This is a genomic window from Labilithrix sp. (assembly GCA_019637155.1).
In the GTDB taxonomy this organism is placed as follows: domain Bacteria; phylum Myxococcota_A; class Polyangia; order Polyangiales; family Polyangiaceae; genus Labilithrix.
This window is the reverse complement of sequence record JAHBWE010000012.1, coordinates 171,620-284,242: the sequence shown is the minus strand read 5'-3', so window position 1 is coordinate 284,242 and position 112,623 is coordinate 171,620. Positions and strand designations below refer to the sequence as shown.

111 protein-coding genes (2 of these 111 only partly in view) are annotated in these 112,623 nt (G+C 70.0%); 75 read left to right on the top strand and 36 right to left on the bottom strand.

Features of this window, described 5'->3' with window-relative positions; all coding sequences use genetic code 11:
• The 4 genes in view from KF837_26135 to KF837_26120 are tightly spaced (at most 46 nt apart) and all read left to right on the top strand, a layout consistent with a single transcriptional unit that may run on beyond the window.
• On the top strand, window positions 1-236 hold the 3' portion of the coding sequence (locus KF837_26135) for a DUF4398 domain-containing protein (protein ID MBX3230826.1). The gene continues 106 nt to the left of window position 1, outside the view; the window shows 236 of its 342 coding nt (coding positions 107-342); its start codon lies off the left edge, out of view; the stop codon is at window positions 234-236.
• 1 nt (window position 237) lies between these two features.
• Entirely contained in the window at window positions 238-1,347 is a 1,110-nt protein-coding gene (locus KF837_26130; protein ID MBX3230825.1) for an OmpA family protein, read from the top strand.
• A gap of 46 nt (window positions 1,348-1,393) precedes the next feature.
• Entirely contained in the window at window positions 1,394-3,109 is a 1,716-nt protein-coding gene (locus KF837_26125) for a hypothetical protein (GenBank protein ID MBX3230824.1), read from the top strand.
• Window positions 3,110-4,264, top strand: a complete 1,155-nt coding sequence (locus KF837_26120) for a pyridoxal phosphate-dependent aminotransferase (protein MBX3230823.1) — start codon at window positions 3,110-3,112, stop codon at window positions 4,262-4,264.
• Here the strand turns inward: KF837_26120 and KF837_26115 are convergent.
• Window positions 4,257-5,123, bottom strand: coding sequence for a hypothetical protein (locus KF837_26115; GenBank protein MBX3230822.1), 867 nt, complete (start codon window positions 5,121-5,123; stop codon window positions 4,257-4,259). The genes KF837_26120 and KF837_26115 overlap by 8 nt on opposite strands.
• 148 nt (window positions 5,124-5,271) lie before the next feature.
• Between KF837_26115 and KF837_26110 the strand changes: the two genes are divergently transcribed.
• The 4 genes from KF837_26110 to KF837_26095 all read left to right on the top strand — a co-directional run bounded on the left by KF837_26110 (window position 5,272) and on the right by KF837_26095 (window position 11,327).
• A complete protein-coding gene (locus KF837_26110; GenBank protein MBX3230821.1) occupies window positions 5,272-7,185 on the top strand; it encodes a M2 family metallopeptidase in 1,914 nt (637 codons plus the stop codon).
• A gap of 53 nt (window positions 7,186-7,238) precedes the next feature.
• Complete coding sequence (locus KF837_26105) at window positions 7,239-8,522, top strand: serine/threonine protein kinase (GenBank protein ID MBX3230820.1); 1,284 nt, start codon at window positions 7,239-7,241, stop codon at window positions 8,520-8,522.
• Window positions 8,523-8,616: 94 nt separating this feature from the next.
• A complete protein-coding gene (locus tag KF837_26100; protein MBX3230819.1) occupies window positions 8,617-9,597 on the top strand; it encodes a hypothetical protein in 981 nt (326 codons plus the stop codon).
• A 191-nt stretch (window positions 9,598-9,788) separates the two neighbouring features.
• Window positions 9,789-11,327, top strand: coding sequence for a serine/threonine protein kinase (locus KF837_26095; protein ID MBX3230818.1), 1,539 nt, complete (start codon window positions 9,789-9,791; stop codon window positions 11,325-11,327).
• Between the two features lie 74 nt (window positions 11,328-11,401).
• Here the strand turns inward: KF837_26095 and KF837_26090 are convergent, their stop codons facing one another.
• The gene (locus KF837_26090) at window positions 11,402-12,319 is read right to left on the bottom strand and encodes a hypothetical protein (protein MBX3230817.1); all 918 of its coding nucleotides are present in this window, start codon (window positions 12,317-12,319) and stop codon (window positions 11,402-11,404) included.
• Window positions 12,320-12,379: 60 nt separating this feature from the next.
• On the opposite strand from KF837_26090, the gene KF837_26085 reads away from it, so the two are divergent.
• The 3 genes from KF837_26085 to KF837_26075 are packed head-to-tail and all read left to right on the top strand — an operon-like array spanning window position 12,380 to window position 14,660.
• A complete protein-coding gene (locus KF837_26085) occupies window positions 12,380-13,627 on the top strand; it encodes a hypothetical protein (protein ID MBX3230816.1) in 1,248 nt (415 codons plus the stop codon).
• A gap of 17 nt (window positions 13,628-13,644) precedes the next feature.
• Complete coding sequence (locus KF837_26080) at window positions 13,645-13,893, top strand: hypothetical protein (protein ID MBX3230815.1); 249 nt, start codon at window positions 13,645-13,647, stop codon at window positions 13,891-13,893.
• Between the two features lie 8 nt (window positions 13,894-13,901).
• Window positions 13,902-14,660 carry a hypothetical protein gene (locus KF837_26075; protein ID MBX3230814.1) on the top strand — a complete coding sequence of 253 codons (759 nt, stop codon included), beginning with the start codon at window positions 13,902-13,904 and terminating at the stop codon, window positions 14,658-14,660.
• A 1-nt stretch (window position 14,661) separates the two neighbouring features.
• Here KF837_26075 and KF837_26070 read toward each other — a convergent pair whose 3' ends face one another.
• Window positions 14,662-15,117, bottom strand: a complete 456-nt coding sequence (locus KF837_26070; protein ID MBX3230813.1) for a hypothetical protein — start codon at window positions 15,115-15,117, stop codon at window positions 14,662-14,664.
• Between KF837_26070 and KF837_26065 the strand changes: the two genes are divergently transcribed.
• The 4 genes from KF837_26065 (at window position 15,064) to KF837_26050 (ending at window position 17,144) form a co-directional block, all read left to right on the top strand.
• Window positions 15,064-15,576 carry a hypothetical protein gene (locus tag KF837_26065; GenBank protein MBX3230812.1) on the top strand — a complete coding sequence of 171 codons (513 nt, stop codon included), beginning with the start codon at window positions 15,064-15,066 and terminating at the stop codon, window positions 15,574-15,576. The genes KF837_26070 and KF837_26065 overlap by 54 nt on opposite strands.
• Window positions 15,577-15,591: 15 nt before the next feature.
• Complete coding sequence (locus KF837_26060) at window positions 15,592-16,149, top strand: Uma2 family endonuclease (protein MBX3230811.1); 558 nt, start codon at window positions 15,592-15,594, stop codon at window positions 16,147-16,149.
• Between the two features lie 281 nt (window positions 16,150-16,430).
• Window positions 16,431-16,757 carry a hypothetical protein gene (locus tag KF837_26055; protein ID MBX3230810.1) on the top strand — a complete coding sequence of 109 codons (327 nt, stop codon included), beginning with the start codon at window positions 16,431-16,433 and terminating at the stop codon, window positions 16,755-16,757.
• A 15-nt stretch (window positions 16,758-16,772) separates the two neighbouring features.
• Window positions 16,773-17,144, top strand: a complete 372-nt coding sequence (locus KF837_26050; protein MBX3230809.1) for a LamG domain-containing protein — start codon at window positions 16,773-16,775, stop codon at window positions 17,142-17,144.
• A gap of 9 nt (window positions 17,145-17,153) precedes the next feature.
• On the opposite strand, the gene KF837_26045 is transcribed toward KF837_26050, so the two are convergent.
• Complete coding sequence (locus KF837_26045) at window positions 17,154-17,981, bottom strand: hypothetical protein (GenBank protein ID MBX3230808.1); 828 nt, start codon at window positions 17,979-17,981, stop codon at window positions 17,154-17,156.
• Window positions 17,982-17,998: 17 nt separating this feature from the next.
• Here KF837_26045 and KF837_26040 point away from each other — a divergent pair, with 17 nt between their 5' ends.
• From KF837_26040 to KF837_26025, 4 genes are read left to right on the top strand one after another with little or no spacing between them, the layout of a single operon-like run.
• Window positions 17,999-18,409 (top strand): hypothetical protein, encoded by a 411-nt coding sequence (locus KF837_26040; protein MBX3230807.1) that lies wholly within the window; start codon window positions 17,999-18,001, stop codon window positions 18,407-18,409.
• Between the two features lie 6 nt (window positions 18,410-18,415).
• On the top strand, window positions 18,416-21,022 hold the full coding sequence (locus KF837_26035) for an Hsp70 family protein (GenBank protein ID MBX3230806.1): 2,607 nt from the start codon (window positions 18,416-18,418) through the stop codon (window positions 21,020-21,022).
• A complete protein-coding gene (locus KF837_26030; GenBank protein MBX3230805.1) occupies window positions 21,019-22,365 on the top strand; it encodes a hypothetical protein in 1,347 nt (448 codons plus the stop codon). Before KF837_26035 ends, KF837_26030 begins: the two co-directional genes overlap by 4 nt.
• Window positions 22,366-22,379: 14 nt before the next feature.
• Window positions 22,380-23,303, top strand: a complete 924-nt coding sequence (locus tag KF837_26025; protein ID MBX3230804.1) for a polysaccharide deacetylase family protein — start codon at window positions 22,380-22,382, stop codon at window positions 23,301-23,303.
• Here the strand turns inward: KF837_26025 and KF837_26020 are convergent.
• Window positions 23,293-24,642 carry an NAD(P)/FAD-dependent oxidoreductase gene (locus tag KF837_26020; protein MBX3230803.1) on the bottom strand — a complete coding sequence of 450 codons (1,350 nt, stop codon included), beginning with the start codon at window positions 24,640-24,642 and terminating at the stop codon, window positions 23,293-23,295. The genes KF837_26025 and KF837_26020 overlap by 11 nt on opposite strands.
• A gap of 279 nt (window positions 24,643-24,921) precedes the next feature.
• On the opposite strand from KF837_26020, the gene KF837_26015 reads away from it, so the two are divergent.
• Together KF837_26015 and KF837_26010 are read left to right on the top strand one after the other, a co-directional pair.
• Window positions 24,922-25,233 (top strand): hypothetical protein, encoded by a 312-nt coding sequence (locus KF837_26015; protein MBX3230802.1) that lies wholly within the window; start codon window positions 24,922-24,924, stop codon window positions 25,231-25,233.
• Window positions 25,234-25,358: 125 nt separating this feature from the next.
• Window positions 25,359-26,672: a PQQ-like beta-propeller repeat protein gene (locus KF837_26010; protein ID MBX3230801.1), complete on the top strand. Its 1,314-nt coding sequence runs from the start codon at window positions 25,359-25,361 to the stop codon at window positions 26,670-26,672.
• Between the two features lie 8 nt (window positions 26,673-26,680).
• Here the strand turns inward: KF837_26010 and KF837_26005 are convergent, their stop codons facing one another.
• Window positions 26,681-28,003, bottom strand: a complete 1,323-nt coding sequence (locus tag KF837_26005; protein ID MBX3230800.1) for a protein kinase — start codon at window positions 28,001-28,003, stop codon at window positions 26,681-26,683.
• Between the two features lie 33 nt (window positions 28,004-28,036).
• On the opposite strand from KF837_26005, the gene KF837_26000 reads away from it, so the two are divergent.
• The 4 genes from KF837_26000 to KF837_25985 are packed head-to-tail and all read left to right on the top strand — an operon-like array spanning window position 28,037 to window position 30,362.
• Entirely contained in the window at window positions 28,037-28,615 is a 579-nt protein-coding gene (locus tag KF837_26000) for a TIGR00730 family Rossman fold protein (GenBank protein MBX3230799.1), read from the top strand.
• Window positions 28,597-29,271 (top strand): HD domain-containing protein, encoded by a 675-nt coding sequence (locus tag KF837_25995; protein ID MBX3230798.1) that lies wholly within the window; start codon window positions 28,597-28,599, stop codon window positions 29,269-29,271. The genes KF837_26000 and KF837_25995 overlap by 19 nt, the downstream gene beginning before the upstream one ends.
• 45 nt (window positions 29,272-29,316) lie before the next feature.
• Window positions 29,317-29,793 (top strand): hypothetical protein, encoded by a 477-nt coding sequence (locus tag KF837_25990; protein MBX3230797.1) that lies wholly within the window; start codon window positions 29,317-29,319, stop codon window positions 29,791-29,793.
• A 26-nt stretch (window positions 29,794-29,819) separates the two neighbouring features.
• Window positions 29,820-30,362 (top strand): HPF/RaiA family ribosome-associated protein, encoded by a 543-nt coding sequence (locus KF837_25985; protein ID MBX3230796.1) that lies wholly within the window; start codon window positions 29,820-29,822, stop codon window positions 30,360-30,362.
• Here KF837_25985 and KF837_25980 read toward each other — a convergent pair.
• The 3 genes from KF837_25980 to KF837_25970 are packed head-to-tail and all read right to left on the bottom strand — an operon-like array spanning window position 30,359 to window position 31,841.
• Complete coding sequence (locus KF837_25980; protein ID MBX3230795.1) at window positions 30,359-30,919, bottom strand: hypothetical protein; 561 nt, start codon at window positions 30,917-30,919, stop codon at window positions 30,359-30,361. The genes KF837_25985 and KF837_25980 overlap by 4 nt on opposite strands.
• Window positions 30,920-30,921: 2 nt before the next feature.
• Complete coding sequence (locus KF837_25975; GenBank protein MBX3230794.1) at window positions 30,922-31,230, bottom strand: hypothetical protein; 309 nt, start codon at window positions 31,228-31,230, stop codon at window positions 30,922-30,924.
• Window positions 31,231-31,232: 2 nt separating this feature from the next.
• Window positions 31,233-31,841, bottom strand: coding sequence for a sigma-70 family RNA polymerase sigma factor (locus tag KF837_25970; protein ID MBX3230793.1), 609 nt, complete (start codon window positions 31,839-31,841; stop codon window positions 31,233-31,235).
• Window positions 31,842-31,907: 66 nt separating this feature from the next.
• Here KF837_25970 and KF837_25965 point away from each other — a divergent pair, with 66 nt between their 5' ends.
• Window positions 31,908-32,534 (top strand): hypothetical protein, encoded by a 627-nt coding sequence (locus KF837_25965; protein MBX3230792.1) that lies wholly within the window; start codon window positions 31,908-31,910, stop codon window positions 32,532-32,534.
• A 4-nt stretch (window positions 32,535-32,538) separates the two neighbouring features.
• Here KF837_25965 and KF837_25960 read toward each other — a convergent pair whose 3' ends face one another.
• Complete coding sequence (locus KF837_25960; GenBank protein ID MBX3230791.1) at window positions 32,539-34,095, bottom strand: glycerol-3-phosphate dehydrogenase/oxidase; 1,557 nt, start codon at window positions 34,093-34,095, stop codon at window positions 32,539-32,541.
• A 54-nt stretch (window positions 34,096-34,149) separates the two neighbouring features.
• Here KF837_25960 and KF837_25955 point away from each other — a divergent pair, with 54 nt between their 5' ends.
• The 4 genes from KF837_25955 to KF837_25940 all read left to right on the top strand — a co-directional run bounded on the left by KF837_25955 (window position 34,150) and on the right by KF837_25940 (window position 39,279).
• On the top strand, window positions 34,150-35,607 hold the full coding sequence (locus KF837_25955; protein ID MBX3230790.1) for a coniferyl aldehyde dehydrogenase: 1,458 nt from the start codon (window positions 34,150-34,152) through the stop codon (window positions 35,605-35,607).
• 150 nt (window positions 35,608-35,757) lie between these two features.
• Window positions 35,758-36,369, top strand: a complete 612-nt coding sequence (locus tag KF837_25950) for a hypothetical protein (protein MBX3230789.1) — start codon at window positions 35,758-35,760, stop codon at window positions 36,367-36,369.
• A gap of 1 nt (window position 36,370) precedes the next feature.
• Window positions 36,371-37,990 (top strand): hypothetical protein, encoded by a 1,620-nt coding sequence (locus KF837_25945; GenBank protein ID MBX3230788.1) that lies wholly within the window; start codon window positions 36,371-36,373, stop codon window positions 37,988-37,990.
• An 11-nt stretch (window positions 37,991-38,001) separates the two neighbouring features.
• Complete coding sequence (locus KF837_25940; protein ID MBX3230787.1) at window positions 38,002-39,279, top strand: acetyl-CoA hydrolase/transferase family protein; 1,278 nt, start codon at window positions 38,002-38,004, stop codon at window positions 39,277-39,279.
• 18 nt (window positions 39,280-39,297) lie between these two features.
• Here the strand turns inward: KF837_25940 and KF837_25935 are convergent, their stop codons facing one another.
• The gene (locus KF837_25935) at window positions 39,298-40,341 is read right to left on the bottom strand and encodes a hypothetical protein (protein MBX3230786.1); all 1,044 of its coding nucleotides are present in this window, start codon (window positions 40,339-40,341) and stop codon (window positions 39,298-39,300) included.
• A 127-nt stretch (window positions 40,342-40,468) separates the two neighbouring features.
• Here KF837_25935 and KF837_25930 point away from each other — a divergent pair, with 127 nt between their 5' ends.
• Entirely contained in the window at window positions 40,469-40,888 is a 420-nt protein-coding gene (locus tag KF837_25930; GenBank protein ID MBX3230785.1) for a secondary thiamine-phosphate synthase enzyme YjbQ, read from the top strand.
• Window position 40,889: 1 nt separating this feature from the next.
• Here the strand turns inward: KF837_25930 and KF837_25925 are convergent, their stop codons facing one another.
• The 3 genes from KF837_25925 to KF837_25915 all read right to left on the bottom strand — a co-directional run bounded on the left by KF837_25925 (window position 40,890) and on the right by KF837_25915 (window position 42,823).
• Entirely contained in the window at window positions 40,890-41,291 is a 402-nt protein-coding gene (locus KF837_25925) for a TM2 domain-containing protein (protein MBX3230784.1), read from the bottom strand.
• 90 nt (window positions 41,292-41,381) lie between these two features.
• On the bottom strand, window positions 41,382-41,660 hold the full coding sequence (locus KF837_25920; protein ID MBX3230783.1) for a DUF1232 domain-containing protein: 279 nt from the start codon (window positions 41,658-41,660) through the stop codon (window positions 41,382-41,384).
• A gap of 65 nt (window positions 41,661-41,725) precedes the next feature.
• Entirely contained in the window at window positions 41,726-42,823 is a 1,098-nt protein-coding gene (locus KF837_25915) for a DUF2914 domain-containing protein (GenBank protein ID MBX3230782.1), read from the bottom strand.
• Window positions 42,824-42,831: 8 nt separating this feature from the next.
• Here KF837_25915 and KF837_25910 point away from each other — a divergent pair, with 8 nt between their 5' ends.
• Window positions 42,832-43,491: a glutathione S-transferase gene (locus tag KF837_25910; protein MBX3230781.1), complete on the top strand. Its 660-nt coding sequence runs from the start codon at window positions 42,832-42,834 to the stop codon at window positions 43,489-43,491.
• Here the strand turns inward: KF837_25910 and KF837_25905 are convergent.
• Together KF837_25905 and KF837_25900 are read right to left on the bottom strand one after the other, a co-directional pair.
• Entirely contained in the window at window positions 43,449-44,699 is a 1,251-nt protein-coding gene (locus KF837_25905) for a CehA/McbA family metallohydrolase (GenBank protein MBX3230780.1), read from the bottom strand. The genes KF837_25910 and KF837_25905 overlap by 43 nt on opposite strands.
• The gene (locus KF837_25900) at window positions 44,696-45,838 is read right to left on the bottom strand and encodes a pyridoxal phosphate-dependent aminotransferase (protein MBX3230779.1); all 1,143 of its coding nucleotides are present in this window, start codon (window positions 45,836-45,838) and stop codon (window positions 44,696-44,698) included. The genes KF837_25905 and KF837_25900 overlap by 4 nt, the downstream gene beginning before the upstream one ends.
• Window positions 45,839-45,874: 36 nt before the next feature.
• Here KF837_25900 and KF837_25895 point away from each other — a divergent pair, with 36 nt between their 5' ends.
• Window positions 45,875-46,468 (top strand): hypothetical protein, encoded by a 594-nt coding sequence (locus tag KF837_25895; GenBank protein MBX3230778.1) that lies wholly within the window; start codon window positions 45,875-45,877, stop codon window positions 46,466-46,468.
• On the opposite strand, the gene KF837_25890 is transcribed toward KF837_25895, so the two are convergent.
• Both KF837_25890 and KF837_25885 read right to left on the bottom strand, forming a co-directional pair.
• Window positions 46,386-47,042, bottom strand: coding sequence for a phospholipase D family protein (locus KF837_25890; protein ID MBX3230777.1), 657 nt, complete (start codon window positions 47,040-47,042; stop codon window positions 46,386-46,388). The two genes, KF837_25895 and KF837_25890, sit on opposite strands and share 83 nt — an antisense overlap.
• A 40-nt stretch (window positions 47,043-47,082) precedes the next feature.
• Window positions 47,083-48,039 carry a tRNA-dihydrouridine synthase gene (locus KF837_25885; GenBank protein ID MBX3230776.1) on the bottom strand — a complete coding sequence of 319 codons (957 nt, stop codon included), beginning with the start codon at window positions 48,037-48,039 and terminating at the stop codon, window positions 47,083-47,085.
• A gap of 304 nt (window positions 48,040-48,343) precedes the next feature.
• Between KF837_25885 and KF837_25880 the strand changes: the two genes are divergently transcribed.
• The 4 genes from KF837_25880 to KF837_25865 all read left to right on the top strand — a co-directional run bounded on the left by KF837_25880 (window position 48,344) and on the right by KF837_25865 (window position 57,903).
• Window positions 48,344-50,275, top strand: coding sequence for a hypothetical protein (locus tag KF837_25880; protein MBX3230775.1), 1,932 nt, complete (start codon window positions 48,344-48,346; stop codon window positions 50,273-50,275).
• 909 nt (window positions 50,276-51,184) lie between these two features.
• A complete protein-coding gene (locus KF837_25875; GenBank protein MBX3230774.1) occupies window positions 51,185-56,911 on the top strand; it encodes a VCBS repeat-containing protein in 5,727 nt (1,908 codons plus the stop codon).
• Window positions 56,908-57,180, top strand: a complete 273-nt coding sequence (locus tag KF837_25870; protein MBX3230773.1) for a hypothetical protein — start codon at window positions 56,908-56,910, stop codon at window positions 57,178-57,180. Before KF837_25875 ends, KF837_25870 begins: the two co-directional genes overlap by 4 nt.
• A 261-nt stretch (window positions 57,181-57,441) precedes the next feature.
• The gene (locus tag KF837_25865; protein ID MBX3230772.1) at window positions 57,442-57,903 is read left to right on the top strand and encodes a hypothetical protein; all 462 of its coding nucleotides are present in this window, start codon (window positions 57,442-57,444) and stop codon (window positions 57,901-57,903) included.
• 409 nt (window positions 57,904-58,312) lie between these two features.
• On the opposite strand, the gene KF837_25860 is transcribed toward KF837_25865, so the two are convergent.
• The 3 genes from KF837_25860 to KF837_25850 form a co-directional block, all read right to left on the bottom strand.
• A complete protein-coding gene (locus KF837_25860) occupies window positions 58,313-59,266 on the bottom strand; it encodes an ROK family protein (protein ID MBX3230771.1) in 954 nt (317 codons plus the stop codon).
• A protein-coding gene (gene prfB / locus KF837_25855) for a peptide chain release factor 2 (protein MBX3230770.1) occupies window positions 59,250-60,387 on the bottom strand; the annotation gives its coding sequence in 2 pieces (ribosomal slippage) (window positions 59,250-60,317 and window positions 60,319-60,387; 1,137 coding nt in all). The genes KF837_25860 and prfB overlap by 17 nt, the downstream gene beginning before the upstream one ends.
• Before the next feature lie 12 nt (window positions 60,388-60,399).
• Window positions 60,400-61,311, bottom strand: coding sequence for a hypothetical protein (locus KF837_25850; protein MBX3230769.1), 912 nt, complete (start codon window positions 61,309-61,311; stop codon window positions 60,400-60,402).
• 176 nt (window positions 61,312-61,487) lie between these two features.
• Here KF837_25850 and KF837_25845 point away from each other — a divergent pair, with 176 nt between their 5' ends.
• The 4 genes from KF837_25845 to KF837_25830 all read left to right on the top strand — a co-directional run bounded on the left by KF837_25845 (window position 61,488) and on the right by KF837_25830 (window position 65,403).
• A complete protein-coding gene (locus KF837_25845; GenBank protein MBX3230768.1) occupies window positions 61,488-62,957 on the top strand; it encodes a serine/threonine protein kinase in 1,470 nt (489 codons plus the stop codon).
• Complete coding sequence (locus KF837_25840; GenBank protein ID MBX3230767.1) at window positions 62,947-63,612, top strand: hypothetical protein; 666 nt, start codon at window positions 62,947-62,949, stop codon at window positions 63,610-63,612. Before KF837_25845 ends, KF837_25840 begins: the two co-directional genes overlap by 11 nt.
• Window positions 63,613-63,731: 119 nt before the next feature.
• On the top strand, window positions 63,732-64,385 hold the full coding sequence (locus KF837_25835) for a DUF47 family protein (protein ID MBX3230766.1): 654 nt from the start codon (window positions 63,732-63,734) through the stop codon (window positions 64,383-64,385).
• Window positions 64,378-65,403: an inorganic phosphate transporter gene (locus KF837_25830; GenBank protein ID MBX3230765.1), complete on the top strand. Its 1,026-nt coding sequence runs from the start codon at window positions 64,378-64,380 to the stop codon at window positions 65,401-65,403. The genes KF837_25835 and KF837_25830 overlap by 8 nt, the downstream gene beginning before the upstream one ends.
• 5 nt (window positions 65,404-65,408) lie before the next feature.
• Here KF837_25830 and KF837_25825 read toward each other — a convergent pair whose 3' ends face one another.
• Window positions 65,409-66,521 carry a hypothetical protein gene (locus KF837_25825; protein ID MBX3230764.1) on the bottom strand — a complete coding sequence of 371 codons (1,113 nt, stop codon included), beginning with the start codon at window positions 66,519-66,521 and terminating at the stop codon, window positions 65,409-65,411.
• A 102-nt stretch (window positions 66,522-66,623) separates the two neighbouring features.
• Between KF837_25825 and KF837_25820 the strand changes: the two genes are divergently transcribed.
• Window positions 66,624-66,827 (top strand): hypothetical protein, encoded by a 204-nt coding sequence (locus tag KF837_25820; protein ID MBX3230763.1) that lies wholly within the window; start codon window positions 66,624-66,626, stop codon window positions 66,825-66,827.
• Window positions 66,828-66,833: 6 nt separating this feature from the next.
• Here the strand turns inward: KF837_25820 and KF837_25815 are convergent, their stop codons facing one another.
• Window positions 66,834-67,433 (bottom strand): type 1 glutamine amidotransferase, encoded by a 600-nt coding sequence (locus KF837_25815; GenBank protein MBX3230762.1) that lies wholly within the window; start codon window positions 67,431-67,433, stop codon window positions 66,834-66,836.
• 136 nt (window positions 67,434-67,569) lie between these two features.
• Here KF837_25815 and KF837_25810 point away from each other — a divergent pair, with 136 nt between their 5' ends.
• Genes KF837_25810 through KF837_25800 form a run of 3 tightly spaced genes read left to right on the top strand, consistent with a single transcriptional unit; the run spans window position 67,570 to window position 70,410 of the window.
• Window positions 67,570-68,115, top strand: a complete 546-nt coding sequence (locus KF837_25810) for a sterol desaturase family protein (protein MBX3230761.1) — start codon at window positions 67,570-67,572, stop codon at window positions 68,113-68,115.
• Entirely contained in the window at window positions 68,112-68,477 is a 366-nt protein-coding gene (locus tag KF837_25805) for a hypothetical protein (protein ID MBX3230760.1), read from the top strand. Before KF837_25810 ends, KF837_25805 begins: the two co-directional genes overlap by 4 nt.
• Before the next feature lie 19 nt (window positions 68,478-68,496).
• Window positions 68,497-70,410: a serine/threonine protein kinase gene (locus KF837_25800; GenBank protein ID MBX3230759.1), complete on the top strand. Its 1,914-nt coding sequence runs from the start codon at window positions 68,497-68,499 to the stop codon at window positions 70,408-70,410.
• Here the strand turns inward: KF837_25800 and KF837_25795 are convergent.
• A complete protein-coding gene (locus tag KF837_25795; protein MBX3230758.1) occupies window positions 70,402-70,737 on the bottom strand; it encodes a hypothetical protein in 336 nt (111 codons plus the stop codon). The genes KF837_25800 and KF837_25795 overlap by 9 nt on opposite strands.
• A 4-nt stretch (window positions 70,738-70,741) precedes the next feature.
• Window positions 70,742-71,299, bottom strand: coding sequence for a hypothetical protein (locus KF837_25790; protein ID MBX3230757.1), 558 nt, complete (start codon window positions 71,297-71,299; stop codon window positions 70,742-70,744).
• 109 nt (window positions 71,300-71,408) lie between these two features.
• Between KF837_25790 and KF837_25785 the strand changes: the two genes are divergently transcribed.
• Together KF837_25785 and KF837_25780 are read left to right on the top strand one after the other, a co-directional pair.
• A complete protein-coding gene (locus KF837_25785) occupies window positions 71,409-72,398 on the top strand; it encodes an alpha/beta fold hydrolase (GenBank protein ID MBX3230756.1) in 990 nt (329 codons plus the stop codon).
• Window positions 72,399-72,434: 36 nt separating this feature from the next.
• Complete coding sequence (locus tag KF837_25780; protein ID MBX3230755.1) at window positions 72,435-72,851, top strand: (deoxy)nucleoside triphosphate pyrophosphohydrolase; 417 nt, start codon at window positions 72,435-72,437, stop codon at window positions 72,849-72,851.
• Window positions 72,852-72,865: 14 nt separating this feature from the next.
• Here the strand turns inward: KF837_25780 and KF837_25775 are convergent, their stop codons facing one another.
• The 3 genes from KF837_25775 to KF837_25765 all read right to left on the bottom strand — a co-directional run bounded on the left by KF837_25775 (window position 72,866) and on the right by KF837_25765 (window position 74,636).
• Window positions 72,866-73,252: a hypothetical protein gene (locus KF837_25775; GenBank protein MBX3230754.1), complete on the bottom strand. Its 387-nt coding sequence runs from the start codon at window positions 73,250-73,252 to the stop codon at window positions 72,866-72,868.
• 32 nt (window positions 73,253-73,284) lie between these two features.
• On the bottom strand, window positions 73,285-73,425 hold the full coding sequence (locus KF837_25770) for a hypothetical protein (GenBank protein MBX3230753.1): 141 nt from the start codon (window positions 73,423-73,425) through the stop codon (window positions 73,285-73,287).
• A gap of 185 nt (window positions 73,426-73,610) precedes the next feature.
• Complete coding sequence (locus KF837_25765; protein MBX3230752.1) at window positions 73,611-74,636, bottom strand: hypothetical protein; 1,026 nt, start codon at window positions 74,634-74,636, stop codon at window positions 73,611-73,613.
• A gap of 164 nt (window positions 74,637-74,800) precedes the next feature.
• Between KF837_25765 and KF837_25760 the strand changes: the two genes are divergently transcribed.
• Entirely contained in the window at window positions 74,801-77,362 is a 2,562-nt protein-coding gene (locus KF837_25760) for a TonB family protein (protein MBX3230751.1), read from the top strand.
• Window positions 77,363-77,496: 134 nt separating this feature from the next.
• On the top strand, window positions 77,497-78,474 hold the full coding sequence (locus tag KF837_25755; GenBank protein MBX3230750.1) for a hypothetical protein: 978 nt from the start codon (window positions 77,497-77,499) through the stop codon (window positions 78,472-78,474).
• 21 nt (window positions 78,475-78,495) lie between these two features.
• Here KF837_25755 and KF837_25750 read toward each other — a convergent pair whose 3' ends face one another.
• Window positions 78,496-79,155: a hypothetical protein gene (locus KF837_25750; protein ID MBX3230749.1), complete on the bottom strand. Its 660-nt coding sequence runs from the start codon at window positions 79,153-79,155 to the stop codon at window positions 78,496-78,498.
• A 116-nt stretch (window positions 79,156-79,271) separates the two neighbouring features.
• Here KF837_25750 and KF837_25745 point away from each other — a divergent pair, with 116 nt between their 5' ends.
• The 3 genes from KF837_25745 to KF837_25735 all read left to right on the top strand — a co-directional run bounded on the left by KF837_25745 (window position 79,272) and on the right by KF837_25735 (window position 82,392).
• The gene (locus KF837_25745; GenBank protein ID MBX3230748.1) at window positions 79,272-79,808 is read left to right on the top strand and encodes a zinc ribbon domain-containing protein; all 537 of its coding nucleotides are present in this window, start codon (window positions 79,272-79,274) and stop codon (window positions 79,806-79,808) included.
• Window positions 79,809-79,810: 2 nt separating this feature from the next.
• Entirely contained in the window at window positions 79,811-81,022 is a 1,212-nt protein-coding gene (locus KF837_25740; GenBank protein MBX3230747.1) for a tryptophan 7-halogenase, read from the top strand.
• Window positions 81,023-82,197: 1,175 nt separating this feature from the next.
• Window positions 82,198-82,392 carry a hypothetical protein gene (locus tag KF837_25735; protein ID MBX3230746.1) on the top strand — a complete coding sequence of 65 codons (195 nt, stop codon included), beginning with the start codon at window positions 82,198-82,200 and terminating at the stop codon, window positions 82,390-82,392.
• Between the two features lie 80 nt (window positions 82,393-82,472).
• Here the strand turns inward: KF837_25735 and rplS are convergent, their stop codons facing one another.
• Window positions 82,473-82,826, bottom strand: coding sequence for a 50S ribosomal protein L19 (gene rplS / locus KF837_25730; protein MBX3230745.1), 354 nt, complete (start codon window positions 82,824-82,826; stop codon window positions 82,473-82,475).
• A gap of 144 nt (window positions 82,827-82,970) precedes the next feature.
• Between rplS and KF837_25725 the strand changes: the two genes are divergently transcribed.
• The gene (locus KF837_25725; GenBank protein MBX3230744.1) at window positions 82,971-83,435 is read left to right on the top strand and encodes a peroxiredoxin; all 465 of its coding nucleotides are present in this window, start codon (window positions 82,971-82,973) and stop codon (window positions 83,433-83,435) included.
• Between the two features lie 167 nt (window positions 83,436-83,602).
• Entirely contained in the window at window positions 83,603-84,268 is a 666-nt protein-coding gene (gene rplC, locus KF837_25720; protein ID MBX3230743.1) for a 50S ribosomal protein L3, read from the top strand.
• Window positions 84,269-84,375: 107 nt separating this feature from the next.
• On the opposite strand, the gene KF837_25715 is transcribed toward rplC, so the two are convergent.
• Window positions 84,376-84,555, bottom strand: a complete 180-nt coding sequence (locus KF837_25715) for a hypothetical protein (GenBank protein MBX3230742.1) — start codon at window positions 84,553-84,555, stop codon at window positions 84,376-84,378.
• Between the two features lie 485 nt (window positions 84,556-85,040).
• On the opposite strand from KF837_25715, the gene KF837_25710 reads away from it, so the two are divergent.
• The 7 genes from KF837_25710 to KF837_25680 all read left to right on the top strand — a co-directional run bounded on the left by KF837_25710 (window position 85,041) and on the right by KF837_25680 (window position 95,557).
• Complete coding sequence (locus KF837_25710) at window positions 85,041-85,745, top strand: hypothetical protein (GenBank protein MBX3230741.1); 705 nt, start codon at window positions 85,041-85,043, stop codon at window positions 85,743-85,745.
• Between the two features lie 168 nt (window positions 85,746-85,913).
• The gene (locus KF837_25705; GenBank protein ID MBX3230740.1) at window positions 85,914-86,555 is read left to right on the top strand and encodes an RlmE family RNA methyltransferase; all 642 of its coding nucleotides are present in this window, start codon (window positions 85,914-85,916) and stop codon (window positions 86,553-86,555) included.
• A 128-nt stretch (window positions 86,556-86,683) separates the two neighbouring features.
• Entirely contained in the window at window positions 86,684-87,415 is a 732-nt protein-coding gene (locus tag KF837_25700) for a hypothetical protein (protein ID MBX3230739.1), read from the top strand.
• A complete protein-coding gene (locus tag KF837_25695) occupies window positions 87,412-88,110 on the top strand; it encodes a hypothetical protein (protein ID MBX3230738.1) in 699 nt (232 codons plus the stop codon). Before KF837_25700 ends, KF837_25695 begins: the two co-directional genes overlap by 4 nt.
• 21 nt (window positions 88,111-88,131) lie before the next feature.
• Entirely contained in the window at window positions 88,132-92,064 is a 3,933-nt protein-coding gene (locus tag KF837_25690) for a protein kinase (protein ID MBX3230737.1), read from the top strand.
• Between the two features lie 208 nt (window positions 92,065-92,272).
• Window positions 92,273-94,273 carry a peptidase M4 family protein gene (locus tag KF837_25685; GenBank protein ID MBX3230736.1) on the top strand — a complete coding sequence of 667 codons (2,001 nt, stop codon included), beginning with the start codon at window positions 92,273-92,275 and terminating at the stop codon, window positions 94,271-94,273.
• A 147-nt stretch (window positions 94,274-94,420) separates the two neighbouring features.
• Window positions 94,421-95,557, top strand: coding sequence for an AgmX/PglI C-terminal domain-containing protein (locus tag KF837_25680; GenBank protein ID MBX3230735.1), 1,137 nt, complete (start codon window positions 94,421-94,423; stop codon window positions 95,555-95,557).
• 104 nt (window positions 95,558-95,661) lie between these two features.
• Here the strand turns inward: KF837_25680 and KF837_25675 are convergent, their stop codons facing one another.
• A complete protein-coding gene (locus KF837_25675) occupies window positions 95,662-96,615 on the bottom strand; it encodes an SDR family oxidoreductase (GenBank protein MBX3230734.1) in 954 nt (317 codons plus the stop codon).
• 103 nt (window positions 96,616-96,718) lie between these two features.
• Between KF837_25675 and KF837_25670 the strand changes: the two genes are divergently transcribed.
• The 4 genes from KF837_25670 to KF837_25655 are packed head-to-tail and all read left to right on the top strand — an operon-like array spanning window position 96,719 to window position 98,809.
• Window positions 96,719-96,988, top strand: coding sequence for a hypothetical protein (locus tag KF837_25670; protein ID MBX3230733.1), 270 nt, complete (start codon window positions 96,719-96,721; stop codon window positions 96,986-96,988).
• The gene (locus KF837_25665; protein MBX3230732.1) at window positions 96,985-97,278 is read left to right on the top strand and encodes a hypothetical protein; all 294 of its coding nucleotides are present in this window, start codon (window positions 96,985-96,987) and stop codon (window positions 97,276-97,278) included. Before KF837_25670 ends, KF837_25665 begins: the two co-directional genes overlap by 4 nt.
• 10 nt (window positions 97,279-97,288) lie before the next feature.
• Window positions 97,289-97,657: a YbjQ family protein gene (locus tag KF837_25660; GenBank protein ID MBX3230731.1), complete on the top strand. Its 369-nt coding sequence runs from the start codon at window positions 97,289-97,291 to the stop codon at window positions 97,655-97,657.
• A 36-nt stretch (window positions 97,658-97,693) separates the two neighbouring features.
• The gene (locus KF837_25655; GenBank protein MBX3230730.1) at window positions 97,694-98,809 is read left to right on the top strand and encodes a PQQ-like beta-propeller repeat protein; all 1,116 of its coding nucleotides are present in this window, start codon (window positions 97,694-97,696) and stop codon (window positions 98,807-98,809) included.
• A gap of 120 nt (window positions 98,810-98,929) precedes the next feature.
• Here the strand turns inward: KF837_25655 and KF837_25650 are convergent, their stop codons facing one another.
• On the bottom strand, window positions 98,930-99,508 hold the full coding sequence (locus KF837_25650) for a hypothetical protein (GenBank protein ID MBX3230729.1): 579 nt from the start codon (window positions 99,506-99,508) through the stop codon (window positions 98,930-98,932).
• A gap of 1,162 nt (window positions 99,509-100,670) precedes the next feature.
• Between KF837_25650 and KF837_25645 the strand changes: the two genes are divergently transcribed.
• The 3 genes from KF837_25645 to KF837_25635 are packed head-to-tail and all read left to right on the top strand — an operon-like array spanning window position 100,671 to window position 103,531.
• The gene (locus KF837_25645) at window positions 100,671-102,434 is read left to right on the top strand and encodes a hypothetical protein (protein ID MBX3230728.1); all 1,764 of its coding nucleotides are present in this window, start codon (window positions 100,671-100,673) and stop codon (window positions 102,432-102,434) included.
• Window positions 102,435-102,474: 40 nt separating this feature from the next.
• Window positions 102,475-103,119 (top strand): glutathione S-transferase family protein, encoded by a 645-nt coding sequence (locus KF837_25640; GenBank protein ID MBX3230727.1) that lies wholly within the window; start codon window positions 102,475-102,477, stop codon window positions 103,117-103,119.
• 13 nt (window positions 103,120-103,132) lie between these two features.
• A complete protein-coding gene (locus KF837_25635) occupies window positions 103,133-103,531 on the top strand; it encodes a TerB family tellurite resistance protein (protein ID MBX3230726.1) in 399 nt (132 codons plus the stop codon).
• Between the two features lie 14 nt (window positions 103,532-103,545).
• On the opposite strand, the gene KF837_25630 is transcribed toward KF837_25635, so the two are convergent.
• Window positions 103,546-103,839, bottom strand: coding sequence for a DUF2288 domain-containing protein (locus KF837_25630; GenBank protein MBX3230725.1), 294 nt, complete (start codon window positions 103,837-103,839; stop codon window positions 103,546-103,548).
• Window positions 103,840-103,853: 14 nt separating this feature from the next.
• Window positions 103,854-104,402 carry a helix-turn-helix transcriptional regulator gene (locus KF837_25625; protein MBX3230724.1) on the bottom strand — a complete coding sequence of 183 codons (549 nt, stop codon included), beginning with the start codon at window positions 104,400-104,402 and terminating at the stop codon, window positions 103,854-103,856.
• 108 nt (window positions 104,403-104,510) lie between these two features.
• On the opposite strand from KF837_25625, the gene KF837_25620 reads away from it, so the two are divergent.
• From KF837_25620 to KF837_25610, 3 genes are read left to right on the top strand one after another with little or no spacing between them, the layout of a single operon-like run.
• Entirely contained in the window at window positions 104,511-105,992 is a 1,482-nt protein-coding gene (locus KF837_25620; protein MBX3230723.1) for a hypothetical protein, read from the top strand.
• A 17-nt stretch (window positions 105,993-106,009) separates the two neighbouring features.
• The gene (locus tag KF837_25615; protein ID MBX3230722.1) at window positions 106,010-106,210 is read left to right on the top strand and encodes a hypothetical protein; all 201 of its coding nucleotides are present in this window, start codon (window positions 106,010-106,012) and stop codon (window positions 106,208-106,210) included.
• Window positions 106,207-107,112: a DUF418 domain-containing protein gene (locus KF837_25610; GenBank protein MBX3230721.1), complete on the top strand. Its 906-nt coding sequence runs from the start codon at window positions 106,207-106,209 to the stop codon at window positions 107,110-107,112. Before KF837_25615 ends, KF837_25610 begins: the two co-directional genes overlap by 4 nt.
• Here KF837_25610 and KF837_25605 read toward each other — a convergent pair.
• The gene (locus KF837_25605; protein MBX3230720.1) at window positions 107,078-108,049 is read right to left on the bottom strand and encodes a hypothetical protein; all 972 of its coding nucleotides are present in this window, start codon (window positions 108,047-108,049) and stop codon (window positions 107,078-107,080) included. The genes KF837_25610 and KF837_25605 overlap by 35 nt on opposite strands.
• Window positions 108,050-108,155: 106 nt before the next feature.
• On the opposite strand from KF837_25605, the gene KF837_25600 reads away from it, so the two are divergent.
• The 4 genes from KF837_25600 to KF837_25585 all read left to right on the top strand — a co-directional run.
• Window positions 108,156-108,869 carry an SDR family oxidoreductase gene (locus KF837_25600; GenBank protein MBX3230719.1) on the top strand — a complete coding sequence of 238 codons (714 nt, stop codon included), beginning with the start codon at window positions 108,156-108,158 and terminating at the stop codon, window positions 108,867-108,869.
• Window positions 108,870-108,937: 68 nt separating this feature from the next.
• On the top strand, window positions 108,938-109,879 hold the full coding sequence (locus tag KF837_25595) for an S-adenosylmethionine:tRNA ribosyltransferase-isomerase (protein ID MBX3230718.1): 942 nt from the start codon (window positions 108,938-108,940) through the stop codon (window positions 109,877-109,879).
• A complete protein-coding gene (locus KF837_25590; GenBank protein MBX3230717.1) occupies window positions 109,876-111,147 on the top strand; it encodes a DNA repair exonuclease in 1,272 nt (423 codons plus the stop codon). Before KF837_25595 ends, KF837_25590 begins: the two co-directional genes overlap by 4 nt.
• Window positions 111,147-112,623, top strand: partial view of an AAA family ATPase gene (locus KF837_25585; protein MBX3230716.1) — the 5' portion only. The gene runs 1,676 nt beyond the window's last position; only the first 1,477 of its 3,153 coding nucleotides appear in the window; its start codon is at window positions 111,147-111,149; its stop codon lies off the right edge, out of view. The genes KF837_25590 and KF837_25585 overlap by 1 nt, the downstream gene beginning before the upstream one ends.

The following is a 112,623-nucleotide window of genomic DNA, read 5'->3' as shown; positions in this document are numbered from 1 at the left end:
GCGAGATGGGGGCGGAGAAGGCCGCGCCGTACGAGTACTACTACGCGAAGGAGCACCTCCACGAGGCGCGCGTCCACGCGTCGGAGGCGAGCTACGGCGACGCGGCGAACCTCGCCGAGACGGCGGAGACCTACGCGCAGAAGGCGATCGACAAGATCTCGAGCGGCAAGCGCGGCGGCGACGATCCCGACAAGGCCGACAAGGACAAAGACGAGAGCAACGGCTGGGAGAACTGACGTGAGCCCCGGCCTTCCTCGTGCCCGCGCGCCTCGCCGCCTCGCGTGCGGTGTCGCGCTCCTCGTCGCGCTCTCGTCGTGCGCGGCGGGGCCCGTCACGCGCGCCAAGCTCGCGGGGCTCGACGCGGTCGTGAAGAAGGCCGAGACGAACGGCGCGGTGCGGTGCGCTCCGCGCGAGCTCGCGCTGGCGAAATCGCACATCGGCTTCGCGCGCCTCCGCCTCGATCAAGGTCGCTTGAGCGACGCGCAGGGCCACATCTACGTCGCGGAGTCGAACGCGCACGCGGCGGTGGAGCTGTCGCCCTCCGATCGCTGCGCGAACGACGAGCCGAACTACGCGCGCGAGGGCGATCGCGACGGCGACGGCATCGCCGACGGGTTCGACTCGTGCCCCGATCAGCGCGAGACCTACAACGGCTACGAGGACATCGACGGCTGCCCGGACGATCCCGACACCGACAAGGACGGCATCCCCGACTCCAAGGACTCGTGCCCGCTCGAGCCGGAGGACAAGGACGGCTACCTCGACGAGGACGGCTGCCCCGACCTCGACAACGACGCCGACGGCATCCCCGACGACAAGGACAAGTGCCCGAACGAGCCGGAGGATCCCGACGGCTTCCAGGACGACGACGGCTGCCCGGATCCGGACAACGACAACGACACCGTGCCCGACGTCGACGACGCGTGCCCCAACACCCCGGGCCAGCCCAACGCCGCGCGCCCCGGCTGCCCGGCCCTCGTCGTCGTCACCGCGAAGGAGATCCGGATCACGCAGCAGATCCAGTTCGACACCGCGAAGGCGACGATCAAGCCGGTGAGCTTCCCGATCCTCGACGCGGTCTACGACGTGCTCGCGGCGAACCCGAAGATCACGATCGAGGTCCAGGGCCACACCGACAACGTCGGCGCGGCCGCGATGAACCTGAAGCTCTCGCAGCAGCGCTCCGACTCCGTGAAGGCGTACCTCGTGAAGAAGGGCCTCGCCGACAGCCGCCTCGTCGCGAAGGGCTACGGCATGTCCCAGCCCCTCGTCCCGAACGACACCGCCGCGAACAAAGCCCTGAACAGGCGTGTCCAGTTCGTACGAACCGAGGGCAGTTCGCCGTAGTTTTGTCGGCCTGTGCGGGCCAAACGGGTGTAATGGACCGACCCTGATGTCCTCGTACGCCCGCACCGCGCTCGTCTTTGCGCTCGGTCTTGCGCTCTTCCTCTTCGCGCCCGCCGCCCTCGCCGACGGCAAGACGGAACAGGCCGCGACCGGGCTCCAGAAGAAGGCGATGGACGACTACCTGACGACCGACTTCAAGAAGGCGCAGGACAAGCTCGAGAAGGCGATCGGCACGTGCGGCGACAACAAGTGCGGCCCCGGCCTCCGCGCGCGCCTGCAGCGCGACCTCGGCGTCGTCCTCATCGGCGGCCAGCTCGACAAGGAGAAGGGGATCCAGAGCTTCGTCAACGCGCTCAAGATCGACCCCGGCATCAACCTCGATCCCGACATCAAGACGAAGGACCTCGAGGCCTCGTTCAACGAGGCGAAGAAGCGGGCCGCGGGCGGCGCGCCGTCGGCGCCGGACGAGCAGCCGAAGCCGAAGAAGCCGGCCGCCAACACGAGCCAGCCCGAAGGCGACTTCGCGCACAGCCCGACGACGGAGCAGCAGGTCCGCACGTCGATCCCCGTCTACGCCGAGTACAACGGCGAGACGCCGCTCGTCCGCGTCATCGCTCGTTACAAGGGCTTCGGCATGGCGGACTGGAGGAACGTCGAGCTGAAGAAGATGGGCGAGAACGGGTGGGGCGGCCTCATCCCCTGCGCCGACGTCCAGCAAGGCGTGACGCAGTACTTCCTCACCGGCTTCGACTCGAACAACGATCCCGTCGCGCAGGGCGGCGATCGCAACAACCCGTACAAGACGCAGGTCACGAACGACAAGCCGGAGGAGGCGCCGCGCCTGCCGGGCTCGTCCCCGCCGACGCAGTGCCAGGACACGGGCGACTGCCCGCCGAACTTCCCCGGCTGCAAGAAGAGCGCGAAGCCCGCGGTCAGCGAGGACAGGGAGCCGACCGGCAAGGAGGGCGGCGAGTTCTGCGAGGAAGACGCCGAGTGCAAGAGCAACCGCTGCGACAGCAGCAAGTGCGCCGACTACGAGGGCAGCAACGCGAAGGCGCCGCGCTTCTGGGTCGGCCTCTCCGGCGCGCTCGACTACGCGTTCGTCCCGAGCGTCGAGGACGCGTGCAAGCTGAACAGCGACACCGCGCTCCCGCTCAACGACAAGAACTACTACTGCGTCGACGGCGGCGCCGACTACCCGACGCGCGATCCCGCGACCGGCCGCGCCGCGAACGACGCGATCGTCACCTCGGCGAACCGCGGCTCGGACAAGGTCGCGGGCGGCGGCGCGCTCGGCAACATCCGCATCCTGATCAGCGCCGACTACTCGCTCTCCGGCAACTTCCAGCTCGGCGCGCGCCTCGGCCTCATCCTCAACAACTACCCGGGCGCCGCGGCGGGCGAGGACGCGAAGCGCTTCGCGGTGCCGATCCACTTCGAGCTTCGCGGCACCTACGTGTTCGGCAAGGACGCGCTCTTCAAGAAGGGCTTCGCTCCTTACGTCTTCGCCGGCGCGGGCGCCGCGCAGTTCGAGACGAAGGTCAGCGTGAAGACGGTCGAGATCCGAGAGGGCAACCGGACCGACAAGAACCCCGACGCCTGGCACATCGCCGGCCCCGGCTTCTTCTCCGTCGGCGGCGGCGGCCGCTTCGCGGTGAAGCAGAACTTCGCGCTCACCTTCGGCGTCCGCGGCAACCTCGCCTTCCTCAACGCGTTCGCCCCGAGCATCGGCCCCGAGATCGGCGGCGCGATCGGCTTCTGAGTGTCTGCGCGCGGACTCTCCCGCGCGGCGGCGCGCATCCAGCCGCCGGTCTTCTCCGCGCTCCAGGCGCGCATCGACGAGCTCACCGCGCGCGGCCTCGAGCTGATCCCGCTCCAGATCGGCGACACCCACGTCGCGCCGCCGGGCGCGGCGACGCGCGCGCTCGCGGCGCTCGCGCCGGACGACGCCTCGCTCCATCGCTACGGCCCCACCGCCGGCACCGCCGAGCTCCGCGCCGCGATCGCGAAGCGGGCGGGCGGGGGCTACGACGCGGCGAGCGAGGTCCTCGTCGGCAACGGCGGCACGCACGCGCTCTTCTGCGCGGCGCGCGCGGTGCTCGACGAAGGCGACGAGGTCATCGTGGCGTCGCCGTACTGGCCGCTCGCGCCCGGCATCTTCTCGTCGTGCGGCGCGCACCCCGTCGAGGCTCCGCTCACGCAGCGCCTCTACGAAGACCCTACCCTCGATCCGACCGCGGTCTTCGCGTCGAAGCTGAGCGCGAAGACGAAGGCGCTCTACCTCATCTCGCCGAACAACCCGGACGGGAAGGTGCTCTCCGCAGCGCAGCTCGCTCGCATCGCCGACTTCGCATGCGCGCACGACCTCTGGGTCTTCAGCGACGAGGTCTACGCCGACGTCGCGTACGAGGCCGCGCCGCCTTCGATCGCCACGCTCCCCGGCATGCGCGAGCGCACGGTCGTCTTGCACTCGCTCTCGAAGAGCCACGCCCTCGCGGGGATCCGCGTCGGCTTCTGCCTCGCGCCGGCGCCGGTCGTCGCGCTCGGCCGTCGCGTCTCCACCCACTCCGCGTTCAACGTGTCGGTCGCGATGCAGCGCGCCGCCGTCGCCGCGCTCGAGGAGGACGCGTTCCCCGCGTCCGCGTGCGCGACCTACCGCAGCGTGCGCGACGAGTGCGCGCGCGCGCTCGCGGAGACGCCGCTCCGCTTCCACGTCCCCGAGGGCGCGACGTACTTCTTCCTCGACTTCGGTACGCCCGCGCTCCCGGTGCTGGAGCGCGCGGCCACGCGCGGCGTCCTCCTCGCGCCGGGGCACGCCTTCGGCAGCTACGAGCGCTTCGCGCGCCTCTGCTTCACCGCGGCGCCGCGGGCGAAGGTGCTCGACGGCATCGCGCGCCTCGCCGCGGCGCTCACTTGATCGTGTAGTCGAGGCTCGTCGGCTTGCCCGCGCGCGTGACGCGGATCGTGAGGCGCTCGAGCGTGCCGGTGCTGAGGCGCGCGTAGGCTTGCATCATCCCCTCGGGGCTCGTGACCGCGACGCCGTCGACCGCCTCGAGGCGATCGCCCGACTCGAGGCCGAGGAGGGAGAGCACGCTGCCCGGCTTCACGCGCACGAGGCGGTAGCCGACGACGCGATCGTTCTCCTTCTCCGGCGCGAGCGGCGTCTTCATGAGCTCCGTCTGCGCCTCGAGCAGACGCGCGACGGCGCCGCGATCGATCGCGTATTCGTTCGGTCCCGTCTTCTGGATCTTCGCGCCGATCTCCTGCTCGAACGCCGACGCGGTTCGGGCCGCGCGCTTCGGCGGCTCGGCGCCGAAGATACGGGCCTGGCACACGACGCCGTTCTGCGCGAGCCAGACGCGGTCCGTTCCCACGAACACGACCGCGAGGCCGTCGATGAAGCCGCCGCGACGGCGGATGTAGCGCTTGCCGCCGACGTCGAGGGCGGCGAACGACGCGTCGTTCTCGTCGACGCGCACGCTCACGAGCGCGCGGACGCCTTCGCACGACGGCGCGTCGGCGGTCTGGCGCGCGCCGATGAGCTTCTGCGCCGGCGTCGCGGTGTGGTCGAACACGTTGCGCGCGAGGATCGTCTCCGCGTCGCCGCGCGCCTTCGCGGGCGGAGCGGTCGCCGCCCGCGCCTCCGCGAACGGCGCGACCGACGCCGCGGTCGTCGACGAAGCGTCGATGAGCGCCCCGACCGCGTGCGCGTGGAGGAACGCGATGACGGCGATCATCGCGGGGACGGCGGCGGAGAGGGCGTTCTTCAGCAGCATGCCGGCCGTCATTGCGACGCGCGTGCCGCCGGGAATTCCGTGGGGTTGATGCCTGTCTTGGCTCGCGTCGAGACAAGTTGGCGCTCGCGTCGGCGGCGTCGCGGTCGTGCTTTGCCAACCTGACACCGGTGGTCTAGAAGCGCGCGCGATGCGTCTCTCGAGCCTCTTCGTGTCCGTCTCCACCGTCCTCCTCGCCGTCGCGTGCGGCGGAAGCGATCCGCCGCCCGTCGCGCCGTGCCCGAAGTGCGAGCCGGCGACGGCGCAGCCCGTGACGGCGACGCCGCCGGCCGCCGCGACGCCGGAGGAGGCGAAGAGGTTCATCGAGCAAGTCGACAAGGACCTCCGCCGGCTGTGGACCGCGCGCGATCAGGCCGGGTGGGTGAGCCTCAACTTCGTCACCGAGGACTCGGAGGCGCTCGCGGCGGCGGGGGAGGAGGCGACCGCGGCCTACGTCACCGACGCGATCCAGAAGGCGCATCGCTTCGACGGATTGACGGGGATCGATCCCGTCACCGCGCGGCAGCTCATGCTCCTCAAGCTCGCGCAGGTCGTCCCCGCGCCGTCGAACGCCGACGAGCGCGGCGAGCTCGCGAAGATCTCGACGAGCATGACCGCGACCTACGCGAAGGGCGAGTACTGCCCGAAGGCCGGCTCCGCGCTCGCGAAGACGTGGAAGCCCGCCGTGCCGGGCACGTGCATGAAGCTCGACGATCTGAACCGCGTCCTCAAGAAGAGCCGCAGCTGGGACGAGCTCACCGAGGCGTGGGCCGGCTGGCACGCGATCGCGCCGGTGATGCGCGACAAGTACGCGCGCTACGCCGAGCTCGGGAACAAGGGCGCGAAGGAGATCGGCTTCGCGGACATGGGCGCGCTCTGGCGCTCCGGCTACGACATGCCGCCCGACGCGTTCGAGGCCGACGTCGAGCGGCTGTGGAACGACGTGAAGCCGCTCTACGACGAGCTCCACTGCTACACGCGGAAGAAGCTCCGCGCGAAGTACGGCGCCGACAAGATCAAGGACAAGGCGCCGATCCCGGCGCAGCTCCTCGGCAACATGTGGGCGCAGGAGTGGGCCAACGTCTACGACCTCGTCGAGCCGTACCCGGGGCAGGGATCGCTCGACGTCGACAAGAAGCTGAAGGCGAAGAAGTACGACGCGGTGAAGATGGTGAAGCTCGGCGAGGCGTTCTTCACCTCGCTCGGCCTCGATCCGCTGCCGGACACGTTCTGGAAGCGCTCGCTCTTCACGCGCCCGAAGGACCGCGAGGTCATGTGCCACGCGAGCGCGTGGGACGTCTCCTGGAACGACGACCTCCGCATCAAGATGTGCATCGAGCCGACGGAGGAGGACCTCATCACGATCCACCACGAGCTCGGGCACGACTACTACTTCCACTACTACTACAAGCTCCCGATCCTCTTTCAGCAGGGCGCCAACGACGGCTTCCACGAGGGCATCGGCGACACGCTCGCGCTCTCCGTCACGCCCGAGTACCTGAAGGGCCTCGGCCTCCTCGACGCGGTGCCGAAGGGCGACAAGGGGCACATCAACTTCCAGATGAAGATGGCGCTCGAGAAGATCGCCTTCCTCCCGTTCGGCCTCCTGATCGACAAGTGGCGCTGGGACGTCTTCTCCGGGAAGACGCCGAAGGACAAGTACAACGACGCGTGGTGGGCGCTCCGGAAGAAGTACCAGGGCATCGACGCGCCGGTGGCGCGCAGCGAAGCGGACTTCGATCCCGGCGCGAAGATGCACGTGCCCGGCTCGACGCCGTACGTCCGCTACTTCCTCGCGCGCATCTACCAGTTCCAGTTCCACCGCGCGCTCTGCAAGGCGGCGGGGCACACCGGACCGCTCGACACGTGCAGCATCTACAACAACAAAGAGGCGGGGAAGAAGCTCCGCGCGATGCTGGAGCTGGGGCAGAGCAAGCCGTGGCCGGAGGCGCTCGCCGTGCTCTCGGGGGAGACGAAGGCGGACGCGTCCGCGCTGGTCGAGTACTTCGCGCCGCTCCGCACCTTCTTGAAGGATCAGAACAAAGGCGAGCAGTGCGGCTGGTGAGGCAAAGAAGATCCAGGTTTCAGCGCGCCCTCGTTCGCTAACATCGAACGCGAGTGGCGCAGTACGGGACACCCGCGTACGGCATGCAACCGTACGGGTCGCCGATCAACATCGGCGACATCGTCGACAAGTATCGCGTCGAGCGCGTCCTCGGCGTCGGTGCGATGGGTCTCGTCGCCGCCGGCCGTCACACGACGCTCGATCAGGTCGTCGCGATCAAGTTCCTGATCGAGCACAAGTTCGGGACGCCGGAGGAGTCGATCCAGCGCTTCCTCGCGGAGGCGCGCGCGGCGGCGAAGATCGAGTCGGACTACGTGTGCCGCGTCTCGGACGTGGGCATGCTCTCGAGCGGCATCCCGTTCATGATCATGGAGTACCTCGAGGGCAACGACCTCGAGGAGGAGATCATGAACCGAGGTCCGCTCGACTTCGGGGAGGCGTGCGACTACGTCCTCCAGGCGCTCGACGCGATCGCGGCCGCGCACTCGCTCGGCGTCGTCCATCGCGATCTGAAGCCCGCGAACCTGTTCCTCGCGCGGCGGCCCGACGGCTCGCGGCGGGTGAAGGTGCTCGACTTCGGGATCTCGAAGGCGGACGGCGTCGGCAAGCAACGCATCACGCGCGAGACGCGGAGCCTCGGCACGCCGGCGTACATGCCGCCGGAGCAGGTGCGCGAGCCGATGACGGTCGATCACCGCGCCGATCTCTGGGCGCTCGGCGCGATCCTCTACGAGGTGATTACCGGTCAAATGGCTTTTGTCGGGAACACCGTCAAAGAGGTGCTGGACCGCGTGATGTTCGAGGAGCCGTGCCCGATGCCCCAGCTCCGCCCCGACGTGCCGCCGCAGCTCGTCTACGCCGTGCAGCGCGCGCTCACGCGCGATCGCGATCAGCGCTGGCCGAGCGCGGCGATGTTCGCGCGCGCGATCTCGCCGTTCGGCTCCGTCGGCGTCGTCGGCGCGCTCGCGAACGTGCAGCGCGAGGTCGGCTCGCTGTCGCGCATCTCCGCCGTGTCGGCGGTGCGCCTCGCCCCTGCGCTCGCCCCCGCGCTCGCGCCGCCGAGCGGTACGCAGCCGCCGCCGTCGTCGCGACGACCCCAGGACGTCTACGAGCAGAACCGCCGCCACATCGTCGTGCAGGGATGGACCGCGCAGCAGTCGCGGAAGCGGCAGGAGCGTGGCATCCTGCTCGGCGTCGTCGCCGCGCTGTTCCTCGCCGGCGCGGTCGCGGTGGCGCTCTACTTCTTCGTGCCGATCAAGGTGCAGCGCCCCTTGCGGTCGTCGCCGCCCAGATCCGTGCATCCTGCACCCAATTCGAGCGGTTTAGCGCCTCGCTGAGGGGTTCGTCCAGCTTTTGTGCGGGTTTCCATGCTCGGGGGTGCGCGCGAACAAAACGTGATCGCGGGCCCGAACCAAGCGTAAGATGTCCGCCATGAACCAACCCCCCGGTGGCAACTATCCCCCCGGTTATCCGCCCGGCGGCGGCTACCCCGGCCAGCAGCCCGGCTACGGTCAACCCGGTCAGCCTCAGCAAGGAGGCTTCGGCCAGCAGCCGCAGCAAGGTGGCTACGGCCAGCCCGGAGCGCCGCCCGGTGGTCAGCCTGGTTACGGTCAGCCCCCGCAGCAGCAGCCGGGTGGCTATGGTCAGCCGGGAGCGCCTCCCGGTCAGCCCGGCTACGGAGCGCCGCCCGGTGGTCAGCCTGGTTACGGAGCGCCTCCCGGCGCGCCGCCCGGTGGTCAGCCCGGCTTCGGCGGTCCGCCCGGTGGTCAGCCTGGTTACGGCGCGCCTCCCGGTGCTCCGCCCGGCGGTCAGCCCGGTTACGGCCAGCAGCCCGGTGGTCAGCCCGGCTACGGTCAGCAGCCTGGTGGTCAGCCCGGCTACGGCCAGCCCGGCGGTCAGCCCGGCTACGGCGCGCCTCCCGGCGGCGGCTTCGGCGGAGCGATGCAGGGTGCGTTCGGCCAGATGCAGCAGGGGATGGGGCAGATGGGCTACGGCGGCGCACCGAGCGGCGCGAAGCCGACGCTGCGCAACGCGTTCATGTTCGGCCTCCTGCCGCAGCTCCTGATGATCTTCGTTCCGAACATCATCAGCGGCGTCGCGAGCGCGATCGAGGTGCCCATCCTCGCGCTCGTCGGCAGCCTCCTGAACCTCGCGTTCCTCGTCTGGTTCTTCATCAACATGCTGAAGGCGCTCGACGAGATGCGGAACGCGGCCGGCAACCCCGGCTTCCCGCGCTGGCCGGTCATCATCCCGATCTACAACTGGATCTACTGGCTCACGATGGTCCCGAAGGAGGTCCAGAAGGCCAAGCAGATGCGCGGCATGCAGCCCACCAGCCGCAACATCGCGCTCTACTTCTTCCTCCCGGTCTTCGCCCTCCAATCCGACCTCAACGACATGGCCGGCCCCTAAAGCAGTCCCCCGCCCGGGGCCCCAGAAGCGGCCGCGAATGCGGGCGCGAAGCGCCCCGAGCGCTCCGCGCGAGGGCCGTGTCTGGGGTGGGGGTGTCGGGGGCGAAGCCCCCGACGTTGAGAAAGCGGCGCAGCTCCACGGCTGCGCCGCTTTCTTCTTTGAGAATTATGTTCTGATACGCTTGGGGGGTCGTGACGGCGGCGGCGCAGGCACAAGACGAGCCGCTCATCATCGGGCGGTACGCGCTGTTCGACGTGCTCGCGTCGGGCGGGATGGCCACCGTCCATCTCGGTCGACTGCTCGGCAAGGAGGGGTTCGGTCGCACGGTCGCGGTCAAGCGCCTGCACGCGCACTTCACGAGCGATCAGGAGTTCGTGACGATGTTCATGGACGAGGCGCGCATCGTCGCGCGCATCCGTCATCCGAACGTCGTCCCGATGGTCGACGTCATCGAGACGCCGGGGCCCGCCGTGCTCGGCGGACGGGAGACGGGCGGGCTGTTCCTCGTCATGGAGTACGTCCACGGCGAGACGTTCTCGCGCCTCCTCCGCGCGTGTCGCAACGCGCAGGCGATCGTGCCGATCAAGGTGCTCGCGTCGATCCTGCACGGCGTGCTCCTCGGGCTTCACGCGGCGCACGAGACGCGCGGCTCGGCGAGCGAGCTCATCGATGTCGTGCATCGCGACGTGTCCCCGCAGAACATCATCATCGGCGCCGACGGCGTCGCGCGCGTCCTCGACTTCGGCGTCGCGAAGGCGGCGGGTCGCGCGCAGGTCACGCGCGAAGGTCAGATCAAGGGCAAGCTCGCGTACATGTCGCCCGAGCAGATCCGCGGCAAGGTCGATCGCCGCGCGGACGTCTTCGCGTGCGGCGTCGTGCTGTGGGAGGCGCTCTCGGGGAAGCGGCTCCACGAGGGCGCGCGCGACGTCGAGATCGTCACCCGCATCATGCAGGGTGCGTTCGCGAAGCCGAGCGAGGTTCGCAGCGACGTGAGCGCGGATCTCGACGCGATCGTCATGCGCGGCCTCGCGGCCGATCCAGACAAGCGCTACCAGACCGCGCGCGAGATGGCGCTCGATCTCGAACGCAAGGTGGGCCTCGCGCCGGCGAGCGAGGTCGGCCTCTGGGTCGAGAAGTTCGCCGAGACCGCGCTGCGCGTTCGCGCCGAGCGCATCGAGGCGATGGAGAAGGCGGCCGGCGCGCTCGCGCCCGCGGTCAGCGTTCCTCCGCCGCCCCCCGCGCCGCCGCCCCCGAGCGGCTACAGCTCCGCGCCGATGCTCCCGCTCTCGCAACCGGCGCAAGAGGTGAGCGGCGTGACGGGGACGCCGATCGGGACCGAGGTCCCGATCGCGCCGAGGACGCAGAAGGACCTCGCGCCGCTCATCGCGCTCGTGAGCTTCATGGTCGCCCTCGCGATCATCGGCTTCGTGCTCATGGGCCTATCGTTCGCGCACCGCGCCTCCGCGACCCCCGCCCCCTCCGTCTCCGCTTCCACTTCCACACCGCCAAGCCCCCCAAGCGCGCTCCCCGACCTCGCCCCCGACGTCACGCCGAGCGCAACCCCCGAGAGCACTCCCGAGCCCCCCGCCCCCGCCGCAGACGCCAGCCCTCCCCCAAAGCCCGCCTGGCTCCCCGCGCCCCAACCCAAACCCAAACCAAGCTGCGAACCCTTCACCATCGACAGCCAAGGCCACCGCAAATACAACCTCGAGTGCATCCCCAAAGACTGACCCCCCCCTCGCACGCCCCCCACGAGGGGCCCCAGAAGCGGCCGCGAAAGCGGGCGCGAAGCGCCCCGAGCGCGTCAGCGCGAGGGCCGTGTCTGGGGTGGGGGTGTCGGGGGCAACGCCCCCGACGTTGAGTAGAGCACGTTCGGCGCGGTGATCGCGCGGGCGACCTGCGTCTCGAGGTCGTCCTCGAGGGTCGCGTCGAGGCGCGGCTCGCGCACTTGCCAGCTCTTCGCGTCGAGGCCGTCGTTGAACGAATACTCGAGCGCCTGCGCGTTCGTGGCGTGGACCTCGCCCGCGCAGACGAACCGGCGTTCGCGCCAGTCGTAGACGTAGGCGATGCCGTCGACCGAGCCTGGCTCGTACGTCGTCGGCGAGGTGCGGATCGGGACCTTGTGCTTCGTGCGCACGAGCACGACGTCGAGGACGAGGCGCGCCTCGATCGGTGACGTCTCGAACGCCTCGGCGTAGATGATGCCGGCGGAGGGATTGTCGCCGCCGAAGAAGTCCTCCGCGCGACCGACGTCTTGCCACACGCGATGGATCGAGGGGCTCCAGGTGACGGCGCCGCGATCGGTGACGGCGAGCGGGAACGACGGCCGTCCGCGGACGAGGCGACCGGGCTCCGCGAGCGAGACGGGGCACGCGGTGAGCGGCTCCGAAGGCGAGAGCTCCGCGTCGATCGCGGCGCGGAGGTCTCGCGCGAACCGGTCCTGCGCCTCGTCGATGCGCGTCCTCGCGTCCTCCACCGTCCGCTTCGCGCGCGCGATGCGCAGCTCGAGCCGCTGCCGCGCCTCGTCCGCCGCTGCGGGCGCGGGCTTGCGCGGCTTCAGCGAGGAGAACCCGATCGCGGCGAGGGTGAGGGCGAGGAGAGCGAGGAGCGCGCCGGTCCGGCGATCGCGCGAGCGCTCGGTGACGAGCATCTGCTCGTAGCTGTCCGCCTCCTCCGTGCGCGGAGGCTCGGGAGGCGACGCGATGCGGTACGGCGCGGGCACCACCCTCAACCTTAAGGAACGACCTCGAACGAAGCAACGCGCGGGATAAGATCCGGGGTCGTGAGTGCGTGGCGCGACGAAGACGAGATGCTCCTACAGCGCCTCGAGGACGAGACGGTCGCCGAGCGCCTGTTCGCCCTCCTCGTCGCCGACCGCGGCGATCCCAGCGTCCGCATCCATCCGCGCGCGGGCGGCCTCGTCGGCGAGGTACGGAAGCTCCCCGGCGGCGCCGCCGCCGTCACGGCCGCGCTCGCGGGAGACGTGGCCGGGCTCGGCCATTTCATCGACAAGGTCCCGCTCGCGCGCTGTACGCCGGAGCTCTTGCACCACCTCGCGCTCTTCCACGCCAAGGCGGCCTCCGCGCTCGAGAGCACCGCGCCCGACCTCGCCGCCAACGCGTGGGTGTGGTCGCTCGCGTCGTGGCTCGCGCTCGGCGAGGAGCGCGCGTACCTCTCCCGTCTCGAGGAGGCGGTCCTCGGACCGAGCGCGGCGAAGACGGCGGGCATCCCGCCCGAGCGCGTCGGTCACGAGCTCGTCGGCGAGCTGGGGCGTCGCGCGGACGCGGCGTCGCGCGACTTGAAGCCGGCCGGCACGTCGGCGCTCCTCGCCCTCGCGCGCTCGGACGACGCGGCGAAGATCGCGTCGCTGCCCGACGCCGCGCGCCAGCGCTTGAAGGTGGAGACGAACCGCCGCCGCAACGCCGCGATCGAGGGCGCGCTCGACGTGATCCGCGAGGCGCTCGACGAGGCGAACGTCCAGGGGGAGCTCACGACGAAGGGGCGCACGCTCGTCCTGCGTGCGGTCGCGGTGTGGACGTGGTCGGGGCACGACGAGCAGGTCGAGCACTTCGTGGTGGGCCAGCTCGAACGGATCGGGTGGGAGCTCTATCGCGAGCGGAACTGGTCCGCGCTCCGCTACCTCCTCGATCCGTTCAAGCCGATGATGGAGACGCTGGCCCGCCGCGTGGAGAAGGACCCGTCGCAGCTGGCCTATGCGGCAGGCTGCGCCCAGATGTTCGTCTTCATGTCGGAGACGGACATGGATCCGCGCACCAAGCTCGCCGCGGCGGAGCGGGCGATGAAGATCTGTCCGACCCACCGCAACGGCCGCGTGGTCCTCGCGTCGATGCTCTGCGACAACGCGCTCGACCTGCTCCGCGAGATGACGATCGTGAAGCGCGCCGCCGACGTCGAGCGGGCGGAGGCGATGATCAAGCGGGCGGAGGTGCTCTATCCGGCCACACGCGAGCTCGATGCGGCGAAGAAGAAGCTCGAAGAGGTGAAGACCAAGGTGCTCGTGAGCTGGTAGATCTCGAGGTGGGGCGCATGACTCGCATGACTCGCTACGAGCACTGCATGGTCGAGTGGTACTGGAGCGCGCCGAGCGACGCGCGCGTGACGTTCCGCCCGCAGTTCGTCCTCTTCTTCGGAGACGGCCGGCGCGAGACGCACGACGGCGGCAGCGCCGAGATCGCGACGCTCTTCGGCCGGATGGGCGCCGAGGGCTGGCGCGTCACCACCTCGACGAACGCCGCCAACTGGGTCCTCTGGACGCTCGAAAGGGTAGCTGCATGATGCATCCAATGCGCGCGTTCGCTCCCGTGACCCTCGCCCTCGCCCTCGGCGCGCTCGGGTGCGTGAGCCGGCCGGTGCAGCACGAGGCCGGCACGCCACCGCAGCGCTACGCGGGCGACGCGCTCGTGGTGCTCCCGCGCTCCTGCGTCGTGGAGCGATCGGTGCCGGCGCGTCACTTCGTGGAGCGCCCGCTCGCGGAGCGGCCGACGGAGAGCCAGCCGGCGGCGAAGACGGCGCGCCTGCAGGCGATGCTCGACGGCCTCGCGGGCAAGCCGGCGAGCGGCGCGCGCCCGGAGAGCGAGTGCGAGTCGCCGCCGGAGGTGGGGGTGCAGGACTGGTTCCTCGCCGACCTCCGCGCGACGGACGCGACGCTGCAGCAGATGCGCGAGCGCGGCGCGAGCTTCGTCGTGGTCCTCGAGGTGCACACGGTGATGGCGTGCGCGCGCCACGACGACGCGACCGCGCTGGTGCATCACGGCCAGCTCGGCGTGCGCCCGCCGTCGCTCGGCGGCCCGCTCGCGTCACGCTGGTCCCCCGACGACGTGTGTCTCGAGGACGAGGTGAAGCTCTCGGCGTGGATGTTCGACGCCACCGGCGCCGCGGTGTGGGGCCTGACGCGCGATCTGCTCCCCACCGATGAGCCCGGCTTCGTGCTCGACCGCGTCCTCGACCGCGTCCCGGTCGCGCTCCCCCTCCGCCGCCACCGCGGCGAGTTCGAGGTCGCGAGCGCGCCGGGCGCGGGCGCGCCGGGCGCGGGCGCGTTCTGAATCACGTGCGGCGCCTCCTCGTTCTCCCGCTCGCCGCGCTCCTCGTCTTCGCCGCGTGCGGCGACGACGCCGCGGACGCTCCGTCGCGCGCGCCGGGCGGCGTCGACGGAGGGGACGCGAGCAGCGGCGGCGGCGGGCAACCGGGCGGTTGCGGCGGCGACGACGATTGCGAGGGCCGCTGCGAAGGTGGCGTCTGCGCGGCGCCGACGACGAGCGACGGGAAGAAGTCGCCGAGCCTCGGCGAGACCGACGTCGACTGCGGCGGCCCGAACGCGCCGCCGTGCGCGGAGGGCCTCGCGTGCGCGGCGGACGCGGACTGCGCGACGAAGATCTGCGGTCTGTCGAAGCGATGCGTCGACGCGCGATCGTGCGGCGGCAAACACGGGCCGGCGGGGATGAGGACGTGCGGCGCGGGCGAGGTCGGCGACGACGCCGCGAAGCACGAGAGCTGCTGCAAGAGCCTGCCCCTCCCGCCGACGACGACGCGCCGTCCGTCGCGGCGCCGGGCCGCTTCCCGCTCGACGTCACGAAGCTCACGTCGAACGGCGAAGGCTGGTTCGACATCGGCGGCAACATGCTCGAGACGGCCTGGCCGGTCGCCGGGCTCCGAGCGTCGGCGACGAAGGACGTCTGCGACATGTCCGCCGGAGCGCCGGACCCAGGCGACCCCACCTATTGCGAACGCGTGCTCACCTACGCAGGCCCCGACGGCACTCCCGTCCAGGAGACCCGCCGCGGCTTCAAGCGCTTCGCCGGCGACCTCCCGCTCGTAATGACGATCGGCTACAGCTTCGAGACCCACGCCCGCTACGCCGACCCCTACTTCCGCACCGGCGACGAGCCCGCGATCACGGGCTACCCCGCCTCCTTCCAATACGGCAAAAGCGGCGGCCGCTGCGCCCGCCCAGCGCGGTGAGGCTTAGCCGCGCGGATGGGTCAGACGTACGTTCCGCTCGAGGAGTTCCTCGTCGAGGAGGCGAACGATCCGAGCGGGATACGACGCGAGTGGGTCGACGGCCACGTGTACGCGATGTCGGGGGCGACGCCGGAGCACGGGAGACTCGTCGGCGCCGTCATCGCCGAGCTCCGCACCGCGCTGCGCGGCCGCTGTACGGTGAGGGATGGCTCGGTCGCGGTCCATGTCGCGGTCACGCGGTCGGGGCTCCGGCCGGATGTCAGCGTCGTCTGCGGTCCGATCATGAAGACGGTGGTCGAGAAGAACGGACGGGTCGAGGGCGAGGCGATCACGAACCCATGCATCCTCGTCGAGGTCCTCTCCGAGTCGACGGAGCGCGACGACCGCGGCTGGAAGTTCCGCGACTACCGCACGCTCTCGTCGCTCGACGAGTACGTGCTCGTGTCCCAAGCGACGCGCCGAATCGAGGTCTTCCGCCGCTCGACGGGCTGGCAGTGCGAGCCCGCGGAGTCAGGGGCGACGATCACGCTTCATGGTGTCCCCCTCTCGGTCGACGCGATCTACGATGAGTGAGCCGTCGCGCCATCGCCGGCGCCACGGTTCATGCCGCAGCCGACGTCGAGGATGTCTTCGCCATAGGCGCGCTTGGTTCGCTGACGGCTGCGTACGACGTCTTCGTCGGATTTGATGACTCGCTCGCGTCGGGGCTCCGGCTCGTAGCTGCGCGAAGATACGCGCGCGCGAGGGCCTGGTCTCGCGGATGTGATGACGGGTGTGGATGCGGGTAAGATCGAGGAGTGGCTGGACCGAGGAGGCGCTCAGTCCGGCTGTGGATCGGGGCGCTCTCTGGCGCGTTGATGTCGTGTCAGGCCTTCGGTGTCGATGCTTCCGGGCCGGCGGATGGTGGCGTGTCCAGCTTCGACGCCGGCGTCGAAGCCTCGTTGGACGATGCCGGTGTCGTGGCTCCGGACGTGCTCGACGGTCTCATCGGCTATTGGGCGTTCGACGAAGGTTCCGGGCAAACGGCGCGGGACGGCGCCGGCGCGAGCGACGGGGAGATCGCCGGGGCGACGTGGACGAGTGGGCGATACGGTGGAGCGCTCCGCTTCGACGGCGTCGATGACCTCGTCGCGATCGCCGATGCGCCTGCGCTCGGGGCGACGTACACGATCGCGCTCTGAGTGCGGCTCGAGTCGATGCCGACGGGCGAGGCGAGGTTCCTCAGCCGGCGCAACGGCACGCTGGCCCTCCGCGTGGACACCGAAGGACGTTGGTCCTTCCACTGGAATCAGGTCGCTACCGACAGCGCGAAGATCGCCGACTCGGCGCCGCTCGACACGACTTCGTGGCATCACCTCGCCGCGACGCACGACGGCGCCACCGCGAAGCTGTTCGTCGATCACGTCCTGCGCGCGACGGCGGCGTTGCCGACGGTGCGCTTCGACGCCACCGGGTTGGACGTCGGCGGGAATGGAAGGCCACCGGAATCGGCGTTCGCGAACGCCGTGATCGACGACGTCCGCCTCTACGACCGCGCGTTGTCGGCCGACGAGATCGCTCGGCTCTGACGAGCGCCGCTACCTCCGCCAGCCGATCTCCGTCGCCGTCTGCGGGCCCACCGCGAGCTGGTCGAGGCTCGTCGGGATCGTCTCGTTGCCGGGTGCAACCACGCGGTTGCGCGCCATCACCTCGGCGCGGTCTTGGGGGTAGAGCGGCTCGCGGTCCGGGTCGGCGAGGCCCTCTGGGAGCTTCGTGTTGCCGGCGGCGTCGTACTTGTCGGTCGCGCCGAGGGTGTGCATCAGCTCGTGGGTGACGACGAAGAGGGTCGTGTCCGCCATCGAGGCGTCGAGCTCCACCGCCACGCTGCCGATGCGGCCGTCCTGCTCGCTCTGGCCTTCGACGAAGCTGCGGCGCTCGCTCGCGGGCTTGCGCGCGACGACGTAGATGCGCGTGTCCCAGTGCTCGGGCACGACGCCGGCGCGCGGGTCCACGTCGGCGAGCCACTTCTTCATCGCGATCGTCTGCGAGGCGAGATCGACCGCGCCGTCGCTCGCCGGCGACGGCGGCGGCGCGGCGACCTCCACCGGTCCGTGGAGCTTGAAGCGGAGCGGCTTGCCGAGGCCGGGACGATGACGCTCCGCCTCCGCGGCGAGGCGGTCCTCGAGGACGGGGATGCGGTCCTCGAGCGCCCGCTGCGCGTCGGGATCGATCGGCGGCTCGCCCGCGGCGTGGACGAGGACGATCGCGACGTCGAGCGTGTGGTCCCATGCGTTGCGGCCGCGGCGCGAGCGGAGGTCCCGCACCGCGTAGAGGACGACGAGGAACAGGATGAAGAGCAGGATCGAGACGCGGACGACGAAGAAGCGTCGCTTCCGCTTCGCTTTGGCTTCTTCGTCCGGCGTCATGCTGCAACAATACCCGGATGGACAACCCGTTCGAGCGGTACGCGCTCGATCCGCGCGAGGGCATCGCCGCGATCACGCAGCGCCTCAAGGAGCTGGCGGAGGACGCGAAGGACGAGGCCGAGCGCGAGCGGATCCGAGCGGCGTGGGAAGAGCTCACGCTGCATCCGACGCGCCGCCTCCGCGCCGCGCTCTTCGCCCACCCCGAGACGCGCCCGCCGCTCGGACGCCCGCCGATGCTCCCGCGCCGCCGCGCCGCCGCGGCCGCCACGGCCTCCGCGGCCTCCGCCGCGGGGACAGAGCTCGCGCTGCACGGCCTCGCGCTCCACGACGTCGCCCCGCGCACGTGCGTCGAGCTCGCGCTCGGATCGTTCGACCCGGACGACGACGCGCCGCCGCCGCTCGACGAGGATAGGATCCTGATACCGTAGGAGCCCATGGCTCTCCTCGATCGCGCGGTCGGTATCGATCTCGGAACCACCAACTCCGAGGTCGCGTGGCTCCCACCGTCGGAGCGCGAGATCACCATCTACGCCGATCGCTTCGGCCGCAAGACGGTGCCGTCCGCCGTGGCGTGGGACGCGAAGCAGAGCGCGTTCGTCGTCGGCCACGCCGCGCGCAGCAAGCGCGGGACCGGCGAGGCCCCGATCGAGTCGGTGAAGCGCAAGATGGGCCAGAAGACGACGGTCGCGGTCGGGCCGCACCAGCTCAACCCGGAGGAGGTGAGCTCGAAGATCCTCATCGAGCTCCGCGACCGCATCCGCGAGACGCTGAAGCCGATGAAAGCGGGAAATTCGACCGTCGAGCTGCCCGTCACGCGCGCGGTGATCACCGTGCCCGCCTACTTCGACGCGCCGCAGGTCGAGGCGACGCGGCGCGCGGGCGAGCTCGCGGGCCTCGACGTGATCGGCATCCTCCAGGAGCCGACCGCAGCCGCGATTTACCACACGTGGAAGCGCCGCCTCGAGGACGGCAACTTCCTCGTCTACGACCTCGGCGGCGGCACCTTCGACGTCTCGATCCTCCGCTGCGTCGGCGGCGAGTACCAGGTCCTCGCGATCGACGGCGACAACTTCCTCGGCGGCGACGACTTCGATCGCCGCTACGCGGAGCACCTGCGGAAGCAGCTCGTCGAGAAGGGCTACTCGCTCGACCTCGACGTGAAGAACAACGACGAGGACCGGCGCATCTTCGGGCGGCTCGTCCACCTCGCGCAGGAGATCAAGGAGTCGCTCTCCACGACCGAAGTAGCGCACGTCAGCAAGAACGACATCGTGAAGGACAAGGCGGGCGAGAGCGTCTCGTTCGAGGGCGACATCGGCCGCGCCGACTACGAGGAGATCATCGCCGACCTCGTCGAGACGACGATGGCCTGCTGCGAGCGCGCGCTCGCCCGCGCGCGCGAGGTCGCGAACGTGGGGGCGGAGGAGATCGACCACGTCATCCTCGTCGGCGGGTCCACGCGCGTGCCGCTCGTGGTGAAGCGCGTGACCGCGGCGTACTGCAAGCGATCGCCGGAGCCGCTCCGCGACGACGTCGACACGTGCGTCGCGCTCGGCGCCGCGGTCCACGCCGCCCACGTCGGCGGGACGCGCCTCGTCGACGAGGCGTCGAAGTCGCGCGTGCGCATCACGTCTCCGCTCGTCGCGCAGGGGAACAAGCTTCGCCTCACCGTCGCGGTCGAGGAGGCGCCGAAGACGGCGGCCCACCTCGCGGTCTGGGAGGGCGAGAACCCCCTCGGCGAAGCGCCGATCCCGAAGCCGGGCGAGACGGTGCGCTTCGAGGTGCCGCTCGGTGAGGCGGAGGAGACCGCGGCGACGCTCGCGCTCCAGACCTCGGTCGGCGCGCCGCTCGCGGAGCTGCCGCTCGTGCTCCATCGCGGCGACCTCCGCCCGCGGCCGACCGCGCTCTCGCGCGCCTCCGTCATCGCGAAGGACGTCGCGCTCGAGGTCGTCCGCGGCGGCAAGCGCGATCGCAAGATCCTCCTCGCGCGCGGCACCGGCCTCCCCGCGCAGGTGACGCACATGTTCTTCACCGCCGACCAGAGCGGCGCCGTCGTCCTCCGCATCCTGCAGAACCGCCTCCCGATCAAGACGCTCGCGATCGACGTGCCGCGGGAGCTCCCCGTCGGCAGCCCGGTCGAGGTCGTGCTGCGCTGCGACGAGTCGATGCGGCTCGAGGCGAAGGCCACCGTCGGAGCGCAGCAGATCCAGGCGCACATCGAGCCGCCGCCGAACGAGACCGCCGCCGACGCTGGCGACATCGAGCAGCTCCTCGATCGCGCGGAGAAGGCGAAGCGCGCGCTGTGGGGCGGCCTCGGCGAGGCCTTCGCGGCGGAGGCCGATCGCCTCGTCGTCGGCATCCGCGAGGTGCTCCACACCGATCCCGACAAGCTCGTCGCGCTCTCGGAGCGGCTCCGTCACCTCATCGACGAGTTCCACGGCGGCGTCGGCGAGGCGCTCGTCCCGCCGATGGCGCGGATGGAAACGGCCTTCCATTCGCTCCGCCTCGTCGCGTACCGCGCGGAGGGCGCGCTCCTCGGGATGTCGAAGATGGAGTGGGAGAAGCGCATCGACACGCTCTACGACAAGGCCCTCGAGGCCCACTCCGCCGCCGACGGCCCGACCTGGCGCCGCATCTACAACGAGGTCCAGGCGCTCTGCGAGACCGCCTACCAGGAGGAGTTCTCGCAGATCCGGATGGACGATCCCGCGTACATCCTCCGTCGCACGATGAGCCTGTCGTGGCGCTCGCAGCAGGTCGAGCGCCAGCTCGCGGACCTGGTGCCGAGCACGACCGACGAGATCCGCGTGATGCAGGCGAACGAGCAGAAGCGGATCGAGAAGTGGCTCGCCGACGGCGTGAAGAAGCCGCTCGAGGCGCTGAAGGAAGGCCAGGAGTCGGACGATCCGAAGAAGAAGAAGGAGACGACCGAGCTCCGCCGCCTCGTCGAGAAGATCGACACGGAGATCGAGCGGATCGAAGCCGCGGTCGAGCGCCTCCCCTCCATCGGCCTCGTCACCGATCGAGGCTCCGGCGCGTGACCGTCGCCGGGTCCGTCGCGATCGCGCTCGCGGAGCGGGTCGAGCGCACCGGCGGGCCGCGCGCCGGCCTCGTCGCCTGGCGCGCGCTCGCCTCGAACGCGAGCGACGCGGAGACGCGCGCGAAGGCGCTGATGGCGGGGATCCGGTGCGCGGTCTCGCTCCGTGACGGAGCGGCGGCGGGCGAGCTCGTCGCGCTCTGGACGACGATCGATCGCGGGACGTTCGCGGTCGCCGAGCTGTGCCGCGACCTCGTGCGCGCGAAGATGACGGCGGAGGCGATCGATCTCGCCGAGACCGAGGCGCGGCGGACGAAGACGGCGCATGCACTCTACACGCACGCGCGGTGCCTCGACGTGGCGCGGGACCAGCGCGCGCCGGAGGTGCTCGCGCGGACCGTGGCGCGCGCGGAGAAGGAGGGCGCCGCGCGCGTCGCCGACGCCGCTCGCCTCCGCCGCGCCGTCTTGCTCGCGCGATCGTGGGACACGCTCGCGGAGTCGCTCGCGGAGGCGGCGAAGCTCGACGCGACGAAGCTCTCCGAGGGCGAGCGCGTCGAGCTCGCGCGCGTGCTCCTCCTCTCGCCGAGCCGCTTCACGCGCGCGGGCGCGATCGGGCTCCTCGGCGACGTGGCGAAGAGCGAGGAGGTCTCGCTGCGCCTCCGCGCGCGCCGGCTCGCCGCGCGCTTCGCCGACGAGGCCAGCGCCGCCGTCACGCCGCTCGAGCACGACCGCCTCGTCGCGATGTTCGATCTCGGCGTGAAGGAGGCCGTGCGCGGGACGTTGACGCCCGCGATGGAGGCCGTCACCGAGCGCGCGCGCGACCTGCTGCGCGGCCGGTACGAGGTCCCGCGCGACGAGGTCGTACCGCCGCCCGACGATCCGCTGAAGCGCCGCGTCCACCGGCACGGCGAGCTCCTCGACGTCGTCGTCGCGATGCGGGACGGCGCGCCCGCCCGCGCGGCGCGGTCGTTCCGTCCGCTCGCCGCCGCCGTTCGCGCGCGCGAGCGCCTGCCGGCGGAGACCCTCGCCGTCGCGCACGCCGCGCTCGAGAACGGCGACGCCGAGCTCCGCGACGTCGCGATCGATCTCCTCGCGGCGTGGCTCGCCGTCCCTTCGTACGCCGCGCCGCCGCGCGGCTTCCTCGCGCTCGCGGACGCGCTCGCGCTCGCCGGACACGAGGAGCTCGCGATGAAGGCTCGCCGCGCCGCCGCGCTGCGGAAGGAGAACGGCGCGGTCGCGTCGCTCGCGACCGTGCTCGCTCGTGTGGGATGGGAGGCCTCGCTTCGTCACGACCGCCCACACGCGATCGCGCTCCTCCGCGAAGCGAAGCTCCGCGCTGGTGGGTGAGGTATTCTGCTTCGGTGATGCGACCTACCATCCTCGCCGCTGCGCTCCTCGCGCCCGTCGTCCTTGCTTGCGGCTCCGACGACAGCGGTCCCCCCGGCTCCGAGCGCTACCCGACCGCGCAGGTCTGCCCCGGCAAGACGTCGCTCCGCGCGATCGCAGGCGAAGACATGGCCGGCTCGAAGCTCGCCGACAAGACGCTCATCCTCACGTTCGACAACGGACCTTCACCCGCGACCGCGGCGATCGAGACGTACCTCTCGACGCAGTCGATCCGCGCGACGTTCTTCGTCAACGGCGCGAGGGCGGCGGAGAGCACGATCACGCTCGATCAGGTCGCCGCCGATCAGCACCTCCTCGCGAACCGGAGCAACATCGACGACGACATCACGAAGGTGCCGACCGACGAGATGCTCAAGAGCATCACCGACACCGACGCGCTCCTCAAGGACCGCACCCCCGAGGCGAAGCTCTACTTCCGATCGCCGTACGGACACTGGAACGACGCGGTCTCGAAGGCGGTGCAGGCGAGCCCGATGAACAAGTACATCGGGCCGGTCGGCTGGGACATCGGCAACGGGCTCGAGCCCAACGTCGGCTCCGACGTCGAGTGCTGGAACACGGAAAACCCGAAAACCCCGGAACAGTGCGGCGACCTCTTCCTCAAGCAGATCCGCGAGAAGAAGAAGGGCATCGTGCTCATGCACGACGGCGGGGGCGATCAGGCCAAGACCGCCGACATGCTGAAGTACATGATCCCGATCCTGAAGGGGGAGGGCTTCAAGTTCGCGCGCATGGACGAGGTGAAGCTCCTCCCGCGGAGCCAGACGTTCGAGGGCGACGACGGTCCCGGGCCGGGCGATCAGGGGCCGGGCGGCGGTGGCGGCGGCGGTGACGGGACCGGCGGCGGCGACGAGTACGATCCCTGCGCTAACCCGTAGTCAATCGGCGATCGGGCGGCGTCTGGCTCGGACGCCAGCCGGTCGCGGTGATGAGCCGCGCGCCGCGCTTGTACGAGAGGTACGACCAGAACCAGTTCACGAGCACGACGAACCGGTTCCGGAAGCCGATCAGATAGAAGACGTGGATGAAGAGCCACGCGAGCCACGCGACGAAGCCGCTCATCTTGATCCCGCGCGCGTAGGCGATCGCGCGCGAGCGCCCGATCGTCGCCATCGAGCCTTTGTCGAGGTACCAGAACGCGTCGCGGGGCGGACGGCCGTCGCTCTCGGCCTCGAAGCGGATGATGCGCGCGACGTAGCGACCTTGCTGCATCGCGACCGGGCTCACGCCGGGGAGCACCTCTCCCTTCTCCTCGAAGCGCGCCATGTCGCCGATCGCGAACACCTCGGGGTGGTCCGCGAGCGCGCAGTCCTTGCCGACGATCACGCGGCCCTGCTTGTCGAGCGGGACGCCGAGCCCCTTCGCGAGATCGCTCGCGCGAACGCCCGCGCCCCAGAGCACGGTCGAGGCCTCGATCCGCGTGCGCTCGCGGCCCTTGCCGAGGCCGGGGAGATCGTCGGCGTCGCCGACGTCGAGCTCGACGCCCTCGCGGTCGATCGCGACGACGCGCGCGTTGGTGCGGACCTCGACGCCGATCTCGGCGAGCTGCTCGACCGCGCTCTGGGCGAGGTCCTCCGGGAAGCTCGTGAGGATGCGCGGCCCCGCCTCGATGAGGATCGTCTTCGCCGAGCGGACGTCGGCGGCGCGGAAGTCCTTCGAGAGCACGAAGCGCGCGAGCTCCGCGATCGCGCCGCACATCTCGACGCCGGTCGGCCCGCCGCCGATCACCGCGAACGTGAGGAGGCGCGCGCGTTCGCTCGGCTCCGTCACGCGCTCGGCCTGCTCGAACGCGAGGAGCACGCGGCGCCGGATCTCGAGCGCGTCCTCGAGCGACTTGAGGCCGGGGGCGAAGCTCTCCCACTCGTCGTGGCCGAAGTACGAATTCTGCGCGCCGACCGCGAGCACGAGCCAGTCGTAGGGCTCACCCTTCGCGTCTTCCTCCTTGCCGATGAAGACCTCCCGCGCGGTGAGATCGATGCGCGTGACCTCGCCGAGGACGACGCGGACGTTCTTCTGCTCGGCGAGGATCCCTCGGATCGGCGACGCGATCTCCGCCGGCGACAGGCCCGCCATCGCGACCTGATAGAGGAGCGGCTGGAAGAGGTGGTAGTTCGTCCGGTCGACGAGCAGGATCTCGACGTCGCACGACTCGAGCGACTTCGCGACCTCGAGCCCGCCGAAGCCGCCGCCCACGATGATCACGCGTTTTTTAGGCATCGCGCCGAGCAGGAGATGGGGTCACACCCGGGTGTGTCAAGCGCGCAGATCCAGGCTTTTGTTTGCGTGGAAGATACACAAGAGTGCGAGCCGCGAAACGTCGGTCCCGGATGATGGGCCTCAGGTCGAGCAGGTCTCGGCCGCAGCTCTCCGGAGGTCGACATGCTGGGTACGTTCGAGACTCTCGCCGTCGTCGCCGTCGTCTACGTCCTCGCCTTCGTCGCACACCGCACGACGGCGTGACCCGCCGCCGCGCTTCTCGCCTAAGATCGCGAGCGCATGGCGAAGAAGAAGCCGCGCGCGCGCACCGAGCGCCGGACCGCCGCCCGCTCCGCGGTGAAGGACGCGCACGCCGCGCTGCGCCTCGCCGCGCTCGCGCCCGGCGGCTCGGCCGATCATCCGCTCGTCGTTACGAGCGCCTCGGTCATCGAGCCGCAGGCGGCGAGCGCGCCGTGCGCGGTGTGCGGCGCGAGCACGCGCGTCGAAGAGCACCGCGCCGACCCCGCCCTCGGCCTCCGCGTCGTCCACGTTCGCTGCCCCACCTGCGGCGTCGCGCGCGACCTCTACTTCCGCATCGCTCAACTCAATTGACGCAGGGGCCTGCGGCCCCTGCACCCCGCTCGCAGCCGTAGGACGCGCGCGAAGACGCGCGCATCCTCCGCTGCTCGCCGATGCAGGCCCCAAAGGTTGGGCGAGCTTGCGGTAGGCTGTGGGCGATGCGCTTGGCTTGGGTTGGGCTGGCGGTGGTCGCGGGCCTTGGGGCTGCGGCGGCGTGTGCCGGCGAGGACGAGGATCCGTCGACCTTCGGGCCGGACTCCGACGCCGGGGACGATACGGGGCCCGGCGATCCCACCATCATCGGCGAGGGGGGCGGGGCGTCCGACGTCGCCGTCGTCGTGCCGCCGGGCGATTACTGCGGCGACGCGGGCGGGTTGCAGGCGGGCGCGGCGTGGCCGCTTCAAGGCGGATGCCCCACCCGCGCCGGACGCGCGACGAGCGCGGGTCCGCAGGGCGCGCGCGTGCGCGTGCTCGCCGAGATCGCCGGCGGTGAGAGCGCGCCCGCGATCGGCGCGGACGGAACGCTGTGGATCGGGAGCAGCGACGGCACCATCTACGCGATCGGGAGCGGCGGGGGCACGATCCTGCGGCGACGAAAGACGAGCGCGCCCGTCCGCGCGACGCCCGCGATCACGAATGCCGGCCTCGCGATCGTCGCCGGCATGGACGGCGTCCTCTACGCGCTCGACCTCGGCGATCCGCCCGTCGCGGAGGATGCCGGGACAGAAGAAGAGGACGCGGCTCCGCCCGAGACCGAGACGAACGTCGTCCATCGCGCGACGCTCTCGGGGCCCGCCGCCGCGTCGCCCGTCATCGCGCCCGACGGGACGATCTACGTCGCGACCACGGACGGGAAGCTCGCCGCCTACGATCCCGCCCTCGCGCTCCGCTGGTCGATCGCGACCGGCGACACCTTCGGCTCGTCGCCCGCGCTCGGACAGGACGGCACGATCTACGTCGGCAGCACCGACCGCGCGCTCCACGCCGTGCGGCCGGACGGCACCTCGAAGTGGACGCTCGATCTCGGCGCCGAGATCGAGTCGTCCCCCGCCGTCGGCGGCGACGGGACGATCTACGTCGGCACCACCTCGGGGACGCTCGCCGCGGTGACGCCCGAAGGCGCGCTCCGCTGGTCGTTCACCGCCGGCGGCGCCATCGTCGGAACGCCCGCCGTCTACGCCGGCACCGTCTACACCGGCTGCGAGGACATGAAGGTCTACGCCGTCTCGACGATCGACGGCGCGGCGAAATGGCAATACGCGACGCAAGGCGTCGTCCGCACGCCGCTCATCGCCGGCGGCGGCGAGCTCTATTTCGGATCGAGCGACGGCCGCGTGTACGCGCTCACGTCGAAGGGCGGTCTGTTCTTCGCCGTCATCGCGAAGGGACCGGTGACGAGCGCGCCCGCGATCTCCGCCAACGGCGCCGTCTACGTCGCGACGGAGAACGGCATCAGCGTCGTCGGTCCGTAGCCCGCGCGCTACTTCTTCATCATCAGCACGACGGCGACGATGCCGACGAGGACGATGACGGCGGTGAGGACGCCGATCAGGAGGGCGGGGCTCTTCTGCGCCGGCACGGGGAGGCTCACCGGCGCGACCGGCGGCGTGGTCGTCGCGGTCGGAGCGGCGGGCGCGGACGGAGCCTTCCGCGCGAGCGGCGTCTGCATGTTGCCGCCGAGCGACGTCGCGAGCGGCGACGGCACGCCGAGCGGCGCGGTCGCGGTGAGCGCCGCGTCCTGCGCCGGCGGGGCCGCGGGCGTCTTCGGCGTCGGCGGCGCGCCGGCCATCAGCACCGTGCCCTTGTCCGACTGCGGCGTCCCTCCTGCCGCCGTCATCGCTCGCACGCGCGCGATCGCGGCCGCGGCGTCGTCGTCGATCGCGGTCGCGGCGAGGGCCTCCGCGCTCGCGAGCGGCTTCGCCGTTTCCTTGTAGACCTCACGCATCTTCGTCCAGAACACGGTCGCGTCGGCGGGGCGCGCGTGCGGATCCACCGCCGTCGCGAGCGCGAGGAGCTCTTCGATCGGAGCGGGGACCGTCACGCCTAGGGCCGACGCGCGGATCGCGCCCGCGCGCGGGTTCGGCGCCGGCGCGCCGTGCAGGATCTCGAGCATCACGAGCGCGAGGGAGAACACGTCGGTCCAGGGGCCGACGTCGCCCGGCGGCGTCGTGAGCTGCTCCGGCGCCGAGTACTGCTCGGAGAACACCGGCGCGACCTCGGTCCGGAGACCGGCCTCTTGCCCCAGGATCTGCGCGAGCCCGAAGTCGAGGACCTTGAGCCGGAGCGCGCCGCGGATGCGCGTGAGCATCAGGTTGGACGGCTCGAGGTGGCGATGGATGATCCCGAGCGAGTGCGCGTGCCCCATCGCGAGCGCCGCGCCCTCGAGCATGTCCATCGTCTCGCGGAGCGATCGCCCCGGCATGCCGCGCGAGCGCCGCTCCGTGAGATCGACCTTGAGCGTGCGGCCGTCGAGCCACTCCAGCACCTGGTACTGGACGGTCTCGTTCGTCGTCGGCGCCGAGAGCATCCCCGACGTGATGCAGTGCACGATGTCGTGCGTGCCGTCGCCGAGCTTGCGCAGGATCTTCGTCTCGGAGCTGAAGCGCGAGGCGATCTCCGCGCGGGCGGTGACGTCCACCGCGCCGAGCCGCGAGAGCGACAGGCACTTGATCGCGACCGCGCCTTCACGCCCCGCGAGCTTGCCGCGATAGACGAGGCCCGAGCCCTCGGTATCGACGCATTCGTCGAAGCGAAGCTCGTCGATCGTACTGCCGACGAGTCCGAGCGGATCGGATTCGGACATCCCGCCGCTCATCCTATACGCTCTCCAACCGAGATGAAGAGCGTGTGTGTCTTCTGCGGCTCGCGCCCCGGCAACGACCCCGATCACGCCACCGCCGCGCGGTCGCTCGGGCGCGCGCTCGCCCGCCGCGAGATCACGCTCGTCTACGGCGGCGCGAAGGTCGGCCTCATGGGCGAGGTCGCGGACGCGGTGCTGGCGGAGGGGGGACGCGTCGTCGGCATCATCCCGAAGTCGCTCGTCTCGAAGGAGATCGCGCACGACGGGCTCGCGGAGCTCTATCTCACCGAGTCGATGGCGGAGCGGAAGACGCGGATGATCGAGCTCTCCGACGCGTTCCTCGCGCTGCCCGGTGGCTTCGGCACCTACGACGAGCTGTTCGAGACGATCACGCTCGCGCAGATCGGCCTCCACGAGAAGCCGAACGCGGTCCTCAACACGAAGGGCTTCTTCGATCCGTTCATCGCGCTCTTCCGCCACACCATCGCGCAGGGCTTCGCGGCGGAGGAGCACGCCGGCCTCCTCGTCGTCGAGGACGAGCCGGAGAGACTCCTCGACGCCGTCGCGGCGTGGACGCCGCCGCCGCTCGGAGCGAAGTGGATCGACCGCCGCTGATCCCGCGCGGCATCGACGCGTCGCTGTGGCTCCGCCTCCGCGACGAAGCCGCGAAGCGCGCGGAGGGCACCGAGCCGGCGCACGACTTCGCGCACGTCGAGCGCGTGCTCGTCAACGCGGTGACGATCGCGCGCGCCGAGTCCGCGAACGAGGCCGTCGCCGGCGCCGCCGCGCTCCTCCACGAGCTCTTCAATCTCCCCAAGTCCCACCCCGACTCGGCGAAGGCAGGCGACCTCTGCGCCGAGCACGCGCGCGCGCTCCTCGTCCGCGAAGAGGCGCCGGCCGCGCTCGTCGATCCGGTGTGCGCCGCGATCCGCGATCATTCCTTCTCGAAGGGGGTCGTCCCCGCCGCGCTCGAGAGCCGCGTGCTGCAAGACGCGGATCGCCTCGACGCGATCGGCGCGATCGGGCTCGCGCGGATGTGGGCGACGTGCGCGGACATGAAGCGCCCGTTCTACGCGCCGTCGGATCCGTTCTGTCGCGCGCGCGCGCCCGACGACAAGCAGTGGGGGCTCGACCACGTCTTCAAGAAGCTGCTCCAGATCCCGTCGCGGCTCCACCTCGCGACGTCGAAGCGGCTCGCGCGCGAGCGCGTCGCTTTCCTGCACGTCTACATGGATCAGCTCCGGAGCGAGATCGGCGAGGCCGAGCTCTAGCGGTCGCGGCTCGTGGATTGCAGTCGTTCGACGGAGGAGGTTCGAATGGCAGTCCAGAATCCGCGAGCGCCCGAGAGCGCTCAGTACGACGAGACGACGCGGCCCGCGACGGCGACCGGCGCGCGTCGCCATCGCCCGTCTTCGAAGGCCGACGGAGAGTCGCGCGACGCCCAGCGCAAGCGGGCCAAGCTCCAGCGCCGCGTCACGGCGGCCACGACCCGCGGCGCGAAGGGCGACGTGGAGGCGAACCGCCGCGGTCCGATCGCGGAAGATCGCCGCGAGGCGCCGGAGGAGATGGTGACGAAGGCGAAGCCGAAGAACCTCAAGTCGGCGGACAAGGACGACAAGAAGAGCAAGGGCAAGTCGACGCGCGCGCTCGAAGCGACGGCGCCGGGCACGCGCCCGTCCCGCAAGTCGACGCGCCGCGCCGCGAACCACATCAAGGCCGACTCGCAGCAGGCACGCGCGACCAAGCGCGGCGTTCGCAGCCCGAAGTCCCGCCACGCGATGCGCGCGGCGTGAAACCTCGACGAGGCAAAGAGGAACACATGGATACACCGGTTCAAATCACGTTCCGCGACATGGAGTCGTCCCCCGCCGTCACGTCGTACGTCGAACGGCGCGCGACGAAGCTCGAGAAGCTGTTCGACCGGCTCGTCGACTGTCACGTCGTCGTCGAGGAGCCGCACCGCCGCAGCCGCCAGGGCAAGAAGTTCCACGTGCGCATCAGCATGCACGTCCCCGGCAAGGAGCTCGTCGTCTCACGCAACGTCGACGACGCGAAGGAGGACCTGCACGCCGCGATCGACGACGCGTTCGGCGATGCGGAGCGCGTCCTCGAGGAGCACGCGCGCTTGCTCCAGCCCGACCTGAAGACGCACGAGCGCCCGACCCGCGGCGTCGTCGCGCGCCTCTTCCGCGACGAGGGCTACGGCTTCATCACGGCGGAGGGCGACGCGCACGACGTCTACTTCCACCGGAACAGCGTCCTCGGCGCCCGCTTCGAGCACCTCGAGGTCGGCGCGAAGGTCCGCTTCGCAGAAGAGGACGGCGAGAAGGGACCTCAGGCGAGCACGGTCCACGCGACCTAGCGCGCGTCGCTCACGACGAGGCGCTTCTTCACGACCGCGACCTTGAGGCCGCTCTCGTCGGCGAGGACGGCGACGGCGGTTCCGAGGCGCACGCGCTCGAGGGTGACGTTCACCTTCGGGCGCTGCGTCGCGCGGTAGTCGACGCCGTCGAGGTGCGCCGACTTCGCGAGGCTCTCGGCCGCGTCGGCGAGCGTGCCGTCGTGGACCGAGAGCGAGACGCGCGTCGCGTCGGGGCTCTCGCCGCCCACGCAGTGAACCTGCAGCGTCGCGCCGTCGTCCTCGTACCCGAGGTGGAGCTTCGTCGCGAGCGCGTCGAGGACGAGAGGGAGCGGCGTGTTCTTGAGGCGGAGGTCGACCGTGCCCTGCACGCAGTCGTCCACGACGACCTCGCGGCTCGCGACCTTCCCGAGCATCGTGAGCACCGTGCGGATGTTCGCTTGCTTCAGGTCGATGTCGATCGCGCGATCGGGGAGGCTCGCCGGCGCGGCGGCGGCGTCGGAGCCGAGGGCGGTCGCGAGGACGACGGCGGCGACGGAGACGAGGGTGGTGAGGCGCATGGTCACTGGGCTCCTTTGGTCGTGAGATCGAGGGTGATGTCGCGGTCGACGGGCTCGCCCTCGACGTGGAGATGGAGGTGGATGCCGCCGCCGGGCGCGGAGACGGCGACGGGCGCGCGGCCGCGCCAGACGAGGACGGCGACGACGCCGGCGGCGATCGCGACCGGCGCGAGCGCGAAGAGGAGACGCGCGCGCGTTCGGTCGCGTCTCTTCGCGCGGCCCAGGATCGTCGCGAGCTCGCGTTGGGCCTCCCGTTCGTCCGGCGCGGTGCGCGCGAGCGCTTCGCGGGTTCGTTCTCTCAGCGTGGGCATGGTCAGTCGTGCTCCTCGGCGAGCGCGAGCTCATCGGGGGTCGGGGTGGCGTCGATGCCGGCGGCGGCGAGCGTGGCGCGGAGCGAGGCGAGCGCGCGATGCAAGGTCACCCGCGTCGCGTTCGGGGTCATCCCGACGAGCGGCGCGATCTCGGCGGGGGCGAGCTCGCCGTCGAGGAAGAGCGTCGCGACGGCGCGCTGCTTGAGCGAGAGCTTCGCGAGCTCCTCTTCGACGATGCGCATCGCCTCGCCGAGCACCGCCTCCGACTCGGGCGTCTTCTGCGTGCGCGGCGCGAGCATCGGCCGTGCGAAGCGGAGGAGCCGCTGCTTCAGGCCGAGGCAGTGGTGGAGGACGACGCGATGGAGCCAGGTCCCGATCGCCGCGCGCGGCTCCCACGCCGGCGCGGCGAGATGGAGCTTGAGGAAGGCCTCCTGCACCGCCTCGCGCGCTTCGTTCGGATCGAGCACGATGCCGTAGGCGAGGCGATAGAGGCGGGCGCGATGCGTGTCGTAGAGGACGGCGAACGCGCGCTCGTCGCCGGCGGCGGCACGCGCGACGAGCACGGCGTCTTCCTCCGCGCGCGAACGAGGCGCGTCTGCCGTGACCGTCATCACATCCCCTTGAAGCCCGATCGTTCCGGATCATTACATGCGCGATTCCGGTTAGGCTCGCCCGCAATGACGACCAAGCTCGATACGTACGTCTCCAGCGGAAGCTTTGCAGCAGACATCGAGAGGTTCTATCCGGACAGGCCCGTCAGCCAGGCGGCGCCGGGCGTGAGGCCGGAGCAGCTCGAGAAGCTCCCGGCCTCGGTGAAGAAGGAGCTCCTGGCCCTCGATGCGCTGGCGCGCGCGGGCAAGGTCCCAGCCCTGGGCAAGAACCCAGGGCTGCGCGTGGGCTTCTTCGACTTCGGGTATTCGCTCGCCGAAGACCTCGGCGACGAGCTCGAGGAGGTCTTCGAGGATGGCGGGAAGCCCCTCGAGCTGGCGCGTACGGCGATCGGCCTCGCCGACAACGGAGGCGGGGTCATGTTCTGTCTCCTCGAGGACGGCACCGTCGCCGGTCTTTCGATGGAGTCATTTCATTCGTGGCAGTGGTACCGCTTCGACGACCTCGGCACGTTCTGCTGGGTCCTGCTCCACGGCACGGCGGTCGGAGACGACAAGTACCCGGTGGAGGACTTCAAGGCGAAGGTCGCCGAGCTCGACTGCGCCCTCACGGCGAAGGTGTTGCTCCCGTTCTCGAAAGAGATCCTGCCGCCGCTCCCGGAGCACTTGGAAGACATGCCGGCATGGCTCCAGTAGCCGCTCAGGGCCGGTAGGCCTTGTGCCACGTCTCGCGGTAGCGCACGACCTCGCGGTCCCAGCGCGCGTCGTCCCAGCCGAGCTCGGGCTGGACGATCGCGCGGATCTCCTTCTCGAGCCCGAGCCCGCCGTCGGGCAAGAGGAGCCCGAGCCGCACGCGGCGGAGGAGCAAGTCGGAGAGGTTCACGACGCCCTCGTTCCGCGCGGCGTGGCGGAGCTCGCTATAGTACGCGATCGTCCCGGGGATCTTCGTCGCGCCCTCCTTGTCGCCGGTGATGGCGGGGAGCTCGGCGCCGAAGCGGCCGACGAGACGGAGCTTGTCCTCGTCGCTCATCGCGCTCGGCCAGTCGACGTCCTCCGGGTTCGCCTCCAGCACGCGCGTGCGCTCCTCTAGCGGGCCGAGCTCGGCCTCCGCCGCTTCGAGCGCCTCGCGCGCCATGACCGCGAAGGTCGTGAGCTTGCCGCCCGTGATCGTGAGGAGGCCGTCCTCGTTCCAGATCGCGTGCTCGCGCGACTCCTTCGACGGATCGCTCTTGCCCGTCCCGATGACGGGCCGCACGCCCGACCACGTCGAGATGACGTCCTGGGGCGCGAGCTCGAGGCCGGGGAACGCCTTCTGCGCCGCCTCGAGGAGGTACTCGCGCTCCTGATCGCTGATCGCCGGCTCCTCGTGGAGGTCGCCGTGATCGACGTCGGTCGTGCCGAGGATGGTGACGCCCTCCCACGGGATCGCGAACACCGCGCGTTGATCGCGCGGGTGGAGGAGGCTCACCGCCTCGGCGAGGGGGAAACGCGTCGCGTCGAAGGTGAGGTGGCTCCCGCGGATCTTGCGGAGGCGCTTCTCCTGGCCGACCTCGGCGCGGAGCTCGTCGGCCCACGCGCCGGTCGCGTTGATGACGACCTTGGCCTTCACCTCCGCGGTGCGCGCGCCGTTCGCGACGTCGCGCAGGACGACGCCGCGGACCTTGCCGTCCTCGGTGCGGAGGAGCTTTTCGGCCTTCACGTAGTTGATCGCGGTGCCGCCCTGCTTCACCGCCTCGCGGATGACGCGCAACGTGAGCCGCGAGTCGTCGGTCTGCGCGTCGAAGTAGCGATAGCCGCCGGTCACGGCGGAGCCGTCGAGCGCGGGGAGACGCTCGATGATGGCCTTCTTCGACTGGCGCTCGTGCGCCCACTTCCACGCGAGCGCGTCGTACATCGCGAGGCCGACGCCGTACATCCACTTCGGCATCTGATCGCCGGGGAAGGCGGTGAGCGAGAACGCGAGCGGGTTCACGAGGCCGACGCCTTCGTTCATCAAGCGCTCGCGCTCGCGCACCGACTTGCGCGTCACGAGGAACTGACCCTGGCGCAGGTAGCGGAGGCCGCCGTGCACGAGCTTGGTCGAGCGGCTCGACGTGCCGGAGGAGAAGTCCTGCGCCTCGACGAGCAGCACCGACTTCCCGTGGCGGACCGCCTCACCGAGGATGCCGGCGCCGGTGATGCCGCCGCCGACGACGATGAGGTCCCATTCCTGATCCAGCCGGCTCCAGACCTCGTCGCGGTATCCCTGACGCCACATCTTCGGGCGTAGACGCTACTCGACCTCGGGCCGACTTGATAGGCTCCGGACCCCATGACGCTCTCCGAGAACACGCAGCCCATCAGTCAGCCCGTCATCCTCGGGCCCGTCGCGGAGCTCGGACAGACGCTGATGAAGATGCGCCAGGCGGCGCGGAAGAGCGGCCCCCCCGACTACGACCAGCGGATCGAGCACCTCGACAAGCTCGAGGCGGCGATCCTCGCGCGGAAGAACGACCTCGCGAAGGCGGTGTCGATGGACTACGGCAGCCGCTCGCGCCACGAGACGCTCGCGGCGGAGATCCTCCTCGTCATCAACGAGATCAAGCACGTCCGCACCCACCTCCACGAGTGGATGGAGACGGAGCCGCGCGAGGTCTCGTGGATGTTCCTCCCCGGCCGCGCCGAGGTCGTGATGCAGCCGGTCGGCGTCGTCGGCATCGTCTCGCCGTGGAACTACCCGCTCCAGCTCTCGCTCGCTCCGCTCGTCGGCGCGCTCGGCGCGGGCTGCCGCGTGATGATCAAGCCGAGCGAGATCGCGGGCGACGCGGCGGCGGCGATCAAGCAGCTCGTCGCCGACACGTTCGCGCCCGATCACGTCACCGTCGTCACCGGCGGCGCCGACGTCGCGGAGGCGTTCACGCACCTGCCGCTCGATCACCTCGTCTTCACCGGCTCGCCGCGCCTCGGCAAGATCGTCATGCGCGCGGCGGCGGAGAACCTCGTCCCGGTCACGCTCGAGCTCGGCGGCAAGTCGCCCGCGATCGTCGGCGAGGGCTACTCGCTCCAGCAGGCGGCGCAGAAGATCATGTTCGGCAAGTGCTTCAACGCGGGGCAGACCTGCGTCGCGCCCGACTACGCGATCCTGCCGAAGGGCCGCGTTGACGCGTTCGTCGAGGAGTGCCGCCTCGCGGTGAACCAGATGTTCCCGCGCCTCGGCCAGAACTCGGACTACACGACCATCATCAACGACGCGCACTACGAGCGCCTCGCGGGCTACATCAAGAACGCGCGCGACCGCGGCGCGAAGATCATCGAGCTCAACCCGATGAAGGAGGAGCTCGACCCGAACTCGCGCAAGATGGCGCCGATCATCCTCCTCCACGTGAAGGACGAGATGGACGTGATGCAGGAGGAGATCTTCGGGCCGATCCTCCCGATCTTCACGTACGAGAAGCTCGAGGAGGCGATCAACTACGTCAACGATCACCCGCGGCCGCTCGCGCTCTACTACTTCGACAACAACCAGCGCCGCATCGACAAGGTGCTGCGCGAGACGGTGAGCGGCGGCGTCACCGTCAACGACGTGATGCTCCACGTCGCGCAGCCCGACCTGCCTTTCGGCGGCGCGGGCCCGAGCGGCGTCGGCCACTACCACGGCCGCGAGGGCTTCGAGACGTTCACGAAGAAGAAGCCGGTCTTCTACCAGAGCCGCATCAGCGCGACCTCGATGCTGCGCCCGCCCTACGCCGAGCGCATCGACTGGGTGTTGAAGCAGCTCCTCGGAAAGTGACACGCTTATGGACACAACACACAACAGTGACAGGGGATAGAATTGAATTGCGCTGACTACTATCGAAACTTGTATAGGCGGCAAGGCGAGATACTCGAGTTATCGTGCGCGTCGCCAGATTTTGTTGCCCAGGCCGAATCGCATCAATTCTTGTCGGACATGCAGCTGTGGATTGACGTTCTGGCCGATCGAGACGAATCGCTCCTTTTGAAGAAAGCGCAGGCCGAATTCCAGGTCGCGCTAAGCCTCCTCTCGATCGGTAGCTATCGATACGCATTTGTTGCACTTCGCTCGTGTCTCGAATTGGCGCTGACGGGCGTGCAGCACTCGGCCCACGCGCTCTGGCACTCTCAGTGGAAGGCTGGTCGGCGCGATATCGTCTGGGCATCGCTCTCCGACGACAGCGATGGCGTTCTGAGCCCCACGTACGCGAAGGAGTTTGCGCCTGGTCTAGAGTCTGAAACTCGTCATGTCGCAGCGATCGCGAAGAGCGCGTACCGTCAATGCTCCGAGTTCGTTCATGGCAATCTAGCCGTGGACGAGTTGGTATCGAATGTCTATGTGTTCTCACAGAACTCGTTCAAGCGATGGCACGAGGTGGCAGAGAATGTGCAGTTCGTTATCGTGTTCGCTCTGGCCATGCGGTTTCTATCACGACTGGACTCTACGCAACTCGCTGTCCTTGAGCAATGTCTAATCGAACGACTTGGTCATCTGACAGTCGTTCGAGAGTTCCTGAGTCAAACTCCGGGGGTGAGTTGAGATGGACTTCTTCTACCGGACCGAGGATATTAAGCCGGACGAGATTGAACAATACTTTGTCGAAACTGCGCAGGATAGGAAGATTATAAATCTGCTTAAGCAGCAGAATCCATTGGTGTTGGTCGGCAGTCGCGGTGTTGGAAAGTCGTTTCTACTGCGGATAGCTCAAAGTGAACTGCTGCGGGAGATTTTGCGTGCGCGAGTTCTTCCGGTGTATGTGACATTTAATCGAAGTTCGCTAATTCAGACGGCTGATCCAGAGCAATTTCAACATTGGATGATGGCTCGCTTGTGTCATTTTTTACTTCGCGCCATCAAAAAGACTGGGAAGATGGTTGATGCCCCTCCCTCCCTTGGACTTATTGCCGGCGGAATGCTTGACAAACAGACCGGTTCCAGCCGCATCGAGAGCATCATGGAGGCGTTCGAATACTCCTACAAGCAACCCGGGAAGGCGGTGGATGCTGCGGGGATTCCGACGATTGATGGCTTTCTGGAGACGGTTGAGGATCTGTGCGAGGCGCTCGACTTGGCTCGAGTGTCATTCCTTATCGATGAGGCAGCACACGTGTTGCTTCCTGCGCAGCAGCGCCAGTTCTTTACCTTGTTTCGGGATCTTCGAAGTCCGTTTGTCTCGTGCAATGCCGCCGTGTACCCGGGGCTGACGTCCTACGGAGATACGTTTCAGCCATCTCACGATGCAACCGTTGTCGGACTGGAACGTGATGTGCTCTCGCCAGAGTATGTTGCGAATATGCGTGAAATCGTCGAGAAACAGGCTCAGCAAGATGGGGATGCGACACTGCTGCGGACGATGGCTCAGAACGCAGAGAATTTTGCCGTTCTAGCCTACGCGGCGTCAGGGAATCCGCGCATCATGCTAAAGACGGTTGCAAAGGCTCCAAAGTTGAATAGTACTCAGGTGAACGAGGTCGTTCGGGAATACTACCGTACTGATATCTGGGCTGATCATTCTGCGCTTGCCGATGCGTTTCCGGGGCATAAGGCGTACATCGACTGGGGGCGTCGTTTTATCGAGGACTCGGTTCTTCCTGAGGTGAAAAAGAAGAATGATCAGAATCTTGCTTCCGATCGAAGTACGTCTTGTTACTTCTGGATTCATCGGGATGCGCCACAGGCAATCAAAGAGTCTCTGAGGTTGCTTGCGTATACGGGACTCGTTAGTGAGCACGCGACCGGTATTCGTGCTACTCGTGCTGAGATTGGTACGCGGTACGCCGTCAATCTTGGATGCGTTCTTGCGCTGGAAGCTACGCCGAATACGACCGGTGTCGGGGTGGCGCGCAATCTTACGCCGAAACGCATGACGGAGTTCGGTGCGAATCATCCAAGCTATAAGGATCTCGTCTCGGCGAACCCCTCTTTTGTTCCCGCTGAGCCGGCGGCAATGTTGCAAAAGCAGCTTGGGTACTCGCTTAATGTTCTCGATATTCCTGAGTGGCAGAAGGACGGTCTGCGTGGGCTCGGGCTAAAGACCCTCGGAGACGTCCTTGGCGCGACAGAGGAGACGTTCAAACGCATCTTTATGGTTGGGGAGAAACGCTCCCGACGGATTCAAAGTGCGGCCGTGGAAGCTGTTTTCGAGTACCTTTCGGGCTGATCGAGACGCTCATGAAGATCTTTGCGGACGCAGCGGAAGCGATCAAACTCGTCCAGAGTGGGCAGCGTGTGTTCGTCCATGGCAGCGCGGCAACGCCGTCGTCGCTCCTCGCGGCGCTCCTCGATCGCGCCGGCGAGATCACGAAGATCGAGCTCGTCGCGATCAGCACGCTCGGCGCGCTCGACTGGGATCGGCCGAACGTCCGCGATCACGTCTTCCTGAACTCGCTCTTCGTCTCGGCGAACGTGCGCGCCTGGGTCGACGGGCACGGCGCCGACTACACGCCGGTGTTCCTCAGCGAGATCCCCACCCTCTTCCGCGAAGGTTACCTCCCGATCGACGTCGCGCTCCTGCAGGTGTCGCCGCCCGACGCGCACGGCTACTGCTCGCTCGGCACCTCCGTCGACGCGGCCCTCGCGGCGATGGGGATGGCGAAGACGATCATCGTGCAGATCAACCCGCGCATGCCGCGGACGCTCGGCGACAGCCACCTCCACGTGTCGCGCATCACCGCCGCGATCGAGGAGACGCGCGAGCTCCCCGAGGTCAGCTACGCGGCCGAGGCCGACGCGGCGACGGAGGCGATCGGGCGCGCGGTGGCGGCGCTCGTGGAGGACGGCTCCACCCTGCAGATGGGCATCGGCTCGATCCCGGACGCGGTGCTCCGCTTCCTCGTCGATCACAAGGACCTCGGGATCCACACCGAGATGTTCAGCGATGGCGTCGTGCCGCTCGTGGAGCGCGGCGTCATCACGAACTCGCAGAAGAAGGTGGAGCGCGGGAAGATCGTGACGACGTTCGTGCTCGGCACGCGCAAGGTCTACGACTTCGTCGACGACAACCCCGCCGTCGCCTTCCGCGACGTCTCGTGGGTCAACGACACCTCCGTCATCCGCAAGAACCAGAAGGTGGTCGCGATCAACAGCGCGATCCAGATCGACCTCACCGGCCAGGTCTGCGCCGACTCGATCGGGACGCACCAGTACTCCGGCATCGGCGGGCAGATGGACTTCATGCGCGGCGCGTCGCTCTCGCCGGGCGGCAAGCCGATCATCGCGCTGCCTTCCACGACGAGGAAGGGGATCTCGCGCATCGTCCCGACGCTGAACGTCGGCGCCGGCGTCGTCACGACGCGCGGTCACGTGCAGTACGTCGTGACCGAGCACGGCGTCGCGAACCTGTACGGCAAGGGCCTGCAGGAGCGCGCGCGCCTCCTCATCGGCCTCGCCGCGCCGGAGCATCGCGAGGCGCTCGAGCGCGCCTACCGCGAGCGCTTCGGGGCGCGGTAGCGTCTCGGATCTCGTCGCTCAGATCTCGCTCGGGCGGCAGACCTTGCCCTTGCGGTCGTCGCAGGCGAACTTCTTCTGGCAGAAGTCGGCGGGGAGGACGCCGCCGGTGCGGGCGGCGACGGTCTTGAGCTCCTCGAGCATCTCCGGCGGCATCGAGCAGACGTTGCCGCGGATCGCGTGCTCCTGGAAGTCGTACCACTGGCCGTTCACGCCGCCTTCCCACTTCATGTCCGGCGGGAGGTCCTTGCCGTCCGGCGTCGTCGTCGCGACCCACGAGCCGAACATCGCGACGTTGGTCGTCTGCTTCGCGACGGCGGGACGCGACGCGCCCACGTCGGTCGGGTAGTCGACGTCGATCCACTGGCCCTCGTACTGATCGAAGTCGGTGATGACCTTGACCTTCGCGGTGGTGGTCGGCTCGTACGCGTAGTTGCCCTTGTAGACCTTCCGCATGTTGATGCCGATCACGTGCGCGAGCTCGACGACGTGCTCGCCCATCATGCGGTTGCAGCCGCTGCTCACGTCGCCGCGGCGGAGGTACCAGACGTTCATGCCGCCGCGCTCGGCCGCCTGATCCGTGATCGGGCCGTGGAACGCGATGCCGTCGTTGTAGCCGAGGAACGGGAAGCCGCCCCACGTCACGAAGTGGTTGCCCTGCGAGACCGTGTACGCGTTGCCGTTCGGGCGGTAGGGCTTCGCATGGTAGAACGAGTACGTCCTCGGCTGGGAGTCGGCCTTGCCCGCCATCGCCGTCGCGATCGGGTAGACGATGTCGAGCTGCGTGCGGCCGCCGGCGGCCTTCGTCTTCACGTGCGGCAGCTCCGGGATCCGCGCGCCGGCGGGGAGGAAGCCGGTAACGCGGACGGTGTGCCCTTCGAGCGACGTCGTGATGCTCGGGTTCTCGAGCGCCGGGAGCGGCCCGCTGTAAAACCAGTGGTCGGAGCCGCGCCCGTTCGACTGGAGCTGGCCCTCGTCGGCCGCGGGAGCGTCGTCGTCCGTCTCGGCGGCGCAGGCGACGGCGGAGAGACCAAGGGCGAGGGCGAGGAGGGCGAGGCGGCTCATGGTGTTGCGCAGCCTTCTGCGCAAGTTGTGCCATGCCTACCTTGGCGGCAGATCGCCTGAAAAGTGCGGGTTTGTCCTACACGCTGGATCCTGAAACGTCCGCTGCCCCTGGATCTATCGTCTGGGGATGCAAATGCATCAGGAGGTCCTCGACGTTTCGACCCGGGGCCGGGGCTTCGTCGATCTCTCCGAGCGCGTCCAGGCGGTGATCGCGAAAGCGGGCGTGAAGACGGGCCTCTGCACGGTCTTCGTCCAGCACACGAGCGCGTCGCTCGTCATCCAGGAGAACGCGGACCCGGCCGTGCGGCGGGACATGCAGGCGTGGATCGACCGCGTCGCGCCCGAAGACGAGCGCGCCTACGAGCACGACGACGAGGGCCCCGACGACATGCCCTCGCACCTCCGCGCGACCATCACGAAGACGAGCGAGACGATCCCCATCACGAAGGGACGCCTCGCCCTGGGCACCTGGCAAGCCCTCTACCTCTGGGAGCACCGCCGCGCCGCTCACACGCGGCGCGTCGTGGTGCACGTGCAGGGTCTTTAGCTCAGTCGCGGAGCGGGCGGCCCTGGGCGTCGGGGACCTTGCCCATCAGCATCAGGATGCCGTCGATGAGCGGCCAGATCCCGCACGTCAGCCAGCCGAGGAGGAGCTGCGCGACGCCGAGGCCGATGTGGCCGGTGTAGAAGCGGCCGACACCGCAGATGCCGACGAACGGCAGGAGGATGTTGAGGAGGCCCGCGACCATCTTCGACTTGTCCGAGTACGGCATGCCCGTCATCGGGTCGACGCCGAACGGCGCCTGCTGCATCGGTCCACCCATCATCGGCGCCATGCCCATGCCGGGCGGCGGAGGCGGAGGACCATAGCCTCCGGGCGGAGGGCCGTAGCCGCCGGGAGGCGGTGCGCCGTATCCACCGGGCGGAGGGGCGTTCGGGGGGTAGTTCATGCTGTCGTGCTCCTGCTCCTGTGAGGTCCAGCGAGCGTAGAGATTCTGACGGCCAGCGCAAGAGGAGGAGGCGCGGTCCGTTCGCGGCCATCAGGGCATGACGGAGAAGGGCCGACGTGGCCGCAGACCTACCTCATCGGGCGCGCGGTACTCCGCGATCCGTTTCGTCAGCCACGCACCCACGAGCGCGACCACGCCGAGGTCGTCGAGCCAGCCGATGAGCGGGACGTCGGGGATGAGGTCCACCGGCATGACGACGTAGAGCACCGCGAACACCGCGAGGAGCTTGCCGAAAATCGACGCCTCCCCGTCACGGAGGTAGCGCCAGAGCGCCGTCGTCCAACCAAGCCTCTTGAGCGAGCGACTCATCGCGCCCAACGTAAGGACGCCTTCCCCGTTTCGGAAGCGGGCCGCCCTCGTTCTCTCCGCCTGAGCTACTCGACGACGAGGAAGGTCGCGCGGCCGACGAGCTGGCCGTCTTGCGTCTCGACGTCCACCGACCAGTCGCCGACGAGGTTCTTCGGGAGGTCGCGGCCGGTGAGGCCGGAGCGGAGGCGGACGGTGCCGGCGGGGCCGTCGACCTTCGACGTCGTCTCCGTCGCGCGGTGGACCTCGTGGCCGTTGTGGCGCCAGACGTGGAGGAGGCGGTCGCCCTTGCCGCCGGGGACGACGACGTCGGTGATCGCGATGAGCTTGTCGATCGCGCTCGGATGCAGCTCGCGCACGACCATCGCGAGGCGCCCGTCCGAGAGGACCATCGGACCCACCGCGCCCTTCGCGACGTACATCGGGACGGGCGGGATCGCGGGGCGCGCGTAGTACGCGCCGGCGACCGCGCCGCCGGTCGAGAGGACGAAGAGGATGATCCAGATGCGCTCCTTCAGCATCGCGAGGCTGAAGTGGATCGACCAGAACGCGACGGACGCGATGCCGACCGCGATGAGCAGCGAGTAGAGCGTGCGCGTGTCGGGGAAGAGCGCGGGCACGACGAGGTTGAGGCAGCCGAAGAGCGCGACGGCGTGGAACACCGAGGCGAGCGCGCGGAACTTGAAGACGACGCGATCGAAGACGATGTCCATCGTCGACAAGAACGCGCAGACGCCGAGGAGGACGACGAACCACGCGTTGGGCGTCCAGAACGTCGTCGACTTCCAATAGAAGGGGAGGAGGAAGAAGAGCATCCCCTGGTAGAGGTTCTTCAGCGCGTACGTCATCGCGAAGAAGCGGACGCGATGTTTGGTCGAGCCGGCGAGCGCGGCGTTCGCCTGGCCCTTGCCGGAGCCGTGGATGCGGAAGAAGAGGACGACGAGCATCCACGCCGCGCCGATCGAGACCGCGAGCCAGCGCGCGTGGTCGAAGCCCTTCTGCGCGAACACGACGACGCTGACGCCGAGGCCGAGCGCGTAGGCCGAGTGGAGCCACCAGAGCTTCCGCCCGTGCTGCTTGAGGAACGCCTTCAGCTTGTCGCGAGGCGACGGCGCGTACGGGACGGGGTCGACGACGCGAACGGACACCCCGGAAGCATATACGATGACGCGCCATGATCACCGTGCACCACCTCGAGAAGTCACGTTCGCATCGCGTCCTCTGGCTCCTCGAGGAGCTCGGCGTCCCCTACGAGATGAAGACGTACGCGCGGGACCCGAAGACGCTCCTCGCTCCGCCCGTGCTCGCGGAGGTCCATCCCCTCGGCAAGTCGCCCGTCGTCGTCGACGGCGAGAGCACGGTGGCGGAGTCGGCCGCGATCCTCGAGTACCTCGTCGATCGCCACGGCGAGGGCCGGTTGGTCCCGAAGCCGGGGACGCCGGAGCACCTGAAATACCGGTACTGGATGCACTACGCGGAGGGGTCCGCGATGTCGCCGCTCCTCTTGAAGCTCGTCTTCAGCGAGATCAAGCGCAAGGCGCCGTGGCCGGTGAAGCCGATCGCGAAGGCGATCGCGAACCAGGTCCTCTCCACCTTCGTCGATCCGAACCTCGCGACCCACTTCGGCTGGGTCGAGTCCCAGCTCGCGAAGAGCCCCTGGTTCGCGGGGGAGGAGATGACGATCGCCGACATACAGATGAGCTACCCGGTCGAGGGCAGCTTCGTCCGCTCGGACCTCGGCGACCGCCCGAAGACGCGCGCCTGGCTCGATCGCGTCCAGGCCCGCCCCGCCTACCAGCGCGCGCTCGAGAAGGGCGGTCCCATGTTTGTCTGATTTGGCTTGTTTAACGAATTGGCCTGATTCGTCTCCGCCCAGCCGCAGTCGACGTAGACCGGCGCCGAGACGCCGTCGTTCACGCGGACGTGCACGAGCGCGCAGGTGCCGGGGACGGAGAGCCGCGTCGTCGCGCCGTCCTCCGCCGTCGCGGCGACGGCGCCGTTCACGAAATACGTCGCCTCGCCGCCGTGCGATCGCGCCTCCACCGCGCCGCGCGCGCTCGTGATCGCGGCGCCGGCCGCGTGGAACGCCCCGCCCGCGCCGCGGACCTCCAGCGTGCACGCGTCCGGGGAGCGCACGCACGTGCGTCCGGCGACGAGGCCGGCGCGGATCGCGGCCGGCGTGCGCTCGGTCGCGAGGACCCACGTCGTCGGGCGAAGCCAGCCGCCGTGGGAGTCGGAGCCGCCGACGGGCGTGACCCGTCGCTGCTCGGCGCGCGCGAGGCGCTGGACGAGGTGCGTCGCCTGGCGCAGCTCCCAGTCCGGGTCGCCGGCGAACCAGCGATCGCGGACGTGGCCGATGCTCTCGTTCCACGTCTCGATCGCGTTCGCGTGCCGCGTGAGCCACGCGATCTCGGAGGGGACCGGCGCGCTCGAGAAGCCCCGCCAGGTGAGGTCGTAGTGGAGCTCCGCGATCGGCGCGCGCGGCAGCGGCTCGAGGAAAGGATGGTTGATCGTCGCGAGGCCGCCCTTCGCCTGCCACGCCTCGAAGAAGAGCTCGGGCCGTCGCTCCAGCGAGGCGAGGGGGACCTCGTCGAGCACCGCGTCGACGTCGCCGAACGAGAGCCCGAGGTGACCGTAGCGATAGTCGGTGTACTCCATGCCCGGGAGGAGGAGCGGCCCCGTCGGCTGGGAGAGCTGCGCGATCTTCGCGCCGAGGACCTGCTGCGTCGCGCGCACCCACTCGCGCTGCTCGGGATCGAGGAAGAAGCGCGACGGGACGTGCGGCGTGAGCACGACGAAGTCGAGGCCTTCCTCGAGCGCGAGCCGGTACGTGTCGGTGAGCTCGCGCGACACGTGGTACGCCGCGTCGGGCGGGCGCACGTGGCAGTGCATGTCGCCGGCGAGGACCTGGTAGGGCCCGACGGCGCGGCGCTCGCGCGGGAGGCGACGCGCGCTCGACATCGCGAAGTCGACGACCTGGAACTTGCTGCATCCCGTGAGCGCTAGGCAAGACGCGAGCGCCACGACGAGCGCGCGCTTCATCGGATGCGGCGGACGATGCGCTCGATCCCGTCGCGGAAGTCCGGCTCGGGGGTGAGGAGGCTCAGGACGAGATGGGCGCCGCTCATGTCGAAGAAGTAACCGGGATGCACGTAGACCCCGTCCTCGCGGAGGAGCGTGAGCGCCCATTCTTCGTCGCTCATCGTCGCCGGCACGCGCCAGGTGACGTACCAGCCTGCTTCGACGTCGAGCTGCGTGACGAGGTCGTGCTTCGCGGCGGCGGCGCGCGCGACGGCGAGGTTGTCCTTGGTCCGCCGCCGGATCGCGTCGGCGGTGAGCTCGCCGGCGTGGAGGAGCTCGGGGAGCGCGTGCTGGACCGGCGCGCCGACGGAGAGGTACGCGTCGAGGACGAGCTCGAGCCGCGCGAGCGCTTCGTTGACGCGCGCGGGATCGCCGCCGGCCGCGATCCAGCCGAGCTTCATCTGCGGGAGCGCGGCGAGCTTCGAGAGGCCGGAGAGCGCGAAGACGAGGCCCTCCTTCGCGTGGACCACCGTCGCGAGGCGATCGGAGCGTCGCGTCGCGAGCGGGTACGACGCGAACACCTCGTCGCTGATCACGGGGAGCTCGTGCGCGAGCATCGCGTCGAGCTCGTGCGCCGAGAGGTACTGGCCGGTCGGGTTGTTCGGCGCGACGGCGACGATCGCGCGCGTCTTCGGTCCGACCGCGCGCGCGAGCGCCTCGACGTCGACGTGCCAGCTCCCGGCGTAGACGAGGGGGTAGCGGCGGAGGGTGATGCCTTCGAAGGAGGCGAGCCAGTCGAGGAGCGGGTAGCTCGGGGAGGGGACGAGGACCTCGTCGCCCGGATCGCAGAACGCCTTGAAGAGCACGGCGTAGGCCTCGCTCGTGCTCGCGGTGATCGCGACGCGCGCGGGATCGATCCCGAGGCGCTTGGCGACGACCTCGCGTGCGCTCGCGAGCCCGAGCGGCTGCGGCTCGTAGACGAGCGCGGCGCGTTGATCGAGCGCGCTCAGGATCGCGGCTTGATCGTAGGGGAGTCCCGCCGTGGTCGGGTTCGACGCGGTGAGGTCGAGGAAGCGGGCCTCGGCGCGCGCGCTCGCCAGCGCGAGGGTGAGCGCGTTCGTCTCGGTGGAGCCGACCTGGGAGCGGCGGGAGAAGGTCACTTGCGTCGAAGGAGAGCTTAGCGATAAGGCTCGCGCATGACACGCCTCGTCGCGCTCGCTCTCCTCGCCCTCGTTGCTTGCTCGAAGACGACGCCGGAGCCCGAGAAAGTACGGGCGGAGGAGGCGCCGGCTTCCGCGACCGCGGCGGCTCCGGCGGCTTCGGCGGCTCCGGTGGCGCCGTCGCCCGCGGCCGCCGCTCCCGGCGACGTCGCTTACGATCCGCCGAGCGCATGGCAGAGCGCGCCGAACCCGAACCAGATGCGGAAGGCGACCTTCAAGGTGCCGAAGGTGGCGGGCGATCCGGAGGACGCGGAGCTCAGCGTCTCGGTCGCGTCGGGCGGCGTCGACGCGAACGTCACGCGCTGGGCGGGCCAGTTCGGGAACGCGACGCCGAAGAAGGACTCGCGCTCGCCGAACGGGTTGAAGGTCACCGTCGTCGAGCTGGCGGGGACCTACTCGTCCGGCGGGATGATGGGGCCGGCGACGCCGAAGGAGCACTGGATGTTGCTCGGCGCCGTCGTCGAGGCGGGCGAGCAGCTCCACTTCTTCAAGCTGACCGGGCCCGAGAAGACGGTGCAGGCGGCGCGGAAGGACTTCGACACTTTCGTGGCGAGCTTCCGAGCGAAGTGAGCGAGAGCGGGCGCGGGCACTCGCGCTTCATCGCGCAGCCCGCGCACTCGGCGCCGCGCCAGATCCGGTCGAAGCGCGCCTGGGTGCGATCGAGCATCGTCTCGTCGTCGGTGACGACGCCGAGCTCGAAGTTGCGGCGGCCTTCGCCCTTCGCGCCGAGCCCCGCGCCGGTGAGGTTCGCGCTGCCGAGGTAGAGGAGCCGTCCGTCGATCGCGATCATCTTGAGGTGCACGCGCGGACACTGCCGGAGCTTCACGCCGTTCGCGCCGAGCCGCCTCATCTCCGCCGCGAGCGGACGCGACGGCGGTGAAGCATGCAGAATGCATACGTCGACGCCGCGTCGCGCGAGGTCGCCGAGCGTCTCGAAGAACGACACGTACTTCCCGCGCGCCCGCGCGCGCGTGCCGACGGGCGCCTCGACGAGCATCGTCTTCAGGTTCGCGGTCGCGATCCACACGCTGACCTGCGCCTCGCGGATCCGCGTCGCGATGAAGTGGTCGTAGTGCTCCCCGTCGACGAGCAGCCGCGCGCGCATCGTCCGCTCCGTCGGCTCGCTCCGCTCGGTCCGCTCCATGTAAGGAATGGTACGCCGGAGCTCGGGCGAGCGTGAAGATTCAGGCCGCCGCGCGGCTGGACCAGCCGTCGAGGATGTCGAGGCAGCCCTGGAGCGAGTCGCACAGGTTCAGGGCGCGCCGGAGCTGCGAGGCGCCGCGGAGGCCGGTGAGGTAGCCGGAGAGGTGGCGGCGCGTGCAGCGGACGCCGAAGGGCTCGCCGCGCATCTCGACGTTCGCGGTGAGGTGGTGCTTGCAGAGCGCGATGCGCTCCTCGTCGGTCGGGGGCGCGACGACGGTGCCGTCCGCGAGGAACGCCCTCGCCTCGCGGAAGATCCACGGGTGCTCGATCGCGCGGCGTCCGATCATGACGCCGGCGCAGCCGGTCGAGTCGATCGCGCGGTGGGCGTCCTCGGCCGAGCGCACGTCGCCGTTGACGATGACGGGGATCGACACGACCTCGCGCGCGCGCTGGGCCCACGTCCAGTCCGCGTTGCCGGTGTGGCCCATGTTGGCGGTGCGGCAGTGGATGGTGATCGCGGCGACGCCGGCGTCCTCGAGGCGCCGCGCGAGGTCCACGATCGGCATGTGCGACTCGGGGCCGAGGCCGATGCGCGTCTTCACCGTGACGGGGAGCGCGACGCTCTCGACGACCATCTTCGCCATCGCGACCATCGAGGCGGGGTCGCGGAGCCAGCCCGCGCCGGCGCCGCGGCCGGAGATCTTCGGGACCCAGCACCCGCAGTTGATGTCGATGAAGAAGGGCTCCGCCGACTCGGCGTAGCGCGCCGCTTCGGCGAGGCGCTCGGGATCGGCGCCGTAGATCTGGATCGCGGTGAGGAGGTCGTCGTCGGCGAGCTGGATCTTCCGTCGTGCGTTGCGGCATCCGCGGAGGAGGCCCTCGACGTTGACGAACTCGGTCAACGTGATCTCGGCGCCGAGCGAGCGGCAGACGCGCCGGAACACGACGTCGGAGACGTCCTCGAGCGGAGCGAGGATGACCGGCTTCCGGCCATACATCTCCGCGAGCTTGGCCCGGTTCGGATGCGTCACGGCGCCGGAGATAGCTCAGGATCCAAGCCCGCGCCAATCGACTCACTCAACGTCGGGGCTTCGCCCCGACACCCCACCCAGACACGGCCCTCGCGCGGCCGCTTCTGGGGCCCCTTGGGGGATCTGTGGGGCTGGGGGTTTTCCCCCATCGGAATTTTCCTTGGAGGGGTGGTTGAGGCTTTCGTGGCGAAATTCCTCATCCTTTTTTGCGTTCCGATCATGTCGGAGAGACGTGCATCTCAGAATCAAAGTGCTACGCCGGAGCCACTCGATGGCTGCTGGATCACCCGACCCCCTGTCGACGAGCTGGGCGGAGCTCCTCCGCGACAAGCGCTCGCTCGCGGCCATCGTGCGGGACGCCGGCAAGCTGTGCGTCGCGGACTCGGTCGACATCCTGCTCGACGTCTGCGACGAGCTCGCGAACGCGCACGCGAACGGCATCGTCCACGGCGATCTCGGCCTTCACCGTGTCCGCACGATCTGGCCGCGCCGCGCGGGCGATCTCGTCGACATCTGGGCGCTCGACGCGGACGACACGGGCGCGATCGACTTCCGGGCCGCGTTCCAGGCGCCGGCCCTCGCGCCGGAGCAGCGCGCGGGCAAGATCGGCGATCAGCGCGCGGACATCTGGGCGCTCGGCGCGATCCTCCACGCGCTCGTCGGTGGGGTCCCGCCGTGCAAGCGTCCGGTGCGCGAGGTTCTCGCGGGCGCGCCGCGGGCGCTCATCACGTGCGTCGAGGCGTGCCTCTCGGAGAACCCCGACGAGCGGCCGCGCTCCGTCGACGACGTCGCGGGCGCGCTCGCGTCGTTCGCCTCCAACTCGGCCGAGCGTTTCCAGGCGCTCGCGCGCCGCCGCATCGCGTCGCTCAAGGCGAAGCACGTCAACGACAAGGTCGGCTCGCTGGGCCGCCTCGACGATCTCGCGGTCCAGCGCGAGTCGCAGCTCCCCTTCCGCGCGGGCCCGATGCCGGCAGCCCCCGTCACCGCTCCTTTCATGGACCCGGTGCGCCCGGGCTCACGCCCCTCCTACCCGGACGTCCCGGCGGCGCGCCAGCCGTCGTACCCGGACGTGCCCGCCGCGCGGCAGCCGTCGTATCCGGATGGTCCGCGCGTGGACGCGGCCGCGCCGCGCAACGAGACGATTCCGCCGCCGCGTCAGGCGTCGCGTCCCTCCTACCTCGAGCATCTGGAGCCGCCGCCCTCGCACGAGTGGCCTGCGATGCACGGCGTGCCGTCGATGTCGATCGCGGCGTCGCCCGTCGCGCCGTACCCGATGGCGCCGTCGGTGTTCCCCGCGGCTCCGGTCTACGTGTCGTCGTCCCTTCCGGCCGCGCCCGAGCACGCGCCCACGTACTCGAAGGACGCGCCCACCGCCGCGGCCCCGTCTGCCGCAAAGATGCAGATTGCACCCATTGCGCCGGCGACGTTCCCTTCCGTCGCCGCTCCCTCGGGCGTGCCCGTCCCGAACCCGCGCGCGACCGCGCCGCTCTTCAACCCGGCGCTCTACCCGATGACGCCGATGACGCCGATGACGCCGTCGGTCACGCCGCCGCCTGTCTCGTACGGTCCGTACGACGCGCACGAGCCTGCGGCGTACGTCCCGCCGCCGCCGGTCGCGCATCGCGCGGGCAGCTATCATCCTCCGTCGTTCGGTCCGGTCTCCGTCGACGTCGGCGCGCCGGACGTGCAGTACCCGCCGCCCGCGCGCGTCCCGTCGTTCTCGGATCTCGCCGAGTACCGCGAGGCGAAGCGCGCGAGCCGCAAGACCGCGATCGGCGCCGTCATCGCCGCCGCCGCCGTCATCGTGCTCGGCCTCGGCGCCGGCGCGCAGATGCTCGAAAAGGATCGCGCCGCCGTCCACGCCGCCCAGGCCGCCGCCGCGACCCCCGCGCCGCCGCCTCCGCCCGTCGTCACGCCGCCCCCGCCCGCGAGCACGACCACGACCACGACGCCGCCGCCGGCACACACGCCCGCGCCCGCCGCGTCGGCTTCGTCGGCGTCTGCGACGCCCAAGGTCGCCCCGGCCAAGGCCACCCCGGCTGCGAAGAAGCCCGCCACGAAGCGCACCTCCCGCCCCGCCGCGCCGGCTGCCGACGCCGCCAAGGACGAGGGCCCCATCTCCGCCCCCTCGAACGCGCTCACCGACGCCCTCGGCAAGAAGGACCCGGCCCCCGCCAACGCCCTGAGCGACGCGCTCAAGTAGCCAGGTCGGCCGCGCCCATTTCCTCGTCTCGAACGCGCACCTCGAGATCGGACGATCCCGTCGGATATGAAGTCCGAGGACCGTCCGCGAATCGTCGCCACGCGTTTTGCGACAGCGGACGGGTCCGGCGCGTCGCGTGGCGCGCTCCATACCTCGATCTGGTCACTCGGGTCACTCGTCTGCGTGACCCAGCCCAGCCGAGTCGAGTCGTGTCGGCGACCAACAACTGAACCTGGCCGCCACAACGAGGAGCTCTGAGGAGAGCCGCGCCGAGGTCGAGCCTCGTGCGGCGCGCCGTCCCTGCGACTCGACGACTTTCACCTGCCGGTCGACGAGCGATTCTTGCGCGCCTTGGGTGACGAGCATGTTGCCCGAATACGTCAGATTTGATCAGATATACGTTTATAACGATTTAACTTGCAGCACCGTTTTGATGGATCCGAGGCGAGCGCGGACCTTCCCGGGTACGAAGGATTCGACGAGCGAATCCACCAGATGGCCGCGAGCCCGCCGCATTCCATCGACGAAGCGCTGACGGAGCTCGCGGACATCGACTCCGACGGTCTGCCCGACGTGCTCGTCACCGATCCAGCGCGCTACGGGGGGAATCACGGAGTGTTCTTCAACAAGGGCACCGGCTTCGCGCCCGTGGAGAACATGACCGTGGAGGGAGTGCTCGGGGCCGACGCCAACGTCATCCGGCTCAACAATCCGAACCTCTCGACTCACGACGTGGACGGAGACGGCAAGGTCAATCTCCTCCACATGCCGCTCGTGAAGACGTACTCGATCTACACACCTCGACAGGGATCCAACGGAACGTGGGCGTGGCAGGGCCGCGTCGTGAGGACCGCGTCGGAGCAGGACGCGAAGATCGACTTCGCGCGTCGCAACGAGAACATCCGCGTGATGGACGTGAACGCCGACGGTCTCCTCGACGTCGTCTATACGTCCGCGACGGAGGTGCAGACGTTCTTTTCGCTGGGGCGGTATCCAACGGGATCTGGTCAGTACGGAAACGCGTCCTGGACCGGTCCGGTGAGCGCGGACATCTCGAACGAGCCGCTCAGGAGCTGCGCCCCGTGGAGCGCGCTCCCTGTTCGGTTCGACGAGCCCGACGTCCACGTCGCCGACATGAACGGCGACGGTCTTCCGGACATCGTTCGAGTACGTCACGGCGACATTCGCTATTGGCCAGGAAGAGGAAATGGCTTTTGGGGCACGGGAGACCCCGCAGAATGTCCGGCAGGAAGCTTCGGCCAAGAGCAACACGTCGCCATGGCGAACACCCCACGCGTCGCGATGTTCGGGGACGGGCCGTTCTTGCTCGGAGACGTCAACGGCGACGGCCTCGCCGACTTCGTCAGGGTCCGGTTCAACGCGATCGACGTTTATCTGAACGTCGACGGCATGGGCTGGACGGAACGGCACGTCATCGCCAACGCACCACCAAACTCCGCGATCACGAATCGCGTTCGGCTCGCGGACGTCAACGGCTCGGGAACTCCCGACATCCTGTGGGGAGACGGGCGCGCTTACAGGTATATCGACCTTGCAGGCGGTGTCCGCCCGTGGGTCCTGACGAGGATCGACAACGGCCTCGGTGCGAGCACGGAGCTGCAATACACCACCTCCGTGCAGGAGATGCTCGCCGCCGAAACGGCCGGTCAGCCGTGGACGAGCAAGGCTCCGACGGTCGCGCACGTGCTCTCGCGCGTGACCCACCGCGACAACCTCGAGCGCGTCGGACGAGCCGCCGGCACCTACGTGACCGAGTACACGTATCGAGATGCGGTCTACGAGGGCCGCCAGCGCGAATTCCGAGGGTTTCGCACCGTACGTTCGCGAACGATCGGCGACGCGAACAGCCCGACCTCGATCGCGGAGGCGACGTTCCTGCTTGGTGAGTGCGTCGAGGAGCCCGATGCGTCCGGCACGTGCGACGTCGACGAGCGATGGCGGGACAATCCGCGCGAGGCCCTCAAGGGCCTGCCGGTGCTCGCCGAGCAGCTCGACGAGAACGGCGCTTACTTGTCGAGCGCGCACACGACGTATCGACTGCGCCGCCTGTACACGGGCCTCGATGGGCGTCAGGTCCGCCACGCTTTTGGCGCCAGCTCGGAGTCCTACCGCTACGATACGTCGCCGTTCGTCCCGGCCTCTTCTTCCGTGAACCTCACCGACGTCGAGCTCGAGCGCACGGCGGGCGTTGTCACGCAGGACGTCGTCCGTTCGGTGCCGCTTCGGAGCTCGGGGCGCGCGCGGCTCCGTCAGAGCGCGACGGTCGATCGCTTCGGGAACACGCAGGACCAGGTCGACCACGGCTGCGTCGAAGGTTGCGGTGCTGCCGACGAGACCATCTTCGTACATACGACGCCCGAGCGCGTTGCCGGCGATCCGTCCGGTTGGATCTTCCGCTCGGCCGAGTCCTGGCTGCAAGGCAGTCACACGCCGTCCGTGAAGCGCAATCACTCCGCGCATACCTACGACACGCGAGGCCTCGCCATCTCGGAGCGGATCCACGTCACGGGGACATTGTCGCTCGATCGGTTCCACGAGAGCTCGGGGAAGTCGGTCGCACCGCCGCCCGGAAGCGCCATCTCCGACGGCTGGTACGACACCTTCAACTTCGATCACGACGCGTTCGGCAACACCGTTCACACGTACGGACCGGCCGGCCACTGCTCCACCGGCGTCCTGGATAGTGCCTTCGCGCAGCTCGTCGTGCAGTCCAGCTCGAGCACAGGTTATCCCGAATCGACCGTGGGGCTCGCCGCGTGCGGCCCGTACGAGCTTACATCGTTGGCGGAGTACGACCGTGGTCTCGGCGTCATCACGCGGCTGATCGGGCCAGGACTTCAAACGTCGACCGCGACCTACGATGGATTCGGACGCGTGACGGCGACGTACCGGCCGGACCCGGCGACGCCGTCGACTCCATCGACGGTCCCGTCGATGACGGTCGAGTACATTCTCCCGATGGATGGCGTCACGCCCGTCTCTCAGGTGCACACGAAAGTGCAGGACGGAGCGACGGCCGACGACCCGAGCTTTGCAGAGTCGTGGACCTACGTCGACGGCCTCGGCCGCACGCTCGCGACGATGACCCAAGACGACGGCGCAGACTGGATCGTCCACGGCGACGTCGACTTCGACGCGAAGGGAGGCGTGAGCCGCGCGCTCTCGAACTACTACGCGGCTCCGTCGATGATGCCGGAGCTCTGGGCGGAGTTGCGATCGGCGTCGGGGATCCTCTCGACGAGCGCGCGCTACGACGCGTTCGGGCGCGTGGTGGAGACACGTGGTCTCGATGACGCGGTGACTCTCCATAACGTGTACCATGCAATGTCGACCGACGCGTGGGACGCGGCGGACCTGGAGCCGGGGGGAGCGCATGAGGGGACGCCGTCGACGGTTCGAATCGACGGACACGGCCGTCGCGTCGCCACGACTGAGCGCATCCACGTCGGCGGCCAGATCGAGTCGCACGCGACGACGGTGAGCTACCTGCCGACGGGCCAGCCGGAAGTCATCGCGCGCACGGGGCCGGGCGGCGCGCCGGTCGTCCGCTGGATGCGCTACGATTCGTTCGGTCGGATGGTGCTCAACGTCGATCCCAACACGACGACGGGCTTCAACGCGTCTCCGAGCACCAATCCTGACTCGATGAAGGCGTGGCGATATGCCTACGATCGCCTGGGCCAGCTCGTCGGCACGAGCGATCCGCGCGGCTGCGGCACCAACCACTTCTACCTGGCGGACGGGCGCCCGCTCGGCGACGGCTATTCGCCGTGCCGCGCCGAGCACGCGGATTACTCGGCCCCGGATCTGAGTATCGACGAAACCGCGGCGTGGGAGGTGTTCGTGAAAGGGGACGGCCTCGAGGTACTGTACCGCCACGACGGCGCGGACCCCGACGCCGCGAGCGTTCCAGGCTTCCCCGCGGATCCGGCGATCCTGGGCGCGAATGCGGGGCGCGTCACGTCCGTGAGCGATCGCGGGGCGAAGACCCTCTTCCACTACGACGGTCGAGGACACGCGACCGCCGTCGCTCGCAGGGTCGCCAAACCCGGTGTCCCCGCGGACGTGCTCGCGGATCGCTACGCGCCGCACTGGTACGTGAAAGAGGCGTCCTTCGACGGCGCGGGGCGACCCACGGCGGAGTCCACGGGAGCCGATGTCTCGGAGCTTCTGGGCAGTAACGCATCGAGCGTGGTGACGACGGGGTACTCGAAGCGAGGCGACGTCTCGAGCGTCGCCAGCAGCTACGGCGAGCTGGTGTCGGAGGCGCACCATGACGTCAACGGTCTCACCACGCAGATCACCTACGGGGACGTCGCGCAGACGAGCACGGAGTTCCAGTACGACGTGCGCCACCGCCTTTCGAGCGTGCTCACGCAGCGGGGAGCCCCGGCGCTCTGGTCCGCCACCCCGCCGGCCTATACGCCGGCACCCAATCCCGGCGCAGGCCCCTCGGTCTTTCAGACCGTGCTCGAGCACTACAGCTACACCTACGACGTCGCCAACAACCCGACCGCGATCACCGACCTTCGTGACCCCGCCGCCTGGCCGACGTCCTTCAAGCCGAGCACGAGGCAGCTCCAATACGACGATCTTTATCGCGTCACACAGGTCAGCTACAGCAGCGGCAACGACGACTGGGCGAGCCCGTTCGAGGAGGAGAACGGCAGCTCGACGGCGGTGACGCTACCGAGCCCGCACGTGTCGTTCGACAAGCGCGTGGCGACGCAGACGTTCGCGTACGACGCGGTCGGAAACACGACGTCGAGCGACGACGACGAGCACTCCTTCTATGATCGGTCGCTTGGGACGGTGACGAACGGCGTGGCGAGCGCCGGGCCGTACCAGTTGAAGCAGGCGGCGCAGGGTAGCGGGACACGAGCGGGCGAGCTGACGTCGGCGTACGACGCCGCGGGTCATCTCGTGAGCCTCGCGCTGCGACGCGACGGCCCGTGCCTACCGAGCGGAGCGGTGTGCTCGCAGCGCTTCGCGTACGAATGGAACGAAGTCGGCCAGCTCTCGCGCGCACGCCGGTGGGACCTCTCGCCGCCGGGGGTCGCGGACGATCCGCTTCCGTCGGGCCCTGCCGCCGCCGAGCTGCGGTACGCCTACGCGGGCGGAGAGCGCGTCCTCAAGACCGCCGTCGACTCCGCGGCCGACGAGCTTCATACGGTCTACGTCTACGGGTCCCTCGAGCTGCGCCGAGCCCGCTTCCTCACGGGCGACTACGAGCGAGTGGCCGCGACGGAGGTTCCGTATCTGTTCGCGGCGGGCGTGCGGTTGGCGCGCGTGTACTACTCCGAGGAGGACCTCCCGACGCTCAGCAGCGGGCACCAGCACGTCCTCTTCGAGCTGCCCGATCACCTAGGTTCGGCGAGCTTCGTGATCGACAAGGAGACGAGTGAGCTCGTCGAGGCGACCCGGTACCAGGCGTACGGCGCGACCGAGAGCGACTATCGGCCCGACCGATGGAAGGCGTATCGGGCGGACCACCGGTTCACGGGGAAGGAAGAGGACATCGAAGTCGGCCTTCTCTACTTCGGGGCTCGGTACTACGCCCCGCAGCTGAATCGCTGGATCAGCCCCGACCCGCTCGCCGTGCACGAGCCGGGGGCGGCGGATTTGAACCTGTACGCGTACGTCCACGGGCGTGTTCTGGTCGCGATCGACCCGTTCGGGCTCGACGACCTGGACCGGTTCTGGGGCGGATTCAGGGCAGTAGGTGGTGCAGTCGAAGCGGTTTCGACCGTCATCGCGGCGAGTGCGGCTTGCGCGACCGGAGTAGGGTGCGGGGTTGGGATTGCGCTCGGCGTCGTGGGCGTGGTTCACGGCGTCGACAGCGCACAGGCCGGTGTGCGTCAAGCGATCACTGGAGAACCGGTAGAGACATACACGCAGCAGGGGATCGCCGCGGCTGCAAAGCAAGTCTTCCAAGACGAGCAAGCTGCTCAGTTGGCAGGCGTGCTCGGAGACATCGGCCTCGGTCTTGCTGTGGCGCGCGGGACGACAGCCGTTTTCAAGCTGACGGCGGCCGGTCGGGTAACCAAGGACGCGATCCAGGTAGCGAAGACCGCGAGTGCGGCCACCCAGTCGAGCTCGGCTGTGAGTGCCGTGGACGACTCGATCGAGGTGGCACGCGCAGCGCAAGCCGCCAAGGCGGCGGCACCGGCGACCGGCGCTGGTGGCTACCCAACCGTGCTCGAGCACGCAGCTTCCGCGGGGAGCGGTACCGCTTCGAGTCTCGGCCAAGCCGCAGGGGGAGCGCCGGCCCTTACGGGAGCGGAAGCGGCACAGCGAGCCGCGGGCCAGGCGGTACCCGACATTGTGTATCATTACACGACTCAGGCGGGCGCGCAGGGGATTCAGAAGACAGGCCTTTGGTCACAGTCGTCGGCAACGAACGTTGGAAATTATACGGCGCAACAAGCAGTTGAGCTGGCGGGGGTCAAGACGCCGCCGACGCATGTTGTTGAAATTGCAAATAATGGTCAATTCGTCCTCAACCGACCTCCGATCGTTCAGCCTCATCCACTCGGCCCCGGAGGCGCGCTCGATCTCACGAATCCCAGGCTCGTTCTTCCACAGTGCATCATCTGTGTGAGGTCGGTAAAATGAGGCCGTCCACGCGCGATCTCTTGCGTAAGGCGTTGATGGCCCGTGGGTTCAGTTCAACGCTGTCGTCACCGAACGGCACGATGATCTTCGATGATGCTTATCTCGACGCCATTTCAATTTCGGATTTATTGGAGGTATTGGTCGCAAGGCGGGAGAAGATTTTTGGCTCAGTGGCGGTCGTTGGTCAGGATGTTGCGCGTCAGGGCTACGATGACGTCGTGCTCGCGATTGAAGCAACGAAAGAGGTGATCGGGCTCAGTCTCCCATGATTCGTCCGCGCGCCTGTCTTGCCCGCCATCGCGTGATCCTCCAGGAGCCGACGGACTCGTCGAGTCTCGGCCAAGCGGCAGAGAGTGCAGCGAGCGGAGGCGGCGCAGTCGAACTCTTTCGCGGAACGACACAAGCGGTTACAAATAGTCGTCGGCAAGAGCATGTTGCTCTCGCCGGCGGCCGCGTTGCCTACGCGGGAGAGATGAACCCCTGATCTACTAGCCGCTGAAGTTGTCGCGGCGCGCAGATTCTTATGCCGCTTGCTGAAGAAGCTTGTCGAGGTCGGCGTGCCGAGTAGCGAAGAGCGTGGCTGCGAGCAAGTGGCCTTTATCGGTGAGTTGATATCGATGGCTTTTCGGTACTTTGCGAATGAGGCCATGGACGCGAAGGAGTCGGAGCTTCCGGCTGATCGCGGCGGAGAGGCGGCGTTGCTCGGACTGCGGCAAAGTCGGCGACGCGAGGATGAAGAAGCTGGCGGAGGTCACGGTTGCGGAATCCGGCCGTCGCGAATTCGCCGCGTGCGATGTTCCGGAGAAGGAGATATCGTCGGAGTCGCCGAGTCGAATGGCTTGGAAGCGACGTCCGGCGTCGACGACAGGCTTGGACACCGCGTCGAAGACAGCGGCGCAGGGACGCGGCCGGCTGGACGTTGGCTGTGGCAGCTCGGGATATTGATCGCGATCACGACGGGCACCACCTGGTGTGATCAGGATGCCGCGTGACGCTGGAAGTCACAGTGCGTGGGGCCGGGGGCGAGCCCCTCAGCGGTGCGACCGTGACGGATGTGACGCAATGTAGCGTCCCGGTCGGCTGCGTTCAGGTGACCGGAGACGACGGTCGTGCCGTGTTTGAGGTGGTTGAGCTGCTACGTGGTACTGGTGAGGTCCGCGTCGAGAAGACGGGGTTCGTTACGGCAACGAAGCCCTACTCGTACGACTGCGAACCTCCGTCGGGTTGCTCGGAAACGGCAACAACAGTGGTGATCGCTGTTCCGATGACGCCAACAGAATGAGCTGAGTATGCGTGCCAAAGGATGCGTCGTCGTCATGGTTGTGTCGAAGTTATCAATGCTCCTCGCAGGGCGTTCGCGTCGGGAATGGCGCAAGCTGACGGTCGACCTCGAACGGACGCCTACGCGAGCAGCGCGGCGCCCAGCACTCCGGCGCTGTCGCCGAGGGCGTGCTTCACGATGCGGGTGCGGAGCTCGTCGTTGAAGATCTCGCGGGCGACGGCGTCGCGGCCTCGTGTGTACAAGGCGTCCACGTTCGAGACGCCGCCGCCGAGGACGATGGTGTCTGGGTCGAGCACGTTGATCACGAGCGCGAGGGCGCGGCCGAAGAGCTCGATGCGCTCGGTGAGGAGCGTCTCCGCGATCGGGTCCTCCTTCGCCGTCGCGATCTCCGCGAGGGACTTTCGCGTGCCTGCGCGGCGCTCGTAGGCCGCCTCGATGAAGGGGCCGGCGAGGAAGGTCTCGATGCAACCCGTCTTGCCGCAGTAGCAGGGGACCGCGTCGGGGCCGGCGATCGGCACGTGGCCCCACTCGCCCGCGATCCCCTGCGCGCCGTCCCAGGCGTGGCCGTCGAACACGAGGCCGCCACCTACGCCGCTGCCCATGATGACCCCGAAGGCCACGCGCGCGCCGCGCGCGGCGCCCCACGTCGCCTCCGCGAGGGCGAAGCAGTTCGCGTCGTTCGCGAACGCGACGTCGCGGCCGAGGGCCTCCGCGAGCTCCGCGCGGAAGGGGCGGCCGTTGAGGCACGTCGTGTTCGAGTTCTTGATCAACGGGACGCTCGAGCGTGTGCCGTCGGGCAAGAGGAGAGTCGTCGAGCCCGGCATGCCGACGCCGATGGGCGTGCTCTGCGCGTCGATGCCTGCGTCCTCCGCGAGGCCGAGGACGAGCTGGCGCACCACGTCGAGCACGTGCTCGTAGCCGCGATCGCGCTCCGTCGGGACGCGGCGGCGCGCGAGGACGTTGGGCTCCGCGCCGCCGACCTCGACGACGACGGCCTCGACCTTCGTGCCGCCGAGATCGACGCCGATGCGGAGGCCGGGGCGCGGGCTCGTCGGGCTAGTCGGCGTCGTCAACGACGCCGCCCTTGCCCAACGTGCCGCCCGCGGCGGCGAGGAGGTAGGCCTCGACGAACGGATCGAGATCGCCGTCGAGCACCGCGTCCACGTTGCCCGTCTCGTGCGCGGTGCGGAGGTCCTTCACCATGCGGTAGGGCGCGAGGACGTAGCTGCGGATCTGCGCGCCGAAGCCGATCGCGGTCTTGCCCGCCTGGTAGGCCGCGGCCTGCTCTTCGCGCTTCGCCATCTCGGCCTCGTAGAGCTTCGCCTTGATCATCTTCAGCGCCATGCGGCGGTTCTGGAGCTGCGAGCGCTCCGCGCGGCACACGACGACGATGCCGCTCGGGACGTGCTTCATGCGCACCGCCGTCTCGACCTTGTTGACGTTCTGCCCGCCCTTGCCGCCGGCGCGCATCGTCGTCGTCTCGAGGTCCTCGTCCTTCACCACGATGTCGATCTCGTCCTCGATGTCGGGCGTGACCTCGACCGCGGCGAACGCCGTCTGACGGCGCGCGTTCGCGTCGAAGGGGGAGATGCGGACGAGGCGATGCACGCCGATCTCGCTCCGCAGGTGGCCGAAGGCGTGATCGCCCGCGATCGTGATCGTCGCGCCGTCGATGCCGGCCTCGTCGCCTTCCTGAAAGTCGATGATGTCCGTCTTGTAGCCGTGCCGCTCCGACCAGCGGAGGAACATGCGCATCAACATCTGCGCCCAGTCCTTCGCGTCGACGCCGCCGGCGCCGGGGTGGATGCTGAGGATCGCGTTGGCGTGATCGACCGGGCCCGAGAGCATGCGTCCGAGCTCGGCGCTGCGGAGGCGGCTCTCGAGATCGCCGAGCTGGCCTTCGATCTCCGTGATGACGGAGTCGTCCTTCTCCGACACGCCGAGCTCGAAGAGCTCCTTCGCGTCGATGATGTCGCGCGTGAGCTTCTCGGTCGTCTCGACCCGCTGCTCGATGCCGGAGCGCTTTCGCGTCACGGCCTGCGCCTTCTTGGAGTCGTCCCAGAACCCGGGGGCGAGCGTCTCCTCGTTGAGGCGCTCGATCTCGCGCTTCAGCTTCGGGACGTCAAAGATGCCCCCTTAGCGTCATGAGACGCCTTTGGAGGTCATCGAGCTTGTCGCGTGTCTCGGCGAGCATGGTGGCGCGAGCTTACCACGACAGCGCCGCCTCGCGAGTCGCCGCGGCGCCCGGTCTTTTTGGCTTGTGCGCGCCGAACCAGCCGTTCGTCAGCACGTCGAGCGCCGCCTCCGCCTCCATCACGCGGAGCGAGACGTCCACCTCGTCCCGCGTGCCGACCTGCGACGGCGGCAGCGTCCTCAGGTCGAGGAGGGCGCGCTGCCAGTGGAAGAGCGCGTCGAGCGTCTTGCCCGCGACGCGGGAGCGCGCGTCCCGATGCTCGAGGCGGATGCGCTCGAACGCGGGCTCGTCGTCCGCGTAGACGAGGCGATCGAACCGCCACGTGAGCCGCGCCTCGAGGCCGAGGTTCGCGTTCGTCGTGTCGCGCAGGACCGTGGGCGCGCTGCTCACCGGGTCGAGCGACGACGCGAGCGTGAGGTTGTCGTAGCGGATCGCCCGCAGCCTCGCCTCGGGCAGGATCGCGCTCCACCGCGCCCGCGACACGATCCCGTCGAGCCGCGAGTCGTCCGCGCCGAGCCCCGCCGCCCGCCAGGCCGCGGCGACGCACGACCGCGCGAGCCGCGGGCTCAGCGAGAGATCGAACGGCCCCTCCGGTGGCGGCGCGCTCGCCGCCGCCGCGGTGCGAACCAGCTCGGGTCCCGTCACGCGCGTGCTGCCGCGCGCGATCCGATCGAACGGCACGCCCAGCACCAGCATCCCGCCCACCTCGCCCCGCTGCGGTCCTTCGCGCGCGAAGCCGACGAGCGACAACCAAACCGATCCGGACGCCCGCGGCGCCGCGCGCGTCCCGACCCGAACGACGACGTCCTCCCCGTCGAGGTCTCCGTCGGCGACGGCGTCCTCGAGGTCGGGCGCGGCCCACGCCGGCGTGCCGATGGACAACAAGAAGAGGAGGGGGAAGAGAAACGATGCGACGAGCTTCATGCGACATCGGACCAGCCATCCGCGTGCCACCGCCTCGCGCGAGCAGTTTCCAGCACTTCCACGCCGTGACCATATGGTCCGGCCAGGCCAGGGCCAGGCCAGGGGCCACCCGCAGCCTCGCCCACCCTTTCTTGATTTGAACCGTCTACACGCGCATGCTTCCTGCGAGGCGCCGGGTGTCCAGCAGTGGGAGCGTTCGCGCCGGCGAGGTGATCGCCGGCAAGTTCCAGGTCGAGCGCGTCCTCGGAGAAGGAGGCATGGGCTACGTCGTGGCGGCCCGCCATCTCCAGCTCGGCCAGATGGTCGCCCTCAAGTTCATCAAAGAGGACGTCTGCACCCCCGAGTTCAAGGCCCGCTTCCTCCGCGAGGCCCGCAACACGGTGAAGCTCAAGAGCAAGCACGTCTCCCGCGTGCTCGACGTCGGCGCCCTCGACGGCGGCTCGCCGTACATGGTCATGGAGTACCTCGAAGGCACCGACCTCTCCGAGCTGCTCCAGCGTCGCGGCCCGTTTCCTCCCCAAGAAGCGGCCGACTACATCATCCAGGCGTGCGAGGCGATCGCGGAGGCGCACGGGCACGGCATCGTGCATCGCGACCTCAAGCCCGCGAACCTGTTCCTCACGCGCGGCACCGGCGGCGAGGCGGTCGTGAAGGTCCTCGACTTCGGCGTCTCGAAGGTCCTCGACCTCGACGACGACACGAGCGCGGGCGGCCATCACGACAGCGTCGTCACGAAGGCGACCGATCTCCTCGGCTCGCCGAGCTACATGGCGCCCGAGCAGGTCGTCTCCGCGCGCGACGCGGACTCGCGGAGCGACGTCTGGTCCATGGGCGTCATCCTCTTCCGCCTCGTCAGCGGCAAGGCCCCGTTCGCCGGCAACTCGCTCGGCGATCTCATCCAGAAGATCGTCCACGGCCCGCTCCCCAACCTGCGCGACGTCCGCCCCGACATCCCGGAGGGCCTCGAGCACGTCGTGTGGCGCTGCTTCGAGCGCGATCGCGAGAAGCGCCCCGACGCGGTCGAGCTCGCGCGCATGCTCTCGGCGTACGCCGGTCCGAACGCCGCGCCGTCGCTCGAGCGCATCGCGATCCTCGGGCCCGCCCTCATCCGCGCGCCGCTCGCGCCCTCGGTCCCGCCCGCGAGCGGATCGTACTCCGGTCAGTCGGGGCCGAAGGCGAACTGGACCTCCGGGCCGCCGATGCCCGCGATGGTCCCGATCGAGTCGCGTCCTCCGAAGAAGGACATGTCGAGCGCCAGCTTCTTCGTCTGGGTGCTCCTCTCCTTCATCGTCGTGGGCAGCCTCGCGTTCGTCGGCCGCAAGCTGATGAAGATGCCGAGCCTCGGCGGCGATCCGAAGCCCACGCCCACGTTCTCGCCGCTCCCGCCCCCGAGCGCGGAGCCGTCCGCCGTCGCGCAGCCACCCCCGAGCCCGAGCCCGGTCCCGATCCCGAGCCCGGCCCCCGTATCGATCCCGAGCGCGCGCCCCTCCGCGAGCGTCGGCCACGCACCGACGACGAAGCCGCCGATCACCCCGCGCCAGCCCACCGTGCGTCCGCCCGCGCCGGCCCCCGCGCCCGCGCCCGCGCCGCCTCCTCCGCCGCCGCCGGCTCCCGCGTCCGAGATCCCGGGCACGCGTGAGAACTGACGCGAAGGCGCGCGCGATCCTCCGCACGCTGAAGGAGGACGACAAGTCGCTCCTCCTTCGTCGCGTCGGCGCGTCGCTCGAGCTCGTGCTCGGCAACGTCGTGCTCCTCTCGAGCGCGGCGCTGGAGACGGAGCTCGTGTTCGGCGCGCTCGCGAACGAGGCGCCGCCGGGCCGTGTCCTCGTCGGCGGGCTCGGCTTCGGCGCGACGCTGCGCGGCGCGCTCGCGACGCACGCGACGGAGGTGATCGTGAGCGAGAAGCTCGGCGCCGTCATCGACGTCGCCCGCAACGAGGCCGCCGATCTCGTCGCGGGGGCGCTCGACGATCCGCGCGTGCGCCTCGAACGCTCCGACGTCGCGGACCTCATCGCCGCCGCCGCGCCGCGGAGCTTGAGCGCGATCCTCCTCGACGTCGACAACGGTCCCGAGTGGGCGAGCTTCCGCACCAACGCGCGGCTCTACGCCGAGGCCGCGCTCGTGCGCGCCCGGAACGCCCTCGTCCCCGGCGGCATCTTCGCGGTGTGGAGCGGCTACCCCGCGGACGCGTTCCTCAAGACGTTGCGCTCGGCGGGCTTCCTCCCCCGGATCGAGCCCTTGAAAGAGCGCGGCGTGGTCCGGGCCCGCGCCTACCTCGGACGCGCCCCGGAGATCGCCTAGAACCGCGTCATAACGACGACTTGGCCGCTTCGACGCGGGAGCGTCACACGATCGACGCACGGGCCCGAGGCGAAATCCCTAGATTCTCGCCCGAAGAATGAGGGAAAAGGACCGCTGAGATGGGCATTCAGGACGTCATTCGCTGGTTCATGCCGCGCGAAGACCACTTCTACGACTTCCTCGAACGCCAGGCGAAGAAGGCGCACGAGGGCGCGTGTGCCCTCTCGAAATTCGCGACCAACGGCAAGACCGCGGTCGAGACGCGCGACGACGTGCAGAAGATCGAGCACGAAGGCGACGGCATCGTGCGCGACATGGAGGAGGCGCTCGCGAAGACCTTCGTGACGCCGATCGATCGCGAGGACCTCCAGAAGCTCTCCTCCGAGCTCGACACCGTGCTCGACCTCACGAACGGCGCGGTCCGCGCCTGCGTGCTCCTCGGCGTCGACAAGCCGACGAAGCCGATGGCGGAGCTCATCGAGATCATCGTGCGCTGCACCTCGAAGATCGACGAGGCGATGCCCAAGCTCCGGAAGCACCAGTACGCCGATCTCCTCGAGACGGCGCGCGAGCTCCGCAAGATCGAGAAGGAGGCCGACGCGGTCTACCGCGAGGCGGTCTCCGCGCTCTTCAAGGCCGGCGGCACGAACCCCGGCATCGACGCGCGGGTCCTCATCCGCGAGAAGACGGTCCTCGAGGACCTCGAGAACGCCATCGATCAGTGTGATTCGATCGCGGACACGCTGACCAACCTCGCCGTGAAGCATGGTTAGCCTTCTCGTCTGCGTCATCGTCTTCGCGATCATCTTCGACTACATCAACGGGTTCCACGACGCAGCGAACGCGATCGCGACCGTCGTCTCCACCGGCGTCCTCCCGGTGCGCACCGCCGTCATCCTCGCGGGCGTCCTCAACTTCGTCGGCGCGGTGACCGGCACCGCCGTCGCGAAGACGATCGCGTCCGGCTTCGCCGCGCCCGCCGTCGTCACGCAGACCGTCGTCCTCGCCGCGCTCGTCGGCGCGTGCATCTGGAACTTGATCACGTGGTGGTACGGGATCCCGTCCTCCTCCTCCCACGCGCTGATCGGCGCGCTCGCGGGCGCGGTCTGCGCGAAGGCGGGCTTCGCCGCGTTCAATTGGGGCGCGCTGAAGGAGAAGGTCCTCGTCCCGCTCGTGGCCTCGCCCACGATCGGGTTCGCCGCCGCCTTCGTCATGATGGTCGTGCTGGTGTGGTCGATCCGCGGGATCCGCCCGCAGACGGTGCACCGCGCCTCGCGCCGCCTCACGCTCGTGTCGGCGATGGGGCTCGCCTTCGCGCACGGCTCGAACGACGCGCAGAAGTCGATGGGCATCATCACCCTCGCGCTCCTCGCGTTCGTGCACGACGGTCACGGCGGCAGTGTCCCGACCTGGATGCTCCCGAAGGGCGACGCGGTCCCGCTCTGGACGATCATCGCGTGCGCCGGGGCGATCGCGCTCGGCACGATGGCGGGCGGCACCAAGATCATCAAGACGATGGGGACGAAGATCATCCGCCTCAACACGCTGCAAGGCTTCGCCGCGCAGACGGCGGGCGCGATCACGATCCTCGGCGCGAGCCACCTCGGCTTCCCCGTCTCCACAACGCACTGCATCAACGCCTGCATCATGGGCGTCGGCGCGAGCAAGCGCGTGAGCGCGGTGCGCTGGGGCGTCGCGAGCAACATCGTCGTCGCGTGGGTGCTGACGATCCCGCTCTCGGGCGCGCTCTCCTACGTCACGATGCTCGGGCTCGACCGCGTCTTCCCGTAGGCGGTCTACAGGAGCTTGCCGGTCGACGTGTCGAGCACGCCGGCGCGCCAGATCTCCTCCGCCTCGCGCTTGCCGTGGTCGCACGTCTCCGCCGTCCGCGCGCCGTCGTACCAGACGTGCACGCACGGGCCGGGGCCCTTCTCCGCCCGCTCCTCGAGGTATTGCACCGAGATCGGGAGCTGCCGCGCGCCGGCCGGGATCGTCATGTACGTGTAAGATCCACGCGTCTTGACCTCGCAGAGGCCGGGGACGGGGATGTCCGCGGAGCAGCGCTGGCCGCGCGCCCCCGGCTCCTGGACGCGGAGGTTCACGCGCGGGAAGCTGTCGGCGACGTCCTTGATGTCGAAGCCGCTCCAGACGAGCTGCACGAGCACGTCCTTCGTCTTCGGCGGCTTCACGTCGACCGTCGCGCTGCCGGACGCCTGGCGGCCGCCCTCGTCTTTCGCCTCCGCCTTGATGTTGTACTTGCCGTAGACGTCGACCTCGAAGGTCCCGCGTTCGGAGCCTTGCTTGAACTTGAACTTGCTCGACGACCCGGCCGGCAGCTCGCCGATCGAGAGGTGACGATCGATCAGCTCGAACTTCCCGCGCGACGTCGCGGTGAGCGCGCACTCGACCGCGTCGCCCGGCTGCGCGGAGATGCTCGGCGCCCACTTCTCCTGGCCGCCGACGCGGCACTCGACGCTCGCGACGGGCGGCGGGCCACACGACTCGCCCGGCTCGGTCGTGATGAAGAACTTCACCGGCTTGTCGATGCGCGTCGCGGTCACCGCGTCGTAGGCGCGCTCCTGCCGGCGCTGGAGGCAGTTTTCGCCGAGCTTCTGCTCGGTGACGTAGACGTAGATGAACTCCGCCGTCTCGAGCGCGCGCTTGATCTTGAGGCCGGTGACCTTCCGCGAGTCGGCCGTCGCGAAGACGAGCATGTGCCGCTTCGGATCGACGGCGTTCTCCGGCATGTCGGGGACCTTGCCGATCGGCCACGCGGTGTTCCAGTCGTCGTGGTTGCGGATGACGCGGTAGCCGGCCTTTCCGCCGGCGAAGGGCTCCTGCTCACCGCGTTTCAGCTTGATCGGATCGCCTTTCACCTCCTCGACCTTGTCGCCGGGAGAGAGGCGCACGACGCTCAGCGGGGGAGTCGTCCCGCAAGCCGTGAGAAGAATGACGAAAAAAGCAGGCACGCACCAGTCGCGCATCGTGGGCTGCGATGATACACGACTCGCATGCTGACCGATCGCTTCACCGCCAAGGTCCTCGGCGGGGTCGTCGTCGTCATGACCGTGCTCATCGACGTGTCGTGCTTCATCTTCACGAGGCCCGAGGTCAGCCATCGCCCGACCTTCCCGCTGTTCCTCCTCTTCCTGTCGCTCCCGATGATCGGCGCGGCGGTGTACTTCTTCCGCCGCGCCAAGACCCTCAAGGAGTAGGTGCGGCTAAAGGCCGGGCTGGGACGCGGGGACGCCGTTGGCGTTCTTGCCGCGGTTCGCGTGCGACGGCTCGAGCATCTCCTCGATCACCTTCCTCGTGAAGGCGGGGATGTCGTCGGGCTTGCGGCTCGTGACGAGGCCCATGTCGACGACGACCTCCTTGTCGACCCACTTCGCGCCCGCGTTGACGAGGTCGGTCTGGATCGACGGCCACGATGTCACGGTACGGCCTTTCACGATCCCCGCGTCGATGAGCGACCACGGTCCGTGACAGATCGCGCCGATCGGCTTGCCGGCCTCGGCGAAGGCCCGCACGAAGGCCTGCACCTCGGGCAGGCCGCGCAGCATGTCCGGGTTCATCTGTCCGCCCGGGAGCACGAGCGCGTCGAAGGTCTCCGCCTTCGCGTCCTTCAGCAAGAGGTCGACCTTCACCTCGTCCCCCCAGTCCTTGTCCTTCCAGCCTTTGATGCTGCCCTCCTTCGGCGAGACGACGACGCACTCGACGCCCTCGCCTTCGAGGATCTTCTTCGGATCCACGAGCTCGCTCTGCTCGAACCCATCCGTCGCGAGGATCGCCACCCGCTTGCCCTCTAGCTTCGTGTTCATTTTCTCTCGAACCTCCGCGCGTTCCCTTGCGAACGGAGCGCCAGGTTGAACCGGACTTTGCAAGACGCGTCGATGTCGCGAAACCCATCGGCCAGCTCGGCCATCGGAGGTCATCGAGATGTCGCTCGCTTCCGGCATGGCTGCCGCGGCGTTGTTCTTTGTCGCCGCGGACCTCGTCTACACGCTCGACCACTACTTCGTTCACCACGACCGCGAGCGTTATCGCCGGGGGCACGGTCGTCATCACACGCGCTACGTCGGTCAGAAGAACGCGCCGCAGCTCGACGAGTACGAGCTCTCGACGTACACGAGCGCGGCCGCGCTCTCGATCGCAGGGATGATGACGGTCTCGCTCTTGACCGGGAACTGGGGCTTCGCGATCGGCGCCGTCCTCAAGTACGTCCACTCGCTCGTCTTCCACTGCTACCAGCACAAGTGGTGGTCGTCCGAGGTCACGCTGAAGAAGCAGGACCTCGCGCCGCCGAAGCCCACGTGGGGCTTCGCGTCGGCGCGCTACCACGCCCATCACCACGGCCACCCGAACGATCGGGTCTTCACCTACGCCGAGACCTGGGCCGGGTTCGACCGCATCCTCGAGTGGGCCCACCCGTGGCTCGTCAAGTACACCGTCGACGGCCGCGCCCGCGCGGGACGTGACGATCACCTCGCCCTTCCGTCGTGAACTGGCTCGGCGCCGGTCTGCCGTCGTTCCTCGCCGCGCTGGGAGGCGCCGCCGTCGGCGCGCTCCTCCACGCGCTGCTCCTCCGGCACGGCGTCGATCTCCCGCCGCTCGTCGCGCTCGTCGCGAGCGTCGGCGCGGTCCTCCCGTCGAAGGAGAGGAGCGGCCTCCGCGGGATCCTCGTCGCGTCGCTGTCGTGCTGGGCCGCCGCGCTCGTGGACGTGGTGGTGCGGCCCGAGCGCGGCGTCGTGCTCGATCTCCTCCACTTCAGCGCGCGGCTGACCACGCTCGGCCTCGGCCTCTACCTGCTCTCCGCCGTCCTCGGCGTCGCGGTCGCGTCACGCGCACGACCGGGCGTCGCGTAACGACGTGTATGCTGGCGGCGTGTCCGAGAAGAAGCTCGACACCGCGCTCTTGCCGACGCTCTCGAACGAGGAGCTGTCGCGCACGCTCGCGATGACGCCGGTGCGCATCGCGCAGCTCGAGGACACCGTCGCGCAGAGCCCGCGCTCGACGATCGAGCCGGACACGTCGAGCGTCGACTCGATGGGACGGCGCGCGGTCGAAGGGCTCGGCCAGGCGCGGAGCGATCGCTTTGCGGACGGGCTCGCGGTCGGCGCCACGATCGGCGAAGGCGGGATGGGCCTCGTGCGCGCGGCGACGCAGCAGTCGCTCGGCCGCAAGGTCGCGGTGAAGACGCTCAAGCCGGAGGCGCGGAACGAGCGCGCGACGCTGCGCCTGCTGCGCGAAGCGTGGGTCACCGGCTCGCTCGAGCACCCCAACATCGTGCCGGTCTACGACCTCGGTCTCGGTGAGGACGGCTCGCCGATCATCGTGTTGAAGCTGATCGAGGGCCGCCCTTGGTCGGAGGTCGCGCGCGATCCCGCCGCCGCGGCGGGCGGCGATCTCCTCGAGCGGAACCTCCGCGTCTTCGTCCAGGTCTGCAACGCGGTCAGCCTCGCGCACGCGCGCGGCGTCATCCATCGCGACCTCAAGCTCGAGAACGTGATGATCGGCCGCTTCGGCGAGGTCTACCTCGTCGACTGGGGGATCGCGGTGAGCCTGCGACCCGATCCGACCGGGCGCCTCCCGCTCGCCTCCGAGGCGACGGAGATGGCCGGCACGCCCGCGTACATGGCGCCGGAGATGCTCGGCAACGGCGCGGTGCTCTCCGAGCGCACCGACGTCTATCTGCTCGGCTCGATCTTGCACGAGCTCCTCGTCGGCAAGCCGCCTCACGCCGCCGACAACCTGCGCGCGATCCTCGCGTCGATCGTCCTCTCGCAGGTGAGCCTCCCGCCCTCGGTGCCGCGCGAGCTCGCCGCGATCGTGCGGCGCGCGACGAGCCGCGATCCGGCGGAGCGCTTCGCCTCGGCCGAGGAGCTGAAGGCGCGCGTCGAGTGGTATTTGCGTCATCGCGGGTCGCTCGCGCTGTCGGACGCGGCCGCGTCGCGCGTGAAGGACATCCGCGCGGTGCTGGGCGGCTCGCACGACGAGGTCCGGCGCGACCGCATCCACAAGCTCTTCGCCGAGGCGCGCTTCGGCTTCCGCCAGGCCGTCCTCGCTTGCCCCGACAACGAAGAGGCGCTCGCGGGGCTGCGCGAGGCGACGACGCTGGTCGTCGAGTACGAGCTCGCGGAGGGCACGCCGGAGGCCGCCGCCGCCGCGCTCGCGGAGCTCGATCCCGCGCCGCCGGAGCTCGCCGCGCGCGTCGCCGCGGCGCTCGAGGCGCGCGCGGCGGAGAAGGCGCGGGTCGCGCAGCTCGAACGGATCGGCGCGCAGCACGACTCGTCGACCGGCCAGCGCACGCGCATGGTCGTCGGCGGCATCCTCGCGTGCAGCTGGTCGCTCAACCCGTACCTCGCAGAGTGGGCGCTCGAGAGTTACCCGGACGCGCCGTACTGGAGCTGGTATGGCGCGACCTTCGCGTTCTGCGCGTTCGCCTGGTTGGTGGCGTACTGGGGGCGCGAGTCGCTCCTCAAGACCGTGCTGAACCGACAGCTCATCGCGGTGATCGCGGTCATGTTCGCGACGCAGTTCTCGCTCCAGGTCGGAGGTCACCTCCTCGCGCTGCCGGCGCGCCCGCTCCTCACGCTCCACGTGCTCGTCTGGTTCAGCGGGGCGGCGTATGGCTCGATCGTCATCGATCGGAAGCTCGCTTACGGCGCGCTCGGGTACCTCGCCGCGTTCCTCTACGCGTGCTCCGTGCCGCAGCACGTCTTCCATGCGATGTCGCTCGCGAGCGTCGGCCTCGTCGTGAACATCGCGATCGCGTGGTTCAGGCCGCGATCAGCGTAGGGTGCAGCCGACGCTCGCGACGAAGGTCTGCGACGCCGAGCCCATGAACGTCGTGACCTCGACCGTCGTCCCGGCCGGCACCTCGACGCTTCGCTTCTCCGGGTTCACGTCGGTGGCGACGGTGCACACCGCGTTCTTCGAGCACCCGTTCTCGAGGATGACGACGTGGTTGTAGCCGTAGGGCACGTAGCGTGACTCGGTCGCGACGCGAACGCACGCCGGCACCGGCGGCGGAGGGGGCGCGGGCGCGCCGGCGTCCGCTGCTTCCGCGGAGGTGGCGGCGGCGAAGGCGATGGCGAACGGCAGCGTCAGGATCAGCGCGCGCATGCCTCTAGCCTCGATCCTCCAGGCGCTCCACGCAAGGCGCGACGAGCTCCCACGTGAGGACGGAGCGGACGGCGGCGGCGCACTTGTCCTGCGCCCACCGCATCGCGAGCTCGAAGCCGCAGTCGATCGAGGCCATCATCACCGACTCGACCGCGGCGGCGGGCGCGCTCGAGAGCACCGCGCGATCGGCGACGCCCATCCCCACCGCGAGCGCCGCGCGCATCGCGGCCTCGCTCGCGGGATCGGCCGCGCCGGCGAGCGCACGGTCCAGCTCGTCGGCCGCGCGCGCCACCTCCTCCGCGGTCGCCTCGCCGCGCGTCCATCGCTCGCACAGGTCGAGCATCGTCGCGGGGGCGTCGTCGGTGATGCGCACGCACTGGATCGCGGCGCGGACCAATTGCGTGTGCTCTGCACCGATCCGCTCCGCGATGCCGAGGAGCCAGTCGCCGCGCGGACACTCGCGCCACAGCGACTCCCAATCGTCGAAGCGCGCGAGTCCGTCGAGCACGTCGCGCTGCGCTTGATGCGCGGAGAGCCACGCGATCGGGCGTGAGGTACCCATGGGTATCCATCCTACACGCGCGACGCCGTACGTACACGAAACCACTGAAAAATAGGGAGACGCTGCGTGGACTCATCATGGGAACGTGCGTGTACCAAAAAGGCTGCCCATGAAGCTTCACCTCATCGGGCTCCTGGGTGCGTTCCTGCTCGCGGCGTGCGCGAGCGAGACGGGCGACGACGCGGAGGCGACGACCGAGAGCGCGGCGACGGCGCCGGACCCGAGCGGCGCGCCGTACCCGATCGTGCTGTTGCACGGCATGGCCGGCTTCGGGAAGCTCGAGGTGGGGCCGATCGAGGTCACGTACTTCAAGGGCGTCGTCGAGGAGCTCGCGAAGAACGGCGAGGCGGTCTACGTGACGCTCGCGCCGCCGTACGACACGAGCGAGGTCCGCGCCCGCGCGATCGCGGAGCAGATCGATCGGATCCTCGCGCGCACCGGCAAGCGGAAGGTGAACCTGATCGGCCACTCGCAGGGCGGGCTCGACGCGCGCGTCCTCGCGAGCCCGAACGGCCTCGGCTACGGCGATCGCGTCGCGTCGATCACGACGATCTCCACGCCGCATCGCGGGAGCAAGTTCGCGGACACGATCCTCGATCTCGTCGACCGCATCCCGCCGGGCGTGGTCGACCCCGTCCTCGACGGCGCGCTCGAGCTCCTCCAGATCACCGCCTACGAGCTCAAGACGGACGCGCACATCCGAGCGCAGGGCACGATGCTGACCGAGCGCTACATGAAGGGCGTCTTCAACCCGACGTACGTCGACGATCCGCGCGTCGCGTACAAGAGCTACGCGGGCCGCACGAACATGCGCACCGGGATCCTCGACTGCGGGAACGCCACCTACGCGAACGAGCCCTGGGATGTGCTCCCGGCGCAGCCGATGCTCGCGCCGCTAGCGCTCTTCCTCGAGGAGGGCGCGAAGCTCAAGGTGAACGACGGCCTCGTCACGGTGGACAGCGCGCGCTGGGGCACGTTCGAGGAGTGCGTCGCGGCCGATCACCTCCAGGAGGTGGGGCAGCTCGGGCCGTTCGGCTGGTTCGACTCGGTCGCCCTCTTCAAGACGATCGTGAAACGGACTAGGAAAGCTGGACTCTGACCGACCTTCGGGAGGGCGTATCGTGTGAGCCACACGATGCTGAACACGGTCATCGTCAGCGCAGGGGTCATCGTCGAGGGAGGTGCGGTCCTCCTCTCGCGGCGGAAGAAGGGCACGCACCTCGCCGATCGCTGGGAGTTCCCCGGGGGCAAGGTCGACGCGGGCGAGGATCCGCGCGCCGCGCTCCGGCGTGAGCTCGAGGAGGAGCTCGGCATCGACGTCGACGTCGGGGAGATCGCGGACGTCACGTTCCACCGCTACGACGACGCGAACAAGGCGGTGCTCCTCCTCTTCTTCCACGCCGTTCGCCGCCCGGGCTCCCCCGAGCCGCGCGCGCTCGACGTCGCTGACGTGAAGTGGGCGCGCCCCGACGACCTCGACCCCGCCGAGTTCCCGCCCGCCGACGTCGCGATCCTCGCGAAGGTCCGCGCGCTGCTCGCGCCGCCGCGTTGACGGCCGAGCCTCGCTCAGGTCGTGACGATCGTGGCGAGCGGGCTCGTCGCGAGCGGCTTCGTGTCGTCCATCACGCAGACCGGCGGCTCGGCCGGCGTGTAGATCCGCTGCGTGTAGAGGCTCGTGCGTGCGTCGGCGAGCTCGAGGACGATGACGTCGATCTTCTCGCCGCGCGGGTTCGTCGCGCTCGACTCCGAGAAGAAGGCGACGCGAACGGGGCTCAGGTCCGCCGCTGCGCGCGCGAGCTCGCCGAGACTTCCTTCGCGCGACGCGGCTGACGGGAACGCGACGACGGTCACCTTCCCGGCGGCGTCCCAGAACATGGCCTGCCGCACGAGCGATCGCTGCTTCTGCCAGAGCTCGAAGACGAGGCCCTCCGCCTCTTCGATGAAGGACGTCATTCCGCCAACCTATTCCCTTACCGTGGCAGCCGTCATCGAAACTCCGCCGCGAACCAGGCGATCGCGTCGGCGACGGCGTCTTCGATCGGGCTCTGCGGCCGCCGGCTCACGCGATCGGCCCACGCGCGCGCGACACGTCCCGCGATCGCCGCCGCGGCGAAGGGCGCGACCACGATCGGCTTCCGTTTCCCCGCCGCGCGACCTCGACGCCGCCCTCGTCGGCAAGGCGATGCTCGCCACGATCATCGGCGCCCAAACGATGGCCGAGCTCGGCGTCGACCTCGACCCCGCCGCGCTCTCGCGCATGCTCCTCGCGCTCCTCACCCGTCGCTGACGCGTCGTCGCGCGCTCGAGTGGATCAGCGCATCGTGCTGCAGTCTTCGAGCTGCGATCGCTCGACGAGCGGCGGCGTGCGCTTCTCGCCCTGCCCGAAGAGCTCGACGTGCACGGAGGGCCCATCGTCTTTCGTGCCGAGCGCATAGATCGTCGCGCCCGCGTGGTAGGTCCCCACGCGCGCCGTCTTGTCGCCGACGTAGATCGGCACCTCATGGTTGCACCGGAGACGCCTCACCGCGTCCTTGTCGGTCAAGAGGATGCCGATCATGGTGTCGGCGTCGGACTTCGCCGGCTTCGCGATCGCGGACGAAGCGATCCAGGCGTCGATGAAGGTCTCGTCGCCCATCAGTCGGATCTTCGTCTGGCGGCCCTTCCGCTCGAGGACGTGGATGGTCCGCGTCTCCGCGTCGGCGTCGCGCGGCACCGCGAGGGTCCCCACGACCGCGCCTCCACGCGTGGCGCGAAGCTCCGACGTCTTGCCCGCCGCGAGCTTGGCGCGGCGACCGTCGGCGAACGGCACATTGGGACCCCAGCCGAGGCCGAGATCGGCGCAGTCGAGCTCGATCGCGCCGGGCGCGGACGCGGACGCGGCTTGCACCAGCTTCGGCAGCTTCGGTTGCGTCACGATCGCGCCGTCCCTCACCTCGACGGGCCGCACGCCGTGGACGCCGATCCACCCGTCGCGCAGGATCGCCGTGCGCGGCGCGAGACGGAGATCCTCGATGCGCACGTCGCCGGTGAGCGCGAGCTCGGCCCCGTCGAAGCGAGCGGCGCCTGTCGTCTCGCCGGCGAAGAGCGACACTTCACCCTCGAGCGCGGCAGACGCGCTGGCGAAGACCTCGTCTCGAAAGCGAAGGGGCAGCGAGGGGATGCGATCGTGCGATCCGTGCAGCACGCAGGCCGGCTTCCGCGGCGGCGGCGGCGCTGGTCGCGCGACGGGCGGCTCGCTCGTCACGGGTGCGGACGTCACTTCGACCGCAGCGTGAGGCTCCGCGATCGGCGCGCACGCCGTCGCGGACAGGACGAGGATCGCGACGGAGGCACGCATGAGGCGAGGGTCGTAGGCGCGAGGCCTCGCGTACGCCAATGAAATAGCGGTGTCGCTTCTGAAACCGTTCTGTCTCTGACGTAGGGGGTGCCGGGTGCATCGCTCCGAGTCGTTGCGATATTTGCGCAGGCTATGGCGTGGCGCGACTAGGATGCGCGCCCTCGATGCGCCGCTTGCTCGTCGTCGCTGTCGCCCTCGCGCTCGCGATCGGGCTCGCTGCGGGCGAGGCGCGTGCGCAGTCGGATCAGCCCGCCGACGCGAACGCGGTGGTGCCGCCGCGGCTCGCGCAGGACTCGCCGGCGAAGTACCCCGCCGAGGCGCGGCGCGCGGACGTGCTCGTCGATCTCATCCTCGACGTCGATCCCACCGGCGCGGTCGCGAAGGCGGTGGTGGAGAAGAGCGGCGGCGCCGGGTTCGACGAGGCGGCGCTCGAGGCCGCGAAGGGGCTGAAGTTCGAGCCCGCCACGCGGGGGGCGCGGCCGATCGCGGCGCGGATTCGGTTCACGTACACGTTCACGCCGCCGCCGGCGCGCATCGTGGGGAGGATCGCGCGGCGCGCGACGGACTCGCCGATCGCCGGGGCCACCGTCGTCGTGAAGGACTCTGCCGGCGTGGAGCATCGCGCTACGACCGGGGCCGACGGGAGGTTTCGCGTCGACGCGCTGCCGTTCGGGAAGGCGCATCTCCGGATCTCGGCGCCGCGGCAGGAGCCGGTCGACGCCGACGAGGAGCTCGCGCCGGGCGAGGAGTACGAGCTGACCTTTCGCCTTCAGCCGCCGCCCGAGCCGAAGCAGGACGACCTCGGCGGCGTCGCGGGGCCGCCGCCCGAGGTGGAAGAGGTGCGCGTGAAGGGCGACCGACCGCCGCGCGAGGTGACCAAGCGCACCATCTCGCGCGACGAGGTGTTCTCGAGCCCCGGCACCAACGGCGACGCGCTCCGCGCGGTGCAGAACCTCCCCGGCGTCGCGCGGCCGCCGCCGTTCGGCGGGCAGCTCGTCGTGCGCGGGTCCGCGCCGCAGGACACGCAGACGTTCATCGACGGCACGAACGTGCCGCTCATCTATCACTTCGGCGGGCTCAGCTCCGTCGTGCCGAGCGAGTCGCTCGACCGCATCGACTTCTACCCCGGCAACTTCGGCGCGCAGTACGGCCGCGGCATGGGCGGCATCATCGACGTCGGGCTCCGCGACCCGAACGCCGACGGCACCTTCCACGCGATGGCGCAGCTCGACTCGATCGACGTGCGCTTCTTCGTCGAGCGCTCGCTCGGCAAGGGCTGGAGCTTCTCGGCGAGCGGACGCCGCTCGTACTTCGACGTGTGGCTCGGGCTCCTCGCGGGCGACGGGCTCGCGACCGCGCCGCGGTACTACGACTACCAGCTGATGGTGCGGAAGGAGTTCTCGCCGGACCACGACCTCCGCTTCACGTTCTTCGGGTCGGACGACCGCCTCGAGATCTTCAACACCGCGACCAACGGCGGCGACTTCCTGCTCGGCGGGAACATCCGCGCCGCGATCACGTTCTGGCGCGCGCAGGCGCGGTACCAGAACAAGCTGAAGACCGGCACCCGCATCACCGCCGTCGCGGCGATCGGACAGGACGCGATCGACTTCGGCTTCGGCGAGAACTACGCCGTCATCGACGCGATGCCGGTCTCGCTCCGCACCGAGATCTCGCAGCGCATCGTGCGGCAGCTCACGGTGAACGCGGGCATCGACATCCTCCACACGCCCTACGAGGTGACGGTGCGGTTCCCGCGGCCGGAGCGCCCCGGCGTCCCGAGCGGCGGCATCGGCGCGCCCGCCCTCACCGCCGTCAACGACGGATCGGTGTACACGCCCGGCGCGTACGGCGAGCTCGAGATCGCGCCGCTCAAAGGCACCCGCATCGTGCCCGGCTTCCGCGCCGACTACACGAACCAGACGAAGGAGTGGAACTACTCGCCTCGCGTCGTCGCGCGGCAGGAGGTCCCCCACGGCGGCGCGCGCACGACGCTGAAGGGCGGCGTCGGCCTCTTCTACCAGCCGCCCTCGCCGTTCGAGCTCGACCCGATCTTTGGGCAGCGTGGGCTCCGCGCGAACAAGAGCGTCCACTACTCGGTCGGCCTCGAGCAGGAGCTGCTCGGGAAGGCGGAGCTCGGGGTCGAGGGGTTCTACAAGGAGCTCGATCGCCTCGTCGTCACCGACGCCGGCAACGGCGGCAGCGGCTTCGTGTACGGCACCGAGACGCTCGTCCGCTGGAAGAACGATCCGAAGATGTTCGGGTGGCTCGCGTACACCATCTCGCGGAGCGAGCGGCGCGACGGGCCGGGCGAGGCGCTCCACCTCGCGCCGTTCGATCAGACGCACATCCTCACGCTGCTCGCGAGCCGCGTCTTCGGGAACGGCCTCCGCGTCGGCGCGCGCTTCCGGTTCGTGAGCGGGAACCTCTTCACCGCGAACGCGTACAACTCCGTCTTCGACGCCGACCGCGCCGCGTACCAGCCGGTCGGCACGCTGCCGCTCTACAACGACCGCATGCGCGCGTTCCACCAGCTCGACCTCCGCTTCGAGAAGCGCTTCGACGGCGCGAGGCCGTTCAAGGCCGTCACCGCGTACGTCGACATCCAGAACGTCTACTACCACCGCGCGCAAGAAGGTGTGGAATACAACTATAACTACACCGTCAGCCGCTCACTCCAGGGCCTGCCGCAGCTCTTCATCACCGGCGTGAGGATGGACCTATGAGGATGGGGCTTTTCAACGTCGGGGGCTCTGCCCCCGACACCCCCGCCCCAGACACGGTCCTCGCGCGGAGCGCTCGGGGCGCTGCGCGCCCGCTGTGGCGGCCGCTTCTGGGGCCCCTTCTCGTCGTCGGTGTCGTGGTCGCGGCCTGCAACAACGATCCCTTTCCGAACAAGAGCGAGGTGAAGCAGGTCCGCATCCTCGCGGTGCGTTCGGACCTGCCTTATGCGCGGCCCGGCGAGACGGTGAGCCTCGAGGCGCTCGTCGACGATGGGCGGATGGACAAGCCCGAGCCGATGCGCGTGCACTGGTTCAAGGTGCCGTGCGTCGATCCGCCCGGCGGGCAGTACTTCGACTGCTACCCCTACCTCGAGGCGGCGTACCCCGCCGGCGTCGACCTCTCGCCGATGCTCGAGGAGGGGACCGCGACGTCGATCACGATCCCGAACGACGCGCTCGACGGCGTCGTGCCCGAGCCGGGGCGCGGCAGCGAGCCGGCGGTGACCTCGTGGACGTTCCTGATCGCGTGCGGCGGGCACGTCGAGCGGAAGCCGCGCGTCGCGAGCCTCGCGCCGAACCAGGCGCCGTTCGGGTGCTTCGGCGCGGACGGCAAGGAGCTCTCCGCCGACCACGGCGTGTTCGGGTTCACGCGCGTCACCGTCACCCCCACGCGCCGCAACAAGGTCCCGCAGATCACGCGGCTCGTGCATCGCGGCCGCCACGTCGACCTCGCGCGCGGGCCCGTCGTCGAGCGCTGCGACAAGACGGTCCTCGAGGACTTCTTCGACTGGAACTGCATCTGGAACGGGATGGACATCAACTTCGACGAGTCCGACGCCGAAGAGGACCCCGACAACGTCGACGCGAACGGCCGCGTCGGCAAGGAGACGCTCTACGTCGACTGGTACGTGACGCTCGGACGCTTCATCCAGCCGCGCATCGTCGTGCGCGATCCCTTCGCCGGCGGGCCGGAGATCAGCAACGCGCTCTACGAGCCGACGCGCGCGCCGGGGAAGGGGATCTTGTGGGCCGTCCTCCACGACAACCGCGGCGGCGTCTCGTGGATCCAATCGCCGATCGAGGTCGTCGACGGACCCGATCGCGATCTGCCGTAGCTGTCGTAGCTGCCGTAGCGATCAGGTCTTCACGCGGCGGAGCAGCTTCGCGGTCGCGAACGCGTTCCAGATCGCGAAGCACGCGAACATCGCGCAGAGGATGACGGCCCACCGCGCGTCCGCGGGGGCGTTGCCGTCGACGAGGAGCCACGCGTCCTTCGGCACGTCGTGCTGCTTCGTGTCCTTGATCGCGTCGGCGAGCCCGCGGTGGCGGGGGCCGGCCTTGTCGAAGCGAACGAGGCGCCCCGACACCTCCGCCGGCGGGACCCAGCGCACGTTCTCGCCGCGCGGCGGGACGCGGACCTCGACCCAGACGTCGTCGCGCCCCGCGACCGGCATCAAGCGGAACGAGTCGGAGACGAGCGGGCGCTCGTAACGGATCGCGCCGCCGGCCCCGAGCATCACCGCGCCGTGCACGTACTGGTTCTCCACGAACGCCGCCGGCGCGGCGGTGGTGAGGTCGCCCACGTCGTGCGCGCCGGCCGGCGCGAAGGCGTACGCCGCGTCGCGGCGGAGCGCGAGGAGCATCGCGACCGACGCGAGCGCGGTCACGACCAGGAGCGCGACGGTGAGCGTGCGGCCCTGCTTCGGCGGATCCGGAAGCTCGAGGAGCTCGGGATCGAGCTCCTCTTTGGTCTCCTCGCCGTTCGGGCTCAGGTCTGTGGCCTCTGCGTCGGTCATCGGTAAGTCGAGCGGTTACGGAAGAGTACGACAGGATTCCGCGGGGGTGCCAAGTCCGACAGCCGGCCGGATCCAGAGTTCCAGGAAATCTTCCGTGCTGGTAGCCTCCGAAACCGATGGCGGCGTCGAAGCTGGTGAAATGCCCGTCGTGTGGGTTCGACAAGAACCCGCCCGGTTCGGTCCGGTGTGGGTCCTGCGGCTCCAAGATCGAGGCGCCCGGCGCGAAGACGCGCAGCCGCGAGGAAGAGCTCGAGCGCCGCTACCAGCAGGAGGGCGTGAGCGTCCAGTGGCTGTTCATCGCGATCGCGGTGCAGGGGGTGCTCACTGCCGCGCTCGTGTTCGGGCTCCCGAAGATCGTCACGCTCCTCGACTTCGAGGGCGGCAACGGGATGATCGTCTGCGTGCCGGTCTGGTTCATCGGCGGGCTCCTCGTCGGCATGATCTCTCCGGGCCGCACCTTCATCGAGCCGATGGTCGCGAGCTTCGTCATCGCGATCCCGACCACGTTCCTCCTCGTCCAGAGCCAGACCGTCCGCACGATGCCGACGTTCCTCTACGTCGTCATGAGCGCGATCGGGATCATGTTCACGCTCATCGGCGCGTACATCGGCGAGCGCATTCAGCTGGGGCCGCCGCCGAAGACCGCGGACTGAGCTTGCCGCGCGTCGTCGTCATCGGCGGCGGACCGGGCGGCTCGGTCACGGCCGCGCGTTTGCGACAGCGCGGCCTCGACGTCGTCGTCTTCGAGAAGACGACCTTTCCGCGCTTCCACCTCGGCGAGTCGCTGCTGCCGAAGTCGCTCCCGGTCCTCGAGACGATCGGCGTCCTCGCGAAGGCGGAGGCGCGCTTCCTCCTCAAGTACGGCGCGCGCTTCCACGACGACGTCCGCGCGCGGAAGGACCGCTTCTCCTTCGACGGGGCGTGGAAGCCGGAGCCCGACCACGCGTTCCAGGTCCCGCGCGACGATTTCGATGCGCTCCTCCTCGATCACGCGAAGGAGCTCGGCGCGGACGTGCGGATGGAGACGAAGGTCGACCGCGTCGTCTTCGAAGGCGCGCGCGCGATCGGCGTCTCCGTCGCGGGCGCGCTCGAGCGCGCCGACTTCGTCGTCGACGCGTCGGGCCGCGATCTGCTCACCGGCCGCGCCGCGACCGACAAGATCGAGGGGCTCGATCAGACCGCGATCTACGCGCACTTCACGGACGTCCCGCGCGCGGAGGGCGCGCTCGCGGGCGACATCGACATCGTGCTCTTCGAGAGCGGCGAGCCGGAGCGCCCGAACTGGTTCTGGTTCATCCCGTTCGCGGACGGTCGCACGAGCGTCGGCGCGGTGGTCTCTCGCGCGTGGATGCGCGCCCGCGCCGGCACGTCGACGGACGACCTCTTCGCCGCGGCGGCGCGCGAGTCGTCGTCGGCGACGGAGCTGCTCGCGCGCGCGAAGAGGCTCTGGCCGCGCTGCGAGGCGACGGCGGACTTCAGCTACCGCGTGCGCACGACGGCGGGGCCAGGCTGGCTCGCGGTCGGCGACGCGGGCGGCTTCATCGATCCGCTCTTCTCGACCGGCGCGCACCTCGCGATGACGGGCGGCCTCCTCGCCGCCGACACGATCGCGGACACGCTCGCTGCGCCGGCGGACGAGGGCGCGCTGGTCGAGGCGTGGCGCGCGAAGGTCCGCGCCGCGGCGGAGACCTTCATCCTCGCGGTGCAGGCGTTCTACCGCGGCCCGCTCGTGGAGACCCTGTTCGCGGAGGACAAGCACGCGGCGCTGCGGCGTTCCATCACGAGCCTCCTCGCGGGCGACGTTTACGGCGACAGCGTATGGCTGCGCGACATCCGCGTACGGCTTCGAGAGATGGTCTCCCCATAGATGCGAGATGCGAGGCACCGACCTTGGTCGGGAGCGCGGCGAGGTGCTCGTCACGCCGTTGGACTTCGCCTCAGCCGCACGTGCATGCGGTCGGAGGGAGGTGCTCCGTTCGCCGCTCCACACGACTTCGAGCGTGATCTTTCCGTCGGCTGCACACATCGACGCGCACGCGCGTCGATGCCGTCCCCACATCATCACTCTCTGTCAAACGTGGGGCTACCGGGGCGTCCCACATCTGACATTTACATCGGGAAAGATTACAAAGGGCAGCTTCTGGTCGCACTATTTCGACTCGACCAATCAGACTCTTCGGCACGATCTGGACGTCACCGGGGGAGACAGTGGCTCGGCCCTCCTGACGGCCACGTGGTCTCCAGTTCTCGTTGGCATAAACGTCGCGGAAGAGCACTATTTCCAGCCGATCGGGATAGGTGGAGTCGACCACTATATCAATCATGCGCGGCAGTGGGACAGCACGACGGACGCGTTCTTCAGGACAGGAGGCTACTGGCCATGAGACTCTTCATTGCGACGGTGCTCGCGAACGCGCTCGTCCTCGCGTGCTCCTCCTCTGAGAAACCGGCCGCACCCGCGGCGCCTGCCCCACCGACCACTGCTGCGCTCGAGTCGTGCGTGCTCGTAACGGGGGAGTCGTGTTCGCGGGAGGAGATTGAAGAACAGCAGGCTTGCGTCATCGCGAGCTGCGACTCTGAGCTTCGACACTGCTATGGCGACCACTACCAGCGAGCGGAGTTTTCGGGTTCGTGTGCTCGATCTGCTGCCTGCGTTCAGCAATGTGGCTGTGGGGACAGCGCATGCGTCGCTGAATGCCTTCGTGACGAAGACGCTGCATGCCTCGAGTGCCGGCAGGGACTTAGCCGCTGCTACGAGGCGAGCCCATGCAGGCCTCCCCCTTGTGTCAAAGGCGTCGGTAGCATCCGGCCCTTGGGCAATCCCTGATGACGCAACCGACCTACAGAGGAGCGATCGCAGAGCGCCCTGCCGGCGCTCCACGATCGTGCCAGTCGCGGCATGCGTCCGCGAACCGAGAGCGCATGCCACGGCTGTCAGCACGCATTTCTCTCTATGTAGGTGTGAGCGGGTGGCGGCATGCGTCGAAAGGAGGCGAGGTCCGCGAGGCGTACGTGCTCATGGGGGCCTGATAGACTTGCCCCATGTCTTCTGGTGAAAAGTACATCGTCCTCGCGAGCGCGGACGCGATGGGGAAGGGGCCGTTCACGGTGGAGGAGATCGCCGAGTTTCACCGGCGCGGCGTCTTCAAGGACCGCACCGTCATCTACAACCGCTACGGCTCACGCCGCGCGGACGCGTTCACGGTGAAAGAGCTCCTCGACGGCACGAAGAAGTAGCGCGCAGAAATGCACGAAGGCCTCGCGCCGCGGTGTGCGGGCGAGGCCTCTCGAGCTCGAGCTCGTGCTCGCGCGACGGATCAGACGTCCTTCTGATCGCGGACGCGGGCGGCCTTGCCGGCGAGGTCGCGGAGGTAGAAGAGGCGCGCGCGACGGACGACGCCGCGCGACACGATCTCGACCTTGTCGATGCGCGGCGAGTGGGTGAGGAACTGGCGCTCGACGCCGACGCTGAAGCTCACCTTGCGCACGGTGAACGTGCTGCGCGCGCCGGCGCGGTGGCGCTTGAGGACGACGCCCTGGAAGACCTGGATGCGGTCCTTGTCGCCCTCGACGATCTTGTAGTGCACGCGAACCGTGTCGCCGACGCGGAAGTCGGGCGTACCCTCACGGAGCTGCTCTTTTTCGATCTCGGCGATCTTTGCGTTCTGCATGACCAAATCTCTCCAGAATCCCTCGGTAGGCCTTCGGAAAAGCTGGGGAAAACCCAGGCGTTTCTGCCTTGCGGGGGCGCGCTTTAAAGCATGTGACCCCAGACGTGTCAACGAGGGTCGCATCGTGTTAAGGAGCGGAGCGTCATGACACTACGCGTAGGCCAGACGGCGCCCGACTTCGACGTGCGGTCCAGCTCCGGCAAGTCGCTGAGGCTCTCCGAGCTCATCGGCAAGAAGAACGTCGTCCTCTACTTCTATCCCGGCGATTTCACGATGGTCTGCACGCGGGAGACCTGCGGCTTCCGCGACGCGTACGCCGATCTCGCCGACAAGGACACGGAGGTCATCGGGATCTCGACCGATTCGGACGACAGCCACGAGCGCTTCGCGAAGGAGTACGCGGTCCCGTTCGCGCTCGTCGCCGACACGAACCGCGAGCTCGCGCGGACCTACGAGGCCGAGAACCTGCTGACGAAGCTCCTCGGCCGCCTCGCGCGCGTGACGTACGTGATCGACAAGAAGGGCACGATCGCCGGCGTCTTCAAGGCTCAGCTCAGCGCGAACGAGCACGTGCAAGGCGTGAAGGACCTGATCGCCAAGCTCTCGTAAGCCTTGACGCCGGGCGGCCGGGCGACGATATACGCCGGCCCTTCATTGGACTGAAGGCGTGGAGCTTCGGCTCCCGGGTCCACGCGCTCGGACCCGTCCTCGCGAACGCCGCCCGGTCCTTGGAACACGAAGAACCACCCACGAACGAGCGCAGAGGATCGCGAAGCATGAATACGAAGCCCGGCATCATCGGCAAGAAGCTCGGCATGACCCAGCTCTACAAGGAGGACGGCACCGTCCAGCGCGTCACCGTCATCGACACGAGCTCGCTCGTCGTCGCGGGGAAGCGCACGAAGGAGAAGGACGGGTACGTCGCGGTCGTGTTCGGCCTCACCGACGCGAAGGAGAAGCACCTCGCGAAGGCGCAGCAGGCCGCGTTCAAGAAGGCGAACGTCACGGCGAAGCGCACGCTGAAGGAGCTCCGCTGCGACGACGAGTTCGCGGCGAAGTTCGAGGTCGGCGCGTCGGTCAACCTCGCGGACCTCTTCCAGCCGGGCCAGATCGTCGACACGCAGGGCACCACGCGCGGCCGCGGCTTCAGCGGCGTCGTCCGTCGCTGGTCGTTCGCCGGCTTCGTGCAGACGCACGGCACGCACGAGTACCGCCGCCACGGCGGCTCGATCGGTACGAACATGACGCCGGGCCGCACGCTCCCGAACCTCAAGATGCCGGGTCAGTACGGCAACGAGACGGTCAGCGTCCTCAACCTCAAGGTCGCCCGCGTCGACGCCGAGAAGAACCTCCTCATGATCGAGGGCGGCATCCCCGGCCCCGAGAACGGCCTCGTCGTCATCCGCCACGGCGTGAAGGGCCGCGAGCGCAAGAAGCGCTGAGCCGCGCCTCTGCTCCGAAACACGAACGCCGGTCCTACCCTCGAGGCAGACCGGCGTCTTCGTTTTCGCGAGCTCGCGTGAGCTCGCGAAGAAGCGAGCCCGAAGGCTCAGTCTTCGGAGCCCCAGCCTCGCGCGCGCGTCCAGGTCTCGACCGAGCGGCCGCGGGGGGCGGGCTCGTCCACGAAGTCGACCTCGATGTCGACCACGCTCGGCATCCGCGGGCGCTCCGGCTGGCTGGCGGGCGTCGCGGTCATCGGGCTCACGTGGAAGGTGCAGCGGAGGTTCATGGCGGTTGCCCTGGATAGTGCAACCCGCAGTCCATCGACTCGCCCCATGAAAACCGCGGGTTTCGCGCCGATCAATCGCGTCTCCGGGATCCGTCCCGATCCAAAGGCGACCTCCAGCGCGCGTGTGCGACGCGGCGAGATCCGCATGGAATTTTCCATCTCCGTTGCAGGCCCCGGCCCAGAACGCGGCCGCCACAGCGGTCGCGAAGCGACCCGCCGCTTCGGCGGGCCGTGTTCTGGGCCCGGGGTGTCGGGGGCGAAGCCCCTGACCGCGAAAGAGCGAAGCGACCCGCTGCTTCGGCGGGCCGTGTTCTGGGCCGGGGGTGTCGGGGGCGAAGCCCCTGACCGCGAAAGAGCGCAGGCGGCGGGGAGCTGACCAGGCGGGTTCTCCATCGTGAATGGGGCCCGCGCGCGGTCGCGTGCGTGGGCGGCCTCGGAAATTCCGAGGTGCGTGCGGCGGCGCGGGGGTTGCTGTTGGGGTTTGCATGATGGTTCGCGTCGCCTCGCTCGCTCCTCTTCTCGCTCTCGTCCTCGCGTGCGAGGGCTCCGATGGTCTCGCTCCCGACGTCCCGATCGCCGAGTCGATCGCGGCCACGCCGTCAGAGCCGCCGGCAGAAGAGGACGAGCGCGATACGACGGGGGCGACGGAATCGACCTCGGTCGAGGAGCCCAGCGCGACGCCGGCTCCGGTGACGTGCGCGTCGATCGCGGCCGCTCCGCCCGCGGGCAAGCTCGCCGAGGTGCGCATCCACAAGGCGTACGCGATGAAGCCGGTCGACGTCTTCGCGACGGTGAACGGAGGGCGCATCACCATCACGCTGTCGAAGCATGCAAACGAATGCAGCTATCGCGCGAACGGGCTCAATCACGCCGACGTCGACGAGCTCTCCGTCACGCTCCCCGTCCGCGACAAGGCCGTTCCGTTCCAGGTCGTCGCCGAGTCGATCGTGCGGGAGGGGGGCGGCGCCGCGTGCTTGACCGAGCCGGCCCCGGCCGCGATCGGCACGGCGATCAGCGCCCAAACGGCGCGCGGCAAGGTCACGATCACGGCGATGACGGAGACCTCGCTCGAAGGCAAGATCGACGTGCGCGACGTGGACGGCCACCGCATCCAGCTAGCGTTCGTCGCCCCAATCTGCCCCGAGGCACGAAGGAATGACGTGACCGGCGCCGCATGCTGCGCCAACTGAAGGGACGACGCGAGCCCGCAGCCGAGTCGCGTCCTTGCGCGGGGAGGGCGGCGCGCGGAAGCGGTCGAGTCGCGTCCGCGGGGAACCGGCGCGCGGGGGTGTCGGGGGCGAAGCCCCTGACCGCAAAAGAACGTGACCGGCGGCGCGGGCTGCGGCAAAGGAAGGGGCATGGCGCGAGCCCGTAGCGGCCGAGGAGCGAAGAACACCTATAAGGGCGGGGACTCGTTCACGCGTGAGGCCCGGCTTCAGGGCTACCCCGCGCGCAGCGTGTTCAAGCTCGAGGAGATCGATCGGCGCATCAAGCTGCTGAAGCCCGGGCAGCGCGTCATCGATCTCGGCGCCGCGCCTGGGAGCTGGTCGCTCTACGTGACGCAGAAGATCGGCGCGACGGGGCACCTCTTCGCGGTGGACCTCGAGCCGCTGAACACCGTGCTCCCGCCGAACGCGACCGCGATCGTCGGCGACGCGCTCGCGCTCGACAACGACGTCATCGCCGAGCACGGACCGTTCGACGTCGTCCTCAGCGACATGGCACCGCGAACGACCGGCAACCGCCTCGGCGATCAGACGCGGAGCTTCGAGCTCTTCATGCGCGCGCTCGCAGTCGCGGAGAAGTTCCTCAAACCGGGCGGCTCCTTCGTCGGCAAGATCTTCATGGGCGAGGACCTCCCGCTCGCGAAGGCCGAGACGCGGCGCCTCTTCACCGAGGAGCGCGGGATCCGCCCCGAAGGCACGCGCGCGAACAGCTACGAGATGTTCATCGTCGGCCTCGGGAAGAAGATCGTCGCGAGCACCGAGACGAGCACCTGAGACGAGCACCTGATACGACACGCGGCGCGATCCGCGGCGAGCGCCCAGACCCCGGATGATCACGCCGCGATCGCGGGGAATTTCCCGCGCGATCGCGATCGGCGTGCGGGTTGCAACCAGGCCTCGGCATGAAGCTCCCGCTCCTCGGTGCCGTCCTCACGTCGACCCTCGTTGCGTGCAGCGGCGCCGATCCCGCGCCTGACGCCGCGGAGCAGCCCGCCGCCGCGACGCAGCCGGCCGCGCCCGCCGAGAAGACCGACCCCGCCGCGCAGACGACGCCCGAGGCCCAGCCGACCGAGACCGCGCCGGAGGCCGAGCCCGCGCCCACCGGCCCCGTCGTCGAGACGTGCGCGACGCTCGCCGGAAAGTCGACGACCCCCGCGGGCAAGCTCGCCGTCACCGCCGTGAGTGGCTTCTTCGACATCGAGCCCGTCGACGTCTACGCGACGGTGTCGAACGGAGAGCTCGTCATCACGCTCACCGAGACCGGGCACGAGTGCGGCTACCGCACGAACAAGCTCGCGCACCAGCGCGTCAACGAGCTCCGCTTCCATACGCGCTTGAAGGACGGCGCCGTCGCGGTCGGCGAGCTCGACGCGCGCGAGCTCTCCGCCGAGGCGGGTGAGGCATGCGTGCCGCCGCTCGAGGAGGGCGAGGTGCGCGCTTCCAGCCGCCGCGGCGCTGCCGACCGAGCCCCACGCGGCAAGATCAAGATCACCGCCGCGACCGACACCGAGATCGAGGGCAGCGTCGACGTGCGCGACTGGAGCGGCCAGAAGACGACGTTCACGTTCACCGCGCCGATCTGCGCCGCGGCCGAGGGAGACTCGACGTGCTGCGCCGCGCAGGAGAACGAGTGATCCGCGCCGCCGCCGCGATCTCGTTCCTCTCCCTCTCCGCGTGCGCCGCCTTCGACGCGGAGCCGCCGCCGCCTGCCCCCGCCGCCACGACGACGACGAACGACGCCCCGCCCCCGCCCGAGCCGGAGTCCGCGCCCGCGCCCGCCGCGCGACCGAGCTTCACCTGCGCGGAGCTGCCCGCGCTCCCCGCCGACGCGACCTTCACGTTCGCCGATCCGCGGGTGGGACCGACCGTGAAGGACGTCTACGTCCTCGAGCACCTCACGTCGGTCCCTGGCCCGAACGGCCAGCTCGAACACCGGCGCACCCTCACGATCGGGCTCTCGAGCTGGACCCACGTCTGCGCCGTGCGCGAGAGCACGACCAAGCCCGGCGCCGTCGACGAGTGGGGCGTCCAGATCACCGCGCGCGGAGCGGAGCCGGCCACCTTCGGACCCGGCACCTACGACGCGAGCACGGGCCTCGAGGCGCGCGCGTTCTCCGAGCTGGGCGCGAGCTGCGCGAAGAACCCGATCGACGAGGCGCCGCTCGATCAGGGCTTCCGCCTCACGATCTCCGAGAAGACGAGCTCGCTCCTCGCGGGGACGCTGGCGGTGACCTACGCCGACGGCACGCGCCTCGATCTCACGTTTCGGGCGCCGATCTGCGCGAGCCCCGACCCGGCGCCCGAGCCTACGCTCTGCTGCGCGCCGTGAGACGCGTGGTACGCTGACGCCGTGACCGCTTCGGCGTTCCAGGGGCTCCTCGCGGAGCGCTTCGTCATCGAGCGAGAGGTGGGGCGCGGCGGCGTCGGCATCGTGTACCGCGCGCGCGACGAGGTGTCGGGCGCGCCCGTCGCGCTCAAGGTGATCGCGATCCCCGGCGTCGACGCCGGCGAGGAGGCGCGCTTCGGCCGCGAAGGCCGCGTCCTCGCCGGCCTCAGCCACCCCGGCATCGTGCGCGTCGTCGCGTTCGGGCAGCTCGACGAAGGGCACCCCTACGTCGCGATGGAGTGGCTCGAAGGCGAGGACATCCAGCAGCGCCAGAAGCGCGCGCCGCTCTCGTTCGTGCGCTGCCTCGAGGTCGCGGCGCAGGTCGCGGAGGCGCTCGCGTACGCGCACGGCGTCGGGATCGTGCATCGCGACATCAAGCCGTCGAACGTCATCCTCGTCGGAAGTCGCGCGGGCGAGGACACGTGGCCGCTCGAGGCGAAGCTCGTCGACTTCGGCGTCGCGTCGGCGGAGGACGCGCGCCTCACGCGCACCGGCGCGATCATCGGCACGCCCGCGTACATGGCGCCGGAGCAGGCGCGCGGCGACGCGGAGGTCGATCCGCGGTCGGACATCTACGCCCTCGGCGCCACGCTCTTCGAGATGATCGCGGGGCGCCCGCCCCACGTCGGCCCGACCCCGATCGCGATCCTCGCGCGCCTCGTCACCACGCCCGCGCCGCGCCTCGGCGAGGTGTACACCGAAGCGCCGGTGTCGCTCGACGACCTGCTCTGCGAGATGCTCGCGACGCACCCGGAGGAGCGCCCCGCCCGCGCCGCCGACGTCGCGATGCGGCTCCGCGCGATCGCGGCCGACGTCGAGCACGAGGTCGTCCCCATCCGCGCGCCGATCTCGGAGCAGATGCCGATGAGCATGGGCGAGATCGTGCTCTCGGCGTCGGGGACCGCGTCGAAGTCGGGCGGCTCGCGCCTCGTCACGTCGATCCTCGCGACCCACGTGCCGAAGGGGCCCGCGCGCCAGCGTCTCATCGCGCACCTCCGCGCGCGCGGCGCGGAGGCGACCGAGCTCGGCGGCGACGCGATCGTCGCGCACCTCGGCGTGAAGAAGGCGCTCGGCGACGAGGCCGCGCGCGCGCTCGACCTCGGGCTCCGCCTCGCGAAGATGGGCTCGAAGGTCGGCGTCGCGACCGGGCGCACGCGCATCGATCGCACGCGCCCCACCGGCGAGGTCGTCGACCGCGCCGCCGCGCTCGCGCGCGACGCGCAGAAGACGCAGGTCCTCGCCGACACGACGACGAGCGAGCTCGCGCGCGGCCGCTTCGAGATGCAAGTCCGCGCCGACGGCACCTCGGTCGTGGGCCCGAAGGTCACCGCGAAGAAGGAGATCGCGGGCGGCTCGCCGTTCGTCGGCCGCGAGGCGGACCTCTCCCAGGCCGTGAGCGCGTACGAGCGCTGCATGGAGGACGAGACGCCGATCATCGTCACGCTCACCGGCGCGCCCGGCATCGGCAAGACGCGCCTCCGCCGCGAGGCGCTCGCGCGCGTAGCGTCGCATCCGTCGTCCCCGCGCGTCGTCATGGTGCGCGCGGAGTCGTTCGCGAAGAGCCACGCGCTCGGCATCATGGCCGACGTCGCGCGCGGCCTCGCCGGCGTGTCGAAGGGCGCCGACCTCGACGCGTCCGGGACCGCGATCGACGCGCTGCTCGGCCGGCTCGGGCTCGGGGAGCCGGAGGCGCGCGACCTCGTCGCTCGCCTCATCGCGAACGTGCCGCTGCCGGAGGGCGCCGACGGCCGCGCCGCGCGCGACGCGCTGTGGATCGCGCTCACGGAGATGGCGCTCCGCATGTCGCGCGAGTCCGCGCTCGTCATCGCGATCGAGGACGCGCAGTGGGCCGACCTCGAGTCGCTCTCGTGGATCGATCACTTGCTCGCGCGCGCGGCGGGGCACCCCGTCTTCGTCCTCGCGACGGCGCGGCCCACGCTCTGGCGCGACGATCCCGCGCGCTGGAACGGCCGCGACCACGTCCGGATCGAGCTCCGCCCGCTCGCGCGCCGCACCGTGCGCGCGATCGCGAAGGCGATCCTCGGCGAGAAGGCGACGTCGCCCGAAGGCGAGGCGCTGGTCGAGAGCATCTCGGCGCAGGCCGGCGGCTCTCCGCTCTTCGCGGAGGAGCTCGCGCGCCTCGCCCATCAAGGTCGCGACGCCGCGAGCGCGCCCACGATCGAGGCCGCGATCCAGGTCCACCTCGACGCGCTCGACGAGGAGGTGCGCGAGGCGGCGATGAAGCTCTCGATCTTCGGGCTCCAGGTCTGGGACGCGGGGCTCGAGGCGCTCGGGGTGAAGAACGCGGGCGAGGTCATGAAGGTGCTGACCACGGCCGAGGTCGTCCTCGAGCAAGCGTCGTCGCGCTTCAAGGACACGCGCGAGTGGGCGTTCAAGCATGCGCTCACGCGCGAGGTCGCGTACGCGTCGCTCGGCGAGGAGCACCTGAAGGAGCTCCACACCGAGGCGGGGCACTGGCTCGCGAAGATGGGAGAGGACGACGCGATCGTCGCGCGTCACCTCGAGCTCGGAGGGCAGCCGGTCGAGGCCGCGGTCTACGTCGAGAAGGCGGCGCGGCGCGCCCTCGCCGCGAGCGCGCTCGGAGAAGCGGTGCGCCTCGCGGAGAAGTCGCTCGACTTCGCGATCGACAACCCGACCCAGTTCGCGCGCGCGCAGCTCCTCGACGAAGCGTGGGTGCGCCTCGACGCGCGCGCGGGCGAGCGCGACACGGCGGTGCGCGCGATGCAGGAGGCGGTCTACGACGAGCCGAGCGCGGTGCGTGCGCTCGGCGCGCGCGTGCGCTACGAGAACGCGTGCGGCGGCCGGCCGGACACGAGCGCGTCGCTCGAGGAGGTCATTCGTCGCGCGAAGGCGGCGGGGCTCTGGGACGAGGAGGCGCGCTCCGCCGCCGATCTCGCCGCGCGCTACGCGTTCGCGGGCGAGCTCGACAAGGCCGCCGCGTGGACCGACTCGCTGCTCGCGCTCGCGCGGGACCACTCGCTGCCGGGCGCCGCGGTCGACGCGTACCAGACGCTCGCCGTCGTCCGTCAGGCGCGCGGCGACGTCGGCGCCGCCCTCGAAGCGCGTCGCAGCGCGGTGCGCGCGGCGTCGGAGGCCGGCCTCAAGACGCGCGAGGCCACGCTCAACATCAACGTCGGGTTCGCGCTGACGACGATGGGCGCGAAGGACGAAGCGCGCGCGGCGATCGAGAGCGGCATCGCCCTCGCGCAGGCGGTCGGCTCCCCCGGCACCGTGCGGCACGGACAGATGAACCTGCTCTGCTGGACCGCGACGTTCGGCTCCGACTCCGCGCACGACACGCTCCTCGCCGATCCGCGCGCGATCGCCGACAACGCGGTCTCGGGCGCGTGGGTCCCGCACGATCGCGCGACGCTCGGCGTCCTCTTCTATCGCGGCGCGGAGCTCCTCCGCACCGACGCGGGCACGCGCGCGCCGCCGAACGCGGCCGAGCAAGCGCGCACGCTGCTGAAGACCGCGTCGGGTGGGTATCGCGCGACGAAGATGCTCGACGTCGTGCCCGTCGCGCTCGGGTTCTGGAGCGAAGCGGAGCGCCGGCTCGGTCAGGCGGAGCGCGCGGTCGAGCTCGCGACCGAAGCGGCGTCGCTCATCGAGGACGGCTCGCCGAGCCTCCTCAACGAGGCGCCGATCTTCCTCGCGCTCCACGACGCGCTCTTCGATCTCGGTCGCACCGCCGAAGCAAAACATGCAATTGCGCGCGGCCTTCCGCGTCTCGTCACGCGCGTGAACGGCCTCCGTGGCACCCCGCACGCGCGCGACTTCCTCTCCAACGTCGCCTCGAACGCCGGCCTCCTCGCCGCGGCCGAGGGCTACGGCATCGTCCCGCCCGAGCTCTCCGTGATCCTGTCGAGGCCGTAGCGCGGGATTCGTACACCCTACGTGGCTGTAGGTCATGGATCGCGGTCGTTCCACCTTGCTCACCTCGCACTCAGGTGGATCTCGACAATCCCTGCCGATTTGGCGCGATTCGCGACGACCGGGAACCGAGCCGGCGGTCATTTCTGACGGGAGTGGACCGCCGCCGGCCTTGGCGAGTTGGCCCGCGAGTTGCGACACTCGAGTGACAATGCGGAAGCTTGCGTTCGTTGCCTTCGGGATCCTTGCTGCAGCGGGCGGCTGCAGCACCGAGGCGGAGGACGAGCCGGCGCTGCCGCCGCTCCCGACCGACGGCGTGACGATGCAGCAGCTCGAGGCGTTCGACGCGCTCGAGACCACCACCCACCAGCGCTGGACGTGGCTCCAGCACGAGGAGCTCAAGACGCCGCTCCACCTCTCCGCGAAGCGCACCGGCGCGCGCGTCCTCCAGCGTGGCGAGAACCCGCACGTCCGCACGCTCGCCGTCCTCAACGAGAACCGCGCGCTCTTCAAGATGCGCGACCCGGGCCTCGAGCTCGCGGCGGAGAAGACCGAGTCCGACGCGCTCGGCATGGCGCACGCGCGCTTCCAGCAGACGGTGCACGGCGTGCCGGTCCGCGGCGCCGAGGTGATGGCGCACTACGATCGAGAGGGCCGCCTCGCCTCGATCGACGCGAACTACGTCGCGGGTCTCGACGACGTCGACGTGAACCCGCGCTTCGAGGCGAAGGACGCGCTCGCGGTGGTGAAGGCCGACGTGCTCTCGCGGAGCGTCGTCGACGAGAGCTCGCTCGAGGCCGACGCGGGCGAGCTCGTCGTCTACGCCGAGCCGACGAAGGACGGCTCGAAGGCGAAGGGAAGGCTCGCGTACGAGTTCCACGTCCGCGCGCTCGCGGCGGAGCACCCGGCGATCTGGGTCGTCAACGTCGACGCGCACACGGGCGACATCCTCGATCGCCGCAACGATCTGCAGACGATCCAGGCGTCGGGCAAGGGCGTCCTCAACGACGACAAGCAGTTCGAGGTCTCGAACGGCGCCGGCGGCTTCCAGATGGTCGACACGAGCACGGGCGTGTCGATCCAGACGTTCACGGCGCAGCAGCAGGAGGTGGCGCCCGGCAACATCGTCACCTCCAACTCGACGACGACGTGGGACCGCACCCAGAACGGCGCGGGCGCGGCGGTCGACGCGCACTTCAACGCGGCCGCGGTCGCGAAGTATTACAGGACGGTCCACAACCGGAACGCGATCGACGGCAACGGCGGCGCGCTCCAGTCGACGGTCCACTTCGGCCGCCAGTTCGACAACGCGGCGTGGATCAAGACCGGCATGATCTACGGCGACGGCGGTCAGCTCTTCCGCGCGCTCTCGGTGAGCCTCGACGTCGTCGGGCACGAGTTCACCCACGGCGTCATCGAGAAGACGTCGAACCTCATCTACAAGAACCAGTCGGGCGCGCTCAACGAGGCGGTCTCCGACATCTTCGGCGCCTTCATCGAGCACACGGTCGCGCCGGACGCGCAGAAGAACTGGCTCCTCGGCGAGCAGGTCGTGAAGTCGGGGAAGCCGCTCCGCGACATGGTGGACCCGCGCGGCGGCCTCGAGCCGCAGCCGCGGCACATGAACGAGTTCGTCCAGACGACGCAGGACGAAGGCGGCGTTCACATCAACAGCGGCATCATCAACAACGCCGCTTACCTCATGACGGTGGGCGGCACGAACAAGGTGTCGAACGTCACGATCAAGACCGGCATCGGCTGGGAGAAGTCCGAGAAGCTCTGGTACCGCGCGAACTCGCAGTACTTCATGCAGTCGACGGGCTTCGAGCAGGCCGCGGCGGGCGTGATGTCGGCGGCGAAGGACATCGGTCTCACGCAGAACGAGCAGAACATCGTCGACTGCGCCTTCAAGGCGACGGGCATCGTCCAGGGCGCGTGCGCGACGATCGCGAGCACGGACACGCCGGGCACGACGAGCGGCGGCACCGGCGACGTCGACCCCGAGGGCTCGTCGACGACGAACACCCCGAGCTCGACCGACGACGACGACGACGACGACACGACGACGACCAAGAAGAAGCCGAAGAAGAAGCGCGCCGTGACGACGGAGACGAGCGGCTGCAACACGACGGGCACCGGCCCGAACGCAGGCTCGCTCCTCGCCGTCCTCGGGCTCGCCGCCCTCCTCGGCACCCGCAAGCGCCGCCGCTGACGCGCGGTCGCGGCGCTCTGCGCGGTCGCGGGAACTTCGGGCGCGCGGTGCGGTCCGCATCTCTCGATGCGAGCGACGCCGTCGATCGAGGCTCGGTTGTGTTGGGGTGAGGACGTCGTCGCGGTCGCGCGCGTGCGAGGGCGGGGGGTGGTGCGTCTCGCGGACTTCGCGCTTCCGTTTCCCGGCGACGGCGACGGCGACCTCGTGGTCGCGGTGCGCGGCGAGCTCTTTCACGACGTCGTCGCGTGCGGCGCGGTCGTCGTGCGCTTGCGCGTGGTCGAGGCGGCGCGGGTGCCCTGGTCGTTCGGTGACGGCCGCGTCCTGAAGGGCGTCGCGCTCGGCGCGGTGCTCCACGCCACGATCCTCTCGATGGCCTTCATCGGCCGCGCGTCGGCGGCGGAGGAAGAGCGCGCCGCGTTCGAGCAGCTCGCGCGTTACGGCGCGGTCCTCGAGGACCGGAGCGCGGCGGCCGGCGCGGAGATCGGGGACGCCCCCGCGCCGATCGCGGGCGCGGCGGCGGGCGCGGCGCCGGCTTCGGGCGCGCCCGCCGTCGCGGGCAACACCGTCGCGCGCCACGAAGCGGGCGCTCATCGTCCAGCGCGCGACCGAGCGCGGGAGCGCGAGGAGGCGTCGTCGTTCGGCTTGATCGGCCTCCTCGGCGCGGGCACCGGCGGGAGCGATCGCTTCGCCGCGTACGAAGGGCCGTCCGCGACGGGCAACATCTTCGGCGCGACGATCGACGACGCGATCGGCCTCGGCGGCGCGACGCTCTCGGGCGTCGGCGAAGCGGGCGGCGGCAAGGGGAAGGGGATCGCGCGCGACGGCATCGGCGTCGGCTGCAGCGCGTGTATGGGCGACAGTCGTGGGCTCGGAGGCGCGGGCGGCCGCGCTCGCGGCGGGTGGGGCGGGCACGTCGTGAAGTCGCCGGTGCTTCGCTGCGGGGGCGATCTGGAGACGACCGCCAACGGCGGCGGGTGCTCGGGGGTGCAGGTCAACGGGCGGCTCCCGCCGGAGGCGGTGCAGCGCGTCGTTCGTCAGGGCTTCGGTCGCCTGCGCTTCTGCTACGAGTCCGGTCTGCGCCGGAACCCCGGCCTCGAGGGTCGCGTCGCGGTGAAGTTCGTGATCGATCGCGAGGGCGCGGTCGCGATGGCGAGCGCGGGCGGCGGCGATCTCCCCGACGCGGAGGTCACGGCGTGCGTCGTGCGCGGCTTCCAGTCGATGTCGTTCCCGCCGCCGGAGGGCGGCATCGTCACCGTCGTCTACCCGCTCGTCTTCTCGAGCTGAGTCTTCTTGTTCGAGAGGGGCCAGCCCCTCTCGAGCTCTCCCCGCCGGGGACTCTCCGCGCGCGGGGCGCGCTCCGCCGCCCCGGGTCCCCGAGAGGAGACCGCTCAGGCTTTGCCGGCGCCGTACATCGCTTTGAAGGCGGTGAACGTCTTGGCGAGGCCTTCGCGGACGCGGACCTTGGGCTCGTAGCCGATGAGGTTCTTCGCCGCTTCGATCGAGGCGAGCGAGTCGCGGACGTCGCCTTGGCGGCCGGGCTCGTAGATCGGATCGAGCGGCGCGCCGGCCTCCTCGCCGATGTGCTTCAGGAGATCGTTGAGCGAGATGCGCTCGCCGCACGCGATGTTGACGACCTGACCGGTGAGCTTGTTCGAGGTGCTCGCCCCGAGCAGGTTCGCCTCGACGGTGTTGTCGATGAAGCAGAAGTCACGCGTCTGCTCGCCGTCGCCGAACACGACCGGGCGCGTCTTGTTGAGCGCGGCTTTGATGAAGTTCGGGATGACGGCGGCGTACTGGCTGGTGGGGTCCTGGCGCGGGCCGAAGACGTTGAAGTAGCGGAGGCTCAGCGTCTCGATCCCGTAGAGCGACGAGAACACGCGGAGGAGGTGCTCGCCGGTGAGCTTCGAGATCGCGTACGGCGAGAGCGGCTCGGGGGTCATCGTCTCGACCTTCGGCAGCGTCGGCGTGTCCCCGTACGCGGAAGAGCTCGCGGCGAAGACGACGCGCCGGACCTTCGCGTGGCGCGCGGCGTCGAGCACCACCGTGGTGCCCTGCACGTTGGCGAGCATGGAGATGCCGGGGTTCTCGACCGAGCGGGCGACCGACGCGAGCGCGGCCTCGTGGAAGATGACCTCGACGCCTTGGACGGCCTTCTTCACCGTCTCGGGGTCGACGATCGTGCCTTCGATCACCTCGACGTTGCCCTTGAGGGACTCGAGGTTCGAGCGGCGACCGGTCGAGAAGTCGTCGAGGATGCGGACCTTCTCGCCTTTGGCGAGGAGGGCCTCTGCGATCGAGGAACCGATGAAGCCAGCGCCGCCGGTGACGAGATAGAGGGCCATGGACGGTTTATATCGCACTCCCGTTTTCTTGGCCCGCCGATGCCGCGCGTGCGAACGGTGAGGGATGGACCGTAGGAAGCGCGCCGAAAATCCCGAAGCACCGATGAAATCCTGCGCCGTCTGCGGCGTCTGCGACGAGCGGATGCTCGCGATCGTCCAGCTCCGCGGCGGGAGCGAGGCGACCCTCTGTGGCTCGCACGCGTTGATGCACGCCCGCTCGAAGGCGGACCTCCGCACCGTCGCGGACCTGCGGATGGCCTTCGGCGAGCGCCGCTCCTCCACCCGCCGCGCGGTCCCTTCCATCGAGAACCGCGACGAGCTCGCGGAGCGCCTTCAATCGGCCTTCACCCGCGAACGCCGCGCGGTCGGATGATCGCTCGCGAAGTCCTTCGGGCGCTCGGGACTCTCGGCGTCGTCGGGGCGGTCGTGGTGGGATCGTTCGGGGTCGTCGCGGCGCAGGCGGGGTGCTCGGGCGGGACGTGCTCGTCGGACGAGGAGGCGAGCTGCAGCGAGAAGTTCAGCGCGTGCGTGAGCGCGGCGGTGATCTCGGCGAAGAAGGCCGACTGCGAGGCCTGCGCGAAGTCGTACTGCGACTGCTACGACTCGTGCGGCAGCGACTGCAACGAGAGCGATCACAAAGGGACCTGCGACCAGATCCCTTGAGTCTCACGTCATGGACACGAGCTCCCCCTACCGCTCCGGCGCCGAGCGGACCGAGAAGGTCATCGTGACGACGGGCAACGACGTCGCGGGCCACAAGATCGTCGGCTACCTCGGCATCGTTCGCGGCGTGATCGTGCGCTCCGTCAGCTTCGGCGCGGGGTTCGTCGGCTCGATCAAGCAGCTCGCCGGCGGCAACATCAAGGAGTACGTCGACGTCTGCGAGGCCGCCCGCCACGACGCCTACGTCGAGATGCTGTCGCACGCGGAGGCGCTGGGCGCGCACGCCATCATCGGCATGCGCTACGACGCCACCGAGTTCGGCCAAGGCACGACCGAGGTGCTCGCGTACGGCACAGCGGTTCGCTTGCAATCGGTCTGATCGCGGCGCGCTCGCGCGCCGTCTAAGATGGGTCGAATGACGCTCGCGCGCCGAACACGAGCTGTGCGCGGAGCGCTCTTCGGCGTCTCCCTCACGCTCGTCGCGGCGGCGTGGGCTTGCGGCTCGTTCGGCGGTGACGCGAACCCGACCGACGACGCAGACTCCGGCGCGGCGGACGTCGACGTGGCCGACGCGATCGATGCGATCGATGCGATCGATGCGGGGGCGGGCAAGAAGGCGCGGCGCAACACGCTGGGCTCTTCGCTGCTGGGCGGCGCGAAGTGGAGCGGCGGTGTGCTCGGGCCGGACGGGAAGATCTACGGCATCCCGTACTCGAGCCCCGACGTGTTGATCATCGATCCGGTCGCCGGCACCGCGACGCGCAGCGACATGGGCGCGGGCGCGGGCGTGCTCGCGGGCGGCGCGAAGTGGAGCGGCGGTGTGCTCGGGCCGGACGGGAAGATCTACGGCATCCCGTACTCGAGCTCCGACGTGCTGATCATCGATCCGGAGAGGGGCACCGCCGTCCGTACGTCCATGACGTCAGCGCCCGACGTGTTGAACGGCAACAGCAAATGGTATGGCGGCGTGCTCGGGCCGGACGACAAGATCTACGGCATCCCGCAGGGCAGCACGGACATCCTGATCCTCGATCCGGACGCCGGCACCGTCACGCGCAGCGACATGGACGCGGGCCCGCTCGGCGGCAGTGCGCGGAAATGGCAGGGCGGCGCTCTCGGCGTGGACGGACGGATCTACGCCGTCCCGCACGACAGCGTCGACTTCCTGATCATCGACCCCGCCGCGGGGGTCGCCTGGCGCGAGTCGTTGAAGACGGACGATCTCTCCGGCCCGTGGAAGTGGCGCAACGTCGTGACCGGACCCGGCACGACCGCGCTCTTGGGTGCGAACCTCGCGGGTGACGACAAGTGGACCGGTGGTGTCGTCGGGACCGACGGGTTGATCTACGCCATACCGCTCTCCGCCCCCGACATCTTGATCGTCGACCCCGCGTCGGGCACGGCCACGCGCAGCACGCTGGGCGCTTCCGAGCTCGTGGGCAACGAGAAGTGGTCCGGCGGAGTACGCGCGCCCGACGGGAAGATCTACGGCATCCCGTTCGATTCGCAGGACATCCTGATCATCGAGTGAGCCGCTCCGCTCCGACGCCCCGACCTCGCGCGTCACGGAGACGCCGCATCATCCGGCCGTTCGCAGCGAATCGCTCGCGCGCCGGCTGCGGTAGTCCGGTGGTGAAGGGGCGGCGAGCGGTTAGCGGAGGAGGAAGCGGGGGATGGAGGGGATCTCGTGGAAGGCGATCGGTCCTCCTGCGCGGAGCCAGCCTTCGGATGCCATCCAGGTGCGGGGTGTTGCGGTTGGAGGAGAAGCTCTCGGAGCGCGAGCGCGAGCAAAAGCTTCTGGTGGCGGTCGTGCGACGGGTTGCCAGGCGTCGAACCAAGGTGCCGAGGTCATCGGGTCGAGCTCGAAGGAGGCGTTGGTGGCGCGGCCGTGCTGGATGTCGTGCTTGCGCGCGTTGAAGAACAGGTAGACGAGGACGTTGCGCGTCTCGCTGGGTGAGGAGAGCGCGCGGCGATGGTGGCGGTCGCGAAAGAGCGAGCCGTGGCGGTGGGAGACGCGGTTCACGGCGAAGGCGATGCGAGAGAAGAGGAGCTGGAGACGCCGCGCGGCCTCCTTTTTGTCGTCGGCTTCGACGAGGAGATGGAGGTGGTCATGCTGCACGGAGTAGTGCACGACGCGCACCCCGCGTGCGACACACGCGGCGATCTGCCCGACGATGGCGGCGTGCACGCGCTCGGCGCGAAAGCTCGGGCCCACGGGGACACGCTTCATCGAGACGTGGAGCGGATGGTCCCGATGGTGGGGCTTCCGCGTGACGTGCTTCACGAAGCCGCGCCGCTCCGGTCGCGCTCGCCGCCCACCTCTCCCGGCACGCGACGCCTTGGCGGGGAAGAGGGGAACCTGTCGACCGCGACGCATGTTAATCAGCATAGCATAAAATAAGGCATGAACAAGAGGAAGAGACCGGCGCCGATGCGCCGTGCGACAGCTGGACGGAGCGAACGCAGCTTGGAAACCGGGACAACCTGTGGAGAGATGCGCCGTGCGGGGGTCCTGCGTGCGCGAAGGCGCCGCGCCGGAAAAGGAGCGACGCGAAGGGGGGAGAGATGCGCCGTGCGGGGGTCCTGCGTGCGCGAAAGACGCCGGCGCCGGAAAGAGGAAGGGGGAGATGCGCCGTGCGGGGGCCCGCGTGCGCGAAGACGCCACGGAAGAGAGGCGAGGCGAAGGGAGAGGTGCGGGCCCGGAAGGCGCCGCGCCGGAAGAGGGGCGAAGGGGGAGTGATGCGCCGTGCCGGGTTCCGCGCGCACTGCGAGCTTCAAAGGGGTGGAGAATGCGCCGAATGCCGAGTGGCGTCACTCCGGGCGTGCAACGCGACCCGAGCTCGAGCGGCGCCAACGTCGTGCAATGGCCGAAGGGGCGGATGAAGGCGGTCGCTTGAGCTCGGGGGGGAGCGGCGGTGGAAGATGCGGCAGGGGTCGAGGGGCGCTCCGCCGTCGTGCGATGGCGACGTAGGCGGCGGCGATGGGACCGCGAGCATCGGGGCGAGACACGTCGCGCCGTACCAGTTGGCTTCGGAGGTCGCGGCGGGTGGGAACGGGAAGGACGCGCGGGGGGTGGGGTGGTGGACTCGGTGGGGGAGGGGCGGCGTGGGGGTGGGCGTGTTGCGGAGCTAAAGGCGCAATCTCGCAGCGCCCCATACCGAAGGCGTAGCGGCGGGCTGGAGAGTCGTGCGGGCCTAGAAAAGAAAAGTGAACGGTTCCTGGTCGGAAAGGGGCGTTTCCGGTGGGGGCGGTTTGGTGGGGTTTTGTAGTGATTCTGAAGGGGTTGGGGGGATGGGGGAGCGTCTCGAATGGATCTGCTCGTCGATTTCGGGTGGACGATGCAAAACCACACGCTACGAGAAGCGCCTCCTTTGCCGCCTATGGAGGCCCGCGTGCGCTCGAACCTCATCGTCTCGTCCGTTCTTGCCGTATCTGCCGTCGTTGCGTTCGCGAACGGATGCTCGACGGAGGTGGGGGATGGGGACGTCGCCGCGGACGAAGGGGCCGCGACCGCCGCCGAGATCTCGCAGGCGCGGGCGGCCGTGTCGCTGCTCACCGGCGCGAACGGGAAGTGCAACCGGTGCCACACCGCCAGCAAGGCCGACGTGCTGCGCTGGGGCGCGAAGATGCAGGCGATCGAGAGCGAGTGCATCAAGCCGGTGGGGCTCACGCGTGAGCAGCGCATCGCGTGCCTGAAGGGGCCGGACGGGTTCTACGAGGCCACGCACCTCGGCCTCTACTCCGCCGGCACGAAGACGGCGCAGTTCAAGCAGCTCTTCATCACCGGCGAGGGCGGGGCGGCGGAGCAGGAGGCGTACGACGAGTTCGCGCTCGGCGCCGGGATGCCCATCGGCAACGTGCCGCCCTTCAGCGAGGCGGAGTTCACGAGGATCAAGCGGTGGGTGCTCGCCGGGATGCCGGCGCTCGACGTCGCGCTCGAAGATCCGGACCTCGGGCCCTGCCGGCCTTCGACGACGCCCGAGCTCCGCGCGCACATCCAGAAGATGGCGACCGACGGGTGGGGCGCGCGGCTCGCCGACGCGGCGACGCCGATGTTCGGCTGCGGTGAAGGGGCGGGCGAGCAGTGCCTCACGCAGTTCCCCGACGTCACGGCGCAGTGGAGCGCGCCCGACGCCGATCAGGTGCTCCGCAAGCTCCGCGACGTTCCGTTCAAGTCGCACTGGTGGATCCGCTCGTCGCCGGACGGCAAGTACGCCGGGTTCGGCCTCAACAACGCGGGCAAGTTCATCGACCTCTCGAAGCCGGCGCCGGGCGGCATCATCGACGTGAAGGCCAGCTACGACCCGCAGTTCTTCCCGAACAACGAGGGCTTCTCGTTCGCGGGCGTCGGCAGCGGCAACGGGCCGATCAAGGTGTGCCGCATGAGCGTGCTCACCGGCGCGACCGGGCCGATCACGATGAACGAGACCGGCTGCAGCACGATCATCAGCAGCGTGTACCAGACCGTCGGCGCCGCGCTCGACAACCACCTCTACCTGATGACCACGGGCGCGCACGTCAACGACGACGGCGAGGCCTCCGGCACCGGCCCGCGGCCCGGCTTCGACGGCAGCGCCAAGACGATCTTCACGCCGATGGTCAGCGACGGCGTCAAGTTCGTGCCGCAGCGCAACGTCACGGTGGAGCTGCCGTACGAGGGCGATCAGGCGCTCTCGCCGTCGAACGCGTACCTCGTCACGCGCTTCGGCAACAAGACGGGCGGGCGCGGGCTCCGCATCCGCAAGCTCAACGTGACCGAGACGGTGACGCCGGGGAGCAGCGGCGGCGCGTCGACGACGACGTACGGCGTCACGACCGAGGTGCTCGGCACGGTGTGCACCAACGCGGCGAAGGGCGCGGTCTCGTACGACGAGCGCTTCGTCGTTTCGCACGAATATGTCGACAAGAACGAGACTCCCGAGCTCCCGGCGAAGTCGGCGAACGTCATCCTCGTCGACCTGTTCACCGGCAAGACGGTGCGCCTCACGCACATGAAGGACCGCCAGTACGCGTTCGCCCCGCACTTCCGCGCGGACGGCTGGATCTACTGGGACGTCCGCGACATGGCGGCCGGCACCGAGACGCTCGTCGCGAGCGACGCCGCCATCCGCATGATGGCGGAGACGCCGACGCTCCCGCAGGGCGCGACGCACTGAGCGTGGGCGTGGGCGTGGGTGTGGCGCGCGCGAGGGTGCGGTGAGCGGGCGCGTCCTCTACCACTTCCAGCAGTCCGTCTTCTCTCGGCGCACGCGGCTCGCCCTCGCCCACAAAGGGATCGCGGTCGAGCTGCGCGACGGGCGGGAGGATCCGAAGCACCTCGCGGCGGCGCGCGCGCTCGGGCCGATCCGCACGATGCCCGTCTTCGTCGAGGAGGACGGGCGCGCGCTCGGCGACTCGGGCGCGATCGTGCAGTACCTCGATCTCGCGTACCCCGATCGCCCGGCGCTCGTGCCCGCCGCGCACGCGCATGCGGCGCTCGCGATCATGACCGCGGTCGACGTCGCGATGAACGCGCTCGTCGATCTCGGGACGCGCACCTTCGAGCTCAGGAACGATCCGGCGTGGGGCGCGATGAAAGAAGAGCGGCTCGCGCGCGCGAAGGACGCGATCGACTTCGTCGCGGCGAAGGCGACGCGGCCGTACCTCGCCGGCGACACGTGGAGCGCCGCCGACGTCTGGGCGTACTCGGCGGCGGTCTGGGTCGCCGCGTTCCCCGGGCGCGTCGCCACCTCGCCCGCGGTCGCGAACATCGTGACGCTCGGCTTCGAGCTGCCCGAGCCGCTCGTCCTCTGGACGAAGCAGCACGCCGGCCGCGCGGACGTCCGCTCGATCTACGGTTAGGCGCGCGGCATCGATGAACGTCACGCTGAGCCCGGAGGAGCAGTTCGCGTTCGCCGCCCTGGCGCGGGTGCTCGTCAGGCTCGACGGGCGCTTCAGCGAGGAGGAGGAGCAGGCGATCGAGGCGGTCGCGGCGGAGCTCTTCGCGACGACCACCGTCGCGGGGCCGTACCGCTCCATGCCGGAGGCGGACGCGGCCGACGGGTCCGCGGTCTGGGACTTGATCGAGCGGGCGGCCGAGACCGTCCCCGATGACGACGCGCTCAAGGCGATCGCCGCCGGCGTCACGAGACCCGCCGCGCGCGAGGCGATCTACGAGGCGATCTACGCCGTCGCCGCCTCCGACGTCGTGGCGAAGGAAGAATGGCCGATGCTCGAGTGGCTCGCCGCGGAGTGGGGGATCGCCGCGACGTGACGCGCGCGCGGCCCTCAGTTCGCGGTCGGGTCTCGCTTCTCGGACACGAGCACGAACGGCTGCACCACCACCGAGACGAGCGGCGGCGGCGACTTCGACCAGCGCTCGAGCGTCTCGAGGGTCGGTTTGCCGATGAGGCTCCGCGCGATCCATGCGCCGACCTGCTCCTTGTCGTCGCGCGCGACGGCCTCGGCGACGGTGAGCAGATCGAGCGAAGCGTCGACGACGATGACGGCGTCGCGCGCGAGGTGCGCGCGAAGATCGGAGACCTCGACCGGGCCCATCGACGCGACGAGCTGCTCACGCATGGCTACGTGCTCCATCAGCGGCGGGCGATGACGACGACCGAATAGGCGACCGCCGTCTTCGGGCCGGGGTTGGCGTACGAGTGGCGCTGGTCGCCGCGGAACGCGACGACGTCGCCGGGGCGGAGGTGGTACTCCTCGCCCGACGCGACGAGCAGCACCTCGCCCGCCTCGCAGGTGAGGTACTCGCGCGTGCCCGGGGTGTGCGGTACGCCCGCCATCTTCACGCGCGGCGGGAGCTCGAAGCGATCGATCTCCATCCCCGGGATCGGATCGGGGAGGAGCTTGCGGACGGTGGCCGCGCCGCGCAGCTTCGTGACGACCTCCGCCTTCGGGTAGTGGCGCGCCTCCGAGCGCGGGGCCGCGACGAGCTCCTCGATCGTGACCTGGAACGCGGTCGCGACGCGGTCGAGGACGGCGAGGGTCGGGTTCGCGGCGCCGGACTCCATGTTCGTCCACGTCGCGCGCGGGAGCTCCGCGAGCTTGGCCATCTGCGCCTGCGTCATCCCGCGGGCCTCGCGCAGCGTCCGCACGTTCCGCCCCAGCCGCGTCGCGACGTCATCCATGACAACCGCCTACCACCCTGCCAATCCTTTGTCACCGTTGCCATTGAGATGGCGGGGCGCCGCGCGCGCGGAGCTCTGCTACCATCGACGCAGCCGAGGTCCGAGACGATGCCGACCGAGACGCGCCTTCGCCGTACGTTTTCCGATGTCCTCACCACGATCCTCGCGACCGCGGCGTGCGCCGCGTGCGGCGGCGGGGGAGGGGACCTCCCGAGCTCCGGCGGAACGAGCTCCGGCGGCTCGAGCGGGACCAGCTCCGGCACGAGCGGGACGCCCGGCACGACCACCTACGCGTCCGCGTGCACGACGCAGAAGACGTTCCTCGAAGGGCTCACGACCACGCCGCCGATCGACGGCGCGGTCGTGCGCACCGAGGCTGCGTACCCGCCGCTCCCGGCGCCCGCCGTCGACGACGGCGACGACCTCTGGACGTCGACGCAAGGCGACGCCGCCGGATCGCTCTGCGCCACCGCGTCGGACAAGGCCGCGTGCCTCGACAAGGTCGCCAACTACCGCGTCCTGCCGCCGACGCGTGCAGAGTGCAATGCGCAGTACGGCTCCGTCGCTCCGTACGACGGGCGGACCTGCACCGCGTCGTACGTCCTCTATACGCGCGGCGACGAGATCGGGGTCGCGCGCAGCCAGGGCGAGCAGCGCGCGCTCGCGGCTCCGTTCGACACCCTCGAAGAGGCGCGCTGGGCCGCGACCACCGCCGGTTACTCGATCGTGTGCGGACAAGGGAGCGCGCCCAAGCCCGTCCCCGACTCCGAGTTCCGCGTCGCGGCCGGCGGCGGCTTCGACATGAAGGTCCGCGAGGAGAAGAACTGCGGCAAGACCACGTACGACGTCACGATCCACGTCGACGCGAACGGGAACGTCACCGAGCTCTCGCGCACCGACCTCGGCGAGGAGCCCAGCTGCATGGTCGCGGGAAGAAGGCCCGAAGGCCTCTGCCTCGATCGCGAGCCTCGCGGCGGCGTCGGCCCGCACTTCGCGGCGATGGCGACGCTCGAGGCCGCGAGCGTCGTCGCGTTCCGCCGGCTCCACCGCCAGCTCGCGGCGCGAGGCGCGCCCGGCGAGCTCCTCGCGCGCGTTCGGAGGGCGGCGCGCGACGAGGTCCGCCACGCTCGCAGGGCCGCCGCGCTCGCGCGGAAGTACGGCGTCACCCCGCGCCGCCCCGAGATCCTTCCGGCGTCGGTCCCGACGCTCCTCGAGATCGCGCTCGAGAACGCGCGCGAGGGCTGCGTCCGCGAGACGTACGGCGCGCTCGTCGCGCATCTCCAGGTGGAGCGCGCGGCGGATCCCGACGTCCGCGCCGCGATGGCCGCGATCGCGGGAGAAGAGACCGCGCACGCCGCGCTCTCGTGGGACGTCGCGGCGTGGATCGAGCCGCAGCTCACCGCCGCCGAGCGCGCGCGCGTCGCCGCCGAGCGGCAGGACGCGTTCACGACGCTGGCGCGCGAGCTCGCCGTCGCGGTCGAGCCGAGCGTGCGCCGCGCGGCGGGCGTCCCGGCGCCGGACGAGGCGGCGCGCATGCTCGATGGGCTCGCGCCCCTCATGCTCGCCGGCCTCGTGCCCCTCGCCGCCTGAGCGAAGCGGGGACGCGGATGGTCCCCGTGTCTCCGACCGGCGGCGACGCGCGCGAGCCGGTCGTCGACGTGGTGCGCGGCGTCGCTCTCCTCGGCGTGCTCGTCGTGAACGCGCTCACGGTCTTTCGCGTGCCGCTCTTCGAGCCGTTCCTGCCGCGCGCGCCGGAGCCGGCGCTCGAGCACGCGATCGGGCGCGGCGTCGCGATCGGCCGGAGATGAAGGCGTTCATCCTCTTCTCGCTCCTCTTCGGCGCCGGCCTCGCCGCGACGCACGAGCGCGCGCCGCAGCGCTTCGCGCGCCTCGTCCTGCGCCGCCTCGGTCTGCTCCTCGCGATCGGTCTCCTCCACTTCGTGCTGCTCTCGACCGGTGACGTCCTCACGCTCTACGCGCTCCTCGGGCTCGTCGCCGCGCCGATCGTCGCGCGCGCTCGCGTTCGTGTGCTCGTCGCGCTCGCGCTCGCGCTCTTCGTGCTCCACGTCGCGCCGCTCCCGTACCCGCGTCCGTTCGCGAGCGAGGCCGACCTCGCGGAGCACGTCGAAGCGGCGCGCCACGTCTACCCGTACGGCTCGTTCCGGCAGGTGCTCGCGTTTCGTCTCGTCGAGCTGCGCCCGACCGCGGCCCTGCTCGCGTGGACCGCGCCGCGCACGCTCGGCCTCTTCTTCCTCGGCGCCGTCGTGTGGAAGACACGCTTCTTTCGGAATGCGCGCATGCCTGCGGTCGCCGCCGTCCTGTGCGCGCTCGGGGCCGTCGCGACGTGGCTCGTCCACGTCCGCGGCGTCTACGCGCTCGACGGCCCGGGCTCCGTGGCGTTGTCGCTCGGCTACGGCGCCGCGATCGCGAGCGTCGCCGCGCGCGGAGGGCTCCGCGTCTTCGCGCCGATCGGGCGCATGGCGCTCACGAGCTACCTCACGCAGTCGATCGTGCTCGGCTTCGTGTTCTACGGGTATGGCCTCGGTCTCTTCGGCGCGATCGGCCGGCTCCCGGCGCTCGGGATCGTCGTCGCGCTCTTCGGCGCGCAGATGATCTTCGCGCGCTGGTGGCTCGCGCGCTTCCGCTACGGCCCGCTCGAGTGGGCGTGGCGCTCGTTCACGTACGGCGCGTGGCAGCCCTTCGCCGCGTGAGAGCGGCGGCGAGCACGACGAGCGCGGCGAGCGGCGACGTCGCGGTCGGACGACCGGGTGCGGAGCGGCACGACGACGACGAGCCCCCGGAGCTGGGCGCCGCGCTCGCTCCGCCGTCGCCGGCTCCGGGCGCAGGCGTCGGCGCTGCCGTCGGGACCGGCGGCGTCGTCCCCGTGGTGGGCGGCGCGCCGCCGGGCGTCTTCAGCGCAGGCGCGGGGCAGTCGAAGCTCACCGGCGTCGAAGCGGACTCGACGTTCGGCGAGAACGGCAGCCGCGCGCGGAGGAGGACCTGATGCGGGTTCGCCGCCGCGTTGGTCGCGTCGCACCAGCCGGTCGCGTTCAGCTTGACGACGTCCGTGCCCGAGAGCGACACCTTCGAGCCGACGATCCTCCCGTCGACGACGAGGAGGAGCTCGTAGACGCCGACCCACGGCTTCATCTCGGGATCGATCGCGTACGCCACGTCGACGGTGAACTGCGTCGTGCCGCGGTCCTTCGTCGCCACCACCGGCCCGCCTTCCAGCGTCCCGACCTTCGTCGGGAGCGGCGCGGCGGCGACGGCGGTGAACTTGTACGGACCAGCCGGAGGAGAGCCGCCGTAGGTGCAGGCCGACCCGCTGTACTCGAGCTCGTACGACGTGCCCGCGACGAGCGCCGTGTTCGGCGTGATCTTCGTGAAGCCGTCGACGGCGGGCGCGAGGGTGACCGGCACCTCGACCCGTGCGCCGCCGCCCGCCGGTACGGAGAAGAGGTGCACCGAGCTCGCGTCCGGGTTCAGCGCGGTGAAGCCGAAGGCGGGGAGGTTCGCGGGGACCGAGCTCGCGGTCGGCAGCATCTTCACCGGCGGACACGGCGGCGCCGCCATCGCCCACGCCGCGCGCGGCGCGAGCCCCAACGCGACCACCGACGCCAGAACGAAGCCACCTCGACGAAGCATCCTCCTATCGTCGCGCGTGCGCGCCCTCGCGGCAACCGCGTAGCTCCCCGCCAATCCTTTGTCCCCCTTGCCATCAGGATGGCATAGATGCGTCATCGTGAGGGCCATGGACATCCGTGGTGAAGCGGCGCTGGTGACCGGCGCATCGGCAGGGTTGGGGAGAGAGACGGCGCGTGTGCTCGCTCGGCGCGGGGCGCGCGTGGTGATGGTCGCGCGCGGCAAGGAGGCGCTCGACGCGGCGGTGGCGGAGATCCGCGCGGAGACGGGCAACGCCGACGTGCACGGGCTCGCGTTCGACGTCGGCGACAAGGAGGCGATCCACCGCCTCGCCGGCGCGACGGCGGCGCTCGTGGGGTCACCCAGCATCGTGATCCACAACGCGAGCACGCTCGGGCCGCTCCCGATGCCGCTCCTCCTCGACCTCGACTGCGAGGACCTCGAGCGCGTGCTCGCGGTGAACCTCGTCGGTCCGTTCCGGCTCACGAAGGCGCTCGCGGGGCCGATGGTCCTCGCGAAGCGCGGCACCTTCGTCTTCGTCAGCTCCGACGCGGCGACCTCCGCCTACGAGCGCTGGGGCGCCTACGGCGTCTCGAAGGCGGCGCAGGACCACCTCGCGCGCAGCTTCGCGGCGGAGAGCCCGCACCTCCGCTTCTACGCGTTCGATCCCGGCGAGATGGACACGAAGATGCACGCCGACGCGGTGCCGGACGCGGATCCGGCCACGCTCGCGCGCCCCGCCGACGTCGCGGAGCGGCTCGTCGCGCTCGTCGCCGGCGACGGTGCCGGCGCGCACCCGAGCGGCGCGCGGGTGGCGGCGTGAAGGCGGCCACGCGCTACCGTCCGCCGCGGGAGCTCCGCGTGCTCGTCGTCGACGCCGCGGTGGGCGCGATGTACCTCGCGCCGAGCGCGGAGTTCGCGCGCCTCTTCGATCGTGGCGACCTCCTCGTCGTGAACGACGCCGCGACGCTGCCCGCGTCGCTCCAGAGCGGCGACGTCGAGGTGCGCTTGCTCGGCGCGCAGGGCGACCGGACTTGGACCGCCGCGCTGCTCGGCGCCGGCGACTGGCGGACGCGCACGGAGGACCGGCCCGCGCCGCCGTCCGTGCGCGCGGGCGACACGTTCGCGTTCGGGCACGGGCTCACCGCCACGATCGCGCGCGTGCACCCCGAGTCGCCGCGGCTCGTGACGCTGCGCTTCTCCGCCGGCGGCGCCGCGCTATGGTCCGCGCTCTACGCGGCCGGGAGGCCCGTGCAGTATGCACATGTCCCGGAGGCCTACGCGCTGTGGGACGTGCAGAACGCGTACGCGGGGCGGCCGTGGGCGGTGGAGATGCCGTCGGCGGGGCGCGTCCTCACCTTCGGCGTGCTCGCGGAGCTCGAGCGGCGCGGGGTGGAGGTTGCGACGCTGACGCACGCGGCCGGGATCTCGTCGATCGGCGACGAAGCGATCGACGCGCTCTTGCCGCTCCCCGAGCGCTACGAGGTGCCGCGCGCGACGTGGGACGCCGTCCTGCGCGCGCGTCGCGTCGTCGCGATCGGCACGAGCGTCACGCGTGCGCTCGAGACCGTGGCGCGGACGGGGGCGCTCGCCGGGATCACCGACCTTCGCATCGGGCCGTCGTTCGAGCGGCGGGTCGTCGACGGGATCCTCACCGGCGTGCACGAGACGACGACGAGCCACTTCGAGCTCCTCGGCGCGTTCGCCCCGCGCGCGGTCCTCGATCGGAGCCTCACCGAGGCGGAGGCGAGCGATCTGCTCGCGCACGAGATGGGCGACGTGTCGCTCCTCTGGGGCGCGCCCGCGTGCGAGGGTGCTAGTGTTGCGGCGTGAAGATCGTCCACGCCGCCGACCTGCACGTCGACAGCCCGCTGCGTGGGCTCGATCGCTACGAAGGCGCGCCGGCGGAGCGGCTCCGCGGCGCGACGCGGAGGGCGCTCGAGAACCTCGTCGCGCTCTGCCTCGAGGTGAAGGCGGACGTGCTCTTGCTCGCCGGCGACGTGTTCGACGGCGGCTGGCGCGACTTCTCGACCGGCCTCTTCTTCGCCGCGCAGATGTCGCGCCTCCGCGAGGCGGGCGTGCCGGTGATGCTCGTGCGCGGGAACCACGACGCCGCGAGCGCGGTCGTGAAGAACCTGCAGCTGCCGGCGAACGTGCGCGTCTTCGAGCACAAGAAGGCGCACAGCGTCGAGCTGCCGAACGCGCCGATCGTGGTGCACGGCCAGAGCTTCTCCGAGCGCATCATGTCCGAGGACCTCGCCGCGAAGTACCCGCCGCGCGTGCCGGGGCGCTTCAACGTCGGGCTCTTGCATACGAGCATCGACGGCCGCGAGGGTCACGCGCCGTACGCGCCGACCTCGCTCGAGACGCTGCGGTCGAAGGGCTACGACTACTGGGCGCTCGGTCACGTCCACGCGCGCGAGATCGTCTCCACCGATCCGTACGTCGTCTATCCCGGCAACCTGCAAGGGCGCCACGCGCGCGAGACCGGCGCGAAGGGCGCGAGCGTCGTGACGGTGGAGGACAACGTCGTCATCGAGGTCGAGCACCGCGCGCTCGACGTCGTGCGCTGGGAGGTCGTCGGCGTCGACGTCGCGGGCGTGAGCGAGGTGATGGAGGTCGTCGACCTCGTGCGCGCGGCGCTGGTGGAGCGCGGCGCGGCGTGTGACGACAGGATCCTCGCCGCGCGGGTGATGCTCACCGGCGCGACGCGCGCGAACAGCGCGATCCGGCGCGACCTCGAGCGGTTCGTGAGCGAGCTGCGCGCGGCCGCGAACGACGCGCTGCCGGACGGCATCTGGCTCGAGAAGGTGCTCGTCCGCACGACCGCGAAGATCGACCTCGATCGCGTGCGGCAGGAAGAGAGCGCGGTCGGGCACCTCGCGCGGCGGATCGAGGCGCTGCGGGAGGACCCGAAGGAGCTCGCGGCGCTCGCGGCGTGCCTCGTCGACCTCGACAAGAAGCTGCCGCCCGAGCTCCGCGACGACGCCGACGCGCCGCTGCGGTTCGCCGATCCGGAGGCGGTGCGCGCGCTCCTCGCCGACGTCGAGCAGATGCTCGTGCCGCGGCTCCTCGAAGGCGCGCCCGGGAGCGACGGCTGATGCGCCTCACGCGCCTCGATCTCCTCGCGTTCGGTCACTTCCGCGGGCACACGCTCGACTTCTCCGCGCCCGGCATCCACGTCGTGCTCGGTCGCAACGAGGCGGGGAAGAGCACGAGCCTCCGCGCGATCACGGGGCTCCTCTACGGGATCGAGCACAAGACGCAGGACGCGTTCTCGCTCGCGAAGCTGGGCGATCTGCGCGTGGGCGGGACGATCGAGAGCGCGGCGGGCGAGCGCCTCCGCTTCCAGCGGCGGAAGGGGAACACGAGCACGCTCCTCGATCCGAACGACAAGCCGATCGACGAGGCGGTCCTCCGCCGCTTCCTCGGCGGCGTCACGCGCGAGACGTTCCTCCACGCCTACGGCCTCGATCACGGCACGCTCGCCGAGGGCGCGCGCGCGCTCCTCGAAGGCAAGGGCGACCTCGGCGAGAGCCTCTTCGACGCGAGCGTCGGCGGCGGAGGCGGCGTGCAAGAGCTCGTCGCCGAGCTCGACGCGGAGGCGGACCGGCTCTTCAAGCCGAAGGCGTCGAACCCGCTCCTCAACGAGGCGATCAAGGCGTTCACCGAGGCGCGCGCGCGCATCCGCGAGACGCAGAGCCTGCCCGAGGCGTTCGTGAAGCAGGAGGCCGCGCTCGCGGAGGAGATCTCGCGCCGTGACGCGGTCCTCGCCGACAAACGCGAGCTCGAGCTCCGGCGCGGGCGGCTCGCCCGGGCCGCGAAGCGCGCGCCGCGCGAGCGTGAACGCGCGCACCTCCTCGAGCTCCAGCGATCGCTCGGCGCGGTGGCGCACAAGCTCGCGCTCGTCGCGTCGCTGTCGGAGCGCTTCGCGTCGTACGAGCACGCGCTCGACACGCGGCGCGCGCACAAGGCCGACATCGACCGGCTCGGCGATCGCCTCGCCGACGCGCTCGCCCGCGCGCAGGTGAAGGCCGACGCGCCCGCGCGCGACACGCGCAGCGAGGAGCGCGTGAAGCCGCTCCTCACCCAGCGCGCGAAGTTGACCGAGCGCCTCGAGCGCGCCGACGAGGAGATCCGGCGCGCCGAGCTCGCGGTCGCGCGCTTCACCGATCCCGGCGGCGAGCACGTCGACGCGCCGGCGCGGGACGCGCTCGCGGCCGCGATCGATCGCGCGCGGGCGCTCGGGGCGATCGAGGAGCGCCTCCACGAGGACGGAGCGCGCGTCGATCGCCAGCGCGCCGCGCTCGCGGGCCGCGCCGCCGCGACGTTCGACGGAGACCTCGACGCCTTCGTCGCGCTGCGCCCGCCGGCGCCGGCGGCGATCGCGAAGCTGGTCGCCGAGAGCGACGACGTCGCGCGGCGGCTCGTCCGCCTCGACGATCGCGACCTCGAGCTCGATCGCGAGGTCGCGGCGCTCGAGCGCGAAGCGGCGAAGAACGAGGGCGATTTCGCTCCTCCCGACGCCGCCGCGCTGCGCGCGGCGCGGGCGGCCCGCGACGAAGCGTGGCGCGCGC

Coding starts and splice junctions, on each gene's coding strand:
- KF837_25835 (MBX3230766.1), top strand. CDS start 63,732: ATGGGCATTCAGGACGTCATTCGCTGGTTCATGCCGCGCGAAGACCAC.
- KF837_25885 (MBX3230776.1), bottom strand. CDS start 48,039: ATGTATGGCCGGAAGCCGGTCATCCTCGCTCCGCTCGAGGACGTCTCC.
- KF837_26000 (MBX3230799.1), top strand. CDS start 28,037: ATGAAGAGCGTGTGTGTCTTCTGCGGCTCGCGCCCCGGCAACGACCCC.
- KF837_26110 (MBX3230821.1), top strand. CDS start 5,272: ATGCGTCTCTCGAGCCTCTTCGTGTCCGTCTCCACCGTCCTCCTCGCC.
- KF837_25975 (MBX3230794.1), bottom strand. CDS start 31,230: ATGCCCACGCTGAGAGAACGAACCCGCGAAGCGCTCGCGCGCACCGCG.
- KF837_25735 (MBX3230746.1), top strand. CDS start 82,198: ATGTCTTCTGGTGAAAAGTACATCGTCCTCGCGAGCGCGGACGCGATG.
- KF837_25970 (MBX3230793.1), bottom strand. CDS start 31,841: ATGACGGTCACGGCAGACGCGCCTCGTTCGCGCGCGGAGGAAGACGCC.
- KF837_25905 (MBX3230780.1), bottom strand. CDS start 44,699: ATGAAGCGCGCGCTCGTCGTGGCGCTCGCGTCTTGCCTAGCGCTCACG.
- KF837_26060 (MBX3230811.1), top strand. CDS start 15,592: ATGGGTCAGACGTACGTTCCGCTCGAGGAGTTCCTCGTCGAGGAGGCG.
- rplS (MBX3230745.1), bottom strand. CDS start 82,826: ATGCAGAACGCAAAGATCGCCGAGATCGAAAAAGAGCAGCTCCGTGAG.
- KF837_25985 (MBX3230796.1), top strand. CDS start 29,820: ATGGATACACCGGTTCAAATCACGTTCCGCGACATGGAGTCGTCCCCC.
- KF837_25820 (MBX3230763.1), top strand. CDS start 66,624: ATGCTGACCGATCGCTTCACCGCCAAGGTCCTCGGCGGGGTCGTCGTC.
- KF837_25610 (MBX3230721.1), top strand. CDS start 106,207: ATGAAGGCGTTCATCCTCTTCTCGCTCCTCTTCGGCGCCGGCCTCGCC.
- KF837_25895 (MBX3230778.1), top strand. CDS start 45,875: ATGACACGCCTCGTCGCGCTCGCTCTCCTCGCCCTCGTTGCTTGCTCG.
- KF837_25955 (MBX3230790.1), top strand. CDS start 34,150: ATGACGCTCTCCGAGAACACGCAGCCCATCAGTCAGCCCGTCATCCTC.
- KF837_25705 (MBX3230740.1), top strand. CDS start 85,914: ATGGCGCGAGCCCGTAGCGGCCGAGGAGCGAAGAACACCTATAAGGGC.
- KF837_26125 (MBX3230824.1), top strand. CDS start 1,394: ATGTCCTCGTACGCCCGCACCGCGCTCGTCTTTGCGCTCGGTCTTGCG.
- KF837_25600 (MBX3230719.1), top strand. CDS start 108,156: ATGGACATCCGTGGTGAAGCGGCGCTGGTGACCGGCGCATCGGCAGGG.
- KF837_25725 (MBX3230744.1), top strand. CDS start 82,971: ATGACACTACGCGTAGGCCAGACGGCGCCCGACTTCGACGTGCGGTCC.
- KF837_25930 (MBX3230785.1), top strand. CDS start 40,469: ATGCAAATGCATCAGGAGGTCCTCGACGTTTCGACCCGGGGCCGGGGC.
- KF837_25795 (MBX3230758.1), bottom strand. CDS start 70,737: ATGCGCGCGCTGATCCTGACGCTGCCGTTCGCCATCGCCTTCGCCGCC.
- KF837_25615 (MBX3230722.1), top strand. CDS start 106,010: ATGGTCCCCGTGTCTCCGACCGGCGGCGACGCGCGCGAGCCGGTCGTC.
- KF837_25785 (MBX3230756.1), top strand. CDS start 71,409: ATGAAGCTTCACCTCATCGGGCTCCTGGGTGCGTTCCTGCTCGCGGCG.
- KF837_25810 (MBX3230761.1), top strand. CDS start 67,570: ATGGCTGCCGCGGCGTTGTTCTTTGTCGCCGCGGACCTCGTCTACACG.
- KF837_25700 (MBX3230739.1), top strand. CDS start 86,684: ATGAAGCTCCCGCTCCTCGGTGCCGTCCTCACGTCGACCCTCGTTGCG.
- KF837_26080 (MBX3230815.1), top strand. CDS start 13,645: ATGACTCGCATGACTCGCTACGAGCACTGCATGGTCGAGTGGTACTGG.
- KF837_26015 (MBX3230802.1), top strand. CDS start 24,922: ATGGCGAAGAAGAAGCCGCGCGCGCGCACCGAGCGCCGGACCGCCGCC.
- KF837_25665 (MBX3230732.1), top strand. CDS start 96,985: ATGATCGCTCGCGAAGTCCTTCGGGCGCTCGGGACTCTCGGCGTCGTC.
- KF837_25710 (MBX3230741.1), top strand. CDS start 85,041: ATGATGGTTCGCGTCGCCTCGCTCGCTCCTCTTCTCGCTCTCGTCCTC.
- KF837_26005 (MBX3230800.1), bottom strand. CDS start 28,003: ATGTCCGAATCCGATCCGCTCGGACTCGTCGGCAGTACGATCGACGAG.
- KF837_25880 (MBX3230775.1), top strand. CDS start 48,344: ATGGCTGCTGGATCACCCGACCCCCTGTCGACGAGCTGGGCGGAGCTC.
- KF837_25715 (MBX3230742.1), bottom strand. CDS start 84,555: ATGAACCTCCGCTGCACCTTCCACGTGAGCCCGATGACCGCGACGCCC.
- KF837_25870 (MBX3230773.1), top strand. CDS start 56,908: ATGAGGCCGTCCACGCGCGATCTCTTGCGTAAGGCGTTGATGGCCCGT.
- KF837_25625 (MBX3230724.1), bottom strand. CDS start 104,402: ATGGATGACGTCGCGACGCGGCTGGGGCGGAACGTGCGGACGCTGCGC.
- KF837_25675 (MBX3230734.1), bottom strand. CDS start 96,615: ATGGCCCTCTATCTCGTCACCGGCGGCGCTGGCTTCATCGGTTCCTCG.
- KF837_25650 (MBX3230729.1), bottom strand. CDS start 99,508: ATGAAGCGTGTCCCCGTGGGCCCGAGCTTTCGCGCCGAGCGCGTGCAC.
- KF837_25635 (MBX3230726.1), top strand. CDS start 103,133: ATGAACGTCACGCTGAGCCCGGAGGAGCAGTTCGCGTTCGCCGCCCTG.
- KF837_26040 (MBX3230807.1), top strand. CDS start 17,999: ATGGACAACCCGTTCGAGCGGTACGCGCTCGATCCGCGCGAGGGCATC.
- KF837_25670 (MBX3230733.1), top strand. CDS start 96,719: ATGAAATCCTGCGCCGTCTGCGGCGTCTGCGACGAGCGGATGCTCGCG.
- KF837_26050 (MBX3230809.1), top strand. CDS start 16,773: ATGCCGACGGGCGAGGCGAGGTTCCTCAGCCGGCGCAACGGCACGCTG.
- KF837_25935 (MBX3230786.1), bottom strand. CDS start 40,341: ATGAGCCGCCTCGCCCTCCTCGCCCTCGCCCTTGGTCTCTCCGCCGTC.
- KF837_25595 (MBX3230718.1), top strand. CDS start 108,938: ATGTACCTCGCGCCGAGCGCGGAGTTCGCGCGCCTCTTCGATCGTGGC.
- KF837_25760 (MBX3230751.1), top strand. CDS start 74,801: ATGCGCCGCTTGCTCGTCGTCGCTGTCGCCCTCGCGCTCGCGATCGGG.
- KF837_25940 (MBX3230787.1), top strand. CDS start 38,002: ATGAAGATCTTTGCGGACGCAGCGGAAGCGATCAAACTCGTCCAGAGT.
- KF837_25655 (MBX3230730.1), top strand. CDS start 97,694: ATGACGCTCGCGCGCCGAACACGAGCTGTGCGCGGAGCGCTCTTCGGC.
- KF837_25965 (MBX3230792.1), top strand. CDS start 31,908: ATGACGACCAAGCTCGATACGTACGTCTCCAGCGGAAGCTTTGCAGCA.
- KF837_25630 (MBX3230725.1), bottom strand. CDS start 103,839: ATGCGTGAGCAGCTCGTCGCGTCGATGGGCCCGGTCGAGGTCTCCGAT.
- KF837_25745 (MBX3230748.1), top strand. CDS start 79,272: ATGGCGGCGTCGAAGCTGGTGAAATGCCCGTCGTGTGGGTTCGACAAG.
- KF837_25980 (MBX3230795.1), bottom strand. CDS start 30,919: ATGCGCCTCACCACCCTCGTCTCCGTCGCCGCCGTCGTCCTCGCGACC.
- KF837_25775 (MBX3230754.1), bottom strand. CDS start 73,252: ATGACGTCCTTCATCGAAGAGGCGGAGGGCCTCGTCTTCGAGCTCTGG.
- KF837_25920 (MBX3230783.1), bottom strand. CDS start 41,660: ATGAGTCGCTCGCTCAAGAGGCTTGGTTGGACGACGGCGCTCTGGCGC.
- KF837_25875 (MBX3230774.1), top strand. CDS start 51,185: ATGGACGTGAACGCCGACGGTCTCCTCGACGTCGTCTATACGTCCGCG.
- KF837_25890 (MBX3230777.1), bottom strand. CDS start 47,042: ATGGAGCGGACCGAGCGGAGCGAGCCGACGGAGCGGACGATGCGCGCG.
- KF837_25830 (MBX3230765.1), top strand. CDS start 64,378: ATGGTTAGCCTTCTCGTCTGCGTCATCGTCTTCGCGATCATCTTCGAC.
- KF837_26020 (MBX3230803.1), bottom strand. CDS start 24,642: ATGCCTAAAAAACGCGTGATCATCGTGGGCGGCGGCTTCGGCGGGCTC.
- KF837_26115 (MBX3230822.1), bottom strand. CDS start 5,123: ATGCTGCTGAAGAACGCCCTCTCCGCCGCCGTCCCCGCGATGATCGCC.
- KF837_25910 (MBX3230781.1), top strand. CDS start 42,832: ATGATCACCGTGCACCACCTCGAGAAGTCACGTTCGCATCGCGTCCTC.
- KF837_26010 (MBX3230801.1), top strand. CDS start 25,359: ATGCGCTTGGCTTGGGTTGGGCTGGCGGTGGTCGCGGGCCTTGGGGCT.
- KF837_25960 (MBX3230791.1), bottom strand. CDS start 34,095: ATGTGGCGTCAGGGATACCGCGACGAGGTCTGGAGCCGGCTGGATCAG.
- KF837_25685 (MBX3230736.1), top strand. CDS start 92,273: ATGCGGAAGCTTGCGTTCGTTGCCTTCGGGATCCTTGCTGCAGCGGGC.
- KF837_25750 (MBX3230749.1), bottom strand. CDS start 79,155: ATGACCGACGCAGAGGCCACAGACCTGAGCCCGAACGGCGAGGAGACC.
- KF837_25945 (MBX3230788.1), top strand. CDS start 36,371: ATGGACTTCTTCTACCGGACCGAGGATATTAAGCCGGACGAGATTGAA.
- KF837_25850 (MBX3230769.1), bottom strand. CDS start 61,311: ATGAAGCTCGTCGCATCGTTTCTCTTCCCCCTCCTCTTCTTGTTGTCC.
- KF837_25925 (MBX3230784.1), bottom strand. CDS start 41,291: ATGAACTACCCCCCGAACGCCCCTCCGCCCGGTGGATACGGCGCACCG.
- KF837_25780 (MBX3230755.1), top strand. CDS start 72,435: ATGCTGAACACGGTCATCGTCAGCGCAGGGGTCATCGTCGAGGGAGGT.
- KF837_25605 (MBX3230720.1), bottom strand. CDS start 108,049: ATGCTTCGTCGAGGTGGCTTCGTTCTGGCGTCGGTGGTCGCGTTGGGG.
- KF837_26035 (MBX3230806.1), top strand. CDS start 18,416: ATGGCTCTCCTCGATCGCGCGGTCGGTATCGATCTCGGAACCACCAAC.
- KF837_25815 (MBX3230762.1), bottom strand. CDS start 67,433: ATGAACACGAAGCTAGAGGGCAAGCGGGTGGCGATCCTCGCGACGGAT.
- KF837_25990 (MBX3230797.1), top strand. CDS start 29,317: ATGGCAGTCCAGAATCCGCGAGCGCCCGAGAGCGCTCAGTACGACGAG.
- KF837_26100 (MBX3230819.1), top strand. CDS start 8,617: ATGAACCAACCCCCCGGTGGCAACTATCCCCCCGGTTATCCGCCCGGC.
- KF837_26045 (MBX3230808.1), bottom strand. CDS start 17,981: ATGACGCCGGACGAAGAAGCCAAAGCGAAGCGGAAGCGACGCTTCTTC.
- KF837_25660 (MBX3230731.1), top strand. CDS start 97,289: ATGGACACGAGCTCCCCCTACCGCTCCGGCGCCGAGCGGACCGAGAAG.
- KF837_25765 (MBX3230752.1), bottom strand. CDS start 74,636: ATGCGTGCCTCCGTCGCGATCCTCGTCCTGTCCGCGACGGCGTGCGCG.
- KF837_25620 (MBX3230723.1), top strand. CDS start 104,511: ATGCCGACCGAGACGCGCCTTCGCCGTACGTTTTCCGATGTCCTCACC.
- KF837_26075 (MBX3230814.1), top strand. CDS start 13,902: ATGCGCGCGTTCGCTCCCGTGACCCTCGCCCTCGCCCTCGGCGCGCTC.
- KF837_25790 (MBX3230757.1), bottom strand. CDS start 71,299: ATGGGTACCTCACGCCCGATCGCGTGGCTCTCCGCGCATCAAGCGCAG.
- rplC (MBX3230743.1), top strand. CDS start 83,603: ATGAATACGAAGCCCGGCATCATCGGCAAGAAGCTCGGCATGACCCAG.